Below are 115,343 nucleotides of genomic sequence, written 5' to 3' on the forward strand. Positions count from 1 at the left end.
GAGGCCGTGGTCCTTGGAATTGATTCCGAGGACCACGGCTCTTTGTTTTCTGGTCACCTGGAGTTCATGTGGCGCCCGCAGCATCCTCGGCATGGGGACCAGGGATGTGGCCGAGGCCGGTATCGCTGTGGGGGACGAGGTGATCGTGCCGTCCTTCGGGGGGCTGGAGATCGCCGAGGCCGTTCGGGAGCTGGGCGCTCGGCCCGTGTTTGCGGATGTCGATCCCGATGACTTCTGTCTTGATCCGGGCGCTGCGGAGGCGCGGGTGTCGCCGCGGACGGCGGCGATCGTCCCGGTGCATCTCTTCGGACAGCCGGCGAACATGGCGGGGTTGCGGGCGTTGGGCGCGCGTGTGGGAGCCCGGGTGTGCGCCTGGGAGCCGTTGCCGCGTGCCGACGCGGTGGACGCGGTGCGGCGTCGGCAGCACGCCGGTTATCTGAGTCGGCGGCTGCGGGGCGTGGTGGTGCCGCCTGGCTCCGCCGAGCACGCCTACACGTCGTTCGTGGTGCGTGTGCCGGGGAACGGGCGGCCGGATCGGGATGCGTTCCGGCGGGCGTTGCGGCTGCGCGGGGTGCACAGCGAGGTCCCGGTGCGGGTGCCGGCACATCTCGTGCCCGGGTTCCGTAGCGGGGTGCGGCTTCCGGTGTCCGAGCAGGCCGCGGACGAGTGTCTGGCGCTTCCGTTGGCCGCCTCGATGACCAAGCGCGAGCTCCAGCACATGGTTTCGGCGTGCAACGGGCTGGGCGGGCTGTTGCGGGAACGGGCGAGCTGAACAGGGGCCGGTGCGCCGCCGGTTGGAGCCGGTGAGGCGAAGGGCCGACGGGAGTCCGGGCGCGGATTCGTTCGCGGGGCGGGGGATCGGGTAAGATCTTTCCCGCTGGCCGCGCCCCAATAGCTCAGTCGGCAGAGCGTCTCCATGGTAAGGAGAAGGTCAACGGTTCGATTCCGTTTTGGGGCTCTTGCACAGCAGAAGGGGCCCCGCCGACCGGCGGGGCCCCCTTCTGCGTTTCTCCGTCCTCGGTTCTGCGTTTTCGGCGGCCGGTGTGATCACTCCGGGATACGCATGGCGAGGATGGCCATGTCGTCGGAGGGCGCGGCTGTGGCGAAGCGTTCCACGGCGCGCATGATGCGGGCGGCCACCGCGCCGGCGGTCAATCCCGTACAGGTGGTGAGCACTTCGGCCAGGCCGTCGTCGCCGAGCATGCGGGTGCCCTCGCGGCGTTCCGTGACGCCGTCGGTGACGCAGAGCAGGACATCGCCCGGGTCGAGGGTGACCGTCTGCTCGTACAGTTCGAGGTCGTCCATGACGCCGAGCAACGGCTGGGGGTCGGCGGCCGGTTCGACCGAGCCGTCCTGGCGCAGGCGCAGCGGCAGCGGGTGTCCGGCGCAGACGACCTTGAGTTCGGCGCTGCCGTCCTCCTGGGGGCGCATCTCGCCGTAGAGGAGCGTGAGGAAGCGGCTGCGGGCGCCCTCGTCGAGGATGGCGGCGTTGAGGCGTTCCAGGACGGCCGGGCCGCCGAGCCCCTCCCGGGCGAGCAACCGCAGGGCGTGGCGGGCGAGTCCGGTGACGGCCGCGGCCTCGGGGCCCGTGCCGCACACGTCGCCGATGGCGAAGCCGTAGGTGCCGTCGGCGATTTCGAACAGGTCGTAGAAGTCGCCGCCGACCTCGTTGCCCTCGCCCGCGGCGCGGTAGATGACCTCGCGTTCGACACCGCCGGTGATCTCGGGCAGGTCCGGCGGCAGCAGGCTGCGCTGGAGCGACTGGCTGATGGCCGTGCGCTCCGAGTACAGGCGGGCATTGTCGAGCGCGAGGGCGGCGCGTCGGGAGAGGTCCTCGGCGAGCTCCAGGATCTCCTGGCGGAAGCGCTCGTCCGTGGGCTTGCCGAGGGTCAGCATGCCGATGACGCGGTTGCGGGCGACGAGCGGCAGGACGACGGTCTCGCCGCCGACGGTGGCCGCCGTTGCGAGCGTGGTGCCCGGGGCGATGTGAGCGTCGTCCTGGTTGAGCGCGACGCTGCGCAGGGAGGTGCGCAGCGCGGCCGAGTGCGCGGCGTCGCTGGGCGCGGTCCAGACGCTGGCGCCCGGCGTGGGCACCGGCTCCGGCGGCTGGACCCTGGCCAGCAGCGCCTTGAGGTTGTCGATGCGGTCCTCGTCCTCGTGCAGGACGTAGGAGAGCTTGGGCTCCGAGCCCGGTTCGGCGACGGTGTAGACGGCGCACCAGGTGGCCAGCGTCGGCACCGTCATCTGGGCCACGAGCGCCAGCGTCTGGTCCCGGTCGAGGGTGCCCGCGAGCAGGTCGGACGCCTCGACGAGGAAGGACAGCGAGCCGCGGCGCAGGCGTTCCAGCTCGGTCAGCCGGGCGCGTTCGACGGCCAGCGCGATCCGGTCGGCCGCGAACTGGAGCCGTAGCGCCTCCTCGTTGGTGTAGCGGCCGGGCGCCTCGGTGGCGACGCCCAGGGAGCCGGTGAGCCGGCCCTCGACCTTGAGCGGGACGGTGACGACCGAGCGCATGCCGGTGCCGGTCAGCAGCGGGACGGCGCCCGGCACGATGGACAGGTCCTCGTGGACGGACGGCATCCGGGCCGAGCCGTAGCGTCCGCTGCCGGCCTCGACGGGGACGCGGGCGAAGCGCTGCCGGGCGGAGGGGAGCCCGGTGGAGGCCCGTACCTCCAGCTCGGTCTCGTCGTCGGTGGCGAGCAGGAGGTAGGCGGCGTCGCCGTCGAGCATGTCGCGGGCGCGTTCCACGGTGCGCTGGAGCAGGCCGTCGAGGTCGTCGGGGGCCGGGGAGCCGATGAAGACCTCGAACGGGTCGGCGGCCGAGGTGTCCTGGGCGTCGGAGGCGCCGCCGGCGGTGTCGTGGGCGTGGACGCGGGGCGGGGACTGCAGGACGGCGCGCTCGTGGTCGCGTACGAGCAGACAGACCGTGGAGGGTTCGCCGTCGCTGTCCCGTACGCGCAGGTGCGAGGCGTAGACGGGGACGGTGCGGCCGTCGGCGCCGCGCATCCCGTAGGAGCCCTCCCAGCGGGAGAGCCGCAGTGCCTCGGCGATACCGGTGCTGGTGCCCGGGGTGTGCGGCCAGGCGGCCAGGTCGGTGAGGGGTTTGCCGATGACCTGCTCGGCGGGGTAGTCGAAGAGGTCGGTGGCGTCCTCGTTCCAGGCGCTGATGCAGCCGTTGCGGTCGACCTGGACGACGGCGACCCGTACGCGGGTGTCGGTGACGGGGAGGGCGGTGTCCGGGAGCGGCGGCCCGGCGGTGCGGGTGCCGACGGGGCGTTCGGGCAGATCCAGCCGGAACCAGACGCGCTTGTCGGAGGAGGTGTAGTCGACGCCCCAGCGGGTGGCCAGCGCGGCGCACAGCAGCAGTCCGCGGCCGCCCTCGCGGTCGGTGCTCACCGGGAACTGGCCGGGTTCCTGGAGCGGTAGTTCGCGTTCCGGGTAGCGGTCGATGATCTCGACGCGGGCGCCGTCGTCGTCGCGCAGGCAGACGACCTCGGCGGCCGTACCGGCGTGCACCACGGCGTTGGTGACCAGCTCGCTGGTGAGGACGACGGCGTCGTCGACGATGTCGGCCAGGCCCCAGCCCTGGAGGGTGTCGCGCACGAAGCCGCGCGCTGTGGCGACCGAGCGGCCGACCGGTTCGAACGTGGCGGCGGCTCGGGCGGTGATCACTTGTCTCCCCATGGACGTCCTGTCGGCAAGGTGCGTCGGTGTGCGCTGCGCGCCCACGACCGGGAGGCGCTCCGCCTCGGCCGCCGGGCCGTCCGGCCCAGGGGGCCCGGCCGGGGTGCCCCCACACCGGGCGCTCTGCTCTTGCGTCACCGCAGCGCCCCTCCGTTGCCCTTCGTACTCGCACCGCTGCCCACTGTGTCGCCCCCCGCCGGTCGGTCCGGTGGTTGGTGGCCCACCCGCGTGGGGGGCTCCGGGACAGCCGGGTGCCAAGGTTACTTACGTTCTCTGGGCCGGTGGCTGCCGGATGCGGGTGATTTCCGCCCAGGCCGGGGGTGGAGTGCGATATGCCATGCTGCCGAACTGTTATCGCCGGGTTCGGGCAGGGTGAAACACTGGGAAGGCTCGGAGTAAAGGGCCCGGGCAGCGAGAGGTCGACCCGCAGGAGGGGCAGTGGAGTCTGGCGCAGCGGCGCGCAGCAGCAACACGCGCGCGAAGGGCGGTCGCTCCCGCAAGAACGGGACGATCGAGGTGGATGCCGCCTCCGTGAACAAGCTCCTGACCGCGCTGACCGCGATGCGTGACGGCAATTTCCGTAAGCGCATCACCGTCACGGGCGAGGGCCCCATGGCCGAGATCGCCGCCGTATTCAACGAGGTGGCGGACCAGAATCTGCATCTCACCGGTGAGTTGTCCCGGGTACGGCGTGTGGTCGGCCGTGAAGGAAAGCTCACGGAGCGTTTGCAGACGGGCACCTGTGAGGGTTCCTGGGCCTCGGCGATCGACGCGGCGAACGCACTGGTCGACGATCTTGTCCGGCCCGTCTCGGAGGTCGGCAGGGTGTTGTCGGCCGTCGCGGACGGTGACTTGGAGCAGCGCATGGATCTGCGCTCGCGGGGCTCCGAGGGGGGCGGGCACCCGCTGCGGGGGGAGTTCCTGAAGGTCGGCCGTACGGTCAACGGGCTGGTCGACCAGCTGTCGGCGTTCACCGACGAGGTGACGCGGGTGGCCAGTGAGGTCGGTACCGAGGGCAAGCTCGGCGGGCAGGCCCGGGTGCGCGGAATGTCGGGCTCCTGGAAGGACCTCACGGACTCCGTCAACACGATGGCGTCCCGGCTGACGGCTCAGGTGCGGGACATTGCCCTGGTGACGACCGCGGTGGCGAAGGGCGATCTGTCACGCAAGGTGACCGTGCATGTCGCGGGGGAGATGCTGGAGCTGAAGAACACCGTCAACACGATGGTGGACCAGCTCTCCTCGTTCCAGTCGGAGGTCAACCGCGTCGCGCGGGAGGTCGGTACCGAGGGTCAGCTGGGCGGTCAGGCGCGGGTGGAGGGCGTCGCGGGTGTCTGGAAGGACCTCACGGACTCCGTCAATCTCATGGCGGGCAATCTGACCTCCCAGGTGCGGGAGATCTCTCAGGTGACCACCGCTGTCGCCAACGGCGACCTGTCGCAGAAGATCACCGTGAACGCGCGGGGCGAGGTCGCGCAGCTCGCGGACACCATCAACGCCATGACGGACACGCTGCGCACGCTGGCGGACGAGGTGACGCGTGCGGCGAGCGAGGTCGGCACGGACGGGGTGCTGGGCGGGCAGGCCGTCGTGCCGGGGGCCGCGGGGATCTGGAAGGACCTGACGGACTCGGTCAACAGCGCGTTCCGGAATCTGACGGCTCAGGTGCGGGACATCGCGCAGGTGACGACGGCCGTGGCGAACGGTGATCTGTCGCAGAAGGTGACGGTCGATGTCTCGGGTGAGATGGCGGAGTTGAAGAGCACCGTCAACACCATGGTTGACCAGCTGTCGTCGTTCGGTGCCGAGGTGACGCGCGTCGCGCGGGAGATCGGGGTCGACGGCGAACTCGGGGGCCAGGCCGCCGTGCCGGGGGCCGCCGGCACCTGGAAGGACCTCACGGATTCGGTGAACACCGCGTTCCGGAACCTGACCGGGCAGGTGCGCAACATCGCGCAGGTGACGACCGCGGTGGCCAATGGCGATCTGTCGCAGAAGGTGACGGTCGATGTCTCCGGCGAGATGGCGGAGTTGAAGAACACCGTCAACACCATGGTCGATCAGCTGTCGTCCTTCGCCGAGCAGGTCACCAGGATGGCCAGGGACGTCGGCACGGAGGGCCGGCTCGGTGGTCAGGCACGCGTCGACGGGGTCTCGGGCACCTGGCGGGATCTGACGAACTCCGTCAACTTCATGGCGAACAATCTGACGTCGCAGGTGCGGCAGATCGCTCAGGTGACCACGGCTGTGGCACGCGGCGACCTCTCGCAGAAGATCGAGGTGGACGCGCGCGGCGAGATCCTCGAACTGAAGAACACCATCAACACGATGGTCGACCAGCTGTCCGCGTTCGCCGACCAGGTGACCCGTATGGCGCGGGAGGTCGGCACGGAGGGGCGGCTGGGCGGCCAGGCCCAGGTGCCGGGTGTCGCGGGCGTGTGGCGGGAGCTGACGGACTCGGTCAACGGGATGGCCGGGAATCTCACCAGCCAGGTGCGCAACATCTCGCAGGTCGCCACAGCTGTGGCGCGGGGTGATCTCTCGCAGAAGATCGACGTCGATGCGCGGGGCGAGATCCTGGAGCTGAAGACGACGCTGAACACGATGGTGGATCAGCTGTCGTCGTTCGCCGAGCAGGTGACGCGGGTGGCCCGTGAGGTGGGCACCGAGGGCATCCTGGGCGGCCAGGCCGAGGTGAAGGGCCTCTCGGGGACGTGGAAGGACCTGACGCAGTCGGTCAACTTCATGGCGAACAACCTCACTTCACAGGTGCGCAACATCGCCGAGGTCACCACGGCCGTCGCCCAGGGCGATCTGTCGAAGAAGATCACCGTGGACGCCAAGGGCGAGGTGCTCGCGCTCGTCACCACCGTGAACACGATGGTGGACACGCTCTCCTCGTTCGCCGAGCAGGTGACGCGCGTGGCCCGCGAGGTGGGCACCGAGGGCCAGCTGGGCGGCCAGGCGCGGGTGCGGGACGTGTCGGGCATCTGGAAGGACCTCACCGACAACGTCAACATCATGGCCAACAATCTGACGAGCCAGGTGCGGAACATCTCGCAGGTGGCCACGGCCGTCGCCAACGGTGATCTGACGAAGAAGGTCACCGTGGAGGCGAGCGGCGAGGTCGCGCAGCTGGCGGACACCGTCAACACGATGGTCACGACGCTCTCCTCGTTCGCCGACCAGGTCACCCGCGTCGCGCGGGAGGTCGGTACGGACGGTGTGCTGGGCGGCCAGGCGCGGGTGCCGGGCGTCGCCGGCACGTGGAAGGACCTCACCGAGTCGGTGAACTCGATGGCGTCGAATCTGACCGGCCAGGTCCGGCAGATCGCGATGGTGACCACGGCGATCGCCAAGGGTGACCTCACGAAGAAGATCGACATCGAGGCCAACGGCGAGATCCTGCAACTGAAGACGACGATCAACACGATGGTGGATCAGCTGTCGTCGTTCGCCGAGCAGGTGACGCGGGTGGCCCGCGAGGTGGGCACCGAGGGCGAGTTGGGCGGTCAGGCGCGGGTGCCGGGCGTCGCCGGTACGTGGAAGGACCTGACCGACTCGGTGAACGAGATGGCCGGCAACCTCACCCGGCAGGTGCGGGCCATCGCCGAGGTGGCGACGGCGGTGACGCGCGGCGATCACAACGTGCGCATCGACGTCGAGGCGGCCGGCGAGATCCTGGAACTCCAGGGCTACATCAACACGATGATCGCCAACCTGCGCGAGACGACGCTGGCCAACCAGGAACAGGACTGGCTCAAGACCAACCTCGCCCGGATCTCCGGGCTGATGCAGGGCCGCCGCGATCTGCGGGACGTGGCCGGGCTGATCATGAGCGAGCTGACCCCCGTGGTCTCCGCACAGCACGGCGCGTTCTTCATCTCGCTGCCGCCCGGGACGCCGGAGGGCGCGGTCGGCGTGGGCGCCGGGCCGAGCGAGGACGGCTCCTACGAGCTGCGGATGCTGGGCAGCTACGGGTACAGCACGGAGACCATGCCCACCCGGTTCCGGCCGGGTGAATCCCTCGTGGGAACGGCCGCGAAGGAGAAGCGCACGGTCATGGTGGAGAGCGTGCCTCCGGGGTATCTGAAGATCTCTTCGGGGCTCGGGGAGGCGCCGCCCGCACATGTGGTCGTGCTGCCGGTCATCTTCGAGGGCACCGTCCTGGGGGTCATCGAACTGGCGTCGTTCCAGCCGTTCGCGCAGATCCAGAAGGACTTCCTCAGCCAGATCGCCGAGATGATCGCGACGAGCGTCAACACCATCAGCGTCAACATGCGTACCGAGCGGCTGCTGGAGCAGTCGCAGGAGCTGACCAAGCAGCTCAAGGAGCGCTCCGGTGAGCTGGAGAACCGGCAGAAGGCGTTGCAGGAATCCAACGCACAGCTGGAGGAGAAAGCGGAGCAGCTGGCGCAGACGAACAGCGACATCGAGATCAAGAACCGGGAGATCGAGGAGGCGCGGCAGGTTCTGGAGGAGCGTGCCGAGCAGCTGTCCGTCTCGATGCGGTACAAGTCCGAGTTCCTGGCGAACATGTCGCACGAGCTGCGTACTCCGCTCAACTCGCTGCTGATCCTGGCCAAGTTGCTCGCGGACAACGCGGAGAACAACCTCTCGCCCAAGCAGGTCGAGTTCGCCGAGACCATTCACGGCGCGGGCTCGGATCTGCTCCAGCTGATCAACGACATCCTGGACCTGTCCAAGGTCGAGGCGGGCAAGATGGACGTCAGCCCGACCCGGATCGCGCTGGTGCAGCTGGTCGACTACGTCGAAGCAACGTTCCGTCCGCTGACCGCGGAGAAGGGCCTGGACTTCTCGGTGCGGGTCTCCCCGGAGCTGCCGCCGACCCTGCACACCGACGAGCAGCGGCTGCTCCAGGTGCTGCGCAACCTGCTGTCGAACGCGGTGAAGTTCACCGACAGCGGGGCCGTCGAGCTGGTGATCAGCGCCGCACAGCAGGACGTGCCGGACGCGATCCGGGAGCAGATGCTGGAGGCCGGCTCGCTGAGCGACCCGGACGCCGAACTGATCGCGTTCTCCGTGACGGACACCGGCATCGGCATCGCCCAGAGCAAGATGCGGGTGATCTTCGAGGCGTTCAAGCAGGCCGACGGCACCACGAGCCGCAAGTACGGCGGCACCGGCCTGGGGCTGTCCATCAGCCGTGAGATCGCCCGGCTGCTGGGCGGCGAGATCTACGCCGTGAGCGAGCCGGGCCGCGGCTCGACGTTCACGCTCTACCTGCCGCTGCACCCCACGGAGCTGCCGCCGCAGGGCTACGCCCAGCTGGGCTCGGGCGCCACCTTGGCGATCGCGGCGGCGGACACGGGCGCCGCCGCGGCCGAGCCCGTCGAGACCGGCGGCCCGGCCGTGGAGGGCGCCGAGGCCCCCTCCGGCTCCGTCACGCAGGCCGCCGGGCCGGAGGAGCCGAGCCCCGAGCAGGCGGCGCAGGAGGCCGCGCACGTCCTGGCGGACCGGCACCGTATGCGCTCCGGTACGGGGCAGGCGCCGGAGCTGCCGCCCGAGGCGCAGCCGGCCCCCGCGTCCCAGAACGGGAGCAGTGCCGAGGCGGCCGTCGTGCCGCAGCCCGCTGAGGCGGCGGCAGAGGGCGCCGAGACGCAGGGTACGGCCGTCGCGGAGCCGGAAACCGCGGGTGGCGGCGGTCTGGTGGGCCGTAAGGTGCTCATCGTCGACGACGACATCCGGAACGTTTTCGCGCTCACCAGCGTCCTGGAACAGCACGGGCTCCAGGTGCTGTACGCGGAGAACGGCCGCGAGGGCATCGAGGTGCTCGAACAGCACGACGACGCAGCGGTCGTGCTGATGGACATCATGATGCCGGAGATGGACGGCTACGCGACGACGGCGGCGATCCGCAAGATGCCGCAGTTCGCCGGGTTGCCGATCATCGCGCTGACGGCCAAGGCGATGAAGGGCGACCGGGAGAAGAGCCTGGAGGCCGGCGCCTCGGACTACGTCACGAAGCCGGTGGACACCGATCATCTGCTGTCCGTCATGCGCCGCTGGATCGGGGGCTGAGGACTGTGACACGGTGGTCCGGGGCGGGCCACATGCTGACTCAGTGTGGTCGGTAACGTGTGGAAACGCGGTGCAGCGGGAACCTTTTGGTCCCCTGGTGCGTTTCTGCTACGTGCACAGTGACATCTCGGTGACAGGGTGTGGCGGGTCGCAGGGTGCGGCTACCATGACCGGCACAAGGACGGGCGGCGGCAACAGAGAGCCGCTCCCAGGGGCGGCGTCCGAAGGGCTGCCGGGGCGAGGAGGACGGGCCATGGTGCAGAAGGCCAAGATCCTCCTGGTCGATGACCGGCCGGAGAATCTGCTGGCGCTGGAGGCCATTCTCTCCGCGCTCGATCAGACGCTGGTGCGGGCATCGTCAGGGGAGGAAGCGCTCAAAGCGCTGCTGACGGACGATTTCGCGGTCATTCTGCTGGATGTCCAGATGCCGGGCATGGACGGCTTCGAGACAGCGGCGCACATCAAACGCAGGGAGCGCACCCGGGACATCCCGATCATCTTCCTCACCGCGATCAACCACGGGCCGCATCACACCTTCCGTGGTTACGCGGCCGGCGCGGTGGACTACATCTCGAAGCCGTTCGACCCGTGGGTGCTGCGCGCCAAGGTCTCGGTCTTCGTGGATCTCTACATGAAGAACGTCCAGCTGCGTGAGCAGGCGGCGCTGCTGCGCCTCCAGTTGGAGGGCGGGCAGGCGGCCGAGCAGCAGCCCGGCGGGCCGGACGAGGAGGGCGAGCCGGAGACGCCGGGGCTCCTGGTCGAGCTGTCCGCGCGGCTGGCCGCGGTGGAGGAACAGGCGGAAGTGCTCACCAAGCAGTTGGACGGCACCGCCGACACCGCGACGGCGGCGACCGCCGCACATCTGGAACGCAAACTCGGCGGGCTGCGCAGGGCACTTGACGCGCTGGACCCGGGCACCGGCGGTGACCCCTCGCAGCAGGTGCCCTCGCAGAACTGACCGTCTCCCGGCTCCGGGCGGAACGACGGGCTCCCGCCCGGGCGGCGGCCGCCCTCCGTGCCCCGGTCATCCGTGCCTCGCGTGACCGGCACAGGTAACCTCACCCCCATGGCCTCACGTACGTCGGGAACAGGAAAGGCAGCCAAGAAAGCGCCAGCGAAGAAGGCTGCCGCGAAAAAGAGCCCGGCGAAGAAGGCACCCGCCAAGAAGGCACCTGCCAAGAAGGCGCCGGCGAAGAAGAAGGCGGCGGCCAAGCCGAAGGGCAAGCCGGCACCGTCCCCCACGAACGGCATCTTCCGTGTGGTGAAGGCGTGCTGGCTGGGCGTCGCCCACGCGCTGGGCGCGCTGCTGCGCGGGATAGGACGCAGCGGCAAGGCTCTCGACCCGGCGCACCGCAAGGACGGGCTGGCGCTGCTGCTGCTGGGCATCGCGCTGGTCGTGGCGGCGGGCACCTGGTCCAACCTCCAGGGCCCGGTGGGCGATCTGGTGGAGATGCTCGTCACCGGTGCCTTCGGACGGCTGGACCTGCTGGTGCCGATACTGCTGACGGTGATCTCCGTGCGGCTGATCCGGCACCCGGAGCGGCCGGAGGCCAACGGCCGTATCGTCATCGGCCTTTCGGCTCTGGTCGTCGGCGTGCTGGGGCTGGTGCACATCGGCTGCGGTGCGCCAGGCCGGGGCGAGGGCGAGGACGCCGTACGCGATGCGGGCGGCCTGATCGGCTGGGGCGTCTCGCGGCCGCTCATCACCACCCTCGGCGACATGCTCGCCGTGGCACTGCTGGTGCTCGTCACCGTCTTCGGCCTCCTCGTGGTGACGGCGACGCCGGTCAACGCCATTCCGCAGCGGCTGCGTGCCGCCGGTGTGCGCCTCGGCGTCGTCCAGCCGGCGGACGAGGAGGTGTACGAGGAGGACGCGGAGCCCGAGCAGACGTCCGGTCGCCGGCACAACATGCGCAAGGACAACATCGAGCCCGCGCTGGCCGAGAAGGAGGCGCTCGACCGGCGGCGCGCCGGGCGCAAGGGCAAGCGCGCGGGCGCACAGCAGCTGCCGGAGGACGCGGACGGCACCGAGAAGACCGTGGACGCGGTCGACGTCGCGGCGGCTGCCGCCGCCTCGCTGGACGGCGCGGTGCTGAACGGGGTGCAGCCCTCGCCGCTGGTGGCCGATCTGACCAGTTCCGTCTCCAAGGCGCGCAGCCGCAAGGGCAGCGACGCGTCCGCCGTGCCGGGCGCCCGTGAGGACAGCGGGGCCGGAGCGGGGCAGACGGCCGACGGGTCCCCCGTGCCGGATCTGACGAAGGCGCCGGCGCCGCCCGAGCCGGACTCCCTGCCGCCGCGGGCCGAACAGCTCCAGCTGTCGGGGGACATCACCTACTCGCTGCCGTCGCTGGATCTGCTGGAGCGCGGCGGCCCGGGGCGGGCACGCAGTGAGGTCAACGACCAGGTGGTGCAGTCGCTCAGCCAGGTCTTCACCGAGTTCAAGGTGGACGCGGCCGTCACCGGGTTCACCCGCGGCCCGACGGTGACCCGCTACGAGATCGAGCTGGGCCCGGGCGTGAAGGTCGAGAAGATCACCGCGCTGGCCAAGAACATCGCCTACGCCGTGGCCAGCCCGGACGTGCGCATCATCAACCCCATCCCGGGCAAGTCGGCCGTCGGCATCGAGATCCCCAACAGCGACCGCGAGATGGTCAATCTCGGGGACGTGCTGCGCTCCGCGGAGGCGGCGGGCGAGGAGCATCCGCTGCTGGTGGGCCTCGGCAAGGACGTCGAGGGCGGCTACGTCTCGGCCAATCTCGCGAAGATGCCGCACATCCTCGTCGCGGGTGCGACGGGTTCCGGCAAGTCCTCCTGCATCAACTGCCTGATCACCTCGGTGATGGCGCGGGCGACGCCGGAGGATGTGCGGATGGTGCTGGTGGACCCCAAGCGGGTGGAGCTGACGGCCTACGAGGGCATCCCGCACCTCATCACGCCGATCATCACCAACCCCAAGAAGGCGGCGGAGGCGTTGCAGTGGGTCGTGCGCGAGATGGATCTGCGCTACGACGATCTGGCAGCGTTCGGCTTCCGGCACATCGACGACTTCAACGAGGCCGTGCGCGCCGGCCGGGTCTCCGCGCCGGAGGGCAGCGAGCGCGAGCTGGCGCCCTACCCGTATCTGCTGGTGATCGTCGACGAGCTGGCCGACCTGATGATGGTGGCCCCGCGGGACGTCGAGGACGCGATCGTGCGGATCACACAGCTCGCCCGGGCGGCCGGTATCCACCTGGTGCTGGCCACGCAGCGGCCCTCGGTGGACGTCGTCACCGGTCTGATCAAGGCCAACGTCCCCTCCCGGCTGGGCTTTTCGACCTCGTCGCTGGCCGACAGCCGCGTCATCCTGGACCAGCCGGGCGCCGAGAAGCTCATCGGCAAGGGCGACGGGCTGTTCCTGCCGATGGGCGCGAGCAAGCCGGTGCGGATGCAGGGGGCGTTCGTCACCGAGCAGGAGGTCTCCTCCGTCGTCGAGCACTGCAAGGCGCAGATGGCGCCGGTCTTCCGGGACGACGTCACCGGGGGGCAGGGCCCGAAGAAGGAGATCGACGAGGAGATCGGCGACGACATGGATCTGCTCTGCCAGGCGGCGGAGCTGGTCGTCTCGACCCAGTTCGGGTCCACCTCGATGCTCCAGCGCAAGCTGCGCGTGGGCTTCGCCAAGGCCGGGCGGCTGATGGACCTCATGGAGTCGCGCGGTGTGGTCGGCCCGAGCGAGGGGTCCAAGGCACGCGATGTGCTGGTGAAGCCGGACGAGCTGGAGGGCGTGCTGGAGACGATCCGGGGCGGGGGCAAGCCGTAGCGGCCGGCGCCGGTTCCGAGGGGCGCGGGAGAGCGCGGAGAGGGTGCGGGGAGGGCGCAGGGAGCCGGTAGGGCTCACTCGAAAGGGCGAGCGAGGCAACCCCGGGCGCGGCAGGTACGTCAACCTGGGCAGTGGAGCGGTGAGATGGTCTCCGGCCGCGTGCTGCGGCCGTCCCGGATGGCGGACAAACTCGCTCCGCCCGCTTGCCCCACCCTTTTGCTCCGCCCCTAGACTGAACCTCCAGCAGGTGGCTACACGCTCGAAAGGCGCCCCCGTGTCCATCGGCAACTCCCCCGAAGAGGACCGGCCTTCGGTCGGTCGAGCCCTCCAGCAGGCCCGTATCGACGCGCGGATGTCCGTGGACGAGATCAGTGCGTCCACGCGGGTGCGGGTCCCGATCGTGAACGCCATCGAGCAGGACGACTACTCGCGGTGCGGAGGCGACGTCTACGCACGCGGCCACATCCGGACCCTCGCCCGGGCCGTCGGCCTCGACGGCGACGCCCTCGTCGAGCAGTTCGACGAGGAACACGGGGGGCGCCCCGCACCGACGGCTCCCGGCACGCTGTTCGAGGCGGAGCGGATCCGTCCGGAGCCGCGCCGGCCGAACTGGACGGCGGCCATGGTCGCCGCGATCGTGATCGTGATCGGCTTCGTCGGTTTCACCCTCTTCAGCGGCGGCGACAGCGAGTCCGGCAAGCCCGTCGCCGAGGACACCCCCTCCCAGAGCCCGACCGCGAAGCCCAGCGACAAGCCGAGCCCCTCCCGGCCGGCCGACCCCGAACCGTCCGACAGCGCCATCGCGGGGGCCCCGGCGGACAAGGTCACGGTGCGGGTGACGGCCGAGCAGGGCAAGAGCTGGGTCTCGGCCAAGGACCACAACGGGCGGCTGATCCACGACGGGGTGCTCAAGGAGGGCGAGTCGAAGACCCTCACCGACGACAAGCGGCTGGATCTCGTGCTGGGCAACGCGGGTGGCGTGAAGCTGTTCGTCAACGGCAAGGAGGTCGAGCACGTCGGCGAGGTCGGACAGGTGCAGCGGCTCAGTTACACCCGGGGTGATCCGGAGGCCGGTTGAGGCGCCCGTGCGCGGGCGGCCGGGGTGCGGGAGAGCGGGGAGAACCTCGCGGCAAGTGGTGTGGGAGGGACGAAGTAGGCTGAGCCCATGCCCGAACGCCGTACCGTCGCCCTCGTCACTCTCGGCTGCGCACGAAACGAGGTGGATTCCGAGGAGCTCGCCGGCCGCCTGGCAGCGGACGGCTGGGACCTCGTCGAGGACGCCGCCGACGCCGATGTCGCCGTCGTCAACACCTGCGGTTTCGTCGAGGCGGCCAAGAAGGACTCCGTCGACGCGCTGCTGGAGGCCGGTGATCTCAAGACGGCCGCCGGTGAGGGCCAGGGCAGAACCCAGGCCGTGGTGGCCGTCGGCTGCATGGCCGAGCGGTACGGCAAGGAGCTGGCCGAGGCGCTGCCCGAAGCGGACGGCGTGCTCGGCTTCGACGACTACGCGGACATCTCCGACCGGCTCCAGACGATCCTGAGCGGCGGGACGCACACCCCGCACGTGCCGCGGGACCGGCGCAAGCTGCTGCCCGTCAGCCCCGTCGAGCGGCAGGCGGCCGAGGTGGCGCTGCCGGGACACGGCGCCGCCGGGCAGGAGGCGGCGGCCTCGGCGCCCGCGGATCTGCCCGCCGGGCTCGCGCCCGCTTCCGGACCGCGCGCCCCGCTGCGCCGGAGGCTGGGTAGCAGCCCGGTCGCCTCGGTGAAGCTGGCCTCCGGCTGCGACCGGCGCTGCTCGTTCTGTGCCATTCCCTCGTTCCGTGGCGCCTTCGTCTCGCGCCGCCCCTCGGATGTGCTGACCGAGACCCGCTGGCTGGCGGAGCAGGGCGTGCGCGAGATCATGCTCGTCTCGGAGAACAACACCTCCTACGGCAAGGACCTGGGCGACATCCGGCTGCTGGAGACGCTGCTGCCGGAGCTGGCCGCTGTGGACGGCATCGAGCGGGTGCGCGTGAGCTACCTCCAGCCGGCCGAGATGCGGCCCGGGCTGATCGAGGTCCTCACCGGCACCGAGAAGGTCGCCCCCTACTTCGATCTGTCGTTCCAGCACTCGGCGCCGGGTGTGCTGCGGGCCATGCGGCGCTTCGGCGACACCGAGCGGTTCCTGGGCCTGCTGGAGCAGATCAGACAGCACGCCCCGCACGCCGGCGTGCGCTCCAATTTCATCGTGGGCTTCCCCGGCGAGAGCGAGCAGGACGTCGCCGAGCTGGAGCGTTTCCTCACCGAGGCACGGCTGGACGCCATCGGGGTGTTCGGGTACTCGGACGAGGAGGGCACCGAGGCCGCGGGCTACGCCGAGAAGCTGCCCGAGGAGGAGGTCGCCCGGCGGCTGGCACGGGTCTCGCAGCTCGCGGAGGAGCTGACGGCCCAGCGCGCCGAGGAGCGCGTCGGGGAGACGGTGCACGTCCTGGTGGAGGCCGTGGACGCGGAGGACGGTCCGGTGGGCCGCGGTGTGCACCAGGCACCCGAGACCGACGGACAGGTGCGGCTCGTGCCGTCCCTGGGTACCGGTGGGGACGGACCGGAGGAACCGTTCCGTGTCGGGCAGATGGTCGAGGCACGTGTGGTGGGGGCCGAGGGGGTAGACCTCGTCGCCGAGCCGCTCGCGTTCGCGGCCGTATCCGCGCCAGGCGGGAGCGGCAGTGAGGAGGCGGGCAGATGACGGGAATCCCGGCCTCGGCGGCGGGGCGCGGACCCGTCGCGAAGCCGAAGACGGCGGCGAACGCGCGCCGGGTGAGCCTGTGGAACATCGCCAACATCCTCACGATGGTGCGCCTGCTGCTGGTGCCCGCGTTCGTGCTGCTGATGGTCGCCGAGGGCGGGCACGACCCGGCCTGGCGCTCGTTCGCGTGGGCCGCCTTCACCGTCGCCATGATCACCGACCTGTTCGACGGCGAGCTGGCGCGGCGGCACGACCTGGTGACCGACTTCGGGAAGATCGCGGACCCGATCGCGGACAAGGCGATCATGGGCGCGGCCCTGGTGTGCCTGTCGGCCCTGGGCGATCTCACCTGGTGGGTGACGGCCGTGATCCTCGTCCGGGAGCTGGGCATCACCCTGATGCGGTTCTGGGTGATCAAGCACGGGGTGATCCCCGCCAGCAGGGGCGGGAAGATGAAGACCCTCACCCAGGGCGTGGCCGTCGGTATGTACGTGCTGGCGCTGACCGGTCCGCTGGCCACGCTGCGCTGGTGGGTGATGGCCGTCGCCGTGGTGCTGACCGTCGCCACGGGTCTCGACTACGTCCGGCAGGCCGTCGTGCTGCGCCGGGCCGGGCTGGCCGCCGAGGCGGAGCGCGCCCGGGAGGTTTCGGAGGGAGCGGATCGGTGACGGAAGCTGTCGCCTCGCGGGCGGCCACGGCAGTGGCGATGCTGGGGGAGCGCGGGGAGACGCTCGCCGCGGCCGAGTCCCTGACCGGCGGTCTGGTGGCGGCCGAGCTGACCGCTGCCGCGGGCGCCTCGCGTGCTTTCGTCGGCTCCGTGACGGCCTATGCGACCCGGCTCAAGCGGGATCTGCTCGGGGTGGACGGGGAGCTGCTCGACCGGCGCGGGGCCGTGGATCCCGAGGTGGCCTGTGCGATGGCCGCGGGCGTGCGCGTCGCGCTGGACGCCGACTGGGGTGTGGCCACGACCGGTGTCGCGGGTCCGGAGCCGCAGGACGGGCAGCCGGTCGGCACGGTGTATGTCGCGGTCGCCGGTCCGTGTGGGGAGCCGGTTGCCGAGCGGTTGTTCCTGGGGGACGGAGACGCACGGGACGAGCGGGACGAGAGGGGCGGATCGGCCGCCCGGCGTGACCGAATCCGTGCGGAGAGTGTGCAGGGTGTCCTGCGGCTCCTGTACAAGGAGCTGCAGCGGGAATGCAGGGGAAAGGATAGGGAACAGACCGGGGGGAATGGATGTTTGCAGCCCTGAGTGAACACGACATCGCTCCCCGCACGGCCACCGTTCAAGGCGGTACGGTGGAGCCTGAAGGATTCGGAGCCAACTGGCAGTCCGGATACAGGCTGTGGAAGACGCCGCGCGTTGAGAGGGAGGAGCACCAATGATTCTGCTCCGTCGCCTGCTGGGTGACGTGCTGCGTCGGCAGCGCCAACGCCAGGGCCGGACGTTGCGTGAAGTCTCTTCGTCCGCCCGGGTCTCGCTCGGTTACCTCTCCGAGGTCGAGCGGGGCCAGAAGGAAGCCTCGTCCGAGCTGCTCTCGTCGATCTGCGACGCTCTCGATGTGCGGATGTCCGAGCTGATGCGGGAGGTCAGCGACGAGCTGGCGCTCGCCGAACTGGCCGAGTCCGCAGCAGCGAGCGACGCGGTGCCGGCGCCGATGCGGCCCGTGCTCAACCCGCTCTCGGTCACGTCGATGACCGGAGTGCCCGAAGAGCGCGTCACGATCAAGGCGCCGACGGAAGCCGTGGACGTGGTCGCCGCCTGACGGCCGACGTCGCAAGGCGGTCGTGACGCCCGTACGGAACGGGACGTACCGCTTCAGCAGAGGCAGGTGAAGGCCCCGCCGGGAAAGTCCCCGGCGGGGCCTTCGGTGTGTGCGGGCGCCGGCGCTCCGGTCGCGGTCCCGTCCGGTACGCGAGAGGATGGCGGCCCGGCTCATCGGTGTTCGAGCGGGCGGGAGGTGTCGCCATGACCGCCGCACATCCGCTGCCGGCCGTCCGCTGCGCCCTGGCCGCCGTCTCCGCCGGCGCGTGGATCTGGGCGGTGTGGCGCACCGCGGTGGGCGAAGTCGGGCCGCTGGAGAGCTCGGTCGCCGCCGGCGGCTGGGGGCTCGCTCTGCTGCCGGTGCATGTGAGCCGGCGCGGAGGGGCGGGCCGGGAGCGTGCGTACCGCTGGGAGCCGCGGCTTCGGGGGCGGGCCGGGCACGGTTCCGGTCCGCGACGACGGCGCGGGGGATAGGCCCGTCGGCCGTGTGCGGTACGGCTGTTCAGGCCCGCGGGTCCGTCTGCGGGGCGGGCTGGCAGTGCGGGCAGTACCAGGTGAGGCGCGGGCGTGCGGCGGGGCCGTGGCGGCCGGTGCGGATCGGGGTGCCGCAGCGGTAGCAGGGGCGGTTCTCCCTGCCGTGCACGGCCAGGGTGCGGTCGGGGCGCGGGCTGGTGGTGGTGCGGCGTACCGGGCTGTCCTTGTTCGCCTCCAGCAGCCGCTTGGCGACGGTGAGGAGGCGGGCCGGCAGGTGCGGGGGCAGCGAACCGACCGGTGTCCAGGGCGAGGTGTGGGCGAGGAAGCACAGTTCGGCCGCGTAGATGTTGCCGATTCCGGCGAGGTTGCGCTGGTCGAGCAGCGCTTCGGCCAGCGGGCGCCGGGGATCTTGCAGCAGTCGGCGTTCGGCTTCCGCCGCGTCCCAGTCGGGGCCGAGAAGGTCCGGGCCCAAATGACCCACCACGGTGAACTCCTCGGCCGTGCGTACCAGTTCGAGCACGGGCAGCCGGAAGCCCGTCGCGGTGCGGCCGTTGACGGCGAGGACGGCCCGGATCTGATGTGCGGGCCCGGAACCGCCCAGCCGGGGCGGGGGAGTTGACGCCTCCGGGCGTCCCCGGCCCGCGGCGGAGTGCTGCGTGGCGTCGAGCCGCCAGGCGCCGTCCATGCCCAGATGGGAGTGGAGCGTCAGCCCGCCCTCCATGCGCATCAGGAGATGCTTGCCGCGGGGTGTGACGTCCAGCACGGTGCGGCCGGTGAGGTCGACGGTGGCGAGGCGGGGCACCCGGAAGTCGGTCCGGGTGAGCGGATGGCCGGCCAGGGCGGCGTGCAGCGCGTGCGCCGTGCGCCAGACCGTGTCTCCCTCGGGCATACGACCATGGTCGCAGGCGTGCGCGGGGCCCGGGAGAGGACGGGCGTGCGCCGGCGCCCGCGCGCTCACGGAACGTGCCCAGCCGGTCGCGCCCCGGCCGGGCGGCTACGAGGGGCGCAGGCGCAGGCCGCGCGGGGTCGGGTGGAAGCCTGCCGCCTCCAGGGCCGTGGCCAGGGACGAGGAGAGGGCCGGTACGCCGTTGACGCGTTCGACGGTGACCGTGCCGAGCGCGCCCCGCCGGGCGGCCCCGGCGAGGGCGTCGACCGCGGCCGCGAGCCGGAGACCGCCTTCCTCCTCCGCCGTCCCGGCGGCCTCGTCCCCCTCCTGGGAGCCCGTCCAGGCCAGCAGCGTCTTGCCGCCGCGTTCGACGTAGAGCGTCAGCGCCCCGTCCACCAAGACCACGAGGGAGCCCGCCTTGCGGCCCGGCTTGTGGGTGGCGCCCTCCGGCGGGGCCGGCCAGGGGAGGGCCGCGCCGTACGCATTGGCGGGATCGGCCGCCGCCAGAACCAGGGCGCGTGGGCCGGAGCGCCCGGCGCCCGCCTCACGCTCACGCGCCGTGCTCGCGGCACGCAGCCGGTCGACCGCGCCGTCCATGGCGAACTGGGCCGCGCCCAGCCCCTCCACCACATAGCCCCGCCGGGCCTGGCCGCTCTCCTCGAACGCCGACAGGACGCGGTAGGCGGCGGAGAACCCGCCCTCGACGCCCTCGGCGGCCACCGCGCCACGGGTGACGACGCCGTGCCGGTCCAGCAGCGTGCGGGCCAGCGCATGTGCGCGGTGTGTCGGCTCGCTCTCCGCCGGAGGCAGCAGCGACCAGCGCCCCGCCACCGTCGGCGGCGCGGAGGCCGGGGCGCGCGCCGGGCCGCGTCTCCCCGCGCCGGTGCCCGCGGCCACCGCGGCCGCGGTGAACGAGCCGTACCGGCCGCGCGGTGTCGGCCGCCGGGCGCGATGGGCCGTCGATCCCGCGGTACGGCCGGAGCCGAGCAGGGCCCGCAGCGGAGCCAGGGTGTCGCCCGTGACACGGCCCGACCAGACGAGGTCCCACAGGGCCTGAGCCAGCTGTCCGTCCGTCGCGTCCGGCTCCGTGGCGCGCACCCGCTGGGCGATCTGCCGGAAGAACAGCCCGTAGCCGCCCTCCAGCGCGGCCAGGACCGCCTGGTGCACCGGCGTCAGCTCCAGCGGGTGCGGGGGCGGCAGCAGCAGCGGGGCGGTGTCCGCGAGGTGCAGCGAGAGCCAGCCGTCCTTGCCCGGCAGGGCGCCGGCGCCCGCCCAGACGACCTCGCCGGAGGCGGTCAGCTCGTCCAGCAGGGGCGGCGCGTAGTCCGTGACCCGACCCGGCAGGACGAGCTTCTCCAGCGCGGAGGCGGGCACCGGCGCCCCCTGGAGCTGTTCGACCGTGCGCAGCAGGCCCTCGACGCCGCGCAGGCTGCCCGTGCCCATGTGCTGCCACTGCGGCAGGAACGCCGCCAGCGCCGTCGGCGGTACCGGCTCCAGCTCCTGCCGGAGCGCGGCGAGGGAGCGGCGGCGCAGCCGGCGCAGCACACCCGCGTCGCACCACTCCTGGCCCACGCCTGCCGGGTGGAACTCGCCCTGCACGAGGCGGCCGGCCGCGGCGAGGCGGTGCAGCGCGCCGTCGGCCACGGCCGTGCCCAGGCCGAAGCGGGCCGCCGCGTCCCCCGAGGTGAACGGGCCGTGGGTGCGGGCGTGGCGGGCCAGCAGATCGCCCAGCGGATCGGCGACGGGCTCGGTGAACGCCTCGGGCACGCCCACCGGCAGGGCAGCGCCGAGCGCGTCCCGCAGCCGGCCCGCGTCCTCGATCGCCGCCCAGTGCTCCCGCCCGGCGATGCGGACCCGGATGGCCCGGCGGGCGGCCTCCAGCTCGGCGGGCCAGGACGGTTCGGCGCCGCGCTCGGTCAACTCCTCGCCCGTCAGCGGGCCGAGCACGCGCAGCGCGTCCGCGACGCCCTCGACGTCCTTGATCCGGCGCTCGTCGGTGCGCCACTGAAGCTCCCGCTCCAGCTCCCGCAGCACGTCCGCGTCGAGCAGCTCGCGCAGTTCGGCCTGGCCGAGCAGCTCGGACAGCAGCCGGGAGTCCAGGGAGAGCGCTGCGGCGCGGCGCTCGGCGAGCGGGGAGTCGCCCTCGTAGAGGTACTGCGCGACGTAGCCGAACAGCAGGGAGCGGGCGAACGGTGACGGTTCCGGGGTGGTCACCTCGACCATGCGCACCCGGCGGGATTCGACGTCCCCCATCAGCTCCGTCAGGCCCGGCACGTCGAACACGTCCTGGAGGCACTCGCGTACCGCCTCCAGGATGATCGGGAACGAACCGAACTCGCTCGCCACCTGGAGCAGTTGTGCGGCGCGCTGGCGCTGCTGCCACAGCGGGGTGCGCTTGCCGGGGCTGCGCCGGGGCAGCAGCAGCGCGCGGGAGGCGCACTCCCGGAAGCGCGCGGCGAACAGCGCCGAGCCGCCCACCTGGTCGGTGACGAGCTGCTCCACCTCGCCCTTGTCGAACAGGACGTCGTTCGTGCCGAGCGGCGGCTGATCGGGGTCGGTGGCCGGCGTCGACGGGGACGACGGCTCCTCGTCGAACATGTCCAGCCCCATCAGCTCGGCGTCCGGCAGCCGCAGCACCAGGCCGTCGTCGGCGTGCATGACCTGCGCGTCCATGCCGTACCGCTCGGTGAGCCGGGCGCCGATGGCCAGCGCCCACGGCGCGTGCACCTGGGCACCGAACGGGGAGTGGACGACGATGCGCCAATCGCCCAGCTCGTCCCGGAAGCGTTCGACGACGATCGTGCGGTCGTCGGGCAGATGGCCCGTCGCCTCGCGCTGCTCGTCCAGATAGGCCAGGAGATTGCGCCGCGCCAGCTCGTCCATCCCCGCGGCGGCCAGGCGCTCTTCCGCGCTCTCGCGGGTGAGGGCGCCCACCTCGCGCACGAACGCGCCCAGCGCGCGGCCGAGTTCGAGCGGCCTGCCGAGCTGGTCGCCGCGCCAGAACGGGAGCCGGCCCGGGACGCCCGGTGCGGGGGTGACCAGGACGCGGTCGCGGGTGATGTCCTCGATGCGCCAGGACGTGGTGCCCAGGGTGAACACATCGCCCACCCGGGACTCGTAGACCATCTCCTCGTCCAGTTCGCCGACCCGGCCGCCGCCCTTCTTCGGGTCGGCCCCCGCGAGGAACACCCCGAACAGGCCGCGGTCCGGGATCGTGCCGCCGGAGGTGACGGCCAGGCGCTGCGCACCCGGCCGCCCGGTGAGCGTGTTGGTGACCCGGTCCCACACCAGCCGGGGACGCAGCTCCGCGAAGGCGTCCGAGGGGTAGCGGCCCGCGAGCATGTCGAGCACCGAGACGTACGCCGACTCCGGCAGCCCGGAGAAGGGAGCGGCCCGGCGTACCAGGGCGAGCAGTTCGTCCACGTCCCAGCTGTCCACGGCGACCATCGCCACGATCTGCTGCGCGAGCACGTCCAGCGGGTTGGAGGGGATCCGCAGCGCCTCGATGGCGCCCTCGCGTATCCGTTCCGTGACCACCGCCGACTGCACCAGATCCCCGCGGTACTTGGGGAAGACGACGCCCGCCGAGACGGCGCCCACCTGATGCCCCGCACGCCCGACACGTTGCAGGCCGGAGGCGACCGACGGGGGCGACTCCACCTGGACGACGAGATCCACCGCGCCCATGTCGATCCCCAGCTCCAGGCTGGAGGTGGCGACGACCGAGGGCAGCCGGCCGGCCTTGAGGTCCTCCTCGACCTGGGCGCGCTGCTCCTTGGAGACCGAGCCGTGGTGGGCGCGGGCGATCAGTGCGGGGGCGCCGCCGGCCGCTCCGGCGTTGCCCATCAGCTCGGCCGGGGAGTGGTCCTCCGGCATCGGCTCGCCCGTCGCCCGCTCGTAGGCGATCTCGTTCAGCCGGTTGCACAAACGCTCGGCCAGGCGGCGCGAGTTGGCGAAGACGATGGTGGAGCGGTGCGCCTGGATGAGATCGGTGATCCGCTCCTCGACCGAGGGCCAGATGGACGGCTTCCCGCCGCCGCCCGGCCCTCCGCCGCCGGGCCCGGCCGCGTCCTGGGCGGGCGAGCTGCCCAGCTCGCCCATGTCCTCGACGGGGACGACGACGGAGAGGGCGAACTCCTTGCCGGAGGCCGGCTGGACGATCGCCGCGTTGCGGCGCGGGGAGAGGAACCTGGCCACCTCGTCGACCGGGCGGACCGTCGCGGACAGGCCGATACGACGGGCCGGACGCTCCAGCATCTGGTCGAGCCGCTCCAGCGAGAGCGCCAGATGGGCACCCCGCTTGGTGCCCGCCACCGCGTGGACCTCGTCCACGATGACCGTCTCCACACCGGAGAGCGCGTCCCTGGCCGCGGACGTCAGCATCAGGAACAGCGATTCGGGCGTGGTGATCAGGATGTCCGGCGGGCGGCGGGCCAGGGAGCGGCGGTCGGCTGCCGGGGTGTCGCCGGAGCGGATACCGACCCGGACGTCCGGCTCGGCCAGGCCCAGACGGACGGACTCGTGCCGGATGCCCGTCAGCGGGCTGCGCAGATTGCGTTCGACGTCGACCGCGAGCGCCTTGAGCGGGGAGACGTACAGCACCCGGCAGCGCTTGAGGGGATCGGCGGGCGGCGGCGTCGAGGCGAGGGCGTCCAGGGAGGCGAGGAACGCGGCCAGCGTCTTGCCCGAGCCCGTCGGCGCGACGACGAGCGCGTCGGAATCCTGGGCCAGGGCACGCCAGGCGCCCTCCTGCGCGGAGGTCGGCTCACGGAAGGCGCCCGTGAACCAGGCACGGGTCGCCGGTGAGAATGCGTCCAGCACGGATGTCCTGCCCATGTTCCCCATCGTGCAGCACGGCACCGACAGCGGCGGCCGCTCCGTGGCCGGGGCCCGGCGGCCCGCTCCGGGTGACGGTGTGTGCACGCAGCGGGGCCGAGGCGTCCGGCGGCACGCCCCGGCCGATCGGGCGGGGCGTGCCGCCGCGTGCCCGCGCGAGCGGCACAGAATGTATGGCATGAGCAGCACAGGGGAGAGCGCGCGGTACTGGGAGTCGCCGCAGCTGCCGGGGGTCGACCTGCTCCAGGCCCGCTACATCAGCAAGACGTTCACACGCCACACCCACGAGACCTATGTCATCGCCGCGATCACCGGGGGCGTCGAGGCCTTCCACCACGGCGGAAGCGTGTACAAGGCCGGGCCCGGGTCCCTCGCGCTGATCAACCCGGACACGCTCCACACCGGACACGCCGGTGCGCCCGGAGGCTGGCGCTACGAGGTGCTCTACCCGGACCCGCGGCTGGTCGCGCGCATCGCCGCGGAGACCACCTCGCTGCGCGGAACACCCGGCTTCACCGCGCCTGCCTTCCACGACCCGGTGGCCGCACGCTGGGTGCAGGAGGTGCACCGCGCCGTCGACGAGGGCAACGCGCTCGCCGCCGACAGCGTCCTGCACAGCCTGGTGGCCCGTCTGCTGTGGCGGAACGGCGGCCCCCTGCCCGCCCGGGCCGTGCACCCGGCGGGCGCGGCGGTCGCACGGCAGGCGCGGGAGCTGCTGGAGACGGAAATGGCCGACCCGCCGGCCCTGGAGGCGCTCGCCCGGCGGCTGGGCACCAGTCCCTTCGCGCTCTCCCGCGCGTTCCGTGCCGCGTACGGCCTCCCGCCGCACGCCTGGCTCACCACCGCGCGTGTGCACCGGGCACGGCGGCTCCTGGACGCCGGGCTGCCGCCCGCCGAAGCCGCCACAGCTGTCGGCTTCACCGACCAGCCGCATCTGACCCGTCACTTCGGCCGCGTCCTGGGCATCCCGCCCGGCGCCTACCAGCGGGGCCGCGCAAGAACGTACAAGACTCGCGAGGATGTGCGGTCCTAGCGTCGCGCGCATGCCACACCAGACAGATGACGGCTCCGCGGTGCCCCGCGGACGCTGCGGCGCCGCACCGGCGGGGGACGGCGCGCCGCGCGACGAGCACGACAAGGCGCCGGGCCCCGCCGGGAACGCCGGGAACACCGGGAACGCCGGGAACGCCGGGGACACGGTCCCTGCCGACGCACGGGGCGACGTCGCGTGCACGGAAACCGCGTCCAGGGAGGAGTTCCCGGCCGACGGCGCTTCTGCTGCGGACGCCCGCGCGGAGAGGGCCCGGCAGACCGGCCCGCGCGCGGCTGCCGACCGTGCGGTCGCGCGGGACGCGCTCGGGGTCGGTGTCGCCGTCGGCCTGTCCGGGTTCGCCTTCGGGGTGACAGCTGCGGGCGCGGGGATCACCGTCGCGCAAGCCTGTGCGCTGAGCCTGTTCGTCTTCACCGGAGCGTCCCAGTTCGCACTGGTCGGCGCGCTGGCCGCCGGCGGAAATCCCCTCACAGCTGCGGCAGGCGCCTTCTTCCTCGGCGTACGGAACGCCTTCTACGGGCTGCGGCTGTCCGCCCTGCTGCGGCTGCCCGGCACGGTGCGTCCCGTGGCGGCCCACTGGGTCATCGACGAGACGTCCCTCGTCACGCTGGCGCAGCCCGACACCCGCCGTGCCCGGCTCGGGTTCACCGTCACGGGCGCCTCGCTCTTCGCCCTGTGGAACCTCACCACGCTGCTGGGCGCCCTGGGCGCCGAGGCGCTCGGGGACACCGAGGCATGGGGGCTCGACGCGGCGGGCCCGGCCGTTTTCCTCGCTCTGCTGGCGCCGATGCTGCGCGAGCGCGTCGAACGGGCGGCGGCCCTGCTGGCCGTCGTGGCGGCGCTCGCGCTGCTGCCCGTACTGCCGGCGGGCGTGCCCGTACTCGTGGCGGCGCTGGCGGCCCCCGTCGCGCTCTTCGCGCTGGGACGCTCCGCGGCGCCGGGGAACGACGCGGGCCCGGCCGGGGGCCGGACGGACGACGAAGCGAGCGCCGGGCCCGCCGGCGGGGACGAGAGCGAGGAGGAACGGTGAGCGTCTGGATCGCCATCGGCGTCACAGCTGTGGGGTGTTACCTGGCGAAACTGCTGGGTCTCTCCGTCCCCGCCGGTGTTCTGGAACGCCCGGTGGCCAAGCGGCTCGCCGCGCTCGTCCCGGTGGCGCTGCTGGCCGCCCTGACGGCACAGCAGACCTTCGCCGACGAGGTACGGCTCGTCCTGGACGCGCGTGCCGCGGGGGTCGCCGCTGCCGCCGTGGCCCTGCTGCTGCGCGCGCCCTTCCTGGCCGTCGTGGCCGCGGCCGTCCTCGTCACCGCCGGGGTCCGGGCACTGGCATGACCCGGCAGTGCACGGCCCCGCGGCTCCGGCAGATGCGCGAGGAAGGGCGCGTCCGCCCGACGGGACGGGGAACGGACGGTCAGAGGCGGCCGAACGCCCGCAGCGTCAGCAGCGCGTCCAGGGTCACCCGGGGCCTGCTCTCGACCTCCGTACCGGGCGCCCATGTGCGCCGGTCGACGGGCCAACCGCCGTCGTCCTGCTGCCGGTTCTCCAGATGGTCGAGGCCCGCGTCCATCTCCGCGTCCGAGAACCAGCGCCGGGCGAGCGCGCCCGGGGTGCGGGCGAAGTCGGTGACGTAGTGGTGCTCGCCGGGCGCGTAGCCCTCCGGCACGGGGAAATCCGCGGTGCGGGCCGGGTCGGTCACCACCAGGCGCTGCTCCCGTACGACGGCTCCCAGCCGGTCGGCGGCCGCCCGCGCGCGGGAGCGGTCGGGAACGCCCTCCAGGAAGGCGAGCGCGGCGAGCACCTCGTAGGGGTGGGTCTTGTCGAGCCGCTCGATGGTCTCCCAGCAGTAGTCCGTCGCGCGGAACAGCCACGCGTGCCAGACCCCGTTGCGGTGCAGCGTGCCGACCACCGGACCGGTCGCCAGCAGATCGCTGGGCGGCGAGTCCACCACGGGCACGAAGGGCGCAGCGGGGTAGCCGCGCAGCGAAGGGTGCACGGCGGGCAGGGCGCCGTCCCGGGTGGAGACAGCTGTCAGATAACGGCCGATCCGCTCCACGCGCTGACCCGCGCACCGTCCGATGCTGTCCAGCACCTGGACCGCTGCCGCCGTGTGCAGCGGCTGGCTCACCGGTCCGCGCAGATCGGGCTCCAGGGCGTGGCCGTACCCGCCGTCGGTGTTCCGGTATGCGTCGAGGGCGGTCTCGACCGTGCTCGGGTCGCCGTCCAGGAAGTGGTACTCGAAGCGCCGCTGCTCCAGTACGCGTGCCGTCAGCCAGATGAAGTGTTCGGCACGGGAGAGAAGAGTCGATCCAGAGGGAGCCATTCTCCGACGGTATGCCCGTGCGGCGGCCCGGTCACGGCCATGGACCGGAGCCAACCCGCAGGGCGGGATACTGGAGGCATGCGGTTGACGGACTTCTGGCAGCGGATGGCGGATCACTTCGGAGAGGCGTACGCCGACTCGTTCGCGCGGGACCACGTGATGTCCGCTCTCGGCGGCCGGACCGTCCACGAGGCGCTCGCCGCGGGGTGGGACACGAAGGACGTGTGGCGCGTGGTGTGCGCCGTCATGGACGTGCCCGACCACAAGAGGTGAGTCGCTCACCGCCGGGCGCCGTCAGCTGACGTGAGACTTGCCCGGTGGGAGCACCGGAGGGCGACGGCAGCGGACACGGCGACAGCCGGCGCGGCACCGGCGGGCAGGCACCGGAAGGCGCCGCGGAACGCGTCCCCGCGCGCGGGGACGGCATCTCTTCCTCAGCTGCGGCGGCGAAAGCGGTATCCGGGGAAGGGGCGGCTCCGGAAGGAGCCGGACCTGAGGATGCCGCGAGGCGGGGCGGCGGGGACGACGGAGCACAGCCGAGCGGCACGGGCCGCGGCGGGATGCCGCGCTGGCTGCCGCGCGCCCTGGTGCTCGCCCTCGCGCTGCTCGCCGCCTTCCGCATTCTGACCTGGGCCTTCCACCAGACGCTCGGGCTGCTGCTCAACGTGCTGATCGCTTTCTTCCTCGCCCTGGCCATGGAGCCGCCCGTCGACCGGCTGGCCCGGCTCGGGATGCGGCGGGGCCCCGCCACGGCGCTGGTCGGCCTGGCGCTGCTGATCGCGGGGGCGGGCTTCTTCGCCGCGCTCGGCTCGGTCGTCGCCGACCAGGTCACCCGCATCGTCCAGAACCTGCCGGCCTACATCGGCGACGTCGTCGGCTGGGTCAACGCGACCTTCCACACGGACGTGGACGTGGGCAGGCTCTCCACCGATCTGCTGCGCTCGGACTGGGTGCGCGGTCATCTGAGCACCGGTGCGCAGAGCGTGTGGGGCATCTCCGCGACGGTGTTCGGCGGCCTCTTCCAGCTGTTGACCATCGCCCTGTTCACGTTCTACTTCGCCGCCGACGGGCCCCGGCTGCGGGCGGCGCTGTGCTCGGTGCTGCCGCCCGCACGTCAGGTCGAGGTGCTCAGGGCATGGGAGATCGCCGTGACCAAGACCGGGGGCTACATCTACTCGCGCGCCCTCATGGCGCTGGTCTCCGCGGTCGCGCACTACGTCTTCTTCCAGGTGCTGGGCGTGCCCTACGCGCCCGCGCTGGGAATCTGGGTCGGGGTCGTCTCGCAGTTCGTGCCGACGGTCGGGACCTATCTCGCGGGGGCTCTGCCGATGCTTATCGCGTTCACCGCGAACCCGTGGTCGGCGCTGTGGGTGCTCGGATTCGTCGTGCTCTACCAGCAATTCGAGAACTACCTGCTCCAGCCGCGGATCACGGCCCGGACGGTGGACATCCACCCCGCCGTGGCCTTCGGTTCGGTGATCGCGGGCACGGCCCTGATGGGTGTGATCGGCGCCCTGGTCGCGGTGCCGGCGACGGCGACGCTCCAGGGGTTCCTGGGCGCGTACGTGAAGCACTACGAGCTCGCCGAGACCACCGGGGCCACCGGCACAGCGGGCGGTGGCGCCGGGGCGGGCCGGGCCGCCGGAAGCGGAGGCCGGAGGCGGTTCCGCGGGCGCCGTGGCGGGTCCGGAACCTCCCGGAACGGGTAGGCCGGAGCCGGTCCCGGCGGAGGAGGACATCCTGTGCGCGGAGCCGGCCAGGCTCTCGTCGCGCGGCTCTGACCTGCGGAAACGAGAGTTATCCACAGAAAATCGGGGTGACTTGACGCCAAATTCGAACATCGATTCTCATTGGTGTACCGGCGGGAACGCCCACGCAGGACAGCTCGGTGGGGGCGCGGGGCCGGACCGATTGTCAGTGGCAGGCGCTAGCGTCGTGTGACGTGAAGCGATCGACTCAAGCAAACAACCGGGTGGCACCCATGGCAGGAACCGACCGCGAGAAGGCGCTCGACGCCGCGCTCGCGCAGATTGAACGCCAATTCGGCAAGGGCGCCGTGATGCGCATGGGCGAGCGGCCGAACGAGCCGATCGAGGTGATCCCCACCGGGTCGACCGCGCTCGATGTGGCCCTGGGCGTCGGCGGGCTGCCGCGGGGCCGGGTCGTGGAGGTCTACGGCCCCGAGTCCTCGGGTAAGACGACGCTGACCCTGCACGCGGTGGCCAACGCGCAGAAGGCCGGCGGCACGGTCGCCTTCGTGGACGCGGAGCACGCGCTCGATCCCGAGTACGCCAAGCGGCTCGGTGTGGACACCGACGCGCTGATCCTCTCCCAGCCGGACAACGGCGAACAGGCCCTGGAGATCACCGACATGCTGATCCGGTCGGGCGCGCTCGATCTGATCATCGTCGACTCGGTCGCCGCGCTGGTTCCCAAGGCGGAGATCGAGGGCGAGATGGGCGACTCCCACGTCGGTCTCCAGGCCCGGCTGATGAGCCAGGCGCTCCGGAAGATCGCCGGTGCGCTCAACCAGTCCCGTACGACCGCGATCTTCATCAACCAGCTGCGCGAGAAGGTCGGCGTGATGTTCGGCTCGCCGGAGACCACGACGGGTGGCCGCGCGCTGAAGTTCTACGCCTCGGTGCGGCTCGACATCCGCCGTATCGAAACCCTCAAGGACGGCACCGACGCGGTCGGCAACCGCACCCGCGTCAAGGTCGTCAAGAACAAGGTCGCTCCCCCCTTCAAGCAGGCGGAGTTCGACATCCTCTACGGCATGGGCATCAGCCGTGAGGGCGGCCTGATCGACATGGGCGTGGAGCACGGCTTCATCCGCAAGTCCGGGGCCTGGTACACCTACGAGGGCGATCAGCTCGGGCAGGGCAAGGAGAACGCCCGGAACTTCCTGCGGGACAACCCCGACCTCGCCAACGAGATCGAGAAGAAGATCAAGGAGAAGCTGGGCATCGGGGCCAAGCCGGAGGAGCCGGCGGCGGAGCCGGGTGCCGACGCGGCCGGCGGCGGCAAGGAGGCCACTCCCGAGGCCGCGGGGACGGACGCCGAGGCGGCGAAGACCGTGCCTGCCCCCGCGACCAAGGCAACGAAGACGACGAAGGCGTCCAAGACCGCCGCTGCCAAGAGCTAGTCCGTGACACGGCGCAGCGACTGGCCGGAGTACGAGTACGCGGCACACCAGCCCGTCCCCCCTCGCGACGCGGAGGAGGACGACTGGGCGGACCGCGCGGTGAACGGCGGCGACCCCGCTTCTACGAGGGCGGAAGCGGGGCCGTCGCGAAGAACTCGCGGCGCGCGGGGGAGGAGCAGGGCGCCGGGAGACCCGGGCTCCGGAGGAGGGGGACGGAGCCCGGGCGAGACCGATGCACAGCGCGACCCGGTCGAGCGGGCCAAGGCGATCTGCCTGCGCCTGCTGACCGGGACGCCCCGCACCCGGCAGCAGCTCGCGGACGCACTCCAGCGCCGGGAGGTGCCACCGGAGGCGGCCGAGGAGGTGCTGGCCCGCTTCGAGGACGTCGGCCTGATCGACGACGCGGCCTTCGCCGCGGCGTGGGTCGAATCCCGGCACTACGGCAGGGGCTTGGCGCGGGGTGCCCTGGCCCGTGAGCTGCGGACCAAGGGCGTCGACTCGGCGGTGATCGAGGAAGCCGTCGGCATGCTGGACGCCGATCAGGAGGAGGAGACCGCTCGCGCCCTGGTGGAGCGGAAACTACGGGCCACCAAGGGGCTGGAGAGGGACAAGCGGCTGCGTCGCCTGGTCGGCATGCTGGCCCGGCGGGGCTACCCGGAGGGGCTCGCCCGGCGCGTCGTCCGACGTGCCCTGGAGGAAGAGGGGGAGGACCCGGAGCTGCTGGAGGAGCACTTTCCGGACGCGTAGGGCGGTCGTTGCAGCGGCCGTCGCGCCCGGCGGTGTGCGAGAGCTGTGCCCGAACCCGCCGTGGGAGTACCGGAATCCGCGCATGTGACATCCACGAGCGCCGTGGGCGGGTCGTGGCGGGGAGACCGCGCGGTCTGTCCGGGGGCCGTCGGTGTGGTACTGCCCGGTCCGCTGAGGTGGTGAGGTTCCGGCGGACCGGAGCGGGGTGACGTGCAGGCCGTCGGTGGTGAGGCGGGGCCTGGTGAGGCGCTGGCGCGGTTGCCGGTGAGAGGCGCGGCACGGGAGGCGTGCGGGGAGCGAGGGGCGGGGGCGGACGGTTCTGTGCGGGGCGGGCGTCCGGTCAGGTCTCCGGTGCGTCGGCCGGGGCGGTGCGCAGGAGTTCGGCGAGGGCGTCGTAGCCGCGCTGTTCGGCGTGGCGCAGTGCCGTCACCCCGTCCTTGTCGGCGAGGTCGGGCCGGGCCCCGGCCTCCAGGAGGAGAGCGACGATCTTCTGGTGGTCGCGTCCGCCGTCGCCGAGGATGACGGCTTCCAACAGGGCCGTCCAGCCGAGTTTGTTGACGTGGTCGACGTCGATGTCCGTGGTGCGCAGCACCTCGCGGACGTAGCCGACGTGGCCACGCTCGGCGGCGGGGATGAGCGAGGTGCCGCCGAAGCGGTTGGTGACGGTGTGGTCGGGCTCGGCCGGGAGCAGGGCCCGGGCCATCTCGACGCTTCCCGTCACGCCGGTGACCAGCCATGCGCTGTCGTCGCGCTCGTCCTGCGCGTTCGGGTCGGCGCCCGCGCGCACCAGCTCCCGGGCCGCGGCCACATGGTCACCGAGGGAGGCCAGCAGCAGGGGCGTCCTGGCGTGCTCGTCCCGGGTCTCCAGGGCGGCGCCGTCGGCGAGAGCCGCGCGTACGGCATCGGCGTCGCCGGTCCTCGCCGCCTTCAGCAGGGCGGTGTTCGCCGCCCGCGTGCCGGTGCCCGGGGACGCCTCGCCGGTCCGGTTGCCGCGCGGCGGTGTGGTGTGCCGGGGGCTCCCGGAACTCTGGGCGTCGCCCGTTCCGCTTCCGGCCTCGGTGTCGCAGGCGGTGAGCAGGGCGAGGCCGAGGGCGCCGGCGAGAACCGGCCTGCGCAGGGCGGCCCTTCGGACGAGGGCGTAGGGGAAACGGCCGGTCGTGCGGGGCGTGTCCGGGTTCCGGTTCATGGTGGGGCCTCCTCTGTTCCTGTCCTGAAGGTATGTGTCCGTGCCCGGCGGGCCGTGGGGAGGGGCCGGCAGGCACGGGGGCGTCGAGGGTGTGCCGGGCCGCCCGTGCGTGCCGGCGTGGTTCACCTGCTGAGCGCCGCGACTCCGGCGCGTGCGCACTTCTCGTCCTGGTCGCCGCTGGGGGCACCGGCGACGCCTATACCCGCAACGGGCTCGCCGTGCGTCTGCACGGGGCGCCGCCCGCGAGGAAGAGGGTGCCCGGGATGTCCTTCAGCTGCGGGGCCTTCCGGAGCCGGACGGCGAGTTCGGAGGTGGGTGCGTTCCAGGAGACCGCCGTGCAGCCCTTCCGCTCGGCGGACTCGCAGGACTGCGGGCCTGCGCCGTCGCCGCGCAGGGTCGCCACGGTGTTGCCGTTCCGGTCGACGACGGCGACGGAGACCTTCCGGCCGGCCTTCTCCGCGGCGTCGAGGGCCGCGTGTGCCGCCTTGGCGGCGGCGTCGGCCCGCCGCGTTCCGGAACCGGTCGGCCACCCGGACCGGGAACCTTCCGCCGCACAGCAGTTGCAGCGGGGGCCTGCCCGCCGTTGTGCCCCCACTGCTGTCGCGGTTTTCCCGCCCGCGGTACTCGCACAGCTGTGGTCGTTCTCCGGGCGGACCCGCCACTGCTGTCGAAGTTTTCCGCGCGGCCCTCGCCCGGTCCGCTCGGGGAGTGCGGTTGCTCAGCTGTCGGAGTCGGTGGCGTCCGGGCGGCCGGGGCCCGGCAGTGCCCGCTGCGGGGCCGAACCCGCGCGGGCCGCCGGGGCGTCGCCCGTGCCACCCGGTGCGCGGGACGTGCCGTTGGCGGGCGCGTTCTCCGCGGAGCCGGCCGCGGTGCCGTTCCCTTCCACGGCGGGCCGTGCCGGCCCGGGAGGCAGTGCGGGCACCGTGCGGTCCGCCTGGGCGCGGCCGCGGAGCGCGTCGGCGCAGGCCCACAGATCGGCGGTGCGGCCGGCGGGCAGGGCTGCCGTCAGGTGGCCGTCGGCGCGGATGACGAGGACGGTGTGGGCGGCGGCGCCCGGGTACTCCTCGGTCACCAGCAGTGTGCCGCGCACCGGCAACGCGTCCAGCGTGGACACCAGTTCGGGCATCACGCCGGCCGACAGCCAGTGCCGGCTGTCCCAGACCCCGGTGCCGGGCGCCACCAGGAGCGCGAGCAGTTCACCGCCCTTGCCCGCCAGCCAGTCGCGCAGCATGCCGCGGCTGCCGTCCGCCGCCGTCACCGGCACATCGCGCACCGGCGCGCCGGGCGCGGTGCCGACCGGTACCGTCCCGGTGGCGCCGCGGGCCGGCGTCAGAGGCGTACGGGCGTACCCGGAAGGCGCGCCCAGCGGGCCGCGCCCGAGGTGGCCGTCCGTGAGCATGCCCAGCGGTGCACGGGCGCCCCGGCCGGGCAGCAGACCGCGCAGCCCGCCGGTGCGCCGTACCGCCGGCAGGGCCTGGTCGACGGCGCGCAGCCGGGTCACGAGGGCGCCCCGGCGCTCCGACTCGTAGCTGTCCAGCAGCACTTCGGCCGCGTCGTCGTGCCCGTGGTGCCAGGCGAGCGACAGCTTCCAGGCCAGGTTGGCGGCGTCGCGCAGCCCCTCGTCGACCCCGGGCACGCCCAGGGCGCCGGTGAGATGGGCGGCGTCGCCGGCCAGCAGGACCCGGCCGACCCGCCAGTGCCGGGCGAGCCGCTGGTGCGCGGTGTGCACTCCGGTGTCCACCAGCTCCCACGGGCCGATGCCGCGGGGTTCAGCGGATCCGCCGTCCCGGGCCGCCTCGTCGGACCAGACCTCCAGGGTGTTGCGGATGCGCTCCAGCATCTCCTCGGGCGTGACGAGGTCGCCGCGCGGGGGCAGCAGCCAGTCCAGCCGCCACAGGCCCCCGGCGAGCGGTCGGGCGGTCACCTCGCCGGGGCGGCTGTCCGGATCCCGGTGCAGCAGCGCGGCGCCGGTCGGCCCCGGCTGCCAGGCGCCGTCCCCCGCGCCGTACGCGCCCTCCTCCCAGGGGAGCCGCACCCGCAGCGCTGCCACTGCGTGCCGTTCGACGGCGGTGCGTCCGGGGAAGCGCACGCCCAGCGCCTTGCGCACGGTCGAGCGTGCGCCGTCGCAGCCCACGGCGTAACTGCCGCGCCACCACACGGCGTTGGGCTCGCGGGTGTGGACGGTCACGCCGGTCGTGTCCTGTTCCAGCAGATCGGCGTGGCTGCCGGTGACGATCCGGGCGAGCGGCTCCTGTGCCAGGGCGGTGCGCAGCGCCCGTTCCAGGGCGTGCTGTTCGATGTGCAGCGGCGCGTCCTCGGGGGCCAGCGGCACGTCCTCGACGAGGCGGGAGCGGTACCGGGCGCGCCAGGAGCGCCAGCGCACACCGGGCAGCGCCGGCAGCCACGCCGCGGTGTCCGGGCGCAGCACGCAGGAGCGGGCGGCGCGGGGCGGCGAGCTGCCGTCGGTGGCGTCCAGCACCACGGAGGGCACGGCGTGCCGGGCGAGGGCCAGCGCGAGCGCGAGCCCGGCGGGCCCGGCTCCGATCACGATCACCGGGTCCACAGCGGCGAGACCTCACAGCCCTGACGGTGCCGACGGGGGCCGGGGACAACTCCTCCTGGAGCCTGGTGCGCGATCACGCTGGTATGCAACCGACTGGCCGGGCGAGCGTCAAGTGAGGCCGGATGGCAAGGGCTCCGGCCCGGCCACGCGGCCCGTGCGGCACCCGTGCATCCGTGGCCGCACACGCCACTGCCGGGGCCACGGGCGGCCCCGGCAGCGCGGCGTGGTGCGCGGCTGTGCGCGCGACGCCGTTCTCAGACCTTCGTGACCTCCACCGGCGGCTCCGCCTTGGCGGGCTGGATACCGACCTTGGCCCGCCGGCCGCGCCGCTCGATCCAGTTGGCGAGGGCGGCCAGCGCCAGGCACAGCGCGATGTAGATCGCTCCGAAGACGATGACCGTCTGGACGAGCGGGTAGACGCCGTTGACGGGGGTGTTGTTGCCGATCAGCCGGGCCGAGTACAGCAGCTCCGGGTAGAGGATCATGAAGCCGAGCGAGGTGTCCTTCAGCGTCACCACCAGCTGGCTGATGATCGAGGGGAGCATCGCGCGGACGGCCTGCGGGAAGAGGATCGAGGCCGTCACCTGCGTCTTGCGCAGTCCCAGCGCGTAGGCCGCCTCCGCCTGGCCCTTGGGCACCGAGTTGACCCCGGCGCGCAGGATCTCCGCCTGCACACAGCCGTTGTAGATGGTCAGGCCCAGCACCAGCGCCCACATCGACGTCATGTGGCCGAGGATGCCGACCCAGAGGGCGAAGATCGTGATCAGCAGCGGGATCGACCGGAAGAGGTCGATGAAGACGACGGCCACCCAGCGCACCGGCTTGTGGTCGGAGAGCCGCGCCACGCACAGCAGCACGGCGAACACCAGCGAGAAGACGCCCGCGAGGGCGAAGACCTTCAGCGTGGACAGCAGTGCGTCGAGAATGTTCTCCCGGATGCCCGCGTAGTTGAAGATGTCCCACAGGGCCCCGTCGAACTGGCCCTTGTCGCTGAGCCGCAGGAAGACCCAGGCCACCAGGGCGAGCAGAGCCAGCGAGCCGACGACGGAGTAGATCACGTTGCGGACGCGGGCCTTGGGGCCCGGCGCGTCGAACAGGACGCTCGCGCTCATCGGGCGACCTCCAGACGGTTTTCCAGCAGACGGAACAGTCCGTTGATGGCGTACGTGATGATCAGGTAGCCGATGGTGATCCAGACGAAGATCATGGCGATGTCGTAACCGTCGTTGCTCAGCGTCTTCTGGATGTTGAACAGGTCGACGTTGTCGAACGCGCCGGCGATCGCCGTGTTCTTGGTGAGCGCGATGAGGAGGCTGCTCAGCGGCGGCACGACCGCGCGGGTGGCCTGCGGGAGCACCACGATGCGCATCGTCTGTGTGAAGCTCATGCCGATCGCCCGGGCGGCCTCCGCCTGGCCCATCGGCACGGTGTTGATGCCGGAGCGGATCGCCTCGGCGATGAAGGCCGAGGTGTAGAAGCCGCAGGCGCACACGGCCAGCACGAAGGAATTGATGCCGGGGAAGAGCACCTTGGGCACCACGAAGAACGCCACCAGGAACAGCAGCGTCAGCGGGGTGTTGCGCAGCACGGTCACCCACAGGGTGCCGAATATCCGCAGCGGCGGCACGGGCGAGACGCGGAAGCCCGCGATCACCAGCCCCAGCACGAGGGCCAGCACCGCGCTCACGGCGGTCAGCGACAGAGTGCCGAGGAATCCCTCGCGGAACAGCGCCAGGTTGTCGAGCAGTACGTTCATGAATTCTCCGCGAGGAATCGCGTCGGAACGGCAGGTGGCCGGGAAAGGCGGCGCCCTCGGCGCTGCCGCGCGGGTCGCGGCGCGGCGGGCCGGACGGTGCCGCCGCGCACGGGCGGCGGACCGGGGCACCCCCTCGGCGCCGGCACCGCGGGACGAACCGTCGGCGCCCCGCCCCGCGCGGCACCGCGGTGCCGGGGAGCGGGGCGCCGGTGATCACTTCTCGGTGATCTCGGGCGGCTGCTTGAACTTCGAGCCGGACAGGCCGAGCGTGGCGTCGTACGCCTTCTTGTAGTCGCCGTTGTCCTGGTGCGCCTTCAGGGCGTCGGCGACGGCCTTCTGGAGCTCCTTGTCGCCCTTCTTCAGGCCGACGCCGTAGGGCTCGTCCGAGAACGGCTTGCCGACGACCTTCAGCTTGCCCTTGTTCTGCGCGGCGTAGCCCATGAGGATCGCGTCGTCGGTGGTGACCGCGTCCACCTGGCCGTCGAGGACCTGCGAGACGCACTCCGAGTACTTGCTCAGCTCGGTCACCTTCGCGCCGTACTTGGGCTGCTTGATGACCTGGAGCGGGGTGGAGCCGACGATGGAGCAGACCTTCTTGCCCTTGACGGTCTCCGGGCCCTTCAGCTCCTTCTCGTCCTTGCGGACCAGCAGGGAGGCACCGGCGTGGAAGTACGGGCCGGCGAAGTCGATCTGCTTCTTGCGCTCGTCGTTGATCGTGTAGGTGCCGATCATCAGGTCGACGTCGCCCTTGCCGACGGCGGTCTCACGGGCGCCGGAGTCCACGGTCTTCCACTGGATCTGCTTGGGCGAGAAGCCCAGGTCGGCCGCGACCATCTTGGCGATCTCGATGTCGAACCCGGAGTACTTCTTGTTCGACTGGTCCTGGAAACCGAGGTACGGCTGGTCGGCCTTGGCACCGATGACGAGCTTGCCGCGCTTCTGTGCCCGCTTCAGCACGGGCGAGTCGACGTCGACCTTCTTGGCGACCTCGTACGTCGGCAGGGCCTTCTCATCGGTCTGGTCCTTGGGCTTGTCGCCCGCGGAGCCCGACTTGCCACCGCACGCGGCCGTCGCCGCCAGCGCCAGGATCACCGCCGCCGAGGCAGCGGTCTTGTGGAACTTCATAGTGAACATCCCTTGCTTGAACAGTCGTTGGCCCCGCCGGGGCGGTCCTCACCCGGCGGTCGTCGCGCCCCGCGCCCGCTCGCGAGCCGTGCGTGCCCGTGGTGTCGGAGGTGCCGGTGCCGCCCGTGGTGTCAGTGGTGCAGGATCTTCGAGAGGAAGTCCTTGGCGCGGTCGCTGCGCGGATTGCTGAAGAACTGCTCGGGAGCGGACTCCTCGACGATCCGGCCGTCCGCCATGAAGACGACACGGTTGGCCGCGGAACGCGCGAACCCCATCTCGTGCGTCACCACGACCATCGTCATACCGTCCCGGGCCAACTGCTGCATGACCTCCAGGACTTCGTTGATCATCTCGGGGTCCAGGGCCGAGGTGGGCTCGTCGAAGAGCATCACCTTCGGGTCCATGGCCAGGGCCCGGGCGATCGCCACCCGCTGCTGCTGTCCACCCGACAGCTGTGCGGGGTACTTGTCCGCCTGGTTGCCCACGCCCACCCGGTCGAGCAGTGTGCGCGCCTTGCCCTCGGCCTCCTGCTTGTCCGTTTTGCGGACCTTCACCTGGCCCAGGGTGACGTTCTCCAGCACGGTCTTGTGCGCGAACAGGTTGAAGGACTGGAAGACCATGCCGACGTCGGAGCGCAGCCTGGCCAGTTCCTTGCCCTCCTGGGGCAGCGGCCTGCCGTCGATGGAGATGTGGCCCGAATCCACCGTCTCCAGACGGTTGATGGTGCGGCACAGCGTCGACTTGCCGGATCCCGAGGGGCCGATGACGACGACGACCTCACCACGGGAGATGGTCAGGTCGATGTCCTGTAGGACATGCAGCGCACCGAAGTGCTTGTTGACGCCTTCCAGCACAACCAGTTCGTCGGTTGCCGGGGCGGACCCGCCGGCGTCCTTGGTCACCGATACTTCGCTCATCGGCGTACAGCTCCGTCCTCCTCGGTTGCGAGGACACTAGTGAGCCTCTGCCATCAGCGTCATTACATCTGAGCGGAAATTGAGCATAACGATCCGGCTGCAACCCGGCACACTGGGTAAACGGGACGGGGGCCCGCTGTCCGGGCTCTCCGCCGCCTCTCGGGGGTACCGGCTCCGTAACGGATACGGGACATCCTCTTGACTCGTCCGCCCGTATCGGCGTGGATGCACTGCTGGGCCTGCGCGGCACCGGCAGGCCCGGCGCGTACGCCGGTCCCTCTCAGGGAGCGGTTGCAGGAACAGGAGGTGCGGATGAGGCTGCTGCTCGTCGAGGACGACGATCATGTCGCCGGGGCCCTGTCCGCGGTGCTCGCCCGGCACGGCTTCGAGGTCAGGCACGTGCGCACCGGCGCCGAGGCGCTCCAGGAACTGCTGCCGGGCGAGGCGGGAGGCGCCGGCTACGCCGTCGTCCTGCTGGACCTCGGCCTTCCCGACCGGGACGGCTTCGAGATCTGCGGACGCATCCGGCGCACCAGCTCCACCCCCGTGATCATGGTGACCGCGCGTGCCGATGTGCGCTCCCGCATCCACGGCCTCAACCTGGGCGCCGACGACTACGTCGTGAAGCCCTACGACATGGGCGAACTGCTCGCCCGGATCCACGCCGTCAGCCGCCGCACCGGCCCCGAGGACGAGTCCGAGGGCACCGGCTCGGCCCCGCAGTCCGGGTCGGGGACGCTGCGGCTCGGCGGCGTGACGATAGAACCGGCCACCCGCGAGGTGAGCGTCGACGGCGTCCGCATACAGCTGACGCGCAAGGAGTTCGATCTGCTGGCACTGCTGGCGCAGCGGCCCGGCGTGGTCTTCCGGCGGGAGCAGATCATCAGCGAGGTGTGGCGCACCAGTTGGGAGGGCACGGGGCGCACCCTGGAGGTGCACATCGCCTCCCTGCGCTCGAAACTGCGCCGGCCGGCGCTGATCGAGACGGTCCGTGGCGTGGGGTACCGCATGGCCACGACGGCCGCCTGAGCGGCCCGGGACAGGAAGCGGACAGCCTGTGCGCACACGCCTTCTCCCGCTGCTGATCCTGCTGTTCGCCGGGGTGCTGCTCGCCCTCGGTTTCCCCCTCGCGGTGGGGCGTGCACAGGCGCAGCAGCAGAAGGTGGTCGTGGACCGCATCGACGACACCGCCCGCTTCGCCTCGCTCGCCCAGTTCGTCACCGCGCCGAGCCGGCCCGACGAGCGCCGGGACACCCTGCGCAAGGAGCTGAAGCGGTACTTCGAGACGTACCGCATCCGGGCCGGCGTCTTCGACCGGAACGGCCGTGCGATGGCCGCGGCACCGTCGGACTGGCACGTCCCCAAGGAGTCCGGCAAGGGCGGGCCCGCCGCTTCGCGCGACCCGCGGGCCCGCGCCTTCGAGGAGGCGCTGGCCGGCCGCCGCAGTCACGACCCGCCGCAGGTGTGGCCCTGGCAGGACGATACCAGCCGGATCACCGTGGCCTCGCCGGTGATCCGGGACGGGGACGTGGCGGCCGTCGTGGTCATCGACTCGCCCACGGACGCGCTGCGTTCGCGTATCCGGCGCGACTGGCTGGCCGTCGGGGCGGGCGAGGCCGCCGCGATGCTGCTCGCCCTCGGTGCCGCGCTCCGGCTGACCGGATGGGTGCTCAAACCCGTCGCCACCCTGGACCGGGCGACGCACGAGATCGCCACCGGGACCTTCACCTCGCGGGTCGTCGCCGCGTCCGGGCCGCCCGAACTGCGGCGGCTCGTCAACTCGTTCAACGAGATGGCCGGCAACGTGGAGGATCTGCTGGAGCAGCAGCGCGCCTTCATCGCCGACGCCTCCCATCAGCTGCGCAATCCACTGGCCGCGCTGATCCTGCGTATCGAGCTGCTGGCGCTCGAACTGCCCGACGGGCACGAGGAGATCGCCTCCGTGCAGGCCGAGGGCAAGCGGCTGGCCCGGGTGCTCGACGATCTGCTGGACCTCGCACTGGCCGAGCACGCCGACGCCTCGCACGTCGAACTGGCCGACATCGCCGAGATCGCCGGCGAACGCGTGGCGGCCTGGCGGGCGAAGGCCGAGGAGAAGGGCGTGACGCTGGAGTCGGCGGGGCAGTCGGCGGCCACCGGATGGGCGGACCCCGTGGCGCTCTCCAGCGCGCTGGACGCGGTCGTCGACAACGCCGTGAAGTTCACCCCCGACGGCGGGGTGGTCACGGTCACCGTGCGGGCCGAGGGCGACGCGGTCACGGTGGAGACCGCCGACGGCGGCCCCGGGCTGACGGAGGAGGAGATGGAGCGGATCGGGGACCGCTTCTGGCGCAGCAACCGTCACCAGAACATCGCCGGCTCCGGGCTGGGGCTCTCCATCACCCGGGCCCTGCTGTCCGCCGGCGGCGCCCGGCTGTCGTTCGCGCACAACGAGCCGCGGGGGCTACGGGTTCTGATCACCGTGCCGCGGACGGCACCGGCCGGCCACCGCCCGGAGGCCGCCGCCCCGCCGGCTGCCGGCGGGCACGGCGCTCAGGGCTTGGCCGAGCGGTAGTAGTGCTCCGCGCCGTCGTGCAGCGGCACGGGGTCGGTGTAGATCGCCGTGCGCAGATCGACCTTCTGCGCGGCGTGCACCTGGCCGCCGATCTGGTCCCGGCTGTCGATGACGGAGCGGGTGATGCCCTCGGTGAGCGCGTCGTCGGTGCTGTCCGTCGTGACGAGGAGATTCGCGATCGCGACGGTCTTGACCGACTCCCCGCGCTGCACCTTCGGGTACGCGTCCGCCGGCATCACAGCTGCGCGGTAGTAGCGCATCCGCGGCTGCTGCCGGTGCAGTTCCGTCACCAGGTCGCCCAGCTGCACCAGGCGGATGGGCGTTTTCTTCGCCAGCTGTGTGACGGCCGCGGTCGGCAGTCCGCCCGACCAGAAGAAGGCGTCCAGCTTTCCCTCGGCCAGCAGCCCCGGCATCCGGTCGATCCCCGCGCGCACCGCCTCGACGTCCTCGTCCATGTCCAGGCCCGCCGCTTCGAGCAGCCGCGCGGTCACCAGCGAGACGCCGGAGCGCCGCTGCCCGACACCGACACGGAGCCCCCGCAGATCCTTGGCGCTGCGCACCCGGGAGCCGCGGGGCACGACCAGCTGCATGTAGTCGTCGTACAGCCGGGCGCAGGCCCGGATACGGGAGGCGTTCTTGCCGTGCCGGTCCCGGTAGTCGGCGAGCGCGTCGGCGGCGGTGATCGTGAAGTCCGCCTTTCCCGAGACGATCTGCTCGATGTTGTCCACGGAGCCCTGGCTGTGCCGGAGAGCCAGGGAGACCTCCGGCAGGTCATCGGACACCCGTTCCTTGAGCAGCTGGCCGTAGCGTTCGTAGACGCCGGTGCGCACACCCGTCGCCAGCCGGACCGTGCCGCTCGGCTGCGGCCCCGTGCGCGGCACCAGCCACCAGGCGAGCAGCCCGCACACCACGACGAGCGTGCCGAGCAGCCACGCCCCGCGCCGTACACGGGCGCGCGGCGCTCCTGCGGGAAGCACACGGAAGCCGGTCACGCCGGGATCCTGCCAGCCCGACGGCGGGAACGGGAGGGGCGGCGGCGGTTCCGCTTCGGCGGAGGTTCCACGGCCGCGTCCGGGAGCCCCGCCACCGCCCGCCGCGGTGCGTTCCCGCCGCGCCGCCGCACGTCCCGGCACGGCACGTTCCCTGCCCACTGCTGAGCCCGGAAACCGGTGCGGGAGCACCGTGCGCGAACGCCTACCCTTGTCTCCATGAGCAGCAGCGACCGGAGCCGGGCAGCAACGGATGTCAAGGGAACGTACGAGCTGCGCACCTTCGGGTGCCAGATGAACGTCCACGACTCCGAGCGGATGGCGGGCCTGTTGGAGGACGCCGGCTGGGTCCGCGCTCCGAAGGACGCGCAGGATGTGGCGGATCTCGTCGTCTTCAACACCTGCGCCGTGCGGGAGAACGCCGACAACAGGCTCTACGGAAATCTCGGCCAGCTGGCGCCGAAGAAGGCCGCGCGGCCGGGCATGCAGATCGCCGTCGGCGGCTGCCTCGCGCAGAAGGACCGCGAGACCATCGTGCAGAAGGCGCCCTGGGTGGACGTGGTCTTCGGCACGCACAACGTCGGCAAGCTCCCCGTGCTGCTGGAGCGGGCCCGCGTCCAGGAGGAGGCGCAGGTCGAGATCGCCGAGTCCCTGGAGGCGTTCCCCTCCACGCTGCCCACCCGACGGGAGAGCGCCTACGCGGCCTGGGTCTCCGTCTCCGTGGGCTGCAACAACACCTGCACCTTCTGCATCGTTCCGCAGCTGCGGGGCAAGGAGAAGGACCGCAGGCCCGGCGACATCCTGGCCGAGGTCGAGGCGCTGGTCGCCGAGGGCGTCAGCGAGATCACGCTGCTCGGCCAGAACGTCAACGCCTACGGCTCCGACATCGGCGACCGCGAGGCGTTCAGCAAGCTGCTGCGTGCCTGTGGCCGGATCGAGGGCCTGGAGCGCGTCCGGTTCACCTCGCCGCATCCGCGCGACTTCACCGACGACGTCATCGCCGCCATGGCCGAGACGCCGAATGTGATGCCCCAGCTGCACATGCCGTTGCAGTCCGGCTCCTCGCGGGTGCTGAAGGCGATGCGCCGCTCCTACCGCCAGGAACGCTTCCTCGGCATCATCGAGAAGGTCCGGGCCGCGATGCCCGAGGCCGCGCTCTCCACGGACATCATCGTCGGCTTCCCCGGCGAGACCGAGGAGGACTTCGAGGAGACGCTGCACGTCGTGCGCGAGGCCCGGTTCGCGCAGGCGTTCACCTTCCAGTACAGCAAGCGCCCCGGAACGCCGGCGGCCGAGATGGACGGCCAGGTGCCCAAGAAGGTCGTCCAGGAGCGCTACGAGCGGCTGGTGGCACTCCAGGAGGAGATCTCCTGGGAGGAGAACAAGAAGCAGGTGGGCCGCACCGTCGAGCTGATGGTCGCCGAGGGAGAGGGCCGCAAGGACGACGTCACCCGCCGGCTCTCCGGCCGGGCGCCCGACAACCGCCTCGTCCACTTCGCCCGCCCCGCCTCCGGCCCCGCGCTCCGCCCCGGCGACATGGCCACCGTCGAGATCACCTACGCGGCCCCGCACCATCTGCTGGCCGAGGGCCCCGTGCTCGACGTCCGGCGCACCCGGGCCGGCGACGCCTGGGAGCGGCGGCAGGCCGAGCCCGAGGCCGCACCCGACGGACAGGGCGTGCTGCTGGGGCTGCCGACGGTCGGCGTCCCCGCTCCGCTGCCGGCGGCGACGGGCTGCGCCCTGGACTGACCCGCGAGCCGGAGCGAAGACGCCGGGCCCCGGAGCGCCCGGGCGAGGGCTCCGGCCGGAGGCACCGCCCGGGCGCTCCCTCATCTGTGCGCAGGAAACGGGGCTCGGCCACGCCGTGCGCAGCTGATGCGGGTCCACACCGATCCGCCGGCTCCCACGGCCGGGTGAGTGCGGGCCGGGGCAGGGTGGGAGGTGCAGCCCGGGGCGCTTAAGCTGCGCGCCATGCTTGTCGCCGCTGCCGTATGCCCCTGTCCGCCGCTGCTCGTCCCCGAGGTCGCCGGAGGCGCCGCCGCGGAGATGGACCCGGCCCGTGCCGCCTGTTACGACGTCCTGGGCGTCCTCGCCGCCGCCCGCCCCGACCGCCTCTACGTCCTCGGCCCGGCGGACCAGGCCGGCCGCGGAACCCACCCGCAGGGTGCCCGGGGCTCCTTCGCGGGCTTCGGGGTCGCCCTGGAGGTGAGCCTCGGCAAGGGCGACCCGGCGCCGCGCCGGCTGCCGCCCTCGCTCGCGGTGGGCGCCTGGCTGCTGGAGCGCACCGAGTGGGACGGCGCCCCGGTGGAAGGTCTCGGCGTGGGCGAGCCGCTCAGCCGGGACCGCTGTGCGGACCAGGGCCGGGAGCTGGCGGCCTCGGCGGACCGGGTGGCCCTGCTGGTGATGGGCGACGGCTCCAACTGCCGCACGCTGAAGGCGCCGGGCTACTTCGACGAGCGGGCCGCGGCCTTCGACGCCGAGGCGGCCCGTGCCCTGGGCGCGGCCGACGTGGAGGCGCTGCTCGCCCTGGACGAGGAGCTGGCCTACGAGCTGAACGTGAGCGGCCGCTCGTCCTGGCAGACGCTGGCCGGTGCCGCGCAGGGCACCGATCTGGCCGGGCGGCTGCTGTACGACGAGGCGCCGTACGGGGTGGGCTACATGGTCGCCGGCTGGTCCTGACCTGCCGCAGGCAGTACGGGCAGTGGGGGTGTGCGCCGCACACCCCCACTGCCCGTACTGCCCGTATCCACGAGGCGCTCCGCGGTCTTCAGGAACCGGAGCCGCTCCCGCCGGGACCCTCGGAGCCGCCGCCCTGCTTGCCGGGGCCCTCGGAGCCGCCCCGGCCCGAGCCGCCGCCGCGCTGGTCGTCGGCGTACTTCTCGGCGGCCTCCTTCGCCTTCTGTGTGCCGGACTTGATCTTGTCGCTGTACTTGCCCTTGGTCCGGTCGTCAGCGGTCTGTGCGGCCTTGTCCAGGCCCTTCTGCACCTTGTCACCGTGCTTGCTCAGCATGTTCTTGACCGAGTCCATGAAACCCATCGCGGCCACCTTCCTTCCCGGCCGTCCGGGCTGCCCGGACGGCTCATTTGCGGGCGTTGTCACCGGTCCCGCTGTCGGCCGCGGCGTCGGCCGACTGCTGCTTGGGGATGCCGACGCCGCCGTCGGCCTCGGCCTCCTCCCGGGGCTGCGCCGTTGCCGTGTCCGGGTCGGCCGGCGGCTCCTGGGCCGGCTCGTCGTGCTCGCCGGCCGCGGCGGGAGCCGGCTTCTGCCCGACCGCGGGGGCGTTCTCGTCCCCGGCCGCCGGGCGGGCGCCGGCGGACGCCGGTGCGTCGTCCCCGGCGTCCCGGGAGGGGGCCGCGGAGGCGCCGGGGGCGTCGCCGCCGGTGTCCTGCTCCGCGGCGTCCGGTGCCGGACGTGCGGCGGCGGATCCACCGGGTGTCTTGCCGGAAGAACGACGGAGAAGCTTCGCAAAAACGCCCATATCTACTCCAGACCTTACTCGTGTGGGCGAAATCCCGCGCCTTGCGGAGCGTCCCTTTGCGCCGCCCCGGGGCACCGGTGCGGAAACCGGCTGTGGGAACCTCGCAACTGGCAACGACAGCCTTGGCCGCAGCGTCACGTCGCTCGTTCGGGAAGCGGCACCGGGATTTGCGAGACTTACGGCGTGAACGCAGCTGTCCCCTCTCCGTGTCCGAACCGGTCGCCGGGCCCCTCCGCGCACGCCTCCCCGCTTCGCTCCCGGGACCTCCCCCCGGTGCTCGCGGTCGTCGGCCCCACCGCCGCCGGCAAGTCCGACCTGGGGGTCTTCCTCGCACAGCAGCTGGGCGGAGACGTGATCAACGCGGACTCCATGCAGCTGTACCGCGGCATGGACATCGGTACGGCCAAGCTGACCGTCGAGGAGCGCCAGGGGGTCCCGCACCATCTGCTGGACATCTGGGACGTCACCGTCTCGGCGAGCGTCGCCGAGTACCAGCGGCTGGCCCGCGCCGAGATCGACCGGCTGCGCACCGCCGGGCGGGTGCCGGTCCTGGTCGGCGGCTCGGGCCTGTACGTGCGCGGCGCGCTCGACGCCATGGACTTCCCCGGCACCGATCCCGAGGTCCGGGCCCGGCTGGAGGAGGAGCTGGCCGAGCACGGTCCCGGGCCGCTGCACGCCCGGCTGGCCGCGGCGGACCCGGAGGCGGCCGCCGCCATCCTGCCGGGCAACGGGCGGCGCATCGTCCGTGCGCTGGAGGTCATCGAGATCACCGGCCGGCCGTTCACCGCGAACCTGCCGCGGCACGAGTACGTGTACCCGGACACGGTGCAGATCGGCGTCGACGTCGCGCGGCCGGAGCTGGATGAGCGGATCGCGGGCCGCGTCGACCGGATGTGGCAGGCGGGCCTGGTCGACGAGGTGCGCGCCCTGGTGGACGCGGGGCTCCGGGAGGGACGCACCGCTTCCCGTGCGCTCGGCTACCAGCAGGTGCTGGCGGCGCTGGCGGGGGAGTGCACCGAGGAGGAGGCGCGCGCCGAGACGGTCCGTGCCACCAAGCGTTTCGCACGCCGGCAGGACACCTGGTTCCGGCGTGACCCGAGGGTGCACTGGCTCAGCGGGGCCGTCGCGGATCGTGCGGAACTCCCGGGTGCCGCGCTGGCGTTGGTTGCGCGAGCGGTCACAGCCTGATCACGTCATGGCATCGGGAAGCCCAGCGTGACAATTCCGTTCTCTCCGGCGTGCCATCATCGAGCATCGTTCGAAGCCGTGATGCCGGAGTGGGGAGGGCGTGTGGCGATGGAGGCCGGCCCTCGTGACGACGACGGGACGCCCGTCCGCGGCGTGCCGCACGCCCGTGCGGGCTCAGCGGCGCACGACGTCCCCTCGCCCTCCGTTTCCGAACCGGCCGAGGAGCCAGGGCCGGAGCCCGCGCTCGGTCCCGGCGGTCTGCCGGAGGGCGAAGGAGACGATGCGGCCGGTGTGAACAGCGTGGACGGTGTGGACGGGGACGAGGCCGTGCTCGCCGAGCCCGTCGAACCGCAGGAGCTGCGCCCCGCCCGGAAGCTGCGGCTGTGGCAGCTGGCACCGGTCGTCTTCCTCTGCGCTCTCGGCTCGCTGATGTTCGCCTTTCCGCTCGCCTTCGAGCCCGGCGGGGGCTCCAGCACGGGCGCCGTCGTCTCGATGCTGGGGCTGCTGCTGTGCGGCTGCGGGGCGGGGTGGGGCGTGATGGCCGCCCGCCGGGTCGGGCACACCTGGCCGGGGCTGCCGGCGAGGGGCTCGGGCAGACGGCCGGACTGGCGGGTCGTCCTGGTGTACGCGGTGATCGTGTGCACGCTCGTCGTGCTGGCCTTCTGGCGGGTCGACCGGCTTCGGTGACCAGGCGCCCGCTCCCTTACGATCGATGCTGTGACCAGCGCGCAAGGAGTGCCCTTCCTCAAGGGACACGGCACCGAGAACGACTTCGTGATCATCCCGGATCCGGACGGGGAGCTGGAACTGTCCCCCGAGGCCGTGGCCCGGCTGTGCGACAGGCGGGCCGGTGTCGGCGCGGACGGCGTGCTGCGGGTGGTCCGCTCGGCCGCCCACCCGGAGGCCCGGCACATGGCGGCCGAGGCCGAGTGGTTCATGGACTACCGCAACGCCGACGGCTCCGTCGCCGAGATGTGCGGCAACGGCGCCCGTGTCTTCGCCCGCCATCTGGAGCGTGCCGGGCTGGTCGAGCCCGGCGATGTCGCCCTCGCCACCCGCGCGGGCATCCGGCGGGCGCACATCGCCAAGGAGGGCGGCGACGTCACCATCGGCATGGGCCGGGCGGAGCTCCCCGGTGGCACGGAGAGCACGGGAGACGCCGGCGCCGGACGGGTCCGGGTGAGCGCCGCGGGCCGGGAGTGGCCGGCGCGCAAGGTCGGGATGGGCAATCCGCACGCCGTCGCGTTCGTGACCGATCTCGCGGACGCGGGAAGCCTTCTGGACGCTCCCGGTGTCACCCCGCCCGATGCCTTCCCCGACGGCGTCAACGTCGAGTTCGTCGTGGACCGCGGGCCGCGGCACGTCGCGCTGCGGGTGCACGAGCGCGGCTCGGGGGAGACCCGCTCGTGCGGTACGGGTGCCTGCGCCGTGATGGTCGCGGCGGCCCGCAGGGACGGCGCCGACCCCGTCCGGGACGGCGTCCCGGCGAGCTACACGGTGGACGTGCCGGGCGGCCGCCTGGTGATCACCGAACGGACGGACGGCGAGATCGAGATGACCGGCCCCGCGGTGATCGTCGCGGAGGGCGTCCTCGACCCCGCGCTGCTGTCCTGAACGCCTGCTGGACGCTCCGGCCCGCCGGGCCGGAGAAGTGAGACAAGAGAGCTGAAGAGAGCCGTCGACCCGGTAAACATCGCACGATGGGGTGATCCCACTCACGCTGGGCCCGACCCCGTCACCGATGAGTGATGGGGTCGGCAGCACGGCACTCCCCGGACGGGGCGTGCCACCGAGCGGGAGGTGCCCATGAGTGCGGTGCGCAGTCTGCGAAAACTCAGCAGAGCGGCGCTGTTGGGCGCCACCTCCCGCAACGCGCTGCCGGACGCGCTCGAACACGTGGCCAAGGTGCACAGGGCGCACCACCCCCGGGCCGATCTCCGCCCGCTGCGCCGCGCCTACGTCCTGGCGGAGTCCTCGCACCGCGGTCAGATGCGCAAGAGCGGCGAGCCGTACATCACCCACCCCCTCGCCGTGACCCTGCTGCTGGCCCAACTCGGCGCCGAGACCACCACACTGACGGCGTCGCTGCTGCACGACACCGTCGAGGACACCGAGGTGACGCTGGAGCAGGTACGCGCCGAGTTCGGTGACGAGGTGTGCTATCTCGTCGACGGCGTCACCAAGTTGGAGAAGGTCGACTACGGAGCGGCGGCCGAATCCGAGACGTTCCGCAAGATGCTGCTGGCGACCGGCAACGATGTGCGCGTCATGTCGATCAAACTCGCCGACCGGCTGCACAACATGCGCACTCTCGGCGTCATGCGTCCGGAGAAGCAGGCCCGGATCGCCAAGGTGACCGCCGATGTGCTGATCCCGCTCGCCGAGCGGCTCGGCGTCCAGGCGCTCAAACGGGAGCTGGAGGACCTGGCGTTCGCCGTCCTCCAGCCCGAGGAGCACACCCGTACACGGGAGTTGATCCGCGAGCACACGGCGGACCCGGACCCGCTCACCGGCATCGCCTCCCGGGTGCGCCGGATGCTGCGCGAGGCCGGGATCGGGGCACAGGTGCTCATCCGCCCCCGGCACGCCCTCTCGGTGCACCGGCTGCGGCTCAAACGCGGGGACCGTGAGGGCCTGGGCCCCTGCGACTTCGGCCGGCTGCTGATCCTCGTCCAGGAGGACGCCGACTGCTACGCGGTGCTGGGCGAGCTGCACACCTGTTTCGCGCCGCTCGTCTCGGAGTTCAAGGACTTCATCGCGGTACCGAAGTTCAACCTCTACCAGTCGCTGCACACCGCCGTGGCCGACGAGGACGGGCAGGTCGTCGAGGTGCTGGTGCGCACCCGCCGGATGCACCGGGTCGCCGAGGCCGGTGTGATCGCGCTCGGCGACCCGCACGCGGCCGCCACCCGGCCCGAGGAGAGCACCGAGCAGCCCGGCGAACGGCGCGACCCCACCCGGCCCGGATGGCTCTCCCGGCTCCTGGAGTGGCAGAGCCACGCACCCGACGCCGACACCTTCTGGACCGAGCTGCGCGACGAGCTGGCCCAGGACCGCGAGATCACCGTCTACTGCGCCGTGCCGGGGCCCGACAGCCCCGCGGGCGAGGCGCTGCCGCTGCCCGCCGGTGCCACCTGCGTGGACGCCGCGTACGCCCTGCTGGGGCAGGCGGGCCACCGCTGCATCGGGGCCCGGCTCAACGGCAGGCTGGCGGCGCTGACCACCCCGCTGCGCGACGGCGACGGACTCCAGCTCTTCCTGGAGGCCCAGGGCACCGAGCCCTCGGGGCCGTCCCCCGAGTGGCTCGGCCATGTGCGCACCCCGGCGGCGCGCCTGGCCATCCGGCAGTGGCTGGCCGCTTCGGGGACGTCCGGCGGCGACGACCGGGAGCGGAAGCCGGAGGCCGGCGCGCCGGAAGCGGACGACCGCGCCCGGCGGGAGCCCGTGGCGCCGGCAGCCGGGGAACAGGCCGCCGGCGCCACCGAGTCGACGCCCGTCGTCCCGGGCCGGCCGGACGCCCCCGTCCGGCTCGCGCGCTGCTGCACACCGGTGCCGCCGGACGCCGTGACGGGCTTCGCGGTCCGCGGCGGCGCCGTCACCGTGCACCGGGACACCTGCCACGCCGTGACGCGGATGACGAGCGCGGGGCGCACCGCCCTGCCGGTCCGGTGGGAGCGCGGCACCGCCGGCTGCCGGGTCACGTTGCGCGCCGAGGCGTTCGGCCGGCCCCGGCTGCTGGCCGACCTCACGGAGACGATCGCCGCCGAGGGCGCGGCCGTCGTCGCCGCCGACGTCGAACCCCCGCGCGAGCAGCGGGTGCGGCACACCTACACGCTGCACCTCCCGGACGCCTCCGGGCTGCCCGCGCTGATGCGGGCCATGCGGCAGGTCCCCGGCGTGTACGACGTCACGCGCGCCGTGCACCGGGCCGCCGCCAACTGACCGTCCGCGCGCGGCTCCAGCCGACCCGCGAACGCGCCCCGCGCGCCCGCGCCGCCGTGCGCCCCCGGTGCCCCGCCGCACCCCGTTCGGGTGGACGGGCCCGGGCCGGGCCCGCGGCCGGCGACGGCGCTGGTAGCGATGACGGCATGTCCCTCACACCTTCACGCACCGTGAACAGGCCCCGCTGGGGCACCGCGGGGCTGACCTCCGTCGCCGTGCTGGCCCTCGTCGCAGCGGCCCTGCCGAAGCCCGCACCGGCCGGCATCGGCGACCGTCTCTTCCCGCATCTGGGGAACCCCGGCTATGACGTCCGCTCCTACGACATCGCCTTCCGCTACAGCGGCGACAACAGCAAGCCGCTGTCCGCCCGCACCCGGATCGACGCCCGGGTCACCGCGGACCGCATGGAGCGCTTCAACCTCGACTTCGCCTCCGGCAAGGTCCGCTCCGTCGAGGTCAACGGCCGGCCCGCCCGGTTCGCCAGCGCCGGGGAGGACCTCGTCGTCACCCCGCGGCAGCCCGTCACGCGCGGTACGCCGCTGCGTGTCGACGTGCGGCACACCAGCGATCCGAAGGCCCCCGAGGGCGGCTGGCTGCGTACCAAGGACGGCCTGGCCATGGCCAACCAGGCCGACGCGGCGCACCGGGTCTTCCCCTCCAACGACCATCCCGCGGACAAGGCCCGCTTCACCTTCCGGGTCACCGCGCCGCGTGAGCTGACCGTCGTCGCCGGGGGGCTGCCCGTCGGCCGGACCCGGGCGGGCGCCGACACGGTGTGGACGTACCGCTCCGCGCATCCGATGGCCACGGAGCTGGCCCAGGTGTCCATCGGCCGCTCCGCTGTGCTGCGTTCCACCGGCCCGCACGGGCTGCCGCTGCGGCACGTCGTCCCCGAGAAGCAGCGCAAGGCGCTGAAGCCCTGGACGGACCGGACGCCGCGGCAGATCGCCTGGATGGAGCGGCACGCGGGGCGCTACCCGTTCGAGACCTACGGGGTGCTCGCCGCCGAGGCACAGACGGGCTTCGAGCTGGAGACACAGACGCTCTCGCTGTTCGAGCGCCATGTGTTCACCTCCGACGGGTACCCGGACTGGTACAAGGAGGCACTGATGGTGCACGAACTCGCGCATCAGTGGTACGGCGACAGCGTCACCCCGCGCAGGTGGACCGATCTGTGGCTCAGCGAGAGCCAGGCCACCTGGTACGAGTGGCTCTACGGCGCCGAGCGGGGCGGCCCCTCGCTGGAGCGCAAGGCACGCGAGGCGTACCGGCAGTCGAACGCCTGGCGGAAGAGCTACGGCCCGCCCGCCCGGCTGAAGGCGGCGAAGGGCGGCGGCAAGCTCCAGCTGTTCAGCAACATCGTCTACGACGGTTCGGCGCTCGTGCTGTACGCGCTGCGGCAGCACATCGGGGAGCGGGCCTTCGCCGAGGTCGAGCGGGCCTGGCCGCAGCGGTACCGGGACGGCAACGCCTCGACGGCGGACTTCATCGCGCTGGTCGACGAGGTCTCCGGGAAGGACAGCACCGCGTTCCTGAAGCGGTGGCTGTACGGCACCAGGACGCCGCCGATGCCGGGGCACCCGGACTGGAAGAGCGCATGACGGGGGCTCCCGGGCGCAGCGACCGCGTGCGCCCGGGAGCCCCCGACGGCCCGGGCGAGGGGCACCGCGGCGCAAACCGGGTGACTCCGCCTCCCGGCCGTGCGACCATCTGTGTCGTCCGCGCCCGGGCCCGACCGGCCCCGGCGCGGCGGGCCGGGCCCGCGGGGCGGCCGGGGGCGGGAATCTTCCCCTCGCCGGATGCGTTGTCCCGGTACGGCGCGCAGGCCGCTGCCGGCGGCCCGTGCCCCTCATCCCTCCTACATTAAGGATCCACTTGACCCTCTCTTCCTCCCTTCCACAGAACGGCCAGCGCACCGACCGGATGGACCGGAACACCCGCCGAGCCGACGCCCTGATGGAAGAGGACGTCGCTCTGAGTCACGTGATCGACGAGAACCGTGACGGTGACCAGTTCGACCGCTCCGAGAGGGCGGCGCTGCGGCGCGTGGCGGGCCTGTCCACCGAGCTGGAGGACGTCACAGAGGTCGAGTACCGGCAGCTGCGCCTGGAGCGTGTGGTGCTGGTCGGCGTCTGGACGTCCGGCACGGCGGCCGACGCGGAGAACTCCCTGGCGGAGCTGGCCGCGCTGGCCGAGACGGCGGGCGCCCATGTGCTCGACGGTGTGATCCAGCGGCGCGACAAGCCCGACGCGGCCACCTACATCGGCTCCGGCAAGGCCTCCGAGCTGCGGGACATCGTCCTGGAGACGGGCGCCGACACGGTGGTGTGCGACGGCGAGCTGACGCCGGGCCAGCTCATCCACCTCGAAGACGTCGTCAAGGTCAAGGTCGTCGACCGTACGGCGCTGATCCTCGACATCTTCGCGCAGCACGCCAAGTCCCGTGAGGGCAAGGCGCAGGTGGCGCTGGCGCAGATGAACTACATGCTGCCGCGGCTGCGTGGCTGGGGTCAGTCCCTGTCCCGGCAGATGGGCGGCGGCGGTTCCGGTTCCGCGGGCGGCGGTATGGCCACGCGCGGTCCCGGTGAGACGAAGATCGAGACCGACCGGCGACGGATCCGCGAGAAGATGGCCAAGATGCGCCGGGAGATCGCGGAGATGAAGACCGGCCGGGACGTCAAGCGGCAGGACAGGCGCCGCAACAAGGTCCCCTCGGTCGCGATCGCCGGGTACACCAACGCGGGCAAGTCCTCGCTGCTGAACCGGCTCACGGGCGCGGGTGTCCTGGTGGAGAACGCGCTGTTCGCCACGCTCGACCCCACCGTCCGCAAGGCCGAGACGCCCAGTGGCCGCGCCTACACCCTGGCGGACACGGTGGGCTTCGTGCGCCACCTGCCGCACCACCTGGTGGAGGCGTTCCGCTCCACGATGGAGGAGGTCGGCGAGTCCGATCTCATCCTGCACGTGGTCGACGGCGCGCACCCCTCGCCGGAGGAGCAGCTCGCCGCGGTCCGTGAGGTGATCCGGGACGTGGGCGCCGCCGAGGTGCCGGAGATCGTCGTCGTCAACAAGGCGGACGCGGCGGATCCGCTCGTCCTCCAGCGTCTGCTGCGTGCCGAGAAGCACGCGCTGGCGGTCTCGGCCCGCACGGGCCAGGGCGTCGACGAACTGCGGGAACTGATCGACACCGAACTGCCGCACCCGTCGGTGGAGCTGGAGGTCCTGCTGCCCTACACCGAGGGCAAGCTGGTCTCCCGGGTGCACAGCCAGGGCGAGGTGCTCTCCGAGGAGCACACCGGGCAGGGCACGCTGCTCAAGGCCCGGGTGCACGAGGAACTGGCGGGCGAGCTGCGCCGGTTCCAGCCGGTGGCCTGAGCCGCCGGTCGCCCGACGACGAACAGGCCCCGTCCCTCGGTACGAGGGGCGGGGCCTGTGTCATGCGCGCGCGTCCCGGGCGCAGCGTGGAGAGCGTGCCCGGGGGCCGCCCGCGAGTCGGCGGTGCGCCGGGCACGGACGCCCGGCGCACACCGGTTCAGCTCTGCCGGCTGACCGCGTCGAAGACGGCCTTCGCCTCCTTGCCCAGGCGGGCGCCGGCGAGCCAGTCGGCCGTCACCGGGCCGATGGAGGTGACCGACAGCAGGTGCTTGCCGGAGGCGTCCAGCCACGGGCCACCGGAGGAACCGGCCGTCATGGTGCAGCCGGCGCGGTACATCGTGGGCTGATCCGGGTCGAGGGTGAGCCGCGCGGGCCGGCCCTCGCAGTGGTACATCTTCGAGCCGTCGAAGGGGCGTGCCGCCGGGTAGCCGACGGCGTCGAGGGAACGCAGCGACTTCACCCGCGGAGTGGCGAAGCTGACCTCGACGGCGTTGCCGGTCTTCTCCTCCAGCGAGGTGCTGCTCCGGTCCTCCGGCTGGACCTGGATGACGGCGAAGTCCTGCGGGGCGCCCTTGCCGCCCTGCTCGGCACCGTTGTTGATCCAGTGGTCGGTCGTCCGCGCGTGCTTGGCCCACCAGATGCCGTGCGGCGCGACCTGGTCCTTCGGGGCCGTCTCCAGCTGAGCGTTGGGCAGGCCCTGCGGGTTGTAGTCCGGCACGAAGACGACGTTGCGGTACCAGCCCTTGCCCTTGCCGCCGTGCACGCAGTGCCCCGCGGTGGCCACCAGGTTGGACTTGCCCGGGTGGCGCGGGTCCTTCACCACGGCGCCCGAGCAGACCATCGCGCCCTTGGGGGTGTCCATGAACACCTTGCCGACCGGCAGTCGGTCCTGGTCGTAGGGCGTCGGGACGGGAGCCGCCCGGACGGCCTTCGGCGTGGGGTCGGTCACGCCCTCGTCCTCGCCGGTGCCGTCGCTGCCGCCGCTCTCACCGCTGTCGATGTCCGAGTCGTCGACCTTGCGGTCGTTGCCGTCCGCGTCCTTCATGCGGTCGGGGTCCCACAGGTCCTTGATGATCGGGTTGAAGAACTCCTTGGCCTCGCTGAGCCACTTGTCCCTGTCCCAGTTCTTCCACTCCCCGTTGCGCCACTTGTCCAGGTCGTCGAGGGAGGTCGGCAGGTCCTTGGGGAGGTCGTCGGGCAGGCCGGACTCTTCCTTCGCGGAGCTCGATGCCGAGGGCTTCTCGTCGGCCTTGTCGTCCTCCGGACCGCAGGCGGTGGCCGTCACCGCCAGTGCGACCACGGCCGCCGCCGCGGCCAGCGCCGCACGGGCCCGTGCGGGCCTGGCTATGGATGGCATGCGTGAAATCCCCCTGAACTGGATCGAGCCTGTGGACTTGTCATGCACCTCGCCGGGAGGGGCGGCTCCCCACTATGCCCGGTGGAAAGGGGGACGGGCACGGCAGGGTCCCCGGTTCCGCAGGCGGACGACCGGCGACGACGCACCCGTCACGGGGTGAGCGATCTTCAACACGCCCGTGATCCCTGCTCGTTCGTTTCGTTGGTACATGCGGGGGACAGTGGCCCGCTGCCCTGCGGCCCAGTCGACACCATCGGAGGAAAGCTCAGTGAACGTCCGCTCCGAAGCCGAAGGCGCCCCGAAGGGTCCGGTCCGCAAGCGGCTCGCCCGGCTCATCGAGCCGGCTGTCCCCCGGCAGGCCCGTCGCGCCGGCCGCCCGGAGGAGCTGGGCACGTCCTCCGGGTACGGGCTCCCCTCCGGTGCGCCCCTCGCCGACGCTCTCGGCGGCCCCTCCGCCTACACCTCGGTGCCCGTCCCGCGGCAGGCGGCCGACGCCCGGCCCGCACCGGGAACCGCGGTGCCGCCGCCCGGTCGCGAGGTCGCGGCGCCGCCGCAGGCGCACCCGGAGCCGGCCGCGGCCGGGCAGCCCGGTGTGGCGGCGGATCCGCTGGAACATCCGCAGGTCCCGGTGGCCGCCGACGCCGCCGGGGTGGAGAGCCTGCTGCGCTGCTGGGTGCGGGAGACCGGCGCCGGGCTCGCCCCGGACGGCACGCTGCGGCTCCCGCTCGACGCCATCGGGGCGACGCTCGTCGTCCCCGTCCGGTACTGGTCGCCCGTCGGCTACCACCGCTTCGGCCGTCCCCGGCTGGAGGGGGAGAGCGACTCCGCGCCGCCGATGAACGCCGTCGCGCTCGCGGCGCTCCTCGGCCGCGAGGCCGCGCACGCCGCCGCCGACGCTCCCGAGGCGGAGAGCGCGGCACTGGTGGGCCGCGTCGCCGACTCCGTGCAGCGCACCGCGCAGTTCCTCGCCGACCGGCGGACGTGCCCCCGGGTCCCGGACGGCACCGGCCCGTTCCTCGCCGGCGAGCAGGCACTGCTGTTCGGCCACCCCCTCCACCCGACGCCCAAGAGCCGCGAGGGGCTCTCGGAAGCCGAGTCGCGGGCCTTCTCGCCCGAGACCCGGGGCCGCTTCCCGCTGCACTGGATGGCCGCCGACCGCTCCGTGCTGGCCGGCGAGTCCGCCTGGACGGAGCGCGGCCGGCCGGTCGCAGCCGACGATCTGGCCACCCGCGTCGCCGGTCCCTGGCCCGCCCGCCGGCTGCCCGCCGGCACCGTTCCCGTGCCGCTCCACCCGTGGCAGGCGCGGGAACTGCGTCATCTGCCCGAGGTGACACAGCTGTTGGAGTCCGGACTGCTGCACGACCTGGGCCAGGGCGGCGAGTTGTGGTACCCCACCTCGTCCGTGCGGACCGTCACCCAGCCCGGCGGCACGGCGATGCTCAAGCTGTCCCTCGGGCTGCGCATCACCAACTCCCGCCGGGAGAACCTCCGCAAGGAGCTGCTGCGCGGCGTCGAGGTGCACCGGGTGCTGCGCAGCGGGCTCGGTCAGGAGTGGCGTGCCGCGCACCCCGGGTTCGACATCGTGCGCGACCCGGCCTGGCTGGGCATCGACGTGCCCGGCACCGGCCGGTTGCCCGGGTTCGACACGGTCATCCGGCACAACCCCTTCGGCCCGGAGGACGACGCCGTCTGCGTCGCGGGGCTGACCGCGCCCGTGCCCGCGGCCGACGGGCCGCCGGAGACGCTCCGCTCGCGGCTCCAGGACGTCGTCGAGACGCTCGCGCAGCGCACCGGGCGGCCCCGCACGGCCGTCGCCGCCGAGTGGTTCCTGCGCTACCTGGACGTCGTCGTCCGGCCGGTGCTGTGGCTCGACGGCCACGCCGGTATCGCGCTGGAGGCGCACCAGCAGAACACGCTCGTTCTGCTGGACGCCGACGGCTGGCCCACCGGCGGCCGTTACCGCGACAACCAGGGCTACTACTTCCGCACCTCGCGCCGCGCCGAGCTGGAACAGCGGCTGCCCGGCGCGCGGGTCGGGGAGGCCAGCGACACCTTCGTGGCGGACGACGTCATCGACGAGCGCTTCGCCTACTACCTGGGCATCAACAACGTGCTCGGCCTCATCGGCGCCTTCGGGTCGCAGCAACTCGCCGACGAGCAGCTGCTGCTGGCGGCCTTCCGGCGCTTTCTGGAGCGGGCGGCGGCCGGCACGGACGGCGAGCCCGTCTCGCCCCTGCCGCGGCTGCTGCTGGAGGCGGGCTCCCTGCGCTGCAAGGCCAATCTGCTGACCCGGCTGCACGGCATGGACGAACTCGTCGGGCCCGTGGACACCCAGTCCGTCTACGTCACGCTCAGCAACCCGCTCGCCCACTGACCGCCGCCCGTCGCCCGGGCTCCCGCACCGCAAGGAGACCCCGTCATGGTCTTGCCGCAACCGCACTCCGGCGCAGCGCGCGCGGCGGAGCACCCCGGCACCGGCACGATGGAGCCCGGCGCGTCCCTCCGCGACGACGAGGACACCCTCGATCTGGAGATCCCCGAAGAACTCAAGCAGCTGTCCGCGGGGCGCGTGCACCCCGGCAGACGCCCGGCCGCCACCGCGCCGGGCGGCCTGCTGGACGCGCCCGCCGACTGGCCGGCCGTCGCCACGCCCGCCGGGCTGTTCCGGTTCGCCGCGGTCGAGCCGGCACGTGATCTGCCGCTGATCACCGCGTGGATGAACGATCCCGCAGTGGCCGCCTTCTGGGAACTGGCGGGCCCGCCCGAGGTCACCGCGGCACATCTGCGGCCGCAGATCGAGGGCGACGGGCGCAGCGTCCCCCTGCTCGGTCTGCTCGACGGCGTTCCCATGAGCTACTGGGAGCTGTACCGCGCCGATCTCGACCCCCTCGCCCGGTACTGCCGCACCCTGCCCCACGACACCGGCGTCCATCTGCTGCTCGGCCGTGCCGCCCACCGGGGCCACGGCACCGGCACGGCCCTGCTGCGCGCCGTCGCCGACCTCGTCCTCGACCGGCGGCCGCGGTGCTCGCGGGTGCTGGCCGAACCCGATCTGAGCAACACCCCCTCGGTGGCCGCCTTCCTGAGCGCCGGCTTCCGGCTGAGCGCCGAGGTGGAACTGCCGGACAAACGCGCGGCCCTGATGGTCCGGGACCGCGTGCTGCGCGAGGCGCTCTGAGCGGTGGAACGCGTGCGTCACCGGCTGGTTCCACCCCTCGGCGCCCCTTCGCACTCCGTAGCGCTCTGACCCCCGTCCCCTCCCACAAGGAGCAATTCCGTGCACCCAGCGTCTCCCGGATCCTCCAACGACTGCGCACCGCTAGCCGTGCCCGCCGGCCTCGAACCGCAGCACTGGCGACTGGCCGCCCGACGACTGCTCGCCAAAATGCTCTCGGAGTTCTCCTACGAGGAGGTGCTCCAGCCGCAACCCGCCCCGGAGGAGGCTTCCTCCGGGGCGTACGTCCTTCCGGTGGACGACGAGCTGACCGTCCGCTTCCGCGCCCGCCGCGGCGCCTACGGGCACTGGAACATCGACGCCAAGTCGCTGGACGAGAGCCTGGATCCGCTCGCCTTCCTCGTCCGTGCCCGCTCCCTGCTCGGCCTCGGCAGCGACACCACCGGCCACTATGTGCGCGAGCTGACCGCCACCCTCACCGCCGACGCCCGTCTGCTCGCCGGCGACCTGCCCGCCGCCGACCTCGCCGACCTCGGCTACGCGGAGCTGGAGGGCCACATGGCCGGGCACCCGTGGCTGGTGGCGAACAAGGGCCGGCTGGGCTTCTCCGCCGACGACACCGCCGCATGGGCCCCCGAGGCCCGCAGCGCCCGCCCCCTGCCGTGGATCGCCGTACGCCAGGGGCCCGGGGGCCTCGCCGGCTACCGCGGCCTGGACGGCCTGGCCACCGCGCACCGGCTGTACGCCAGGGAGCTGGGGCCGCGCACCCTGCTGGACTTCCACGAACTGCTGCGCGCACGCGGCCTGTCGCCGCAGGACTACCTGTATCTGCCGGTGCACCCCTGGCAGTGGGACGAGACGATCGCGCCCCTGTTCGCCCCCTCCCTCGCCGACAACACCGTCGTCCCGCTGACCACCGACGGGGATCTGCGGCTGCCCCAGCAGTCCATCCGCACCTTCCTCAACGTCAGCAGGCCCGACCGGCTCACCGTCAAGCTCCCGCTGGCCATCCTCAACACCCTTGTCTGGCGCGGCCTTCCGACCGAACGCACGCTCGCGGCGCCCGCCGTCACCGCGTGGATGCAGGCGGTGCGCGACCAGGACCCGTTCCTGGCCGAGGAGTGCCGCGTCATCCTGCTGGGCGAGGTCGCCTCCGTGGCGGTCCGGCACCCGCTCTACGACGACATGGCCGAAGTGCCCTACCAGTACCGCGAACTGCTCGGCTGCATCTGGCGCGAGCCGCTGGCCCCCTATCTGGACCCCGGTGAGCGCGCCCGCACCCTCGCCGCGCTCATCCACACCGACGCGGGCGGACGCGCGGTCACGACCGAACTCGTGGCCCGCTCCGGCCTGGAGCCGCGGGTGTGGCTGCGCCATCTGTTCGCGGCTCTGCTTCCGCCGCTGCTGCACTTCCTCTACCGCTACGGCACGGTCTTCTCGCCGCACGGGGAGAACGCGATCGTCGTCTGCGACGAGCGGGACGTGCCGGTACGGCTGGCGATCAAGGACTTCGTGGACGACGTGAACGTCAGCGCCGAGTCCGTCCCCGAGCTGGACACCATGCCCACGGAGGTGAGCGAGGTCCTGCTGACCGAACCGCCCGCGTTCCTCACCCAGTTCATCCACTCCGCGCTCTTCGTGGGCGTCTTCCGTTATCTCGCTCCGCTGTGCGAGGAACAGCTCGGTGTCCCGGAGGACGAGTTCTGGTCCCTCGTCCGCGCCGAGATCGACCGCTACCACGGGCGCTTCCCCGCCCTGAAGCCCCGGTTCGAGACCTTCGATCTGCTGACCCCCCGCATCGAACGCCTCTGTCTCAACCGCAACAGGCTGCATCTGGACGGTTACCGCGACCTCGCGGAGCGTCCGCACGCGGCCGTGCACGGCACCGTGCGCAATCCCCTCCACGGGCCGTGACGCCCCGCCGCCCGGCCGGCGTCGCGGCCCGGGACCGGCCCCAGGCGCGAGAGCGGCGGGAGTGGCCGAAACCGTGGGCGGCGCGGGCATCGCCCGGCGGGCTGTCGGTGCCGCCGCGTAGGGTGTCTGGTCTATGAGCAAGCCCGCCCTCACCGAACTGCTCCACGCCGCTGTCGCCGCCGTCGGCGGTACGGAGCGCCCAGGCCAGGCAGCCATGGCCGAAGCCGTCGCCGAGGCCGTCCAGGACGGTCGTCATCTCCTCGTGCAGGCGGGCACGGGCACCGGGAAATCGCTCGGCTATCTCGTCCCGGCGCTGGCACACGGGGACCGCGTCGTGGTCGCCACGGCCACGCTCGCGCTCCAGCGCCAGCTCGTCGAGCGCGATCTGCCGCGCACGGTCGACGCCCTGCATCCGCTGCTGCGCCGGCGCCCCCAGTACGCCATGCTCAAGGGCCGGTCCAACTACGTCTGCCTGCACCGGCTGCACGAGGGCGTGCCGCAGGAGGAGGACGACGGCCTCTTCGACCCGTTCGAGAGCGCCGAGCCCACCTCCCGCCTGGGCAAGGACCTGCTGCGCCTGCGGGACTGGTCGGACGAGACGGAGACGGGCGACCGCGACGATCTCACGCCGGGCGTCTCCGACCGTGCCTGGGCGCAGGTCTCGGTCTCCTCGCGCGAGTGCCTGGGCGCCTCGAAGTGCGCCTACGGCGCCGAGTGCTTCGCCGAGGCCGCCCGCGAGCGGGCCAAGCTCGCCGACGTGATCGTCACCAACCACGCACTGCTGGCCATCGACGCCATCGAGGGCGCCCCGGTCCTGCCGGGCCACGACGTGCTGATCGTCGACGAGGCGCACGAACTGGTCTCCCGCGTCACCGGTGTGGCCACCGGGGAGCTGACCCCGGGCGCGGTCAACCGGGCGGTGCGCCGCGCCGCCAAGCTGGTCGACGAGAAGGCCGCCGATCAGTTGCAGACCGCGTCGGAGACCTTCGAACGCCTCATGGAGCTGGCGCTGCCCGGCCGTCTGGAGTCCCTTCCCGAGGATCTCCAGTACGCACTGATGGCGCTGCGCGACGCGGGCCGCACCTGTCTGAGCGCGCTGGAGAACACCCGGGACTCCTCCGTGCAGGACGAGGACGCCGTGCGCAAGCAGGCCCGCGCCTCGGTGGAGAACGTCCACGACGTCGCCGAACGCATCCTGCTCGACTCGGAGTTCGACGTCGTCTGGTACGAGCGGAACGAGCGGTTCGGCGCGTCGCTGAGGGTGGCGCCGCTCACCGTCGCCGGGCTGCTGCGCGAGAAGCTGTTCGCCGACAGATCGGTCGTCCTCACCTCGGCCACCCTCAAGCTCGGCGGGGACTTCAACGGCGTCGGCGCCTCACTGGGCCTCGCCCCCGAGGGCCTGGGGGAGGAGGCGGGCGAGACCCCGCCCTGGCGCGGGCTGGATGTCGGTTCCCCGTTCGACTACCGCAAGCAGGGCATCCTCTACGTCGCCTCGCACCTCTCGCCGCCCGGCCGGGACGCCTCGCGCTCGGACATGCTGGACGAGCTGGCGGAGCTGGTGGAGGCGGCCGGCGGACGCACCCTGGGCCTCTTCTCGTCCATGCGCGGCGCCCGTACGGCGGCCGAGGAGCTGCGCGGCCGTCTCGGGACGCCGATCCTGCTCCAGGGCGAGGAGACGCTGGGCGAGCTGATCCGCCGGTTCGCCGAGGACGCGGAGACGTGTCTGTTCGGCACGCTGTCGCTGTGGCAGGGCGTCGATGTGCCGGGCGTCAACTGCCAGTTGGTGGTGATGGACAGGGTGCCCTTCCCCCGCCCCGACGACCCGCTGATGAGCGCCCGGCAGAAGGCCGTCGAGGAGGCCGGCGGCAACGGCTTCATGGCCGTCGCGGCCACGCACGCCGCGCTGTTGATGGCGCAGGGCGCCGGCCGGCTGGTGCGGGCGACGGGGGACAGGGGCGTGGTCGCCGTGCTGGATCCCCGCCTGGAGCGCGCCCGTTACGGCGGCTTCCTGCGCGCCTCGATGCCGGACTTCTGGTACACGACGGACCGCAACCAGGTGCGCCGCTCCCTGGCCGCCATCGACGAGGCGGCCAAGCGCTCCTGAGCACGGCGCAGGCCCACGCCCGTGCGGCACCCGGGCGCGGGCACGAAGAAGGGCCGCCGGTTCCGGTGGGAGGGAATCAGCGGCCCAAGGCCCCGCGTGCGGCGGGGCGGACGGAGGCGGCCCGGCCGAGGCCGGGCCGAGCGCGCCTCCCGAACGTCCGTACCAGGGAGGTGGGTGTCAGACGCGGCGCAGTACGGCGACGACCTTGCCCAGAATGGTCGCGTCGTCGCCGGGGATCGGCTGGTAGGCCGAGTTGTGGGGCAGCAGCCAGACGTGCCCGTCCTCGCGCTTGAAACGCTTGACGGTGGCTTCGCCGTCGAGCATCGCCGCGACGATGTCCCCGTTCTCGGCGACCGGCTGCCGCCGGACGGTGACCCAGTCGCCGTCGCAGATGGCCGCTTCCACCATCGAGTCACCGATGACCTTGAGGACGAACAGCTCTCCGTCGCCCACGAGTTGGCGCGGCAGCGGGAAGACGTCCTCGACCGACTCCTCGGCGAGGATCGGGCCACCGGCAGCGATGCGGCCGACCAGGGGAACGTAGGAGGCGGACGGCTTGCCGGCGGTGTCGGCGGTGGTCTGGGCGCTGGTCGGGGTGTCCGAGCCGCGCACCTCGTAGGCGCGCGGGCGGTGCGGGTCCCGCCGCAGGAAGCCCTTGCGCTCCAGCGCCATCAGCTGGTGGGCGACGGAGGAGGTGCTGGACAGGCCCACCGCCTGGCCGATCTCCCGCATGGACGGCGGGTATCCGCGCCGCTGCACGGAATCGCGGATCACCTCGATCACGCGGCGCTGCCGGTCGGTGAGCCCGGAGCTGTCGGCCCGGATGCCGGGAGGTCGCCCCGGCAGCGAACGCTTGGCGTGTTGCTCGTCCTGGCTCTCCGGGCTCATGGCGTCGCCCGCCGGTTCCGCCGGGGCGCTGCCCGGCCCGATCCCGTCGGCCGACTGCGGTGAGCGGCTCTGGGAAGCGATGGTGGCGCTGTCTGCGGTGGTGGTCACGTCGGCCCCTCTCGAACGGTTCTCCCTGGCTGGACAACGGTAGTTGGTTTCGAAAGGTTGCGCCAAACACACGTTCGAGTGAAAATTCGGAGTTCGTCTGACTCCGCCGACTCGGTGGGTGTATGGGCCCGCGGTATGTGCCGGAATCGGCACGCCCGTCGCCCCCGCCCCGCCGTCACGACACGTCACGCTCCGTCGCCCCGTCCCGCCGGGAACACGCGCCGTCCGTCCGCGGTTGCCGGTCTGCGTCCGCGCCCGCTCCGGCCGTTCGCGTCCGCTCGCGCCTCTCCGTGCGTCCGCGTGTGCGACTCCCGTGCCCGGGTCGCCCCGGCCCGCGCCGTGCCGCCGCACAGTCTTGCAGGCGTGCCCCCTGCGCGGGCCCGCGCCCCGCCTCGCGTACGCTCGTGACCCGCGCGGGGCCGCGACACGCACCAGAGTCTGTTGGGCGGTCGGCTACCAGATCTAGTGGTTTGATGACCGCGCGCCACCACAAGTTGTGGTCCCGGGTGCTGACGTCCCGAGGGCTTCCCCTATGCTGGTGGCTGCTTCGAGGGGCTCCCGTCGCGGGGGCTGCTCAAGTGTTCTCTGATCATGCGCGGTGGGGCTCGGCGAGCCCTGGGAGGGTGGAAACCGATGCACTGCCCCTTCTGCCGGCACCCCGACAGCCGCGTGGTGGACAGCCGCACGGCCGACGACGGCGCGGCGATCAGGAGACGGCGTCAGTGCCCCCACTGCTCCCGGCGCTTCACGACCGTGGAGAACGCGTCACTGACCGTGATCAAGCGCAGCGGTGTCACCGAACCCTTCAGCAGGGACAAGGTCATCGCCGGGGTCCGCAAGGCGTGCCAGGGGCGCCCCGTCACCGAGGACGCGCTGGCACAGCTGGGGCAGCGCGTCGAGGAAGCGGTCCGGGCCACCGGGAGCGCCGAGCTGTCCACGCACGATGTGGGGCTCGCGATACTGGGCCCGCTGCGGGATCTCGACCTCGTCGCCTATCTGCGGTTCGCCTCCGTCTACAAGGCGTTCGAGTCCCTGGAGGACTTCGAGGCGGCCATAGCGGAACTGCGGGAGAGCCGCGCAGCGGGCGCCGGTGGCGGCGAGGCGCCCGTCGCCGCGGAGGAGGCGGCCGGTGCGGCCGTCGATTCCGGTGCGGAGGCCGGCTGCGGTGACGCGGCGGGCCCCCTGCGTGGCGGCCAGGCGGGCCACGGGCGTGGCGGAACCGCCGAAGGGCCTGCGGTGGGTGGTGCCAGGAAGGGTACCGGCGGGGTGACCGCACCTTTCGCCGTCGACTGAGCGGCCCGGGTGCCCGTCCGGCGGCGGAACGGGCACGGCGGCGGGGCCGGACGGTGCGAGAACAACTCAGAGGCTCGGCCTGTGCGCGCAGCGTGCACGGGCTCATCAAACAGGCACAGTTCCCCGGGAAGAACCGGGGTACATCGGGGCGTTATGCCCAAAACAGGGAGGCGGAATGACAGAGACGACGAGCGGCCCGGCACGCGGCTCCCGCGCAAAGGGCGGCAGCAAGGGGAACAAGGGGCTGCGTATCGAGCGCGTCCACACCACCCCCGGGGTGCACCCGTACGACGAGGTGACGTGGGAGCGCCGCGACGTCGTCATGACCAACTGGCGCGACGGCTCGATCAACTTCGAGCAGCGTGGCGTCGAGTTCCCCGACTTCTGGTCGGTGAACGCGGTCAACATCGTCACGAGCAAGTACTTCCGCGGTGCCGTGGGGACGCCGCAGCGGGAGAACAGCCTCAAGCAGCTGATCGACCGCGTGGTGAAGACCTACCGTTCGGCCGGTGAGGAGAACGGTTACTTCGCCTCCTCCGAGGACGCCGAGATCTTCGAGCACGAGCTGGCCTACGCCGTTCTGCACCAGATCTTCGCCTTCAACTCGCCGGTCTGGTTCAACGTCGGCACGAAGCAGCCCCAGCAGGTCAGCGCCTGCTTCATCCTGTCCGTCGACGACTCCATGGAGTCGATCCTCGACTGGTACAAGGAAGAGGGGATGATCTTCAAGGGCGGCTCCGGTGCCGGCCTCAACCTCTCCCGCATCCGCTCCTCCAAGGAGCTGCTCTCCTCCGGCGGCAACGCCTCGGGGCCCGTCTCCTTCATGCGCGGAGCCGACGCCTCCGCCGGCACGATCAAGTCGGGCGGCGCCACCCGCCGGGCGGCCAAGATGGTCGTCCTGGACGTCGACCACCCCGACGTCGAGGCCTTCATCGACACCAAGGTGAAGGAGGAGGAGAAGATCCGCGCCCTGCGGGACGCGGGCTTCGACATGGACCTGGGCGGGGACGACATCACCTCCGTCCAGTACCAGAACGCCAACAACTCGGTCCGTGTGAACGACGAGTTCATGAAGGCCGTCGAGTCCGGCTCGAAGTTCGGGCTGCGTTCCCGGATGACCGGTGAGGTGCTGGAGGAGGTCGACGCCAAGGCGCTCTTCCGCAAGATGGCCGAGGCCGCGCACGCCTGCGCCGACCCCGGCATCCAGTACGACGACATCATCAACCACTGGCACACCTCGCCGGAGTCGGGCCGTATCACCGCCTCCAACCCGTGCAGCGAGTACATGCACCTGGACAACTCCTCGTGCAACCTCGCCTCCCTGAACCTGATGAAGTTCCTGCGTGACGACGACGAGGGCAACCAGTCCTTCGACGCCGAGCGTTTCGCCAAGGTCACCGAGCTGGTGATCACGGCCATGGACATCTCCATCTGCTTCGCCGACTTCCCGACGCAGAAGATCGGCGACACCACGCGCGCCTTCCGCCAGCTCGGCATCGGGTACGCCAACCTCGGCGCCCTGCTGATGGCCACCGGGCACGCCTACGACAGCGACGGCGGCCGGGCGCTCGCGGGCGCGATCACCTCCCTGATGACCGGCACCTCCTACAAGCGCTCCGCCGAGATCGCCGGTGTCGTCGGCCCCTACGAGGGCTATGCGCGCAACGCGGACGCCCACAACCGCGTCATGAAGCAGCACTCGGACGCCAACGGCGCCGCCACGCGCATGGACGACCTCGACACCCCGGTGTGGGCCGCGGCCACCGAGGCATGGCAGGACGTGCTGCGGCTCGGCAAGAAGAACGGTTTCCGTAACGCTCAGGCGTCCGTGCTGGCCCCGACCGGCACCATCGGCCTGATGATGGACTGCGACACCACGGGCGTCGAACCGGACCTGGCGCTGGTCAAGTTCAAGAAGCTCGTCGGCGGCGGCTCGATGCAGATCGTGAACAACACGGTCCCCAAGGCCCTCAAGCGGCTCGGCTACCAGCCCGAGCAGGTCGAGGCCGTCGTCGAGCACATCGCGGAGCACGGCAACGTCGTGGACGCGCCCGGCCTCAAGCCGGAGCACTACGAGGTCTTCGACTGCGCCATGGGCGAGCGCTCCATCTCCCCGATGGGCCACGTCCGGATGATGGCCGCCGCACAGCCGTTCCTCTCCGGCGCCATCTCCAAGACGGTGAACATGCCCGCCAGCAGCACCGTCGAGGACGTGGAGGAGATCTACCTCCAGGGCTGGAGGCTCGGCACCAAGGCCCTCGCCGTCTACGTGGAGAACAGCAAGGTCGGCCAGCCGCTCTCCGCCAAGGCCAAGGAGGAGGAGAAGGCGGCCGAGCCGGAGAAGGTCGTCGAGTACCGTCCGGTGCGCCGCCGGCTGCCCAAGGGCCGGCCCGGCATCACCACGTCCTTCACGGTGGGCGGCGCCGAGGGCTACATGACGGCCAACTCCTACCCGGACGACGGCCTCGGCGAGGTCTTCTTGAAGATGTCCAAGCAGGGCTCGACCCTGGCGGGCATGATGGACGCCTTCTCCATCGCCGTCTCCGTCGGCCTCCAGTACGGCGTTCCGCTGGAGACCTACGTCTCGAAGTTCACCAACATGCGGTTCGAGCCCGCCGGTATGACCGACGACTCGGATGTGCGGATGGCCCAGTCGATCGTCGACTACATCTTCCGCCGTCTCGCGCTGGACTTCCTGCCGTTCGAGACCCGCTCCGCGCTGGGCATCCACTCGGCGGCCGAGCGCCAGCGCCACCTGGAGACCGGCTCGTACGAGGCGTCCGACGAGGAGTTCGACGCCGACGGGCTGGCACAGTCCGCGCCCAAGGCCGAGCGTTCCTCGGACTCGCCGAAGGCCGACACGGAGGACACCCGTCGCTCCGCCGTCGAGCCGGAGGCCGCGGCTCCGGCACCGAAGGAGGCCCACAACTCCACGGAGCTGCTGGAGATGCAGCTCGGGCTCAACGCCGACGCCCCGCTGTGCTTCTCCTGCGGCACCAAGATGCGCCGTGCCGGCAGCTGCTACGTCTGCGAGGGCTGCGGCTCGACCAGCGGTTGCAGCTGAGCCAGGGCGCTGCCCGGCCGAGCGTGAGCGCATGTGAGGCACGCTGATGAAGGGGACCGGTTCCGCCGGTCCCCTTCGTCGTGCCCGGTGCCTCGCCGGTCAGCCGGGCGCGGGCACGTCTGTACGGGAACGAACGGGTCACCGGGATGGCCGTACCATGTTGCGGTGCTGGTCAAGTGGATGCGTTGCACTGTCGTCGACCGACCCGGATTCCTCCGGGGACAGCGACGGTGGGCGGGCCTGCTCGGTGAGCCCGGCTTCCGCGCCCAGGGCGGCGGCTGGGGCAGATCCGGGACCGACGTCGTCCACCTGTTCGGCTTCTGGGACAGCCGGGCCTTCTACGACTCGTTCATGGCCCGCTCCCACGACCGGCTGCACGCGGCCCAGGCCGGCACGTACAAGAACCTCCAAGTCCGGCTCTTCGAGTACCGGTTCGACATCAAGACCGGTTTCACCCCCGACTTCACCGATGCGGATCTGCTGCGCGTGGCCCACTGCAAGGTGCGCCCGGAGCGGTCCGAGCACTACACACAGATGCAGGAGAAGGTGTGGAACCCCGCGATGGCGGGCTCGCCCGGCATGCTCCGCGGCATCTTCGCGCAGGCACAGCCACAGATGCAGTCGCAGGCGCACGCACCGGGGGAGGGGGAGGCGGAGGAACAGGCCGGGGAGGACGAGTTCCTGGTGCTGTCGATGTGGAACTCGACAGCCGAACACGGTAAGTACCGTTCCGATCGCGTGGAGCGGCTGGCCCTGCGGGCACAGGCCGGAGCGGATCTGGCCGATGTCGACGGCGACGTGATCGATCTGGAACCCGACTGGACCGTCTGACGCCCTCGGCTCGTCTCCGCCCCGGCCCCGCGCTCCTTCCGCGCTGCCGCACCGCCGCTGTGCCGCCTACCCGCGCCGCCCGTGGCAGTGACTCCGCGACCGGCTCCCGGAGCGCACCGGCCCCGGGCCGGGCCCCGCTACCGGAGCCGGTACCCCGAACCGGGCGGGACGGCGGCGGCACCTCTAGGGTGGGCCTCATGGCACGTCCCCGTCGTATCGTCCTGCTCCGGCACGGAGAGTCGGAGGGCAACGCCGACGATTCGATCTATGAGCGCGTGCCCGACCACGCACTGGCGCTGACCGACCGCGGTGTGCGACAGGCGGAGGCCGCCGGTGAACGCCTGCGCAAGGTCTTCGGCCAGGAACGCGTCTCCGCCTACGTCTCGCCCTACCGGCGCACCCGGCAGACGCTCACCGCGCTCGGCCTGGACCCCACGCTGCTGCGGGTGCGCGAGGAGCCCCGGCTGCGCGAGCAGGACTGGGGCAACTGGCAGGACAGGGAGGACGTACGCCAGCAGAAGAAGTACCGGGACGCCTACGGCCACTTCTTCTACCGCTTCGCCCAGGGCGAGTCCGGCGCCGACGTCTACGACCGGGTCGGCGCCTTCCTGGAGAGCCTGTGGCGCAGCTTCGAGGCCCGCGACAATCCGCCCAACGTCCTGCTGATCACCCACGGGCTCACGATGCGCCTCTTCTGCATGCGCTGGTTCCACTGGACCGTCGAGGAGTTCGAGTCCCTCTCCAACCCGGGCAACGGTGAAACCCGCGCACTGCTGCTCGGCCCCGAGGGCCGCTACCACCTCGACCGCCCCTTCGAACGCTGGCAGTCCCCCCGGCCGTATGGCACCTGGAGCTAGCATCGCTCTGCCATGACCACCGCATCCGACCCTTCCGACCGCCACGAGCGGCTCTCCCGGGCCCTCGGCGCGCTCCGCGGCCTCGCCGTGGGAGACGCCCTGGGCTCCCAGTTCTTCGTTCCCGACAACCTGCCGCTGCTGCGGAGCCGGCAACTGCCGCCGCCCACCTGGCAATGGACCGACGACACCGAGATGGCCGCCTCCGTACTGGCCGTTCTCGTCACACAGGGTGAAGCGGACCAGGACGCGCTCGCGGCCTCCTTCGCCCGGCACCACGACTTCGACCGCGGGTACGGGCCCGCGGTCAACCGTATGCTGCGGCAGATCCGCCAAGAGGGCGGTGACTGGCGGGAGTTGTCCGCCGCGCTCTTCGAGGGGCAGGGCTCCTGGGGCAACGGTGGCGCCATGCGTGTCGCCCCGCTGGGGGCCTGGTTCGCCGGTGATCCACAGCGTGTGGCGGACGAGGCGCAGCGCTCCGCCGAAGTCACGCACCGTCACCCCGAGGCGGTGGCCGGAACCCGCGCCGTCGCCGTGGCCGCTGCACTGCGTGGCGCCCCCGACGCACCGGCGCGAAACGCGGCTCAATTCCTGTCCCGCGTACTGGAGTTCGTCCCACGCAGCGCGGTGCACGCCGGACTGCGGCGGGCGGTCGACATGCTGGACTACGACGACATCCGCACCGTCGCCGCCGTCCTCGGCTGCGGACGCCGCACCAGCGCGCAGGACACCGTCCCCTTCGCCCTGTGGGTGGCCGCCCGGCACCAGGACGACTACCGCGCGGCCCTCTGGGCGGCCGCCGAAGCGGGCGGCGACGTGGACACGACCTGCGCCATCATCGGCGGCATCGTCGCCTCGGCCGGGCCGCACGCGGCGCCGCCCGCCGCATGGACCGCCCGCACGGAGCCGCTTCCCGGTTGGCTCACGGACCTCCTCGCCTGACCGGCCCGCAGACGGCGGAGCCGCCGCGGTGAGATGCCCGTCCGGGGAGGTCGGGGCGCCCTGTTCCGGGACCTGCCCGGGGGCCTGCCCCCTGGGGGCAAGGGGCCACGCCACGCCCACGGCGGGCGCACCGGGGAACGGCAGCGAACGGCAGCGACCACACCCGCCCCCACCGCGAAGCGGTGCGCCCGCCCCGGCCCTCGAAGCCGTGCCCCGTCTCGGTCGTACGAAGCCGGACTCGCGACCGGGCGCCACCAGCCCGCCACCGGGACGGGACCACCCGGGACGCCTCGCGACCGCAGCCACGCCGTCCGGTCGGCCTCGGGGCTCAGCGCGACGCGACGGGAACGGACCGTGTCCCAGCCGCCCCCTGCGCGGACGCTGCGTCACCAGCCGCCCTCCGTCAGCGACGATCAGCGATCCATCCGCTCCAATGCGGGACTCGGCTGAACCCGCCGCCGCGCCAACGGATACGCTTACCAGTGCCATGCCGTACGAGCCCCCAACCCACCGTGTCGAGCGCTCGATCCGTGCCACCACCGGCGCGAAGATCGTCGCCGGAGTGGACGAGGTCGGTCGCGGAGCCTGGGCGGGACCCGTGACCGTCTGCGCCGCCATCACCGGGCTGCGCCGCCCCCCGGCCGATCTCACCGATTCCAAGCTCATCCCCGAGCCGCGCCGCAGCGCGCTCGCGGAAGAACTCGGCGGCTGGGTCACGGCCTACTCCCTCGGCCACTCCTCCCCGGAGGAGATCGACGACCTCGGGATGACCGCCGCACTGCGCCTCGCCGCCGTCCGTGCCCTCGACGGACTCCCCACACGGCCCGACGCGGTGATCCTCGACGGCAAGCACAACTATCTCGGCCCTCCATGGAAGGTCCGCACGGTGATCAAGGGCGATCAGACGTGCGTCGCCGTGGCAGCCGCCTCGGTGATCGCCAAGGTGCGCAGGGACGCGCTGATGGCCGAACTCGCCCCGCAGTACGCCGAGTTCGCGTTCCAGGAGAACGCCGGTTACCCCTCACCGGTCCACCGCGCGGCGCTGGAGGCGCAGGGGCCGACCCCGCTCCACCGGCTGTCCTGGGCATATATGGACGCACTGACGCGTTGGAAGCACCTCAAGCGCACCCGGATCGAGCCCACGGAGCACGAGCAGATCGACCTCTTCTGACCCGGCGTGAATGGAGAACACCCTTGCGGTGCGGGGCCTTCCGGGCCCGCCCCGCCGCGGCTCTCCATGACGCCATTTGATAGATATCACCCCATGCCTCTCATCCCCGAGGAGCCACAGATTTACGAGAGCGTCCCGGGCGCCCGCAACGCAGCGGGAGCAGCCCGATCCCCGCAGGCCCGCACCTCATCCGTTCCAGGGCCCCGGCCTGCCCCCCGTCCCGCATCCGGACGGGACGACAGCAAGGGCCCCGGCACCCCGGCCCGTCCGGGAGGCCGCCGATCCGGCGGGAAACCCTCCCAGCGCAAGTCCGGCAACACGGCCGCGACGGACCGGATCCAGCTGGTGGCGGCTTCCGATGCCACCGCCGTGGAGGTCGCCGACGACACCGTCGACAAGCTTCTCGACGAAGGCCGCGCCCCCGGCGACATCCTGGTGCTTACCACTGGCGAACTGCACCCGTGGGCACAGCACGAACTCTCCTTCGGCGAGGACGCCTACTGGCGCCAACTCTCCGAGGGCGAGGACGTGTTCTGTGCCGCGGCGTCCGCCGTGGCCCGTACCGCACGCCGCCCGATCGTGCTGCTGGCAGTGAACGGCGGGACCGACCCGGAAGCCGCCGCAGCCCTTCCGGCCGCCCTGGAGAAGGCCGGTGAGCAGCTGATCGTCTGCGGCGATCCGGAACGTCTGCGCGCCCTTCTCTGACCACGGCCTCCTCACTCGGACGACACCGGTCGTCCGATGGCCGCTTCCTCCCGCGCGCCGGCAACGCACACCAACGTGCCCGTTGTCGGCCGCTGTTGGTTCAGCCCGCCACCGCGGAGGGCCCCTCGCCGGGGACCGCGGTGCGCCGCCCGGAGACGGGCACGCCGCTGCCGTTGAGACGGGACGGCGCGCGACGCGGGGTGCGCGCTGCGAGCACCGCCGCCGGTCGAGGTGTGTCGGCTCCCGCCGAGCGAGCCGCCCACGGCCCGGGGAGCGCCCGGCTCTCCTCGCCCTCCTCCAGGTCCCGCACGCCGCGGGCTTTCCCCTGCGCCCTCCCGGCGGTGGGGTGCCGTCCGCCGCGCTCTTCTCCAAGTACCTGCCATCCGGCAGGTGTCAGGGTGATGAACGCTCCGCACCGCAGGCCGTGCAGTGTGCAGGCGTCCCGGATCCCCCACATCCACGCCCCGTCCGCGGGCGTCCACCCCTGTCCGCCCGTCCGGCAGTGCAGCACGACCGCCGTATGGACCGGTATGCGGCGGCGCAGCTCGTGCGGCACGACCTGACGCAACTGGCCGAGCAGGAGATTGCGGCACTCCCACCCGTCGGGGCGGGTGCACTCGTGGCTGAACGACGCGCTGGCGGCGAGCCGTTCGTCCGGGGCCAGGACCGCCACCACCGTGGTGGCCGGCACCGGCAGATGACGTTCGCAGAGCCCGGTGACGGTCTCCCGAGGGCTGCGCAGCAGGGGGAACCCCGCCGCGCTCCACTCCGAGAGCAGAAGAACACGGCCGTGCCGGGGGACGGGCTCCGGCGCTGTGGACGGTGCGGACGAGTCGATGCCGAAGGACACGTTCCTCCCTTCGTCCTGGGCCGCGTTCCCAGGGCCGCAGGGCAGGCGGCATCGAGGGCATGACGCGGTACAGGGTGTGCGCGGGTGTCTCCCTCGTTATGCCCGATCCGCCGGGTGAATCCCCTCCTTTCCGTCGCGGAAGACCATCAGTTCCGGGTCGCGAGGACCAGCGGCAGCACCTCCTTCGCACCGGCCTGGCGGAGCAGCCGCGCCGCCACCGTCAGCGTCCAGCCCGTCTCGGTGCAGTCGTCCACCAGCAGCACCGGGCCCGCCAGACGCGCGAGCGTCTCGGCCAGCTCCGGCGGGAGCCCCATCGCTTCGTGCACCGCTCGCAGTCGCTGGGCCCCGTTGGAGCGGGGGCCTGCCAGGACCCCGTGCTCGTCCGACATGGTCACCGCCCCGAGGAGGGGCATCCGGCCGATCTCCGCGATGCGTTCGGCGAAGGAACGCACCAGCTGCGGACGGGCAAGGGACTCCACGGCGACCACGCCCACGGGCCGTTCACAGCCCTCCGGCGCTCCCGGAGCCCAGCCCTCCGGACTTCTGGCCCAGTCCGCCAGCACCTCGACCGCTCCCTGCACGACGTCCTCGGGCACGGGGCCGTCGTTCCCCGGGGCGGACAGGAGCGGGCGCAGCCGGTTGCCCCAGCCGATGTCCGAGAGCCGGCCGAGGGCGCGCCCCGGGCGTGCCTGGCTCTCCTGCGGGATACGGCCCTTGAGTGCCGTACCGACCTCGGGCATCCCGGTGGGCCACATCTTGCGGGGCTCGACGCGGACACCGGGGCGGCGCAGTTCACCCCGCGCCTGCGCCAGCAGGGAGTCGTCGACGTCCGGCGAGAAACGGGCTCCGGCGCAGTTGTCGCACCTTCCGCAGGGGGCGGCGGCTTCGTCGTCCAGCTGGTTGCGCAGGAACTCCATGCGACAGCCCGCCGTCCCGGCGTACTCCCGCATGGCCTGCTGCTCGGCCTGCCGCTGCCGCTCGACCCACGCGTACCGCTCCGCGTCGTAGGCCCACGGCCGCCCCGTGGCTCTCCAGCCGCCCTTGACCCGCTCGACCGCGCCATCGACGTCCAGGACCTTCAGCATCACCTCCAGCCGTGACCGGCGCAGCTCCACCCTCGGTTCCAGGGCCGCCAGCGACATCGGCTTCTCCGCTGCGGCCAGTACGCCCAGGGTGCGCCGGACCTGCTCCTCGGGCGGGAAGGCCAGTGAGGCGAAGTGGCGCCAGATCGCCTCGTCCTCCTGGCCGGGCAGCAGGAGCACCTCCGCGTGGTCGACGCCGCGGCCGGCGCGGCCCACCTGCTGGTAGTAGGCGATGGGCGAGGACGGCGAGCCCAGGTGCACGACGAAACCGATGTCGGGCTTGTCGAATCCCATGCCGAGCGCCGAGGTGGCGACAAGAGCCTTGACGCGGTTGGCGAGCAGCGCCGTCTCCGCGGCCTCGCGCTCGGCGTTCTCCGTCTTGCCGGTGTAGGACAGGACCTCGTGACCGCACTGCCGCAGGAAGGCGGCCACTTCCTCCGCCGCGGCGACCGTCAGGGTGTAGATGATCCCCGAACCCGGCAGCGAGCCCAGATGCCCCGCGAGCCAGGCCAGCCGGTGCGAGGCGTCGGGCAGCTGGAGCACATGCAGGCCCAGCGACTCCCGGTCCAGCGAGCCGCGCAGCACGAGCGCGGCGGATTCCGGCGGCCCGGATCCCGACGCGTCGAGCGCCGGTTCACCGGTGCCCAGCTGCTCCGCGACGTCCGCGGTCACCCGGGCGTTCGCCGTGGCCGTGGTGGCCAGGACCGGCACTCCCGGCGGCAGTTCGGCCAGCATCGTGCGCAGCCGGCGGTAGTCCGGCCTGAAGTCGTGGCCCCAGTCGGAGATGCAGTGGGCCTCGTCGACCACGAGCAGGCCCGTCGACGCGGTGAGCTTCGGCAGGACGTTGTCACGGAACTCCGGGTTGTTCAGGCGTTCCGGGCTGACGAGCAGTACATCGACCCTTCCTTCGGCCACCTCGCTCTCGATCGTCGTCCACTCCTCGGGGTTGGAGGAGTTGATGGTGCGTGCCTGGATACCGGCTGCCGCCGCTGCGTCGACCTGGTTCCGCATGAGCGCGAGCAGCGGCGAGACGATGACCGTGGGGCCGGCGCCGCGCCGGCGGAGCAGCGCCGTGGCCACGAAGTACACGGCCGACTTGCCCCAGCCGGTGCGCTGCACGACCAGCGCGCGTCGCCGGTGCGCGACCAGCGTCTCGATGGCCCGCCACTGGTCTTCGCGCAGGCGTGCGGCCGGATCGCCGACCAGGCCGCCCAGTACGGCGTCGGCCTCTTTCCGCAGCTCTGTGTCCGTCATGCCCCCATGGAACCCGAAGCGGTCCAGGACCGGCCAAGCGCCGCCTGTGGATAACGCTTGAAAAGTACGACAAGCCCACTGTCCGCCGGGGCTGTGGACAACTCCCGACGCGGTCGCCCGGCGCCGGGGCACCTTCGAGGCATGACACAGCCCGACCGTGAGACGCACGGCACACAACCCCCGTTTTCCCAGGTGAACAGCGAGCTCCCGAGCCTGCCGACCGGACCGGTCGGCCCGCCCGGCCCGCCCGCAGGACCGTCCCGCCCACCCGGCGCGGGCCCGGAACGTCCACCTGCCGTCCGCTGCCCCGGCAGCACCGCCGATGTCTCCGTCCGAGGCCCGGCCGAGCTGGCCGACGCGCTGCCCTACTTGATCGGCTTCTATCCCGACGACTCGATCGTCGCGGTCGCGCTCCACGGTGAGCGGGGCCGCTTCGGCGGCCGTCTCCGGGTCGGCATTCCCGAAACGGAGAAGGAGCGGCAACTGATCGCACCGCAGATCGCCGAGTGCCTCGAAGTCTCCTCCCTGGCGCACGGCTCCCGTCCCGACGGCGCCCTTGTCTTCTTCTGCAAGGAACCGGCCGCAGGGGCGGGCGGCAAGGACGTCATGGAGGAACTGCGGCCGATGGCCCAGGAGATCCGGCGGGCCTGCGGCGAGCTGAACATGCCCGTGTACGAACTGCTCTGCCTCTCGGACGGCCGCTACTACTCCTACTGCTGTCCGGACTCGCACTGCTGCGGCCCGGACGGGATGCCGCTGGCCGAGCCGGGCACCTCCGCCATGGCAGCGGCCGCCGCCTATGCGGGGATCCGCGTGCACGGCTCGCTGCGCGAGATGGAGAAGCGGCTGATCGCCCTGGGCCCGCCGTTCGCCGACGAGCAGGCCCGGGCGCTGGACGCGGCCGGCTCCGCACTCACACACCGGCTGCTCACGCCGGACGGCCGGTGCCGCGTCCGGGAGGAGACCCTGGCCTTGGCGGAACGCCTCATGGAGCGCTTCCACCGTCACACCCCGGCGACCACGGCCGAGACTGCCTGCGATGCGCACGACGACGGCCTGCTGAGCCACGACGAGGCCGCCGTCATGATCCTCGGACTCCAGGACCGCAACACACGCGACCGCGCTGCGGCATGGATGGAAGGGCTCGACGTACGCCCCGCGCTGCGCCTGTGGCGTGCGCTCTGCCGCCGCTGCGTCGGGCCGTACGCCGACCACGCCGCCGCCGTGCTCACGCTCGCCGGGTGGGTCGCCTGGTCGGGCGGGGACGCACCCACGGCCCGGGTCGCGCTGGGCCGCGCGCTGCGTACCGACCCGGACTACCGCTTCGCACAGCTGCTGCACCAGGCGTGCAACGAGGGGCTCGACCCGGAGCTGCTGCGCCAGTGCCTGCGACGGGGCCGCGGCGCACCGAGGGACGCCGAGCCGGGGGAGGGCCCTTCGTCCTCCGGCTCGGCCGGAGAGGGCCTCCCGTGACGCCCGCGCCCCCGCGCCGTTCACACCGGTGGTGGACAGGCGCGCCGGGACCGGCACCCGGCCCTCGCCTGGCGGTACCGGCCCCGGCCGTGGGCCGGCCCAGCAGAAGCGGAGGAGCGCTCATGCCCTTGCCCGAGACGGGACCCCCGGCCGCCCAGCCCGAGGAGCCGGGAACACCCGGTCCGGACGCCACACGCGTGCCCGCCCCGGCGCGTGCACCCGCACCACGTCCGAGCCCACGGGTCCCACCGGCGCGGGAGCGACCCTCCGCGCACCGCTCCCTGCTCTGTGTGGCCGCCCCGGCGTTCGTGATCTCCCCGGAGGACGGACAGTTGCGCGGTGCGGGAATGGAGGGCTTCTACCGTGACAACGTCCGGGTGCTGGCCCGCTGCAAGCTGCTGCTGGCGGGCAGGGAGCCGCTTCCGCTCCTCGGGCACCGGACCTCGGCAGAGCTGGCGCGCTTCGTCGCTGCGGCCGAGCTGCCCGGCGGAGGTCCGGATCCGGAAGTGATCGTCGAACGGCACCGCTCCGCCGCGTGCCAGGAGCGCATCACCGTCCGCAGCGCCTGCGAGCGGACACTCCGGCTGACGCTGGAGCTGCACCTCGGCACGGATCTCGCCGATCTCGGTGCCATCGCCGTCCAGGCGGCGGGGCCGCCGCTTGCCGCGACGGTCGCCGGGGCCGGGCTGCGATGGACCCGTGGTGCTCTGCGCGCCACCGTCGAGGCCCAGCCGCCGCCGGACACCGCCTTCGCCGCGACGGGCATCCTCCAGTGGGACTGGGAGCTGCGCCCAGGAGAAGCACGCGAGTTGACGCTCGGCCTCCGGTTCGACCGTGCGGGCAACCGCGGCGCCGAGACCCCCGCGGGGGAGGGCCCATGGGCAGCGGGCGGTGCCGGTGGGCTCCGCAGGCCCGTGGACGACTGGAGCGCGGTCCGTGCCGAAAGTGAGGACAGGCGCGCGGCCCCGCTCCTGACCGCCAGCTTGGAGGACTTGGCGGCACTTCAGCTCCGGGACGCGGACAACCCCGCTGACCGGTATCTGGCGGCGGGCGTGCCCTGGCGGTGCGCTCTTGCGCCGGCCGAGGCCCTGCGGGCGGCCCGCATGCTGCTCCCGCTCGGCACCCGGCTCGCCGCGGGCACCCTGCGCACCTTGGCACGCCGCCGCGCCGACGGGCGGCACCGGGGCGTGATCCCCGGGACGCTCCGCTCCACCGGGCCGCACCGGCCACCCAGCGACACGGGGATCGAAGCGACCCTGCTGTTCCCCGTCGTCCTGGCGGAGGCCCGCCGCTGGGGTCTGCCCGAGCGCGAGACGGAGGCCCTGCTGCCGACCGCCGAGCTGTGTCTGCGGTGGATCCTCGAAGCCGCGGGGGACGAGGGCTTCGTCCCCGACCCGGGCCCCGGCGCCCCCCACCGCTGCGAGGTGCAGGCCGCCGCCCACCGGGCGGCGGTGCTGGGGGCAGAACTGCTGGAACTGAACGGTAGCTCTGCGGCGGCGGAACTGAGCGAGTGGGCAGGGGAGTTGAGGTCCCGGTTCGCCGACCGTTTCTGGACGGACGACGAAGCCGGCGGCCGGCCCGTCCCCTTGGCGCTCGCGTCCGGCGCCCCGGACGGGCAGCAGCTCACCTCCTCGCTGGCCGAGCTGCTGGACACCGGTTTGGCAGCGGGCGGCAAGCAGGCGCCCGGGCTCCTCACGAAGGCGCGTGAGGAACGTCTGGTGTGCCTGCTGCGCTCCCCGCGCCTGGACTCGGGGTGGGGGCTGCGGACCCTCGCCGAAGGCGCCCCGGGCTACAACCCGTTCGGCCATCGGTACGGAGCGGTGCGGCTGGAGGACACGGCTACGGCGATCGTCGGCATGGCCGCGCACGGATACGAGGAGGAGGCCGGTGGCCTGCTGGCGGAGGTGCTGGACGCGTCCGGAGCTTTCGAGGGACGGCTCCCGGAGATGTACGCGGGGGAGCGGAGGGCGCCACGCTCGGTGCCGGTCCCGCACCCTGCGGCTTGCCGGCCGTCCGCCGTCGCGGCAGCGGCGGCTGTTCACCTGCTCCTCGCATCAGCCGGTGTGCGGCCCGATGTGCCGGGTGGAACGGTCGACCTGCGGCCGTGGCGCACCGCTCCCCTCGGAGAGCTGAGGCTGCGCGGTCTGGTGGTGGCGGAGCACCCGTTCTCGGTACGGATCAGCCGGCTCGGGATGGGGGTGGTCGAGGAGGCGGCGAACGGCCTGCGCCTGGGCTGACGGGCCGGCCCGCAGTGGTCCCGCTCCCGGCGGGAGACGGTGTCCGGGCCGGGGCGGAGCACAGCAGGAAGGCGTGGAAAGTACGCACGTCGAAGGAGGTGCGGGAGCTGTCGGGAACCGCCTGTTTATCGTCAGGGAGACGACTATGATCACGCCATGCCCTATGACCCGTCGGCCTTCCCACCCTTCGCCGTCACCGTCGATCTCGTGGTGCTCACCGTGCGCAAACACGCGCTCTGTGCCCTGGTCGTGCGACGTGGAGAGCCGCCCTATCAGGGGCGATGGGCGCTGCCCGGCGGTTTCGTGCGGGCGGAGGAGGATCTGGAGACGGCGGCCGCGCGCGAGCTCACCGAGGAGACGGGCCTGCGCTCGCAGCACCCCGAGGGTCAGCCCACGGAGGCCCACCTCGAACAACTGGCCACCTATGGGGCGCCGCAGCGGGATCCGCGGATGCGGGTGGTCAGCGTGGCTCATCTTGTTCTCGCTCCTGATCTGCCGGCGCCGACTCCGGGGGGTGACGCCCGAAGTGTGCGCTGGGCGCCGGTCGATTCCCTCTTCGACGGCTCTGACGGCGCCGACGGCAGGGAGGCGGAGCAGGCACCGCTCGCCTTCGATCACGACCGGATCCTGCGCGACGGCGTGGAGCGTGCCCGCTCGAAGATCGAATACTCCTCGCTCGCCACCGCCTTCTGCCCGCCGGAGTTCACGGTGGGGGAGCTCCGACGGGTGTACGAGGCGGTCTGGGGAGTCGCGCTGGATCCGCGGAACTTCCACAGGAAGGTGACCGGTACGCCCGGGTTCCTCGTGCCGACCGGTGGTACGACGACCCGTCAGGGCGGGCGCCCGGCCCAGCTGTTCCGGGCCGGAGGGGCGACGCTGCTGAACCCTCCGATGCTGCGCCCCGAGGTCTGAACGGTCCCTCGTGCGGCCGTGCCGTGTGAGGGAGACGGTCGAGTGAGTTGCCCGGAAAGTCGGAATTGCCACGTTATCTTGCAGTGATGCGTCCACCACGCATTCCGCGGGAGAAACGATGATCCAGGCCATCGGGCTCACCAGCATGTCCCGGCGCAGGCGTCCGCCGCGCGTCGACGACCTCACCTTCGAGGCGAGCCCCGGGGAGGTCACCGTGCTGCTGGGGCCGGCCGGTTCGGGGAAGAGCGAGGCGCTGCGGCTGATGCTGCAACTCGTTCCTGGCCGCGGCATCGCCCTCTTCCGAGGGCGTCCGCTGCACCGGATCCCGCACCCCGCCCATGAGGTCGGCGTCCTGCTGGGCGATGTCCCCGGGCACCCCGGGCGGACGGCGCGGGGGCATCTGCGGATGCTCGCCGCCGTCGTCGGCGCCCCGCAGGGCCGGGCCGACGATGTGCTCGACCTGGTGGGTCTCACCGGGCTCGCGGACCAGCGGCTCGGGGACTTCTCGCGCGGTATGGACCGGCGTCTGGGGATGGCGGCGGCGCTGCTCGGAGATCCGCACACCCTCGTCCTGGACGAGCCGACGAAGGATCTCTCGCCCCGGGAGGCCAGTTGGCTGCACGGGCTGCTGCGCGGCTTCGTCCACCAAGGTGGCCAGGTGCTCACCACCACGTGCGATCCGAAGGAGGCGGCCCGCACCGGTGACCGGATCGTCTCCCTGGAGCGTGGACGGCTGATGGCCGACCAGCTGGCCTCGGACTTCCGCCGCACCAGGCTCCGCCCCCGGGTGGCGATCCGCACTCCCCACGCCGAACGCTTCGCCGCCGTCCTCTCGCAGGAAGCACGGAGTGCGGCGCGGTCCCGGGGCGGTGGGGGCGCGATCGAGGTGGTGTGCGAAGGGGGCAGCCGGGTCGAGGTGTACGGAAGCAACTGTGCCGCGGTGGGAGAGACCGCCTATCGGCACGGCATCCTCGTCCACCAGCTCGCGGAGGAGATCGGAGACACCGGTGACCGAGCCCGCCGCGGCCCCTTGCTCCGGGCGGACGGCAGAATCCCGGTCGAACCGGCCCCCACCCACCTCCTGGCGGGCGGACCGGCATCGGAGCGGGAGGCGCACGCTCTCCCCGGCGCAGCTCCGGTACACGGCGAGGTACAGCACGCCGCTCCCCAACCTGAAGTGGGCTCACGTGAATTGGCGGGGACGGTGCTCGTCGAGTCCCAGAAGACCGTCGGGGCGGGGGACCGGGCCGGAGCGCGCGGGGAAGCCCGTGGTGCCGCCGCGGAAGCGGAGGACGCCGCCGTGGAGACGGCGAACTCGGGCAGCACAGCGCAGGGGCCCAGCGTGCCCGCCCCCTCCGCGCACGTCTCGGAGCCGACGGCCTCGCATGGCGCGGAGAGCACGGAGGAAGCCGAGGCACGGCCCGAGGCGTGCGTCGATGCGGAGGCCGCGGAGGGCGATCCGGCACGGGAGCCGGGGGAACCGCCGCACGAGCCCTCCCCGGGGACGACGAAATCCCTCGTGCAGGTCGCGGACGCGGTGGCGGTCAGGTCCCCGCGCCCGGCGGTGGTCTCCGCGCCGCCGGTCACATCCCACTCCGCGGAGCCGGCCGAGCTGGGCAGCGGCAGCGGGGCGGCGGGCCGATGGGCGCCCGAGGCGCCGGAGTTGCCCGTCGTGCGGCGGCCCGGTCCGGCGGCTCCCGTCCGGTACGAACTGCGACGCATGTTCGGTGTCCGTACCCCGTGGTTGATCGCGCTGGCGTCGGTGCTCGCCTCCCTGATGACGGCGGTCGTGCTGGCCCGCCAGGGAGCGACGGGTGCGGCGTCGCACTCGGAGGGGCTTCTGCTCGGGCTGCGGCTGTTGACCGGCTGGCCCGATCTGCCGTTCCTGCTGCCGCCGGCCGCCCCCGCGGCAGGGCTGCTGGGCGCGCTCGCTTTCGGTCAGGAGTTCCGCTATCCGGCACTTGCTCCGGCGCAGGCCCCGGTGCCCCGGCGGCTCGGTCTGCTGGCCGCGAAGCTGCTCGTCTCCGGGGCGGTGGCGATCGGGCTCTGCCTGGTCACCGCGATGCTCAACGTCGGTGTGCTGACGCTGTTGTACGGCCTGGACAGCGGTGCCTTCAGGCTCCCGGCACACGGGTTCGGATTGTCCTCGCTCACGCAGTTGTCCGTGCCGACCGGTGACACCGCCGTCCTCTCACCGGGGTTGCAGGCGCTGAGCGTGCTGGCGCTGTGCGTGGGCTGCGCCTGGGCGGGCCTGCTGGCGGCGGGGGTCTTCCGCTCGACGTTCGTCGGGGTCGTGGCCGCGCTGGGTGCGCCGCTGCTCGTCGCGCCGTTGGCCAAGATGCTGTCCACCGGTCCCGTGGCGCAGTCGCTGGACGGGTTCCCCGCGCGCTTGCGCACTGTGCTGCTCTTCCCCTGGCCGTCCGGTGCCGAGCAGTGGGTGGCGATCGCGATGCGGCTCACCTCCCAACCCCTGGGCCGGGCACTGGCGTTGTCGCTCACGGTGCTGTTCTGCGTCTACGCGTTCACGTCGCTGCGCAGCCGCCCGCGGTAATCGCCGCTACGGGGACATCGAGCGGCGCCGCACCGGTGAACACCCCGCGGTCGCGCCGGGGTTCCCGCGCGCCCGCGAGCGGTGCTCCCGGTGCCGGACTCCCAAGCTGACGGCTGCGGACATACTTGTCCGACCATGGTGCAGGGATCGGTGCCGGCACCCGGTCCGGCCGTGCCGGTGCGGCGCCCGGACTCCGAGGGCGGCGGACCGTTGCCGCGGGGCCCGGCGCGACACTCGTAAAGGGGACGTGACCTGCGGTGATGCTGCCTCGGGTGCGTCCTTCCGATAAGGCGTCAATTATGCGGAAGTCAGCGATCACCCTTTCGTGTGCTTTTCACCAAAGCCCTCAAGGCGGTCTCGGGCCCCGCCGACACAAGTGGTCGTGACTACCCTTGCGCACTCCATGATGACCGCGGCTCGTCCCGTCGACACCGGCCTCGTCGGCCCGGGCGAGCTGGACCGTTACGCGTACGCCGAGTCCTCGGGAACGGCGCGCACCACCACCAACGCCCCTGCATGGGAGGGTTCCGAGGCCGAAATGAATCGTGTGGGTCGTCGTGCGACCGGCAGCCGCGGACGCGGTCTGCACGGTCAACTTGTGCAGCAGCTCGGTCAGATGATCGTCTCCGGCGACCTGGGCGCCGACCGTCCGCTGGTCCCGGAGGAGATCGGCCAGCGCTTCGAGGTGTCGCGTACGGTCGTGCGCGAATCCCTCCGTGTCCTGGAAGCCAAGGGACTCGTCAGCGCGCGTCCCAACGTCGGGACCCGTGTGCGTCCGGTCAGCGACTGGAACCTGCTGGATCCCGACATCATCGAGTGGCGGGCGTTCGGTCCCCAGCGCGAGGGGCAGCGGCGCGAACTGTGCGAACTCCGCTGGACGATCGAGCCGTTGGCCGCCCGTCTCGCGGCCGCGCAGAGCCGCGACGATGTGCAGCAGCGTCTCGCCGACATGGTCGAGATCATGGGCCACGCGCTGGCCCAGGGCGACACCCTGACCTTCTCCCGGGCGGACGCCGAGTTCCACGGGCTGATCCTCCAGGCCGCGGGGAACCGCATGCTCGAACACCTCTCGGGCATCGTCTCGTCGGCACTCCAGGTGTCCGGGGGCCCGGCCAGCGGCTGTGAACACCCGACCGAGGCCGGTGTCGACCACCACCGGCGGGTCGTCGAGGCCGTGGCCGCCGGTGAGGCCGCCGTCGCCGAGGCGGCGATGCGGCAGCTGCTGGGCACGTCGTCCACCGAGGCGGTCACCGCGGCGCAGGGCGCCGCGGGGCAGCCCGCGCCGACCGCCCAGGCGGCCGGGGGAGCGGCGGCCGGTCCTGTCGCCGGGCCGCAGGCGGCGCAGCCGGCAGCTCCGGGAGCGGCCGGCGCCGCCGGGGGCGGCGACCACGTGGTGCCGCCGCCGCGCGAGCACTGACGCAGTCGCGCAGGAGACGCAGGAGAGCACCGGCACGGGTTGCGCAGCGCGGCCCGTGCCGCTCTCCCGAGGTCTTCACCGGCCCGGCCCCGACGAAGGGCGCCGGTCGCCCGGCCCTCGTGCAAGGGGCCGCCCCTCGCGCCGCACACGCTCCGTACGCGTTCTCCGTACGCCGCCGGAGCCGCCGATCCCGCTCCCCCCGGTGGGATTCCCCGGCCCGTCCGACGCCTCTCCCCCCCTCGCGTCCGGGTCTCCTCGCGCCGGGACGGATGTGCGCAGCCCGTTCGTTTCCCGCTTCCGGCGGCATCTTCGTGCCCTGTGACTGCCTCCGCGGGGGCGGTCACGCCCGCGGGGGAGGGCTTATGTCTGGGTGTGACGGCTTTCAGCCGGTACGGAGTGTGATCCGCGCCACGTGAATTGGGCGTAACGCTTCCCGGTGCAGCGCGATGACTCAAGAGGTGACAGCCGAGGAGGGAATACGGGCGCTCCGTTCGGGGCTTTTCCCCACACCGTCTTTTTCTCCACAGCTCCGCCCGCGCCGTCGGTTCATCCCCGCCGGCGGTCCGCCGTTTCCATCGTTCCGAGAGGTTGTTCGTGTCGGCCAGCACATCCCGTACTCTCCCTGCGGAGATCGCCGAGTCCGAGTCCGTGATGGCGCTCATCGAGCGGGGAAAGGCTGAAGGGCAGATCGCCGGCGACGACGTACGTCGGGCCTTCGAGGCTGACCAGATTCCGCCAACCCAGTGGAAGAACGTCCTGCGCAGCCTCAACCAGATCCTCGACGAGGAGGGTGTGACGCTGATGGTGAGTGCCGCAGAGGCGCCCAAGCGCACCCGAAAGAGCGTCGCGGCGAGGTCCTCGGCGTCTCCGGCAAAGCGCACGGCAGCCAAGTCGGTTGCCGCCAAGTCCACCACCAAGAAGGCCGCTCCGGCGAGCGCCGCCACGGCTGCGGCTCCGCGGACCGGCGTCGACGCACCTGTCGCCGGTGCCGCCCCGGCGAACGGGGCCGAGGAGCCGAAGCCCGCGAAGAAGGCGGCGGCCAAGAAGGTCGCCGCGAAGAAGGCGGCCCCGGCCAAGAAGACGACGGCGGCGGCCCCGAAGAAGACGGCGGCCAAGAAGTCGGTCGTCGACGAGCTGCTGGAGGCCGAGGACGAGCTGGTGGAGGAGCTTCCCGCCAAGCCCTCGCCCAAGCCCGGCCCCGAGGACGGCCCCACGGCCGAGCTGAAGAACGAGAACGAGGGCTTCGTCCTCTCGGACGACGACGAGGACGACGCCCCGGCGCAGCAGGTGGCGGCGGCGGGTGCGACCGCCGACCCGGTCAAGGACTACCTCAAGCAGATCGGCAAGGTTCCGCTGCTCAACGCCGAGCAGGAGGTGGAGCTGGCCAAGCGCATCGAGGCGGGCCTGTTCGCCGAGGACAAGCTGGCCGCGGCCGACAAGCTCGCGCCGAAGCTCCAGCGGGAGCTGGAGATCATCGCCGAGGACGGCCGGCGGGCGAAGAACCACCTGCTGGAGGCCAACCTCCGTCTGGTCGTCTCGCTGGCCAAGCGCTACACCGGGCGCGGCATGCTCTTCCTGGACCTGATCCAGGAGGGCAACCTCGGTCTGATCCGTGCGGTCGAGAAGTTCGACTACACCAAGGGCTACAAGTTCTCGACGTACGCGACGTGGTGGATCCGCCAGGCGATCACCCGGGCCATGGCCGACCAGGCGCGCACGATCCGTATCCCTGTGCACATGGTCGAGGTCATCAACAAGCTCGCGCGTGTGCAGCGTCAGATGCTCCAGGACCTGGGCCGTGAGCCCACCCCGGAGGAGCTGGCCAAGGAGCTGGACATGACGCCGGAGAAGGTCGTCGAGGTCCAGAAGTACGGCCGTGAGCCGATCTCCCTGCACACTCCGCTGGGTGAGGACGGCGACAGCGAGTTCGGTGACCTCATCGAGGACTCGGAGGCCGTCGTCCCGGCGGACGCGGTCAGTTTCACGCTGCTGCAGGAGCAGCTGCACTCCGTTCTCGACACCCTCAGCGAGCGCGAGGCAGGCGTCGTCTCGATGCGCTTCGGCCTCACCGACGGCCAGCCGAAGACGCTGGACGAGATCGGCAAGGTCTACGGCGTGACGCGCGAGCGCATCCGGCAGATCGAGTCGAAGACGATGTCGAAGCTGCGGCACCCGTCCCGTTCGCAGGTGCTGCGGGACTACCTGGACTGAGCTGCGGCGTCATCCTCCGGCCCGGGATATTCGGGCCGGCGAAAGGGCCGGTGACCTGATCGGGTCACCGGCCCTTTCGTGCGCCTGTACGAGCGCCCGCGCAAGCCCCGCGCGTGCGCCGGGGGTGCTTCGGTTGCCCGGGATGCGGTCGGCGCTCAAGAGGAACACCCTGGGTAGTCACACAGACCCGTACGGTCAGGAGGTCGGTCCCATGCGACTGATGCGCTGTGAGCGAACAAGCGCCGTCCGCGTTCCGGAGAGGTGGGCGGCCATGCTGGCCGCCCTTGTGACGGCCTTGGTGGGGGCACTGCTCGCGCCGCCTGTGCAGGGGGCCGCCGCGCAGGAACGGGACCCGGACCGGGCCGTCATCGGGGGGTATGCGGTGAACGCCGGCGACCACCCGTGGGCGGTGGCGCTCTCCAGCCGGGCCCGGTTCGGCTCGGAGCGCTCCGGTCAGTTCTGCGGAGGCGCGGTGGTGGGGCCGCGCACGGCCGTGACGGCGGCCCACTGCCTCACCAGGGAAGTGCTGGGAGTGGACGTCGGGCAGGTGCGTGACCTGCGCATCATCACCGGGCGTGGGGATCTGACCGGGAACGCGGGCAAGGAGGTCGCGGTCCGTTCGGTGAAGGTGAACCCGGACTTCGACGCGCGCACCAACAAGGGCGATGTCGCCGTGCTGCGGCTGGCCGAGTCGCTGCCGTCCTCCTCGGTCGTCCCGATGGCGGGCAAGGGGGACCCGGCGTACCGGTCGGGCACACCGGCCACGGTGTACGGCTGGGGCGACACGACGGGGCGCGGCAACTACTCGAACACGCTGCGGGCGGCGCGGGTCGGCATCATGGCCGACTCGTCGTGCGAGCGGGCCTACCCCGGTACGTCGAACGGCAAGTACGACGCCGCGACGATGGTGTGCGCGGGGCTGGAGGCCGGCGGGCGGGACGCCTGTCAGGGGGACAGCGGCGGGCCGCTGGTCGCCCGGGGGAAGCTCGTGGGGCTCGTCTCCTGGGGTGTCGGCTGCGGTGAGCGGGGCCGGCCCGGGGTCTACACACGGATCTCGGCCGTGCAGTCGGTGATCGGTACCCCGCGGGCCTGAGCGGTCCGGCCGGGGCGACAGGGCTCCGTTCGTGCGGCGCCGACCGCGCGGGCGGAGCCCCGGTGTGTGGAGCCCCGATACGACGAGGGCGGGCGTCCTCCGGGATTCCGGGGGACGCCCGCCGTGTTCCGGTCGGTGCCGGAGCGAGCTCGTCGGATGTGGACGCGGTCGGCGTCGGGTCAGGTCAGCGGCTCACCGTTCGTCTTCGCCCGCGCTGGCGGGGGTCGCGGTGAGCTTCTCCGTCTCGTCCTGTATCTCCGCGGCGATCTTCTTGAGCTCCGGCTCGAACTTACGGCCGTGGTGGGCGCAGAACAGCAGCTCTCCGCCGCTCGTGAGGACCACGCGGAGGTACGCCTGTGCGTTGCAGCGGTCGCAGCGGTCGGCGGCCGTCAGCGGGGTCGCGGGGGTCAGAACTGTACTCACGTCGCCTCTTCTCTAGCTCGACGAGCTGTCGTACCAGGGTCAACATCCAACCAGGCCGAAAACGTTCCCGCTCTGGCCTTCATTCCCGGATTTTTTCTGGCCGAGTGGGCCGGATGCTGCCGGGTGGCGGCGAATGGGCCGTATCGCAGGGATGGAACTTTCAGTCTGTTGTTGCTTGCGTGACGGTATCGATGGTGGCGGGCGCTTTGTGCGGCGCCCTTCGGTGCCGGTCTGTGGTTGTGTGCCTCCGGGCTGTTGTGCCTCTGTGATGGAGGACGTGCCCGGAGCCTAAATGGTTCATGCCTGGATGGGAACGTGACGTGTGTGTCACCCCGCCCATGGTATCGAACGCGCTATCGAAAATGGCTTAGGATGGCGGCCTCCCTGGGCTTTGTTCCGGGTCACAGGACACGTCCTGTCCTGGGCCTCGGTACCCTCTGACGCGGCAACCCAGCCGTCCCCAGCAGAATTCAGCGAGGAGCGAACCGCGTGACCGCCGAGATGTCCGTGCCGTCCACCGCCGTGCTGACCGGGGCAGACCGTGACGCCGGCTCCAATTACACCGCGCGGCACCTGCTCGTCCTGGAAGGTCTGGAGGCGGTCCGCAAGCGACCCGGCATGTACATCGGCTCCACGGACAGCCGGGGACTGATGCACTGCCTGTGGGAGATCATCGACAACTCCGTCGACGAGGCGCTCGGCGGGTACTGCGACCGGATCGAGGTCGTCCTGCACGAGGACGGATCGGTCGAGGTCAAGGACAACGGGCGGGGCATCCCCGTCGACGTCGAGCCGAAGACCGGGCTCACCGGCGTCGAGGTCGTGATGACCAAGCTGCACGCGGGCGGCAAGTTCGGTGGTGGCTCGTACGCGGCCTCGGGCGGTCTGCACGGGGTGGGCGCCTCCGTCGTCAACGCGCTCTCCTCCCGGCTGGACGTGGAGGTGGACAAGGGGAGCCGGACGCACAGCATCAGCTTCCGGCGCGGTGTCCCCGGGATCTTCACCGAGTCCGGGCCCGACGCCCCGTTCGATCCAGCCACCGGCCTGCTCAAGGGCAAGAAGATCCCCAAGACGCGCACCGGGACGCGGGTGCGGTACTGGGCGGACCGGCAGATCTTCCTGAAGGACGCGAAGCTCTCCCTGGAGACCCTGTACGCGCGTGCCCGGCAGACCGCCTTCCTGGTGCCCGGGCTCACGCTCGTGGTGCGGGACGAGCGCGGGACCGACGGGGCGGAGGTCTCCGAGGAGACGTTCCACTACGACGGCGGGGTCAGCGAGTTCTGCGAGTACCTGGCTCCCGACAAGGCCGTCTGCGACGTCGTCCGCCTCCAGGGGCAGGGCACCTTCAAGGAGACCGTCCCGGTGCTCGACGACCGCGGGCACATGATCCCCACGGAGGTCCAGCGGGATCTCGGGGTGGACATCGCGCTGCGCTGGGGGACCGGGTACGACACGACGATCCGGTCGTTCGTGAACATCATCGCCACGCCCAAGGGCGGTACCCATGTGGCGGGATTCGAGCGGTCGTTGACCCGGACCGTCAACGAGGCGCTGCGGACGACGAAGCTGCTGCGGGTCGCCGACGACGACGTCGTCAAGGACGACGCCATGGAGGGGCTCACCGCCGTGGTGACGGTGCGGCTGGCCGAGCCGCAGTTCGAGGGGCAGACCAAGGAGGTGCTCGGCACCTCGGCGGCGTCCCGGGTCGTGGCGCAGGTCGTCGCCAAGGAGCTGAAGGCGTTCTTGACCTCGACCAAGCGGGACGCCAAGGCGCAGGCGCGTGCCGTGCTGGAGAAGGTCGTCGCCGCCGCGCGTACGAGGATCGCGGCGCGGCAGCACAAGGAGGCGCAGCGCCGGAAGACCGCGCTGGAGTCCTCGTCGCTCCCGGCGAAGCTGGCGGACTGCCGGGCCGACGACATCGAGCGCAACGAACTGTTCATCGTCGAGGGCGACTCGGCGCTGGGTACGGCGAAGGTCGCGCGGAACTCCGAGTTCCAGGCGTTGCTGCCGATCCGCGGCAAGATCCTCAACGTGCAGAAGTCGTCCGTCTCCGACATGCTCAAGAACGCCGAGTGCGGGGCGATCATCCAGGTCATAGGAGCCGGGTCCGGGCGGACCTTCGACATCGACCAGGCGCGGTACGGCAAGGTCATCTTCCTCGCCGACGCGGATGTGGACGGCGCGCACATCCGGTGTCTGCTGCTCACGCTCTTCCAGCGCTACATGCGGCCCATGGTCGAGCAGGGGCGGGTGTTCTCGGCGGTGCCGCCGCTGCACCGGATCGAGCTGGTCAACCCCAAGAAGGGGCAGGACAAGTACCTGTACACCTACTCCGACAACGAACTGCGGCAGACGCTGCTGGAGTTGGAGCGCACAAAGGTGCGGTACAAGGATTCGATCCAGCGCTACAAGGGCCTGGGCGAGATGGACGCCGATCAGCTCGCGGAGACCACCATGGACCCGCGGCACCGGACCCTGCGCCGGATCAACATCAGCGATCTGGAGGCCGCCGAGCAGGCCTTCGACCTGCTGATGGGCAGCGAGGTCGCGCCGCGCAGGGAGTTCATCAGCTCCTCGGCTGCCACGCTGGACCGCTCGCGCATCGACGTGTGAGCCCGGGGCGCGGGCGTGCCGCGGCACGCCCGCGCCGGGGCCCCGCCGCTTTCCGGGCGTTTCACCTGAAGGTGTGAAGGGGGCGGCTCGACCCGAGGTGATCTTGCGCTTCTGCCCATGCTGGGGCATGCGCAACGACGATCCCTGGTCCGCCGCCCTTCCGGCGCGGGCCCTCCCCACGGAAGCCCTTCCGGCGCGGGCCCTCCCCACGGAAGCCCTCCCGGCGGAGGAGGGCGGACACCGCGCGGCGACCGCTGCTCCGGCCGTCGCTTCCGTCCCGCCCGTCCCGCCTGGGTCCGTCCCGGCTGTCTCTTCCGCATCCCCTGCCGGGTGTGCCGACATCTATCTGACCGTGCAGCGCAGCGCGGCCTTCCAACGGGTGCGGCGGCGCCACCGGGCGTTCGTGCTGCCGGCGGCCGCGGCGTTCCTCCTCTGGTACCTCGGCTATCTGGTGCTGGCCACCGGTGCGCCGGGGCTGATGGCGCGCGAGGTCGCGGGCGTGCTCAACGTCGGGATGGTCGCCGGGCTCGCCCAGTTCGCCACCGTCTTCCTGCTCACCTGGGCCTATGCCCGGCACGCACGGCTGCGCAGGGACGGCCCCGCGCTCGAACTGCGCTGGGAGACACAGGACATGACCCGCGTGGCGGCCCGGCACGCGGACGTCCCCGCGGACGGCACAGCCGGTGCGGCCCGGGGGGAGGGGCCGCGGTGAGCGACGGTCATCGGATGCTGACGGTGCTGCTGTTCTGCGCCGTCGTCGTGGCCACCCTGGCCATCACCAGCTGGGCGGGGCGCGGACGGCGGGGCTCGGCCGAGGAGTTCTTCGCGGGCGGCCGGCTGTTCTCCCCGCTGGAGAACGGTTTCGCCATCGCCGGTGACTACATGTCGGCCGCCTCGTTCCTCGGCATCAGCGGGCTGATCGCGCTGTACGGGTACGACGGGATGCTGTACTCGATCGGGTTCCTGGTGGCGTGGCTCGTGGTGCTGCTGCTCGTGGCCGAACTGGTGCGCAACTGCGGGCGGTTCACACTGGCCGATGTCGTGGCGGCCCGGATGCGGGAGCGGCCGGTGCGCCGGGCGCTGGGCACCTCCTCGGTCACCGTCTCGGTGCTGTACCTGGTCGCCCAGATGGTCGGCGCCGGCAGCCTCGTCGCGCTGCTGCTCGGGACCCGGGACGGGCTCGCACACACCGTGACGGTGCTCGTGGTGGGCGCCTTGATGATCGTCTATGTGTGCTGCGGCGGTATGCGGGCGACGACCTGGATCCAGATCGTCAAGGCCGTTCTGCTGCTCGGCGGGGCCGTCGCGCTCACCGCGCTGGTGCTGGTGCGGTTCGGCGGCGATCTGCCGGGGCTGCTGTCGGCGGCGGCCGAACGCAGCGGGCACGGTCGGGAGTTCCTCGCGCCGGGGCTGCTGTACGGCGGCGGCTGGACCGCGCGGCTCGACTTCGTCAGCCTCGGAGTCGCGCTCGTCCTGGGCACCGCGGGGCTGCCGCACATCCTGGCGCGGTTCTACACCGTGCCGACGGCGCGGGCCGCCCGCCGCTCGGTCGTCTGGGCGATCGGGCTGATCGGTGGCTTCTATCTGATGACGATCGTCCTCGGTACCGGAGCTGCGGCTCTGGTGGGGCCCGAGGAAGTGCTGCTGTCCGACTCCGCGGGGAACAACGCCGTTCCGCTGCTGGCGGCCGAACTCGGCGGGGGAGCGGGGGCGCGGGCGGGTGCCGTGCTGGCCGCGCTGACGGCGGCCGTGGCCGGTGCGACGATCCTCGCCGTCGTCGCGGGGGTCACCCTGGCCGCCTCGGCCGCCGTGGCGCACGATCTGTACGCCTCGCTGCGCAGCAGGCGCCCGCGGACCGACCGCGGTGAGATCGCGGTGGCGCGTGCGGCGGCAGCCGTGGTCGGCGCGGTCGCGGTCGGACTGAGCCTGCTCGCCGCCCAGTTGAACGTGGCGTTCCTGGTGGGGCTGGCCTTCGCGGTCGCCGCCTCGGCCAATCTGCCCGTGCTGCTCTACACCCTGTTCTGGCGGCGCTTCACCACACGGGGCGCCACCTGGGCCGTGTACGGCGGGCTGGTCCCGGCGCTGGCGCTGGTGGTGCTCTCGCCGGTCGTCTCGGGGAGCGCCCACGCCCTCTTCCCCGGCCTGGACTTCGCCGTCTTCCCGCTGGAGAACCCCGGGCTGGTGTCGGTCCCGCTCGGGTTCGTCGCCGGGTGGCTCGGCACCGTCACCTCCCGGGAACGCCCCGACGCCGCGCGGCACGCGGAGACGGAGGTGCGGGCGCTCACGGGCGCCGGGGCCGCCTGACCGTCAGCGCGGGGGCCGTCCGACGCCGTGGGCGCCGGGGGCGTCGTCCCGCGCGGGGCGCTGCCGCGGGACGTGCGGCGGGTGCAGCGCCTGGGGAAGGCGGACGGTGAACTCGGCGCCGCCGTCGGGGGATTCGCCCACCTGGACGCTTCCGCCGTGGCGTTCCGCGAGCCGGCGCACGAGGGCCAGCCCCAGGCCGCGCCGGCGGTGCGCCGGCGCCTCCTTGGTGGACCAGCCCTCCGTGAAGACCGTCTCCCGGCTCTCCGGGGCGATGCCGGGGCCGTTGTCGCTCACCCGGAGCAGGACACCGGCGGGCTCCTCGGACGCTCCGTCGGGCGCACCCCCGGGCGCCTGCGCGGACGCCGGTGCGCCCCCGTCCCCGCCCCCGTGTGCGTTCCCGGGACCGTTCCCGGCCCCGCGGCTGTGCCCGTTCCCGTGCTCGGGCCCGTTCCCGTCGCCGGCCACGTGCCCGTACGCGGTCAGGGCCACCGTCACCTGGGCGCCGGGGGAACCGGCCGTCGCGTCCAGCGCGTTGTCGACGAGGTTGCCCAGCACCGTGGCCAGTTCGGCGGGGTCCACGACGCGGTCCGGCAGGAGTGTGCCCTCGCTGATCCGCAGTGCCGCGCCGCGCTCGGCCGCGACGGTCGCCTTGCCCACCAGGAGCGCGGCCAGCCGGGGATCGTGCACCCGCTCGGAGATCTGTTCGGCGGTCGCGCGGCGGGTGCCGACCGCCTCGCTCAGATAGGAGACGGCGTCGTCGTACATCTCCAGCTGGAGCAGGCCGAGCAGCAGGTGCATACGGTTCGCGTGCTCGTGGTCCTGGGCGCGCAGGGCGTCGATCAGGCCCTGCGAACCGTCGAGTTCACGCCCGAGCTGCTCCAGCTCGGTCCGGTCGCGCAGGGTGACCACCGCTCCGCCGTCGTGCGTCGGCATCCGGTTGGCCACGAGCACGCGTCCGCCGCTGACCGTCAGCACATCGGTGCCGGAGACGCCGCCGGCCAGCAGCCGGGCCGTGCGGCCGGGGCCGAGCGCCTCCTCGGGGGAGCGGCCGATGTGTCCGGTACGCAGGCCGAGCAGCCGCTGTGCCTCGTCGTTGACGAGCCGGATCCGGCCGTGTGCGTCGAGCGCCACGACGCCCTCGCGGATCCCGTGGAGCACCGCCTCGCGCTCGGCCAGCAGCCCGGCGATGTCGGAGAACGCCAGATCACGCGTGCGCTTGCGCACCCGTCGGAAGACCAGCAGCGCGGCCAGCGCGCCCAGCCCGAGCGCGCCTCCCGCCGAGGCGAGCAGCCCCGGCACCTCGCGCAGGAACCGGGCGCGCACGCTGTCGTAGGCGATGCCCACCGAGACGGCGCCCACGACCTCGCCCCGGCCGTCACGCAGCGGTACCTTGCCGCGCGCCGAGCGGCCGAGCGTGCCCTCGTCGATATGGCGCACCTCGTGCCCGGCGAGCGCGCGGCCGGGGTCGGTGGAGACGTGCCGGCCGATACGGGACGGCTCGGCGTGCGACCAACGGACACCGCGCCGGTCCATGACGACGACGTAGGCGGCGCCGGTGGCGCGGCGCACCCGTTCGGCCACGCGCTGGACGGGGCCGTGCCGGGAGGGGCCGGGCTCCTCGACGATCAGATCGTCCAGCCCGGGCTCGGCGGCGGTCGTCTGGGCGATGGACAGCGCGCGGCGCATGGCCTCGTCGTCGAGCTGGTCGCTGAGCGGCTGGAGGAACAGCCCGGTCGTCACCGCGGTCACCCCGGCCACCACCGCGAGCTGCATCAACAGCACCTGTGAGGCGGCACGTCGGCGCCAGCCGGAGGGGAGCAGCCGGCGACGGCGGCGTGCGGCGGGCCTCCGGCCCGTCACGGGTGTGTCACGGACGGGGACGCCGGGGTGCCGGCCGCCGCCGGGACTTGGTGCGCGGCAGAGACGATCCGCTCGACGGTCAGGGATCCGGCCGGGCCCGGCTCCGCGCCGCAGCTGGCCGGGCGGGGTGCGCCGGCCGTCTGTTCGGACAGGGTGAGGTGCCAGCGGCGGCCGTCCCGGTGGGCGACGGTCACCGACCAGCGCCGCGGGCGCGGCGGGTCGGCCCGGACGGCTTCGGCAGCCCGCGTCGTGCCGCCGACCCGGGCCGCTCCCTCGGCCGGGGCCGTTCCGTCGGTCCGGGCGGTGCCCTCGGTTCGGTCCGCTTCGGCGGGGAGGACGGTTTCGACGGTGAGGGCGTCCGCCTCCGGCTCGCCCGTGTGTTCCCGTACGGCGAGTTCGGCGCGCTGGCCGGGGGCGTCCCAGGTGGAGCGGCCCCGGCAGCCCTCGGTCGGTACCCGGCCCGCGCGGACGGCGTCCAGGACATCGGCTGCCCGTACGGCGTCGAGGCGGCCGTAGGCGTAACCGCCGGGCAGCGTCAGCAGGGTGGGCGCGAAGCGGTGGCCGCCGATATGGGTGATCTCCCAGACGTCGGCGCCGCCCATTGCCGCGAGACGGGCGGCGAGGGGACGGCCGAGGACGGCGCAGCAGCGGTCGCGCCGTCCGTTGGTGCACACGAGGGCCAGGGGATCGCCGGTGTACGGCACCCAGCCGGCGGGCAGCGCGGCCGGGCCGCGGTCGCCGTCGAGGGCGGCGAAGTCCAGGTCGCGCAGGGTGCCGAGGGCGTCCTCGGCCAGCAACGCGGTGCGGATCCAGGCGTTTCCGGGGAGCGTGCGGGCGAGGAACACACGCCGGGGTGCGCCCGGGGTGGCGGCCGGCCCGTCCGCACCGTCCGCGCGGGCAGGGCGCCGGATGAGGGCGACCCGGGCGCCGTGTGCGCTCGCGGACCGCTCCAGCTCGGCGCCGAGGGCCGCGTCCAGGCGGCTCTGGGTCAGGGCCTGCTTCCCCCAGGGGCCGGGCTGTTCGACCAGCAGCCAGGTGCGGGCCGTGGCCGCCGTGCCCGCGAGAGGTTCGTCGAGGGTGCGGGAGACCGCTGCGCAGGTGCTCACAAAGGCGAGCCTAACCTCCGCCGGCGGACTCCGCCCGGCCGCGCGGGACGGGTGGGCGGGACGGGTGGGCGCCGGGCGTGGGACCGGCGGACCGTTCCGTTACGATCGGCAGCCGCCCGGCGCGGCGGGCGGCGGCGGGGGCATCGGGGCCCGCCGGAGGGCGGGAGCGAGGAGCGAGGAGAGCACGGCGTGGCAGTCGCAGCGCAGGGCGAGCGGGGAGCGGTCGGCGGCAGGATCCCGGTGGTGATCCTGGCGGGCTTCCTGGGATCCGGGAAGACGACGCTGCTGAACCATCTGCTCCGGCGCAGCAGGGGAACCCGTATCGGCGCGGTGGTGAACGACTTCGGCAGCATCGAGATCGACGCGATGACGGTCGCCGGCCAGGTCGACTCGATGGTCTCGCTCGGCGACGGCTGTCTGTGCTGCGCGGTGGACACCGACGACCTCGACGAGGTGCTCGATGTGCTGGCCCGGCCCTCCGCCGGTATGGACGTGCTCGTCATCGAGGCCAGCGGCATCGCGGAGCCCGAGACGCTGATCCGGATGGTGCTGGCCAGCGACTGCCCGCACATCGTCTACGGCGGCCTGGTGGAGGTCGTGGACGCGGCGGAGTTCGACGCCGTGCGGGCCCGCCACCCGGAGCTGGAGCGGCATGTGTCGGCCGCCGATCTGCTGGTGCTCAACAAGGCGGACCGGGTCGCCGGGCCCCGGCTCGACGCGCTGCGGGCCGAGTTGGGGCGGCTCGGCCCGGGCACGCCCGTGGTCACCGCCGAGCACGGCCGGGTCGATCCCGCGCTGCTGTTCGACCGGGTACGGCGCGAACGGCCGCCCGTCGAGCAGCTGTCGTTCGACGTTCTGCTGTACGGCGAGGAGGACGGTGAGGACGCCGGGACCGGCGAAGACGACGGTTCCGCCGGTGTCGCCGGGGACGAACAGGCCGCCGGGGGTGCGGAGTCCGGCCGGGAGGCCGGGGCCGCCGGGTGTGCGGCACACGGGGACGGCTGCCACGGGGAGCACGGGGCGCATCTGCACGCCGCCTACGAGTCCGTCGAGTTCGACGAGGCGGCACCGATGGATCCCCGCCGTTTTCTGGACTTCCTCGACAGCCGGCCGGACGGGCTCTACCGGATCAAGGGCTTCGTGGACTTCGGCGCCGCCGACCCGGCGCACCGCTACGAGGTGCACGCCGTGGGCGGCTTCCTTCGGTTCGCGCCGCTGGACCGGACGGCCGGTGAGGAGCGTCGGACGCGTCTGGTGCTGATCGGTGCGGGCGTCGACGGCGCCGCCCTCCGGGCCGGGCTGGCCGCCTGTGTCGCGGACGGCACCGCCCCGGGGCCCGGCTCCGCCGAGGCCGCGGCGGGCGGCGTGGACCCCGCGATGTGGGGAGTCCTGCGCTATGTGGACCGGCGGCCCGGTGGCCCGGGGGACGCCGGGGCCGAACCGGCCGACGGCACCGACGCGTTCGCCGAGCCGGACGATCTGCCGGACGATCTGCCGGACGGCCTACCGGGCGACCTGCGGGACGATCTGCCGGAAGCGGCCGGGTACGGCGGTGCGGAGCCGGGGTGGGCCGACGAGGAGGACTTCGACGACACCCGTGACCCGGTGGACCCGGAGGGCCTCGGGGACCGCGTCCGCTAGCCACCCGCCGGACACCATCTGCGCGCCGCGCGTCCCCGGGCCTGCCCGTCCGCACCCGCGCACGCCTGAACTTCCGCTGATCTCCCGCGCGCACGCCTGTGTTCCGCGCGGACGTCTGTGCCGTGCGTGTGCCCGTGGTACGCGACGGCTCGTCGCGCCGAGCGGGGAGGCACGGCGAGGGATCGACGCATAGCGGTGCGCCGGGGGAGCGGGCCGCGCCCCGCGCCGGGTGTGGAAACCGGCGCGGGGCGCGTCAGGGGCTGCCGAGCCGGGCCCGGAGCCGCCGTCGGGCTGGCGTCAGGCCGGCCCGGCCAGCGCGGCCACCTGCTTCTTCAGCGGTACGCCGGAGCCGTCCCTGCGGGGGTCGGCCTCGGGGAGATCGACCGGCGCACCGGACTTCGTCGCGGCGCGCGGCGGGGCCGCGCCCGCCCAGGCCAGGACCAGCCGGTTCTCGCCCCGGAGGAAGCGCTGGCAGCGCACACCGCCCGTCGCCCGCCCCTTGCGCGGGTACTGGTCGAACGGGGTGAGCTTGGCGGTGGTGGCGGAGTCGTCGAGGGTGCCCTCGGCGCCGGCCGCGGTGAAGACCATCGCGTCGGCGCCGGGATCGACGGCGCCGAAGAAGAGCACCTTCGCCTCGCCGGTCAGCTTGATGCCCGCGACACCGCCGGCCGGGCGCCCCTGCGGGCGCACCTGGCTCGCCGCGTACCGCAGCAACTGCGCCTCGTCGGTGATGAAGACCAGGTCCTCCTCGCCGGTGCGCAGTTCGACGGCGCCGACGATGCGGTCACCGTCCTTGAGGGTGATGACCTCCAACTCCTCGCGGTGCGCGGGGTAGTCGGGCACGACACGTTTGACGACGCCCTGCTCGGTGCCGAGCGCGAGCCCGGGGGAGGACTCGTCCAGCGTCATCAGACAGACCAGTTGCTCCCCGTCGTGCAGCGAGAGGAACTCCGAGACCTGGGCCCCGCCGGCGAGGCTCGACGGCGCCGACTCGGGAAGCTGCGGCAGATCGACCACGTTCAGCCGCAGCAGCCGGCCCTCGGAGGTGACGGCGCCGATCTCGCCCCGGGTCGTCGCCGGCACGGCCGAGACGATGACGTCGTGCTTGTGCCGCTTGGCCGGTTCGGCGCTCTCGGGCTCGGCCCCGGTGGTGCGGGCCAGCAGCCCCGTCGAGGAGAGCAGCACGCGGCAGGGGTCGTCGGAGACCTCCAGCGGGACGGCGACGACCGGCGCCTCGGCGGAGTCCAGCAGTTCGGTGCGCCGCGGGGTGCCGTACTTCTTGGCCACGGCGGACAGTTCGGAGGAGACGATCTTGCGCAGCTCCGCGTCGGACTCCAGGATCCGGGTCAGCTCCTCGATCTCCGCGCGCAGCCTGGTGCGTTCGTCCTCCAGCTCGATGCGGTCGAACTTCGTCAGCCGGCGCAGCGGGGTGTCCAGGATGTACTGGGTCTGGATGTCGCTGAGTTCGAAGCGGGACATCAGGGAGCTCTTCGCCTCGGCGGAGTTCTCACTCGACCGGATGATTCTGATGACCTCGTCGATGTCGACGAGTGCCACCAGGAGGCCCTCCACCAGATGCAGCCGGTCCCGCCGCTTGCCGCGCCGGAACTCGCTGCGGCGGCGCACCACGTTGAAGCGGTGGTCGACATAGACCTCCAGCAGCTCCCTGAGGCCCAGGGTGAGCGGCTGCCCGTCGACCAGCGCGACGTTGTTGATGCCGAAGGACTCCTCCATGGGCGTCAGCTTGTACAGCTGGCCCAGCACGGCCTCCGGGTTGAACCCGTTCTTGATCTCGATGACGAGACGCAGGCCGTGTTCGCGGTCGGTGAGGTCCTTGACGTCCGCGATGCCCTGGAGCTTCTTGGAGTTGACCAGATCCTTGATCTTGGAGATGACCTTCTCCGGGCCGACGGCGAACGGCAGTTGCGTGACCACCAGGCCCTTGCGGCGGGCCGTGACCTGCTCGACGGTGGCGGTGGCGCGCATCTTGAAGGTGCCGCGGCCCGTCCGGTAGGCGTCCTTGATGCCCTCCAGCCCGACGATCCGGCCGCCGGTCGGGAGATCGGGCCCGGGCACGAGGCCCATCAGCGTCTCCAGATCGGCGTTCGGGTGCTTGATCAGATGCCGGGCGGCGGCGATCACCTCGGTGAGGTTGTGCGGCGGCATGTTCGTCGCCATGCCGACGGCGATCCCGGAGGCGCCGTTGACCAGGAGGTTCGGATAGGCGGCCGGGAGCGTCGAGGGCTCCTCCTCGCTGCCGTCGTAGTTCGGCGCGAAGTCGACGGTCTCCTCGTCGATCGTGTCGACCATCAGTCCGGCGGCGGGCGCCGCGCGGCACTCGGTGTACCGCATGGCGGCCGGCGGGTCGTCGTTGCCCAGCGAGCCGAAGTTGCCGTGGCCGTCGACCAGCGGCAGGCGCATCGAGAACGACTGCGCCATCCGCACCAGGGCGTCGTAAATCGCGGTGTCGCCGTGCGGGTGGAGCTTACCCATCACCTCGCCGACGACCCGGGCGCACTTGACGTAGGAGCGCTCGGGCCGCAGCCCCATCTCGTGCATCTGGTAGAGGATGCGGCGCTGTACGGGCTTCATGCCGTCGCGGGCGTCGGGGAGCGCGCGCGAGTAGATGACCGAGTAGGCGTACTCCAGGTAGGAGCTCTGCATCTCGTCGACGACGTCGATGTCGAGGATGCGTTCCTCGAAGTCCTCTCCGGGCTCCGTCCCGGCGGTACGGGTCTTACTGCGGCGGGCCATCGCGGCTGCGGCTCCTTCGCTGTACTCGTGTTCGCTGTGCTCGTGCGGTGCGCGCGTTCCGTGCGCCGGTTCCTGCGCCGGCTCCGTGCTCGGGCTGCGCGCTCGTGCTGTGCTCGTGGTGCGTGCGTGGTGCGTGCGTGGTGCGTACGTCGTGCGTGTGTGGTGCGTGTGCGGTGCGTGCGGTCGCCGTGCGGTGTGCCGACCGGCCGCGGCCGGTCGACCGTGGCCTGAAGGCGCCCCGCACGGCTGTGACGCGGACCATTGTGGACCTCGCCCCCGACAGGCGGCCTCCCGACCCGGCATACGCCTCCGGTACGGCCCGGAGGTAGACCGTACGGGAACTTCGCATGCTGTCGGCGTGGTTGCATACAGTGACAGGGCCGTCCGCCGCACGGGCGGTTCACGCCGTTCCCGGCCCTCGCCGGGAACCCCCGCGAGCGAAGGGACTCCACGCCCATGGGTCACACGGCCACGCCCCAGCAGGCCACCGGTGGGCTGACAGCGACCGAGCACCGGCTGGCCAACGGCCTGCGCGTGGTGCTCTCCGAGGATCACCAGACCCCGGTCGCCGCTGTCTGCCTCTGGTACGACGTCGGTTCACGCCACGAGGTCCAGGGCCGCACGGGCCTGGCTCACCTCTTCGAGCACCTGATGTTCCAGGGCTCGGCACAGGTGTCGGGCAACGGCCACTTCGAGCTGGTGCAGGGCGCCGGCGGCTCGCTGAACGGCACCACCAGCTTCGAGCGCACCAACTACTTCGAGACGATGCCCGCGCACGAGCTGGAGCTCGCCCTGTGGCTGGAGGCGGACCGTATGGGTTCGCTGCTGTCCGCGCTGGACGAGGAGTCCATGGAGAACCAGCGCGACGTCGTCAAGAACGAGCGCCGCCAGCGCTACGACAACGTGCCCTACGGCACCGCGTTCGAGCGGCTGACGGCGATGGTCTACCCGGAGGGCCACCCCTACCACCACACGCCCATCGGCTCGATGGCGGACCTGGACGCGGCCTCCCTGGAGGACGCCCGGGCCTTCTTCCGTACGTACTACGCGCCGAACAACGCGGTACTCGCCGTCGTCGGGGACATCGACCCGGAGCAGACGCTGGCCTGGGTGGAGAAGTACTTCGGCTCCATCCCCGGGCACGAGGGCAAGCGCCCGCCGCGGGACGGCACGCTGCCGGACGTCATCGGCGAGGAGAAGCGCCAGGAGCTCCAGGAGGACGTGCCGGCCAGGGCGCTGATGGCGGCCTACCGGCTGCCCGCCGACGGCACCCGCGCCGCCGACGCCGCCGATCTGGCGCTGACCGCGCTCGGCGGCGGCGAGTCCTCCCGGCTGTACACCCGCCTGGTGCGCCGGGACCGCACGGCCGTGGCCGCCGGCTTCGGCATGCTGCGGCTGGCCGGCGCCCCCTCGCTGGGCTGGCTGGACGTGAAGGTCTCCGGCGGCGCCGAGGTGGCCGGCATCGAGGCGGCCGTGGACGAGGAGCTGCGCCGCTTCGCCGAGGAGGGCCCCAGCGAGGAGGAGATGGAGCGCGCCCAGGCCCAGTTGGAGCGCGAGTGGCTGGACAGGCTCGCCACGGTCGGCGGCCGGGCCGACGAACTGTGCCGGTACGCCGTGCTGTTCGGGGATCCGCAGCTGGCGCTGACCGCCGTCGGCCGGATTCTGGAGGTCACCCGCGAGGAGGTGCGGGCCGTCGCCGCCGAGCGGCTGCGGCCGGACAACCGCGCGGTGCTGGTCTACGAGCCGCTGGAGGCGGAGGAGAGCCCCGAGAGCGCGCAGAGCCCGGAGGAGCCGGAGAGCGCGGGCACCGTCGAGAACGCCGGTGCCGCCGCCGTCGCACAGAACGAGAAGACCGAGGAGACCGGGCAGTGACCGACAACGCAGCGAGCGCGGGCACCACGATGGAGTTCCACCCGCAGCCGACCGGCGGCCCCCCCAGGCCGTGGGCCTTCCCCACGCCTGAGCGCGGCACGCTGTCCAACGGGCTGACGGTGCTGCGCTGTCACCGTCCGGGCCAGCAGGTCGTCGCGGTGGAGGTGAACCTCCCGGCGCCGCTGGACGCCGAGCCGGAGGGGCTGGACGGCGTGGCCACCCTCATGGCGCGCGCCTTCAACGAGGGCACCGACAAGCACGACGCGGAGGAGTTCGCCGCCGAACTGGAGCGCTGCGGGGCCACGCTGGACTCCAGCGCCGACCACCCCGGCGTCCGGGTCTCGCTGGAGGTGCCCGCCTCCCGGCTGCCGAAGGCGCTGGGCCTGCTCGCCGACGCGCTGCGCGCCCCCGCCTTCCCGGACGGGGAGATCGAGCGGCTGGTGGCCAACCGGCTCGACGAGATCCAGCACGAGCTGGCCAACCCGGCCCGCCGCGCCGCCAAGGAGCTCTCGCGTGAGCTGTTCCCGGCCGAGTCCCGGATGTCGCGGCCGCGGCAGGGCACCGAGGAGACGGTCCCGCGGATCGACGCCGCGGCCGTCCGCGCGTTCTACGAGGCGCATGTGCGCCCGGCGACGGCCACCGCGGTGATCGTCGGCGATCTGGAGGGCGTGGATCTGGACACCGCGCTGGCCGACACGCTGGGCGCGTGGACGGGCTCGCAGGCGGAGCAGCGGCCGGTGCCGGCCATCACGGGGGACGACCGCGGCCGTGTCGTCATCGTGGACCGTCCCGGCGCCGTCCAGACGCAGTTGCTCATCGGCCGGCTCGGCCCGGACCGGCACGACAGCGTCTGGCCCGCCCAACTGCTGGGCGTCTACTGCCTGGGCGGCACCCTCACCTCCCGGCTGGACCGGGTGCTGCGCGAGGAGAAGGGCTACACGTACGGCGTGCGCGCCTTCGGCCAGGTGCTGCGCTCCTCGCCGGACGGCCGGGGTGCCGCGCTGCTGGCGATCAGCGGCTCGGTCGCCACGGACGTCACGGGCCCGGCGCTCGCCGACCTGTGGACGGTGCTGCGCACGCTGGCCGCCGAGGGGCTGACGGACGAGGAGCGGGACGTGGCCGTGCGGAACCTGGTGGGCGTGGCCCCGCTGCGGTTCGAGACGGCCGCGGCGGTCGCGTCGACGCTGGCGGACCAGGTGGAGCAGCACCTCCCCGACGACTTCCAGGGCCGGCTGTACGCCCGCCTGGCCGAGACCGGCACCGTGGAGGCGACGGCCGCGGCCGTGAACGCCTTCCCGGCGGACCGGCTGGTGACCGTCCTCGTCGGTGACGCCGCCCAGATCGCCGACCCCGTAAGGGAGTTGGGGATCGGCGAGGTCACGGTCGTCACCGGCTCCTGAATTCCCGCACGGCGCATCCGGGCGGCACGCACCGCCCCGGGTGACGGACGGGAGCAGATCGGGCCCGGAAGGAGAAATGCCTCCTTCCGGGCCCGTCATATGTCCGGTTCCGCAAGGCATGTGAGGAGACGTGATGTGGCGAAGACGACAAACTCCGGGTTTTGTTTGCCGCTTCGGCGCGGGCCCGATTAGCGTCGGCGCCGCTGTACGTCAGAAGTGACCGCGCCCGCGGCCGACGGACAGCAGTAGCAGCCATCGCCGAATCCCCGTACGGCACACGCCAGGGGAGCCGGGGACCCAGGTCCCTTGGGGTGAATCGGCGGCGCTCGACGAGGAGCGTCGCCGTAGGAGACCTTCCTGCTCCGAACCCGTCAGCTAACCCGGTAGGCGAGAGGGAAGGAAAGGAGTGCGCCACCAGATGGCGTTCAGCCGCACCACCACCGGTAAGCACCGACGCCCCGGCAAGGTCCGCCGTGGCCGGGCATCCGCCGCAGGCATAGCCGGGGTCGCCGCCGTCGGTGTCGTCGGATCCCTCGCGTCGACCGCCTCGGCCACCAGCGCCCCGCGTGCCGACGTCCACGACACCAGCCTGGACAGCGTCGCCGGCGCCAGCGACCATCTGTCGGCCTCGATCGACGAACAGGCCCGCGTCCAGGACGTGCAGGCCCTGAAGGCCAAGGCCGAGCAGGAGGCCAGGCAGGCCGCCGCCAAGGCCAAGAAGAAGGCCGACGAGGCCAAGCGCAAGGCGGCGGCGGAGAAGGCCGAGAAGAAGCGCGACGAGCGCAAGGAGGAGAAGGCGCGCGCTGCCCGGGCCGGCGGTGAGCGCACCTCGCTGAGCGGCTGGGTGCTCCCCGTCGAGGGCTCCTACATCTCCACCGGGTACCAGCAGGGCGGCGGCATGTGGTCGTCCGGCAGCCACACCGGTGTCGACTTCCACGCGGGGATGAACACCCCGGTCCACGCGGTCGCGGCGGGCGAGATCGTCGAGGCGGGCGACGGCGGGGCCTACGGCAACAACATCGTCATCAAGCACGAGGACGGCACGTACACGCAGTACGGCCACCTCAACTCGATCGGTGTCTCGGTCGGTCAGCAGGTGAAGGCCGGCCAGCAGATCGCGCTGTCGGGCTCGACGGGCAACTCCTCGGGTCCGCATCTGCACTTCGAGGCGCGCACCGGTCCCGAGTACGGCTCGGACATGGACCCGGTCGCCTATCTGCGGCAGCACGGCGTCAAGGTCTGACGGGGCGCACGCCCCGCACCCGGACACGGAGAAGGGCCGGAACCCGCGCGGGTTCCGGCCCTTTCCCGTGCGCGGAGGCGGGGTTCAGACCGTCTCCGGCAGCTCCTCCAGCCCCTCGGCCACGAGCTTCGCCAGCCGGTCGAGGGCCTCCTCGGCGCCGTCGGCCTCGGAGGCCAGCACGACCTCTTCGCCGCCCTCGGCGCCCAGGCCCAGCACGCCGAGCATGGACGCCGCGTTCACCGGGCTCCCGTCGCCCTTCTGGATGGTGACGGGGACGCCGGCGGCCGAGGCGGCACGGACGAAGATCGAGGCGGGGCGGGCGTGCAGGCCCTCGGCCCAGCCGACGGTGACGCGGCGCTCAACCATGGTGTTGCCCTTCGAGTCGGTGAGGTTGTCTAGACCAGTCTCGCACGGCACCCGGGGTGCGCGGCCCCCAGGTTCCGCCCGGAAATCCCCGCGCACACAGGGCGCGCGGACGGTCCGCGGGTACCGGACCGACCGGGGCCCCGCCCGGGGACCTTCGGCCCGCCGCGCCGCGGAGTCCACCGCCGTACGCTGGGCCCATGCCGACCCCCGAGGAGCCCCCAGCGACAGGCAGCTACCCCGCCCACTGGGAAGCGGACGTCGTCCTGCGGGACGGCGGGACCGCGCGGATCCGGCCGATCACGCCCGACGACGCGGGTCGCCTCGTCAGCTTCTACGAACAGGTCTCCGACGAGTCCAAGTACTACCGCTTCTTCGCACCGTACCCCCGGCTGTCCGACCGCGACGTGCGCCGCTTCACACACCACGACTACGTGGACCGCGTCGGCCTCGCCGCGACGATCGGCGACGAGTTCATCGCGACGGTGCGCTACGACCGGGTCGACGCGCACGGGCGCCCCGCCGCCGAGCCGGCCGACGAGGCCGAGGTCGCCTTCCTCGTCCGCGACGACCAGCAGGGGCGCGGCGTCGCCTCCGCGCTGCTGGAGCACATCGGCGCCGTCGCCCGGGAGCGCGGCATCCGCAGGTTCGCCGCCGAAGTGCTGCCCGCCAACAGCAAGATGATCAAGGTGTTCACGGACGCGGGCTACGCCCAGCAGCGCAGCTTCGAGGACGGCTCGGTCCATCTGACGCTCGACCTGGAGCCCACCGAGCGCTCCCTGGCCGTGCTGCGCGCCCGCGAACAGCGCGCCGAGGCCCGCTCCGTCGCCCGGCTCCTCGCCCCCGGCTGCGTCGCCGTCGTCGGGGCGAGCCGCACCCCCGGCGGGCCCGGCCGGGCCGTGCTGGAATCGCTGCGCACCGGCGGCTTCACCGGCGCGGTGTACGGCGTGAACCGGGCGCTGCCGCAGGGCCGCACCGATCTGGCCGGTGTGCCCGCCTACCGCTCGGTGGGGGAGATCCCCGAACAGGTGGACCTCGCCGTCATCGCGGTGCCCGCCGCCCAGGCCGGCCCGGTGGTCACCGACTGCGGCGAGGCCGGAGTGCGCGGCGTCGTCGTCTTCTCGAACGGCTTCGGCCGGGCCGAGCAGCGGGAACTGGTGCGCCTCGCCCGCTCCTACGGCATGCGGCTGGTCGGGCCCGACGCGCTCGGCCTGATCAACACCGGCCGGGACGTCCGGCTCAACGCCACCCCGTCCCTGCGGATGCCCGCCCGGGGCCGTACCGGGGTCTTCACCCAGTCCGGGGCCATCGGCATCGCCCTGCTCGACGGGCTCGACCGGCGCGGCATCGGCCCCTCCTCGTTCGTCTCCGCCGGGAACCGCGCCGACGTCTCCGGCAACGATCTGCTCCAGCACTGGGACGAGGACCCGGAGACCGACGTCGTCCTGATGTACCTGGAGTCCATCGGCAACCCGCGCAAGTTCACCCGGCTCGCCCGGCGCACCGCGGCACGCAAGCCGGTCGTCGTCGTCAAGGGCGCGCGGCAGCGCGGCAGCGCGCCCCCGACCGGGCACGCGGCGCCCGCCTCGCGCACCCCGGACGCCACCGTCTCCGCGCTGCTGCGGCAGGCCGGGGTGCTCATGGTCGACAGCTTCACCGAGCTCCTCGACACCGGGTTCCTGCTCGCCGGCCAGCCGGTGCCCGCCGGACCGCGCGTCGCCGTCGTCGGCAACACCGAGGCGCTCGGGCTGCTCACCTACGACGCCTGCCTCACCGACGGGCTGCGCCCGCACCCGGTCGTCGCCCTGCCCGCCTCCGCCGCGCCCGACGACCTCCGCGCCGCGGTGCGGACCGCGCTCGACGACCCGGACACCGACGCGGTCCTGGTCACCCTGATCCCATGGGTGCCGGAGGCGGTCCCCGAGGCGCTGCCCGAGGCGCTGTCCGGGCCCGGCACCCCGCCCGGCCCCGGCGGTGCGCACGGCGGCCGCACCGAGGCGCTCGCCGTGGCCCTCCAGGACGCCGCGCGGGACGGGGCCGAGGCCGGCAAGCCCGTCGCCGTCGTCCATCTCGCGCTGGAGGGGCTGGAGGAGGCGCTCGCCACCCGGGGTCTGCCCTCTTATCCGGCGCCCGAACGTGCCTCGCGCGCCCTGGCGGAGGCCGTGCGCTACTCCCGCTGGCGCGCCCGGGCCGCGGCGCCCGGCAAGGTGCCCGACCACCTCACGGACGAGGCGGACACGGCCCGCGCCGCCGGACTCCTCGCCGGCGCCGTGCCCGTGACGCCCGGCCGCAGCCGCGGGCTCGACGCCGAGGAGACCGCCCAACTGCTCGGCTGCTACGGCATCCACGTCCAGCCGGCCCTGCCGGCGCCCGACGCCGACGCCGCCGCCCGCGCCGCCCGCACCCTCGGCTACCCGGTCGCCCTGAAGACCTCAGCCCCGCATCTGCGTCACCGCGCCGACCTCGGCGGGGTCCGCCTGGACATCGCCGGCGAGGCGGGGCTGCGCCGGGCGTTCGGCGAGCTGACCGACGCGCTCGGCGCCCCCCAGGAGCTGCGTCCCGTCGTGCAGTCCATGGCCCCGCGCGGCGTCGGCACCGTCATCCGCGGCACCCTCGACCCGGCCATCGGCGCCGTGCTCTCCTTCGGGCTGGCCGGCACCCCCTCCGAGCTGCTCGGCGACACCGCGCACCGGCTCGTCCCGGTCACCGACACCGAGGCCGCCGAGCTGGTGCGCTCCATCCGCTCGGCCCCGCTGCTGTTCGGCTGGCGCGGCGCCGAACCCTCGGACACCGCGGCGCTGGAGGACGTGCTGCTGCGGGTCTCGCTGCTGCTCGACAGCCATCCGGAGATCGTCGCCGTCGAACTGGACCCGGTGGTCGTCGCCCCGCGCGGGGCGACGGTGCTGGGCGCGTCGGTGCGCGTGGCGGAGCCGGAACGCCTCCCCGACCCGGGCGCCCGCCGGCTGCCCGCGTACTGAACCCCGGCCGGGCCGGAGGCCCCCTCGGGGCCCGTAGGATGGCTGTCATGGCGAAGACCGGTACGACGACGCAGGGGCTGCGCGAGGCGATCGAGCGCAGTGGCTACTACCCGGCACTCGTAGCCGAGGCGGTCGAGGCCGCCGTCGGCGGGGAGCCGGTGGCCTCGTATCTCGTGCACCAGGAGACGACGTTCGACTCCAACGAGGTCCGCCGCCACGTCACGGTGCTCGTCCTGACCGGCACCCGCTTCCTCGTCAGCCACACCGACGAGCAGCCCGCCGACGGCACGTCCCCCTCGCCCTACGCCACCACGTCCACCGAGTCCGTGAAGCTGGAGCGCATCTCCTCCGTGGTCCTCTCCCGGGTGGTCGCCAACCCGGAGTCCTACACCCCGGGCACCCTGCCCCGGGAGGTCGTCCTCACCATCGGCTGGGGCGCCGTCTCGCGGATCGACATGGAGCCCGCCACCTGCGGCGACCCCAACTGCGAGGCGGACCACGGGTACACCGGCTCCACCACGGCCGACGACCTCTCGCTGCGGGTGAGCGAGGCGGGCGACGGCCCCGACACCGTCCGCCAGACCCTCGCGTTCGCCCAGGCGCTGTCCGAGGCGACCGCCGGCACCTCCTCCCGCGTCGGGCCGGGCCGGTGAGCGGCGCGGGCCGCACCCCCGGCAGGCCCCCGCAGGACACCCCGGCCCTCCCGGAGGAGGCCGCTCCGCTCGACCCCGCGACGGCGCCCGTGCCCCGCTACGGCACCGGCTCGCTCGCCGATCTGCTGCCCACGCTCGCCGCCGGCCTCGGCGTGCCCGGGATGACGGCCGCGCTGCCGCTGGAGCCCGCCGACCGCGTGTGCGTCTTCCTCGTCGACGGCATGGGCTGGGAGGCGCTCCGGGCCCACCCCGGCGAGGCCCCGTTCCTCACCTCCCTGCTGGCCACCTCGGCCGGCGGCGCGGGCGCGCCCATCACCTCGGGCTTCCCGTCCACCACGGCGACGTCCCTGGCCTCCGTCGGCACCGGCCGGGTGCCCGGCGAGCACGGCCTGCCCGGCTACACGGCGCTGGACCCGGCCACCGGCAAGCTGATGAACCAGCTGCGCTGGCACCCGTGGACGGACCCGCACGTGTGGCAGCCGTACCCGACGGTCTTCCAGAGCGCCGACGCCGCGGGCATCGCCACCTGCCAGGTGACGGCCCCGCACTTCGAGCACACACCGCTGACGAAGATCGCGCTGTCCGGCGGCACCTTCCTCGGCAGGCTCGCCGCCGAGGACCGGATGGACCTGGCCGCCGAGCGGCTCGCGGCCGGTGACCGCTCGCTCGTCTACACCTACTACGCCGAACTCGACGGCAACGGCCACCGCTACGGCATGGACTCCGACGCCTGGCGCGGCCAGCTGCGCCACGTCGACGGCCTCGCCCGGCGGCTCGCCGAACAGCTGCCGCCCCGCTCGGCCCTCTACATCACGGCCGACCACGGCATGGTCGACATCCCCGGACACCCCGGCGCCCGGATCGACTTCGACGAGGACTGGGAGCTGAGCGCCGGCGTCGCCGAGCTGGGTGGCGAGGGCCGGATGCGCCATGTGTACGCGGTGCCCGGCGCCGCCGGCGATGTGCACGCCGTGTGGCGGCAGGTGCTGGCGGACCAGGCGTGGGTGGCCACCCGCGAAGAAGCCGTCGCGCTGGGCTGGTTCGGCCCCGGGGTGGAGCCGCGGGTGCGCGGCCGGATCGGGGACGTCGTCGCCGCCATGCGGGACGATGTGGCCATCGTCGCCACCCGGCGGGAGCCGAACGAGTCGGCCCTGATCGGCATGCACGGCTCGGCCACGCCCGCGGAACAGCTCGTTCCGCTGCTGGAGGTCCGCACCTGACGCCCGACGACCCCCGGGCGCCCCGCACCGCCGCCCCAGGAGCCGCACACCGCCACCGGCCGCGCCCGCGCCCCTGCCCGTCCGAGAGCCGACCTGCGTCCCACAGCTGACCGCGTCCCACGGCCGACCCGCGTCACAGAGGTGAGAAAGGGCTGAACGCACCATGCCAGAGCTGGTGTTCTTCTCCGGAACGATGGACTGCGGAAAGAGCACGCTCGCGCTCCAGATCGAGCACAACCGTTCGGCGCGCGGGCTGAACGGCATGATCTTCACGCGGAACGACCGTGCGGGGCAGGGCCGGCTCTCCTCGCGGCTCGGCCTCGTCGCCGACGCCGTCGAGGTGGCCGAGGACCTCAACTTCCAGGCCCATCTGGTCCGTCACCTCACCGCCGGCGGACGCACCGACTACGTCATCGTCGACGAGGCGCAGTTCCTCTCCGCCGACCAGGTCGAGCAGCTCGCCCGGATCGTGGACGAACTCGGCATCGACGTCTACGCGTTCGGGATCGCCACCGACTTCCGCACCCGCCTCTTCCCCGGCTCGCAGCGGCTGATGGAGCTGGCCGACCGGCTGGAGACGCTCCAGGTCGAGGCGTTGTGCTGGTGCGGCGCCCGCGCCACCCACAACGCGCGTACCGTCGGCGGGCGGATGGTCGTCGAGGGCGCACAGGTCGTCGTCGGCGACGTGGGGGAGCAGCACCCGGCCGACGGTGCGGAGGTCGGCTACGAGGTGCTGTGCCGGCGCCACCACCGCCGCAGGCTCACCGCGGCGGCCGCCGGCGCGGGCCCGCTGTCACCCGAGGTGCTTCCGGTCGACGGCCCGGTGCCGTCGTCCCGGCAGGCGAGCGGGGCCACGCCGGCGGCCGGACTCAGTGACCCACGTCAACGGGCCGGATCACGCTGATCCGTGCCCCCTCGGGGTCCGCGATCGCGGCCACCCTGCCGTACGGCGAATCCTGCGCGGGGCGCGCCACCACGCCGCCCAGCTTCGCCGCGCGCGCGGCCACGGCGTCCGGGTCCTCCACGGCGAAGTACGTGCGCCAGTGCGGCCCGCGGCCGGCGGGGAAGGCGTCGCCCAGCCCGTGCATACCGGCCACCGGGACGCCGCCCTTGCACAGCGTGCGGTGGTCGAAGTCCGGCGTACCGGAGTTCTTCGACTCGTAGCCGAACACCGCGCAGTAGAACGCCTCGACGGCGGCGGTCTCCCGTGTGATCAACTCGAACCAGACGGGGGCCCCGTGGGTGCCCAGCGGCGCCGTGCCCAGGGGCGGCTCCTGCACGTCCTGCCACACCCCGAACACCGCGCCCTGCGGATCCGCGGCGACGGCCACCCGCCCCGCCTGCTCCGCGTCCATCGGTCCCACGGCGACCGTGCCGCCGCTCTCCCGGATCCAGGCGGCGGTGTCGTCCGCGTCGTCGGAGGCCATGTACGGCAGCCAGGCGATGGGCAGTTGTCTGCCGCTCGCCCTCCGCCCCAGGCCCGCCACCTCGTGTCCGCTGACCACGGCCCGCACATAGGGCCCCAGTTGCTGTGGGCCGGCGCGGTACTCCCAGCCGAACAGCTCCCGGTAGAACTCCTTGCTGGCGTCCAGGTCCTGAGCCATCAGGCTCGCCCAGGCCGGTGCACCAGTCGTCCGGCGTTGCCGAGTGGCTGCCTCGGTCATCTGCTTCTCTCCCTCGAAGACCATCATCGATGCGGTCGTGCGGTGGAAGTCCCCGGCGTCCTCGGCGGGGCCCGTGACGCGTTGCCAGTGCAGATGCTCGCACCACCTCTCACGCCTCGCTCCCCGGCCGCGCCGCCGGAGTCCGGTTCCGCCGGGGAATCCCGGTGTACCACCACGGGCGGGCCGTCGGGGCCCGTGCGGCGGTGGCACTGCGCGAAGATGGCGCCATGACTGCCATCATCTCCGTACCCGAACTCGCGAGCGATCTCGCCTCCGGAACACCGCCCGTCCTGCTCGATGTGCGCTACCGGCCCGGCGAACAGCTCGGGTTCCCGGCATACCGCAAGGGGCACATCCCGGGCGCCGTCTACATCGATCTGGAGACCGAACTCGCCGGCCCGGCCGGGCCCGGCACCGGCCGTCATCCCCTGCCGCCGGTGGAGGTCTTCGGCGCCGCCATGCGCCGGGCCGGCGTCCGGCAGGACGGCCCGGTGGTCGTCCTCGACCAGGGCGGGGTCACCGGCGGCTGGGCGGCGGCGCGTTGCTGGTGGATGCTCCGCTGGGCGGGCCACCCCGATGTGCGGGTGCTGGACGGGGGCCTCGCGGCCTGGATCGCCTACCGCGAGCCGGAGGCCGGCGGCGCGCTCCCGCTCGCCACCGAGGTGCCCGAGCCGGTGGAGGGCGACTTCGTCCCGCGCCCCGGCGGGCTGCGCACCCTCGACGCCGACGGCGCCGCCGTGCTGGCCCGGCGCGGTCTGCTGCTCGACGCCCGGGCGGCGGAGCGGTACCGGGGCGAGGTGGAGCCGCTCGACCCGGTCGCCGGGCACATCCCCGGCGCCGTCTCCGCCCCGACGACGGACAACCTCACCGACGCCGGAACCTTCCGCTCCGGGCAGGCGCTGGCCGAGCGGTTCGAGGCGCTGGGTGCCGGACCCGAGACGGAGGTCGGCGTCTACTGCGGCTCCGGGGTCTCGGCCGCCCAGGAGATCCTCGCCCTCGAACTGGCCGGTATCGACGCCGCGCTCTATGTCGGCTCCTGGAGCGAGTGGACCGCGGAGGGTTCCCGCCCGGTCGCGACGGGCCCCGAACCTGGGTGAGCCACCGGCCGCACACACGTGCGCCGGGCCGTTTCCCCCGGGGGAACGGTCCGGCGCGGCGCCCGGGTTGACGGGCTCACTCCTTCTTGCGACGGGTACCGAAGACGATCTCGTCCCAGCTCGGCACCGCCGCCCGGCGGCCCGGGCGCACACCGTCGGCCTCGGCCTGCCGGTCCGTCGTGCCCTTGAGCCGGTCCCGGTGGGCGCCGACGGAGCGCGGCATCAGCACATCCGCGTACGCGGAGCCCGCGCTCGCCGCGGGAGCGGGCGGCTCGGCGGCCTCCTGCTCCTCCTCGCTCTCCACCGACTCCCGCTCGTCCTGCTCGGGAAGGCTCTCCGGCTCGTGCAGCGGCTCGGCGCCGGAGGAGGTGTCCGGCTCCGGGACGACCAGATCGCCACGGAAGCTGGGGACCGCCTCCAGCAGGCTGGTCAGCGAGTCCGGCTCGCCCCGCTCGGAGCGCGGGGTGTCCTCCTCGTCGCCCGGTGCCGGGGAGAGGGAGGCGGGCTCCAGCTCGGCGCGGCCGGAGCGCTCGCCGCGCTCGGGCCGCTCCCGGGGCAGCCGGGCGATGCGGGGCACGAACGGGAAGCTGGGCTCCGGGGTGTCGTCCGTCTCCCCGATCAGCGCGCGGGCCTCGTCGTCCACGGCCTGGACCAGGCGGCGCGGCGGGTCGTACGTCCATGTCGCCGAGTGCGGCTGGCCGGCGACGCGGTAGGCCAGCAGCACCTCCCAGGTGCCGTCGTCCCGGCGCCAGGAGTCCCAGTGCACCGAGTCCTTGTCGGCGCCGCGCAGCAGGAGCCGCTCGCTGACGGCCTCGCCCAGCTGGGGGCCGGTGTTCTCGCCGGGGCGGCGTACCGGGGTCTTGCGGGCCCGCTCGGCCATGAAGGCGCGTTCCGCGAGGACGGGGCCCTCGAAGCGGCGCACCCTGTCGACGGGGATCCCGGCCAGCGAGGCGACCTCCTCGGCGGAGGCGCCTGCTCGTATGCGCGCCTGGATGTCCCGGGGGCGCAGGTGGCTCTCCACCTCGATCTCGATCTGGCCGAGCCGCGCGCGGTCGTTCCGGACGGCGGCGCGCAGCCGCTCATCGATCGGAAGCGTGTATTCCGTGCTGTCGGCAGCTTTGAGCACCAGTCGTGTGCCGTCGTTGCTGACGGCCACGACACGCAGTTCGGGCATGGGGACCTCCCGGGTGGTGCCTGCCGACGTCACGTGCGTCGCTGCTCCCGCTAGACGAGTGTGGCCTGCCCCGGTGCAGCCTGCCACAACCTTGCCGACTTCCTCGGGGTACCGGGACAGTATTCCGCTCCATCGTTCCGCGTCATCCATCACTGCCCGAACCGCCGCTATGGCACGGTTACCTCCTCACAACGCACAGTGACCGGTCCGATCACCGTGAGCAGCCTGCGCCGGGTCAGAACCGAGACCAGGGCTCGTCACACTACTCCATTAGGGCCACCCGGGTGGACCGCCGCGCCACCGAAGTTGCTCACGGGTAAGGGAGTTGACGCCCCCGGGGCCCATTCGCCCTGGCTGTGGGGGTGGTAATCCTCACAGAACCACCCGAACCGGAACCATCGCCTTCGCCAATAAGTCCCTTAATCGTGCACAGTGGTTGGGAATGTGTGATCGAGGGCGGTAGATGGACAAGAAAGACATACCCGACCGGCGAGAGGGGTCCGGCGGGGAGGGCGGATCCAGGACAAAACTGGATCTGAGCCTGGCCCAGGTGCTCGGCAGTGCCGTCGCCGCCGTGGTCGCCGCCTTCGCGGCAGGTCAGCTGGGGGTCTACGGCACGTTCCTCGGAGCCGGTGTCGTGAGCCTGGTCGCCACCAGCGGCGGCCCCATCTTCCAGCACCTCTTCCGCAGGACGGGTGAGCAGATCAAGGAGGTCACCGTCCCGCCGAGGGCGCGCCAGGGTCCCGTACGGGATCCGGCGGCGGGCTGGAAGGACGGTGCGCAGCTCGACACCGCGATCGCAGCGGACGCAGCGGACGCCGCAGGTTCCGGGGACTCCGGCGGGCCCACCCGGGCCGTGCCGGGACCCGGTGGCCGGCGGGGCGACGAGGACGGCACCCGGCTCCTGCCGACGGCCGGGCCGCGAGGGCACCGGGACGGCACGGACGACGCGA

At 72.7% G+C, this 115,343-nt stretch carries 81 protein-coding genes, 1 tRNA gene, 2 pseudogenes and 1 riboswitch (1 of these 85 running past the window's edge); of the genes and pseudogenes, 59 read left to right on the top strand and 25 right to left on the bottom strand.

Going from position 1 to position 115,343, the window contains the following annotated elements; all coding sequences use genetic code 11:
• Positions 1–91 precede the first annotated feature (91 nt).
• Together SCA03_RS12120 and SCA03_RS12125 are read left to right on the top strand one after the other, a co-directional pair.
• A complete protein-coding gene (locus SCA03_RS12120) occupies positions 92–772 on the top strand; it encodes a DegT/DnrJ/EryC1/StrS family aminotransferase (RefSeq protein ID WP_030877245.1) in 681 nt (226 codons plus the stop codon).
• A gap of 113 nt (positions 773–885) precedes the next feature.
• Positions 886–958, top strand: a tRNA-Thr gene (locus SCA03_RS12125).
• A gap of 89 nt (positions 959–1,047) precedes the next feature.
• Here the strand turns inward: SCA03_RS12125 and SCA03_RS12130 are convergent.
• Entirely contained in the window at positions 1,048–3,681 is a 2,634-nt protein-coding gene (locus SCA03_RS12130; protein ID WP_078872852.1) for a SpoIIE family protein phosphatase, read from the bottom strand.
• A gap of 438 nt (positions 3,682–4,119) precedes the next feature.
• On the opposite strand from SCA03_RS12130, the gene SCA03_RS12135 reads away from it, so the two are divergent.
• The 9 genes from SCA03_RS12135 (at position 4,120) to SCA03_RS12175 (ending at position 18,480) form a co-directional block, all read left to right on the top strand.
• Positions 4,120–9,723, top strand: coding sequence for a HAMP domain-containing protein (locus SCA03_RS12135; protein WP_086816768.1), 5,604 nt, complete (start codon positions 4,120–4,122; stop codon positions 9,721–9,723).
• A 253-nt stretch (positions 9,724–9,976) separates the two neighbouring features.
• On the top strand, positions 9,977–10,681 hold the full coding sequence (locus SCA03_RS12140) for a response regulator (RefSeq protein ID WP_030877238.1): 705 nt from the start codon (positions 9,977–9,979) through the stop codon (positions 10,679–10,681).
• Positions 10,682–10,789: 108 nt separating this feature from the next.
• Positions 10,790–13,522: an FtsK/SpoIIIE family DNA translocase gene (locus SCA03_RS12145; RefSeq protein ID WP_030877233.1), complete on the top strand. Its 2,733-nt coding sequence runs from the start codon at positions 10,790–10,792 to the stop codon at positions 13,520–13,522.
• Positions 13,523–13,796: 274 nt separating this feature from the next.
• Positions 13,797–14,600: a helix-turn-helix domain-containing protein gene (locus SCA03_RS12150; protein WP_030877231.1), complete on the top strand. Its 804-nt coding sequence runs from the start codon at positions 13,797–13,799 to the stop codon at positions 14,598–14,600.
• A gap of 87 nt (positions 14,601–14,687) precedes the next feature.
• Positions 14,688–16,244 (top strand): 30S ribosomal protein S12 methylthiotransferase RimO, encoded by a 1,557-nt coding sequence (rimO, locus tag SCA03_RS12155; RefSeq protein WP_030877227.1) that lies wholly within the window; start codon positions 14,688–14,690, stop codon positions 16,242–16,244.
• On the top strand, positions 16,241–16,912 hold the full coding sequence (gene pgsA / locus SCA03_RS12160) for a CDP-diacylglycerol--glycerol-3-phosphate 3-phosphatidyltransferase (protein ID WP_030877224.1): 672 nt from the start codon (positions 16,241–16,243) through the stop codon (positions 16,910–16,912). Before rimO ends, pgsA begins: the two co-directional genes overlap by 4 nt.
• A 38-nt stretch (positions 16,913–16,950) precedes the next feature.
• A complete protein-coding gene (locus SCA03_RS12165) occupies positions 16,951–17,493 on the top strand; it encodes a CinA family protein (RefSeq protein WP_030877220.1) in 543 nt (180 codons plus the stop codon).
• 130 nt (positions 17,494–17,623) lie between these two features.
• A complete protein-coding gene (locus tag SCA03_RS12170; RefSeq protein WP_030877217.1) occupies positions 17,624–18,007 on the top strand; it encodes a helix-turn-helix domain-containing protein in 384 nt (127 codons plus the stop codon).
• A gap of 203 nt (positions 18,008–18,210) precedes the next feature.
• Positions 18,211–18,480: a hypothetical protein gene (locus SCA03_RS12175; protein WP_037865705.1), complete on the top strand. Its 270-nt coding sequence runs from the start codon at positions 18,211–18,213 to the stop codon at positions 18,478–18,480.
• A 28-nt stretch (positions 18,481–18,508) separates the two neighbouring features.
• Here SCA03_RS12175 and SCA03_RS12180 read toward each other — a convergent pair whose 3' ends face one another.
• A complete protein-coding gene (locus SCA03_RS12180; RefSeq protein WP_086816773.1) occupies positions 18,509–19,369 on the bottom strand; it encodes an Fpg/Nei family DNA glycosylase in 861 nt (286 codons plus the stop codon).
• Positions 19,370–19,474: 105 nt separating this feature from the next.
• A complete protein-coding gene (locus SCA03_RS12185) occupies positions 19,475–24,202 on the bottom strand; it encodes an ATP-dependent helicase (RefSeq protein WP_230988610.1) in 4,728 nt (1,575 codons plus the stop codon).
• Between the two features lie 178 nt (positions 24,203–24,380).
• On the opposite strand from SCA03_RS12185, the gene SCA03_RS12190 reads away from it, so the two are divergent.
• From SCA03_RS12190 to SCA03_RS12200, 3 genes are read left to right on the top strand one after another with little or no spacing between them, the layout of a single operon-like run.
• Positions 24,381–25,235: an AraC family transcriptional regulator gene (locus SCA03_RS12190; RefSeq protein WP_030877205.1), complete on the top strand. Its 855-nt coding sequence runs from the start codon at positions 24,381–24,383 to the stop codon at positions 25,233–25,235.
• A 10-nt stretch (positions 25,236–25,245) separates the two neighbouring features.
• The gene (locus SCA03_RS12195) at positions 25,246–26,283 is read left to right on the top strand and encodes an AzlC family ABC transporter permease (protein WP_230988611.1); all 1,038 of its coding nucleotides are present in this window, start codon (positions 25,246–25,248) and stop codon (positions 26,281–26,283) included.
• A complete protein-coding gene (locus tag SCA03_RS12200; protein ID WP_030877199.1) occupies positions 26,280–26,585 on the top strand; it encodes an AzlD domain-containing protein in 306 nt (101 codons plus the stop codon). Before SCA03_RS12195 ends, SCA03_RS12200 begins: the two co-directional genes overlap by 4 nt.
• Positions 26,586–26,664: 79 nt before the next feature.
• On the opposite strand, the gene SCA03_RS12205 is transcribed toward SCA03_RS12200, so the two are convergent.
• Entirely contained in the window at positions 26,665–27,573 is a 909-nt protein-coding gene (locus tag SCA03_RS12205) for a hypothetical protein (protein WP_030877196.1), read from the bottom strand.
• A gap of 78 nt (positions 27,574–27,651) precedes the next feature.
• Here SCA03_RS12205 and SCA03_RS12210 point away from each other — a divergent pair, with 78 nt between their 5' ends.
• From SCA03_RS12210 to recX, 4 genes are all read left to right on the top strand, one after another.
• On the top strand, positions 27,652–27,846 hold the full coding sequence (locus SCA03_RS12210) for a DUF3046 domain-containing protein (protein ID WP_086816777.1): 195 nt from the start codon (positions 27,652–27,654) through the stop codon (positions 27,844–27,846).
• Positions 27,847–28,133: 287 nt separating this feature from the next.
• Complete coding sequence (locus SCA03_RS12215) at positions 28,134–29,282, top strand: AI-2E family transporter (RefSeq protein WP_086816779.1); 1,149 nt, start codon at positions 28,134–28,136, stop codon at positions 29,280–29,282.
• 272 nt (positions 29,283–29,554) lie between these two features.
• Positions 29,555–30,718 (top strand): recombinase RecA, encoded by a 1,164-nt coding sequence (gene recA / locus SCA03_RS12220; RefSeq protein ID WP_030877186.1) that lies wholly within the window; start codon positions 29,555–29,557, stop codon positions 30,716–30,718.
• Positions 30,719–30,721: 3 nt separating this feature from the next.
• Positions 30,722–31,465 (top strand): recombination regulator RecX, encoded by a 744-nt coding sequence (gene recX / locus SCA03_RS12225; protein ID WP_230988612.1) that lies wholly within the window; start codon positions 30,722–30,724, stop codon positions 31,463–31,465.
• A gap of 340 nt (positions 31,466–31,805) precedes the next feature.
• On the opposite strand, the gene SCA03_RS12230 is transcribed toward recX, so the two are convergent.
• From SCA03_RS12230 to SCA03_RS12260, 7 genes and pseudogenes are all read right to left on the bottom strand, one after another.
• Entirely contained in the window at positions 31,806–32,399 is a 594-nt protein-coding gene (locus tag SCA03_RS12230) for an ankyrin repeat domain-containing protein (RefSeq protein WP_230988624.1), read from the bottom strand.
• 374 nt (positions 32,400–32,773) lie between these two features.
• Positions 32,774–33,246, bottom strand: a pseudogene (locus SCA03_RS12235) (GlcG/HbpS family heme-binding protein).
• Between the two features lie 123 nt (positions 33,247–33,369).
• Positions 33,370–35,214, bottom strand: coding sequence for an FAD-dependent monooxygenase (locus SCA03_RS12240; RefSeq protein WP_086813867.1), 1,845 nt, complete (start codon positions 35,212–35,214; stop codon positions 33,370–33,372).
• A gap of 254 nt (positions 35,215–35,468) precedes the next feature.
• Positions 35,469–36,326, bottom strand: coding sequence for an amino acid ABC transporter permease (locus SCA03_RS12245; RefSeq protein WP_086813865.1), 858 nt, complete (start codon positions 36,324–36,326; stop codon positions 35,469–35,471).
• Positions 36,323–36,970, bottom strand: coding sequence for an amino acid ABC transporter permease (locus tag SCA03_RS12250; RefSeq protein WP_030877173.1), 648 nt, complete (start codon positions 36,968–36,970; stop codon positions 36,323–36,325). Before SCA03_RS12250 ends, SCA03_RS12245 begins: the two co-directional genes overlap by 4 nt.
• Positions 36,971–37,183: 213 nt before the next feature.
• Positions 37,184–38,095, bottom strand: a complete 912-nt coding sequence (locus SCA03_RS12255) for a glutamate ABC transporter substrate-binding protein (protein ID WP_030877171.1) — start codon at positions 38,093–38,095, stop codon at positions 37,184–37,186.
• Between the two features lie 131 nt (positions 38,096–38,226).
• Positions 38,227–39,012 (bottom strand): amino acid ABC transporter ATP-binding protein, encoded by a 786-nt coding sequence (locus SCA03_RS12260; protein ID WP_030877168.1) that lies wholly within the window; start codon positions 39,010–39,012, stop codon positions 38,227–38,229.
• 312 nt (positions 39,013–39,324) lie between these two features.
• Between SCA03_RS12260 and SCA03_RS12265 the strand changes: the two genes are divergently transcribed.
• Both SCA03_RS12265 and SCA03_RS12270 read left to right on the top strand, forming a co-directional pair.
• Positions 39,325–40,041: a response regulator transcription factor gene (locus SCA03_RS12265; protein ID WP_030877166.1), complete on the top strand. Its 717-nt coding sequence runs from the start codon at positions 39,325–39,327 to the stop codon at positions 40,039–40,041.
• 28 nt (positions 40,042–40,069) lie between these two features.
• Entirely contained in the window at positions 40,070–41,566 is a 1,497-nt protein-coding gene (locus SCA03_RS12270) for a sensor histidine kinase (RefSeq protein ID WP_086813863.1), read from the top strand.
• On the opposite strand, the gene SCA03_RS12275 is transcribed toward SCA03_RS12270, so the two are convergent.
• The gene (locus SCA03_RS12275; RefSeq protein WP_371863922.1) at positions 41,545–42,558 is read right to left on the bottom strand and encodes a TAXI family TRAP transporter solute-binding subunit; all 1,014 of its coding nucleotides are present in this window, start codon (positions 42,556–42,558) and stop codon (positions 41,545–41,547) included. The genes SCA03_RS12270 and SCA03_RS12275 overlap by 22 nt on opposite strands.
• A gap of 216 nt (positions 42,559–42,774) precedes the next feature.
• On the opposite strand from SCA03_RS12275, the gene miaB reads away from it, so the two are divergent.
• Both miaB and SCA03_RS12285 read left to right on the top strand, forming a co-directional pair.
• A complete protein-coding gene (miaB, locus tag SCA03_RS12280; RefSeq protein WP_030877163.1) occupies positions 42,775–44,304 on the top strand; it encodes a tRNA (N6-isopentenyl adenosine(37)-C2)-methylthiotransferase MiaB in 1,530 nt (509 codons plus the stop codon).
• 222 nt (positions 44,305–44,526) lie between these two features.
• On the top strand, positions 44,527–45,234 hold the full coding sequence (locus tag SCA03_RS12285; RefSeq protein ID WP_086813861.1) for a class III extradiol dioxygenase subunit B-like domain-containing protein: 708 nt from the start codon (positions 44,527–44,529) through the stop codon (positions 45,232–45,234).
• 88 nt (positions 45,235–45,322) lie between these two features.
• Here the strand turns inward: SCA03_RS12285 and SCA03_RS12290 are convergent, their stop codons facing one another.
• Both SCA03_RS12290 and SCA03_RS12295 read right to left on the bottom strand, forming a co-directional pair.
• Positions 45,323–45,592 (bottom strand): antitoxin, encoded by a 270-nt coding sequence (locus SCA03_RS12290; RefSeq protein ID WP_030877161.1) that lies wholly within the window; start codon positions 45,590–45,592, stop codon positions 45,323–45,325.
• Positions 45,593–45,635: 43 nt separating this feature from the next.
• Positions 45,636–46,034, bottom strand: coding sequence for a hypothetical protein (locus tag SCA03_RS12295; protein ID WP_051855928.1), 399 nt, complete (start codon positions 46,032–46,034; stop codon positions 45,636–45,638).
• A 273-nt stretch (positions 46,035–46,307) separates the two neighbouring features.
• Here SCA03_RS12295 and miaA point away from each other — a divergent pair, with 273 nt between their 5' ends.
• The 6 genes from miaA to hflX all read left to right on the top strand — a co-directional run bounded on the left by miaA (position 46,308) and on the right by hflX (position 54,539).
• Positions 46,308–47,222, top strand: a complete 915-nt coding sequence (gene miaA, locus SCA03_RS12300) for a tRNA (adenosine(37)-N6)-dimethylallyltransferase MiaA (protein ID WP_030891565.1) — start codon at positions 46,308–46,310, stop codon at positions 47,220–47,222.
• 108 nt (positions 47,223–47,330) lie between these two features.
• On the top strand, positions 47,331–47,909 hold the full coding sequence (locus SCA03_RS12305; protein ID WP_230988626.1) for a hypothetical protein: 579 nt from the start codon (positions 47,331–47,333) through the stop codon (positions 47,907–47,909).
• Positions 47,910–47,939: 30 nt separating this feature from the next.
• Complete coding sequence (gene dapF / locus SCA03_RS12310) at positions 47,940–48,836, top strand: diaminopimelate epimerase (RefSeq protein WP_030891572.1); 897 nt, start codon at positions 47,940–47,942, stop codon at positions 48,834–48,836.
• Between the two features lie 192 nt (positions 48,837–49,028).
• Positions 49,029–51,164 carry a RelA/SpoT family protein gene (locus tag SCA03_RS12315; protein WP_086813859.1) on the top strand — a complete coding sequence of 712 codons (2,136 nt, stop codon included), beginning with the start codon at positions 49,029–49,031 and terminating at the stop codon, positions 51,162–51,164.
• 146 nt (positions 51,165–51,310) lie between these two features.
• The gene (locus tag SCA03_RS12320) at positions 51,311–52,765 is read left to right on the top strand and encodes a M1 family metallopeptidase (RefSeq protein WP_086813857.1); all 1,455 of its coding nucleotides are present in this window, start codon (positions 51,311–51,313) and stop codon (positions 52,763–52,765) included.
• A gap of 274 nt (positions 52,766–53,039) precedes the next feature.
• Complete coding sequence (gene hflX, locus SCA03_RS12325) at positions 53,040–54,539, top strand: GTPase HflX (protein ID WP_030877148.1); 1,500 nt, start codon at positions 53,040–53,042, stop codon at positions 54,537–54,539.
• A gap of 157 nt (positions 54,540–54,696) precedes the next feature.
• On the opposite strand, the gene SCA03_RS12330 is transcribed toward hflX, so the two are convergent.
• Positions 54,697–55,896 carry a trypsin-like serine peptidase gene (locus SCA03_RS12330; RefSeq protein WP_086813855.1) on the bottom strand — a complete coding sequence of 400 codons (1,200 nt, stop codon included), beginning with the start codon at positions 55,894–55,896 and terminating at the stop codon, positions 54,697–54,699.
• Between the two features lie 268 nt (positions 55,897–56,164).
• Between SCA03_RS12330 and SCA03_RS12335 the strand changes: the two genes are divergently transcribed.
• The 4 genes from SCA03_RS12335 (at position 56,165) to SCA03_RS12350 (ending at position 63,089) form a co-directional block, all read left to right on the top strand.
• Positions 56,165–58,270: an IucA/IucC family protein gene (locus SCA03_RS12335; protein WP_230988613.1), complete on the top strand. Its 2,106-nt coding sequence runs from the start codon at positions 56,165–56,167 to the stop codon at positions 58,268–58,270.
• A 45-nt stretch (positions 58,271–58,315) separates the two neighbouring features.
• On the top strand, positions 58,316–59,074 hold the full coding sequence (locus SCA03_RS12340) for a GNAT family N-acetyltransferase (protein WP_078875038.1): 759 nt from the start codon (positions 58,316–58,318) through the stop codon (positions 59,072–59,074).
• Between the two features lie 99 nt (positions 59,075–59,173).
• A complete protein-coding gene (locus SCA03_RS12345; protein ID WP_086813851.1) occupies positions 59,174–60,985 on the top strand; it encodes an IucA/IucC family protein in 1,812 nt (603 codons plus the stop codon).
• Positions 60,986–61,118: 133 nt separating this feature from the next.
• Positions 61,119–63,089: an ATP-dependent DNA helicase gene (locus SCA03_RS12350; RefSeq protein WP_030877137.1), complete on the top strand. Its 1,971-nt coding sequence runs from the start codon at positions 61,119–61,121 to the stop codon at positions 63,087–63,089.
• A 177-nt stretch (positions 63,090–63,266) separates the two neighbouring features.
• Here the strand turns inward: SCA03_RS12350 and lexA are convergent.
• Positions 63,267–63,944: pseudogene (gene lexA, locus SCA03_RS12355) on the bottom strand (transcriptional repressor LexA); the annotation flags it as partial.
• 774 nt (positions 63,945–64,718) lie between these two features.
• Here lexA and nrdR point away from each other — a divergent pair.
• The 7 genes from nrdR to SCA03_RS36965 all read left to right on the top strand — a co-directional run bounded on the left by nrdR (position 64,719) and on the right by SCA03_RS36965 (position 72,945).
• Positions 64,719–65,378 carry a transcriptional regulator NrdR gene (gene nrdR, locus SCA03_RS12360; protein WP_230988614.1) on the top strand — a complete coding sequence of 220 codons (660 nt, stop codon included), beginning with the start codon at positions 64,719–64,721 and terminating at the stop codon, positions 65,376–65,378.
• A gap of 175 nt (positions 65,379–65,553) precedes the next feature.
• Positions 65,554–68,442 (top strand): vitamin B12-dependent ribonucleotide reductase, encoded by a 2,889-nt coding sequence (locus tag SCA03_RS12365; RefSeq protein WP_030877132.1) that lies wholly within the window; start codon positions 65,554–65,556, stop codon positions 68,440–68,442.
• 165 nt (positions 68,443–68,607) lie between these two features.
• Positions 68,608–69,273, top strand: a complete 666-nt coding sequence (locus SCA03_RS12370) for a YdbC family protein (RefSeq protein ID WP_030891595.1) — start codon at positions 68,608–68,610, stop codon at positions 69,271–69,273.
• A gap of 197 nt (positions 69,274–69,470) precedes the next feature.
• Complete coding sequence (locus tag SCA03_RS12375) at positions 69,471–70,130, top strand: histidine phosphatase family protein (RefSeq protein ID WP_030877128.1); 660 nt, start codon at positions 69,471–69,473, stop codon at positions 70,128–70,130.
• A gap of 12 nt (positions 70,131–70,142) precedes the next feature.
• On the top strand, positions 70,143–71,069 hold the full coding sequence (locus SCA03_RS12380) for an ADP-ribosylglycohydrolase family protein (RefSeq protein WP_086813849.1): 927 nt from the start codon (positions 70,143–70,145) through the stop codon (positions 71,067–71,069).
• Positions 71,070–71,556: 487 nt separating this feature from the next.
• Positions 71,557–72,240, top strand: coding sequence for a ribonuclease HII (rnhB, locus tag SCA03_RS12385; protein WP_030891603.1), 684 nt, complete (start codon positions 71,557–71,559; stop codon positions 72,238–72,240).
• Positions 72,241–72,585: 345 nt separating this feature from the next.
• Positions 72,586–72,945, top strand: coding sequence for a hypothetical protein (locus SCA03_RS36965; protein ID WP_308697760.1), 360 nt, complete (start codon positions 72,586–72,588; stop codon positions 72,943–72,945).
• 100 nt (positions 72,946–73,045) lie between these two features.
• Here SCA03_RS36965 and SCA03_RS12395 read toward each other — a convergent pair whose 3' ends face one another.
• Together SCA03_RS12395 and SCA03_RS12400 are read right to left on the bottom strand one after the other, a co-directional pair.
• Positions 73,046–73,795 (bottom strand): hypothetical protein, encoded by a 750-nt coding sequence (locus SCA03_RS12395; RefSeq protein WP_174864492.1) that lies wholly within the window; start codon positions 73,793–73,795, stop codon positions 73,046–73,048.
• A gap of 146 nt (positions 73,796–73,941) precedes the next feature.
• Positions 73,942–76,131, bottom strand: coding sequence for a RecQ family ATP-dependent DNA helicase (locus SCA03_RS12400; protein WP_030877112.1), 2,190 nt, complete (start codon positions 76,129–76,131; stop codon positions 73,942–73,944).
• 192 nt (positions 76,132–76,323) lie between these two features.
• On the opposite strand from SCA03_RS12400, the gene SCA03_RS12405 reads away from it, so the two are divergent.
• The 7 genes from SCA03_RS12405 (at position 76,324) to SCA03_RS12435 (ending at position 88,025) form a co-directional block, all read left to right on the top strand.
• Complete coding sequence (locus tag SCA03_RS12405) at positions 76,324–77,604, top strand: DUF4192 domain-containing protein (protein ID WP_230988615.1); 1,281 nt, start codon at positions 76,324–76,326, stop codon at positions 77,602–77,604.
• A 290-nt stretch (positions 77,605–77,894) separates the two neighbouring features.
• Positions 77,895–79,841, top strand: a complete 1,947-nt coding sequence (locus SCA03_RS12410; RefSeq protein WP_230988616.1) for a glycogen debranching N-terminal domain-containing protein — start codon at positions 77,895–77,897, stop codon at positions 79,839–79,841.
• 156 nt (positions 79,842–79,997) lie between these two features.
• The gene (locus tag SCA03_RS12415; RefSeq protein ID WP_086813844.1) at positions 79,998–80,753 is read left to right on the top strand and encodes an NUDIX hydrolase; all 756 of its coding nucleotides are present in this window, start codon (positions 79,998–80,000) and stop codon (positions 80,751–80,753) included.
• Between the two features lie 118 nt (positions 80,754–80,871).
• A complete protein-coding gene (locus SCA03_RS12420) occupies positions 80,872–83,304 on the top strand; it encodes an ABC transporter ATP-binding protein (RefSeq protein WP_086813842.1) in 2,433 nt (810 codons plus the stop codon).
• Positions 83,305–83,707: 403 nt separating this feature from the next.
• Positions 83,708–84,721 carry a FadR/GntR family transcriptional regulator gene (locus SCA03_RS12425; RefSeq protein WP_037851133.1) on the top strand — a complete coding sequence of 338 codons (1,014 nt, stop codon included), beginning with the start codon at positions 83,708–83,710 and terminating at the stop codon, positions 84,719–84,721.
• Between the two features lie 594 nt (positions 84,722–85,315).
• Positions 85,316–86,932 carry an RNA polymerase sigma factor gene (locus SCA03_RS12430; protein WP_267883214.1) on the top strand — a complete coding sequence of 539 codons (1,617 nt, stop codon included), beginning with the start codon at positions 85,316–85,318 and terminating at the stop codon, positions 86,930–86,932.
• A 271-nt stretch (positions 86,933–87,203) separates the two neighbouring features.
• The gene (locus SCA03_RS12435) at positions 87,204–88,025 is read left to right on the top strand and encodes a S1 family peptidase (RefSeq protein WP_086813840.1); all 822 of its coding nucleotides are present in this window, start codon (positions 87,204–87,206) and stop codon (positions 88,023–88,025) included.
• 192 nt (positions 88,026–88,217) lie between these two features.
• Here SCA03_RS12435 and SCA03_RS12440 read toward each other — a convergent pair whose 3' ends face one another.
• Positions 88,218–88,448: a DUF7455 domain-containing protein gene (locus SCA03_RS12440; RefSeq protein ID WP_030891618.1), complete on the bottom strand. Its 231-nt coding sequence runs from the start codon at positions 88,446–88,448 to the stop codon at positions 88,218–88,220.
• Between the two features lie 489 nt (positions 88,449–88,937).
• Here SCA03_RS12440 and SCA03_RS12445 point away from each other — a divergent pair, with 489 nt between their 5' ends.
• The 3 genes from SCA03_RS12445 to SCA03_RS12455 all read left to right on the top strand — a co-directional run bounded on the left by SCA03_RS12445 (position 88,938) and on the right by SCA03_RS12455 (position 93,365).
• Positions 88,938–91,061, top strand: a complete 2,124-nt coding sequence (locus SCA03_RS12445) for a DNA gyrase/topoisomerase IV subunit B (protein WP_030877086.1) — start codon at positions 88,938–88,940, stop codon at positions 91,059–91,061.
• A gap of 127 nt (positions 91,062–91,188) precedes the next feature.
• Positions 91,189–91,773 (top strand): DUF485 domain-containing protein, encoded by a 585-nt coding sequence (locus tag SCA03_RS37210; protein ID WP_086813838.1) that lies wholly within the window; start codon positions 91,189–91,191, stop codon positions 91,771–91,773.
• A gap of 14 nt (positions 91,774–91,787) precedes the next feature.
• Positions 91,788–93,365 (top strand): monocarboxylic acid transporter, encoded by a 1,578-nt coding sequence (locus SCA03_RS12455; protein WP_212766718.1) that lies wholly within the window; start codon positions 91,788–91,790, stop codon positions 93,363–93,365.
• A 3-nt stretch (positions 93,366–93,368) separates the two neighbouring features.
• Here the strand turns inward: SCA03_RS12455 and SCA03_RS12460 are convergent, their stop codons facing one another.
• Both SCA03_RS12460 and SCA03_RS12465 read right to left on the bottom strand, forming a co-directional pair.
• A complete protein-coding gene (locus SCA03_RS12460; protein ID WP_086813836.1) occupies positions 93,369–95,138 on the bottom strand; it encodes an ATP-binding protein in 1,770 nt (589 codons plus the stop codon).
• 83 nt (positions 95,139–95,221) lie between these two features.
• A complete protein-coding gene (locus SCA03_RS12465) occupies positions 95,222–96,331 on the bottom strand; it encodes a ferredoxin family protein (protein WP_141275372.1) in 1,110 nt (369 codons plus the stop codon).
• Between the two features lie 189 nt (positions 96,332–96,520).
• Between SCA03_RS12465 and SCA03_RS12470 the strand changes: the two genes are divergently transcribed.
• Positions 96,521–97,972: a CobW family GTP-binding protein gene (locus SCA03_RS12470; protein WP_086817054.1), complete on the top strand. Its 1,452-nt coding sequence runs from the start codon at positions 96,521–96,523 to the stop codon at positions 97,970–97,972.
• 297 nt (positions 97,973–98,269) lie between these two features.
• On the opposite strand, the gene SCA03_RS12475 is transcribed toward SCA03_RS12470, so the two are convergent.
• Positions 98,270–100,726, bottom strand: coding sequence for a DNA gyrase/topoisomerase IV subunit A (locus tag SCA03_RS12475; protein WP_030877067.1), 2,457 nt, complete (start codon positions 100,724–100,726; stop codon positions 98,270–98,272).
• Positions 100,727–101,182: 456 nt separating this feature from the next.
• Between SCA03_RS12475 and SCA03_RS12480 the strand changes: the two genes are divergently transcribed.
• From SCA03_RS12480 to SCA03_RS12490, 3 genes are all read left to right on the top strand, one after another.
• Positions 101,183–102,598 (top strand): M16 family metallopeptidase, encoded by a 1,416-nt coding sequence (locus SCA03_RS12480; RefSeq protein WP_030877065.1) that lies wholly within the window; start codon positions 101,183–101,185, stop codon positions 102,596–102,598.
• A gap of 29 nt (positions 102,599–102,627) precedes the next feature.
• Positions 102,628–103,998 carry a M16 family metallopeptidase gene (locus SCA03_RS12485; protein WP_086817062.1) on the top strand — a complete coding sequence of 457 codons (1,371 nt, stop codon included), beginning with the start codon at positions 102,628–102,630 and terminating at the stop codon, positions 103,996–103,998.
• Positions 103,999–104,244: 246 nt separating this feature from the next.
• Positions 104,245–104,403: riboswitch (cyclic di-AMP (ydaO/yuaA leader) on the top strand.
• A 13-nt stretch (positions 104,404–104,416) separates the two neighbouring features.
• A complete protein-coding gene (locus tag SCA03_RS12490; protein WP_086817053.1) occupies positions 104,417–105,241 on the top strand; it encodes a M23 family metallopeptidase in 825 nt (274 codons plus the stop codon).
• 84 nt (positions 105,242–105,325) lie between these two features.
• Here SCA03_RS12490 and SCA03_RS12495 read toward each other — a convergent pair whose 3' ends face one another.
• Complete coding sequence (locus SCA03_RS12495; RefSeq protein ID WP_030877059.1) at positions 105,326–105,607, bottom strand: HPr family phosphocarrier protein; 282 nt, start codon at positions 105,605–105,607, stop codon at positions 105,326–105,328.
• 197 nt (positions 105,608–105,804) lie between these two features.
• Between SCA03_RS12495 and SCA03_RS12500 the strand changes: the two genes are divergently transcribed.
• The 4 genes from SCA03_RS12500 (at position 105,805) to SCA03_RS12515 (ending at position 111,359) form a co-directional block, all read left to right on the top strand.
• Positions 105,805–108,582 carry a bifunctional acetate--CoA ligase family protein/GNAT family N-acetyltransferase gene (locus tag SCA03_RS12500; RefSeq protein WP_086817051.1) on the top strand — a complete coding sequence of 926 codons (2,778 nt, stop codon included), beginning with the start codon at positions 105,805–105,807 and terminating at the stop codon, positions 108,580–108,582.
• A 47-nt stretch (positions 108,583–108,629) separates the two neighbouring features.
• Positions 108,630–109,235: a DUF5998 family protein gene (locus SCA03_RS12505; RefSeq protein ID WP_030877055.1), complete on the top strand. Its 606-nt coding sequence runs from the start codon at positions 108,630–108,632 to the stop codon at positions 109,233–109,235.
• Positions 109,232–110,455, top strand: coding sequence for an alkaline phosphatase family protein (locus tag SCA03_RS12510; RefSeq protein WP_086817049.1), 1,224 nt, complete (start codon positions 109,232–109,234; stop codon positions 110,453–110,455). The genes SCA03_RS12505 and SCA03_RS12510 overlap by 4 nt, the downstream gene beginning before the upstream one ends.
• Before the next feature lie 163 nt (positions 110,456–110,618).
• Complete coding sequence (locus tag SCA03_RS12515; RefSeq protein ID WP_030877050.1) at positions 110,619–111,359, top strand: thymidine kinase; 741 nt, start codon at positions 110,619–110,621, stop codon at positions 111,357–111,359.
• Here the strand turns inward: SCA03_RS12515 and SCA03_RS12520 are convergent.
• A complete protein-coding gene (locus SCA03_RS12520; RefSeq protein WP_030877046.1) occupies positions 111,325–112,119 on the bottom strand; it encodes a VOC family protein in 795 nt (264 codons plus the stop codon). The genes SCA03_RS12515 and SCA03_RS12520 overlap by 35 nt on opposite strands.
• Positions 112,120–112,346: 227 nt before the next feature.
• Here SCA03_RS12520 and SCA03_RS12525 point away from each other — a divergent pair, with 227 nt between their 5' ends.
• Positions 112,347–113,216 (top strand): sulfurtransferase, encoded by an 870-nt coding sequence (locus tag SCA03_RS12525; RefSeq protein ID WP_086817060.1) that lies wholly within the window; start codon positions 112,347–112,349, stop codon positions 113,214–113,216.
• Positions 113,217–113,292: 76 nt separating this feature from the next.
• Here the strand turns inward: SCA03_RS12525 and sepH are convergent, their stop codons facing one another.
• Positions 113,293–114,390, bottom strand: a complete 1,098-nt coding sequence (gene sepH, locus SCA03_RS12530) for a septation protein SepH (RefSeq protein ID WP_030877038.1) — start codon at positions 114,388–114,390, stop codon at positions 113,293–113,295.
• 463 nt (positions 114,391–114,853) lie between these two features.
• On the opposite strand from sepH, the gene SCA03_RS12535 reads away from it, so the two are divergent.
• Positions 114,854–115,343 carry the beginning of a hypothetical protein gene (locus SCA03_RS12535; RefSeq protein WP_230988617.1) on the top strand. It continues 776 nt past the right edge of the window, so only the first 490 of its 1,266 coding nucleotides appear in the window; its start codon is at positions 114,854–114,856; its stop codon lies off the right edge, out of view.

Origin of the sequence: Streptomyces cacaoi (assembly GCF_006539165.1) — a bacterium.
GTDB classification, from domain to species: Bacteria; Actinomycetota; Actinomycetes; order Streptomycetales; family Streptomycetaceae; genus Streptomyces; species Streptomyces cacaoi.

Bases quoted from the DNA above. Each gene is read 5' to 3' on its own strand.
- SCA03_RS12120 (WP_030877245.1), top strand. From the start codon at position 92: ATGGGGACCAGGGATGTGGCCGAGGCCGGTATCGCTGTGGGGGACGAG.
- SCA03_RS12130 (WP_078872852.1), bottom strand. From the start codon at position 3,681: ATGGGGAGACAAGTGATCACCGCCCGAGCCGCCGCCACGTTCGAACCG.
- SCA03_RS12140 (WP_030877238.1), top strand. From the start codon at position 9,977: ATGGTGCAGAAGGCCAAGATCCTCCTGGTCGATGACCGGCCGGAGAAT.
- SCA03_RS12145 (WP_030877233.1), top strand. From the start codon at position 10,790: ATGGCCTCACGTACGTCGGGAACAGGAAAGGCAGCCAAGAAAGCGCCA.
- rimO (WP_030877227.1), top strand. From the start codon at position 14,688: ATGCCCGAACGCCGTACCGTCGCCCTCGTCACTCTCGGCTGCGCACGA.
- pgsA (WP_030877224.1), top strand. From the start codon at position 16,241: ATGACGGGAATCCCGGCCTCGGCGGCGGGGCGCGGACCCGTCGCGAAG.
- SCA03_RS12165 (WP_030877220.1), top strand. From the start codon at position 16,951: ATGCTGGGGGAGCGCGGGGAGACGCTCGCCGCGGCCGAGTCCCTGACC.
- SCA03_RS12170 (WP_030877217.1), top strand. From the start codon at position 17,624: ATGATTCTGCTCCGTCGCCTGCTGGGTGACGTGCTGCGTCGGCAGCGC.
- SCA03_RS12175 (WP_037865705.1), top strand. From the start codon at position 18,211: ATGACCGCCGCACATCCGCTGCCGGCCGTCCGCTGCGCCCTGGCCGCC.
- SCA03_RS12180 (WP_086816773.1), bottom strand. From the start codon at position 19,369: ATGCCCGAGGGAGACACGGTCTGGCGCACGGCGCACGCGCTGCACGCC.
- SCA03_RS12185 (WP_230988610.1), bottom strand. From the start codon at position 24,202: ATGGGCAGGACATCCGTGCTGGACGCATTCTCACCGGCGACCCGTGCC.
- SCA03_RS12190 (WP_030877205.1), top strand. From the start codon at position 24,381: ATGAGCAGCACAGGGGAGAGCGCGCGGTACTGGGAGTCGCCGCAGCTG.
- SCA03_RS12195 (WP_230988611.1), top strand. From the start codon at position 25,246: ATGCCACACCAGACAGATGACGGCTCCGCGGTGCCCCGCGGACGCTGC.
- SCA03_RS12205 (WP_030877196.1), bottom strand. From the start codon at position 27,573: ATGGCTCCCTCTGGATCGACTCTTCTCTCCCGTGCCGAACACTTCATC.
- SCA03_RS12210 (WP_086816777.1), top strand. From the start codon at position 27,652: ATGCGGTTGACGGACTTCTGGCAGCGGATGGCGGATCACTTCGGAGAG.
- SCA03_RS12215 (WP_086816779.1), top strand. From the start codon at position 28,134: ATGCCGCGCTGGCTGCCGCGCGCCCTGGTGCTCGCCCTCGCGCTGCTC.
- recA (WP_030877186.1), top strand. From the start codon at position 29,555: ATGGCAGGAACCGACCGCGAGAAGGCGCTCGACGCCGCGCTCGCGCAG.
- SCA03_RS12245 (WP_086813865.1), bottom strand. From the start codon at position 36,326: ATGAGCGCGAGCGTCCTGTTCGACGCGCCGGGCCCCAAGGCCCGCGTC.
- SCA03_RS12250 (WP_030877173.1), bottom strand. From the start codon at position 36,970: ATGAACGTACTGCTCGACAACCTGGCGCTGTTCCGCGAGGGATTCCTC.
- SCA03_RS12255 (WP_030877171.1), bottom strand. From the start codon at position 38,095: ATGAAGTTCCACAAGACCGCTGCCTCGGCGGCGGTGATCCTGGCGCTG.
- SCA03_RS12260 (WP_030877168.1), bottom strand. From the start codon at position 39,012: ATGAGCGAAGTATCGGTGACCAAGGACGCCGGCGGGTCCGCCCCGGCA.
- SCA03_RS12265 (WP_030877166.1), top strand. From the start codon at position 39,325: ATGAGGCTGCTGCTCGTCGAGGACGACGATCATGTCGCCGGGGCCCTG.
- miaB (WP_030877163.1), top strand. From the start codon at position 42,775: ATGAGCAGCAGCGACCGGAGCCGGGCAGCAACGGATGTCAAGGGAACG.
- SCA03_RS12285 (WP_086813861.1), top strand. From the start codon at position 44,527: ATGCTTGTCGCCGCTGCCGTATGCCCCTGTCCGCCGCTGCTCGTCCCC.
- SCA03_RS12290 (WP_030877161.1), bottom strand. From the start codon at position 45,592: ATGGGTTTCATGGACTCGGTCAAGAACATGCTGAGCAAGCACGGTGAC.
- SCA03_RS12295 (WP_051855928.1), bottom strand. From the start codon at position 46,034: ATGGGCGTTTTTGCGAAGCTTCTCCGTCGTTCTTCCGGCAAGACACCC.
- SCA03_RS12305 (WP_230988626.1), top strand. From the start codon at position 47,331: ATGGAGGCCGGCCCTCGTGACGACGACGGGACGCCCGTCCGCGGCGTG.
- SCA03_RS12315 (WP_086813859.1), top strand. From the start codon at position 49,029: ATGAGTGCGGTGCGCAGTCTGCGAAAACTCAGCAGAGCGGCGCTGTTG.
- SCA03_RS12320 (WP_086813857.1), top strand. From the start codon at position 51,311: ATGTCCCTCACACCTTCACGCACCGTGAACAGGCCCCGCTGGGGCACC.
- SCA03_RS12330 (WP_086813855.1), bottom strand. From the start codon at position 55,896: ATGCCATCCATAGCCAGGCCCGCACGGGCCCGTGCGGCGCTGGCCGCG.
- SCA03_RS12340 (WP_078875038.1), top strand. From the start codon at position 58,316: ATGGTCTTGCCGCAACCGCACTCCGGCGCAGCGCGCGCGGCGGAGCAC.
- SCA03_RS12350 (WP_030877137.1), top strand. From the start codon at position 61,119: ATGAGCAAGCCCGCCCTCACCGAACTGCTCCACGCCGCTGTCGCCGCC.
- nrdR (WP_230988614.1), top strand. From the start codon at position 64,719: ATGCACTGCCCCTTCTGCCGGCACCCCGACAGCCGCGTGGTGGACAGC.
- SCA03_RS12365 (WP_030877132.1), top strand. From the start codon at position 65,554: ATGACAGAGACGACGAGCGGCCCGGCACGCGGCTCCCGCGCAAAGGGC.
- SCA03_RS12375 (WP_030877128.1), top strand. From the start codon at position 69,471: ATGGCACGTCCCCGTCGTATCGTCCTGCTCCGGCACGGAGAGTCGGAG.
- SCA03_RS12380 (WP_086813849.1), top strand. From the start codon at position 70,143: ATGACCACCGCATCCGACCCTTCCGACCGCCACGAGCGGCTCTCCCGG.
- rnhB (WP_030891603.1), top strand. From the start codon at position 71,557: ATGCCGTACGAGCCCCCAACCCACCGTGTCGAGCGCTCGATCCGTGCC.
- SCA03_RS12400 (WP_030877112.1), bottom strand. From the start codon at position 76,131: ATGACGGACACAGAGCTGCGGAAAGAGGCCGACGCCGTACTGGGCGGC.
- SCA03_RS12415 (WP_086813844.1), top strand. From the start codon at position 79,998: ATGCCCTATGACCCGTCGGCCTTCCCACCCTTCGCCGTCACCGTCGAT.
- SCA03_RS12420 (WP_086813842.1), top strand. From the start codon at position 80,872: ATGATCCAGGCCATCGGGCTCACCAGCATGTCCCGGCGCAGGCGTCCG.
- SCA03_RS12425 (WP_037851133.1), top strand. From the start codon at position 83,708: ATGATGACCGCGGCTCGTCCCGTCGACACCGGCCTCGTCGGCCCGGGC.
- SCA03_RS12435 (WP_086813840.1), top strand. From the start codon at position 87,204: ATGCTGGCCGCCCTTGTGACGGCCTTGGTGGGGGCACTGCTCGCGCCG.
- SCA03_RS37210 (WP_086813838.1), top strand. From the start codon at position 91,189: ATGCGCAACGACGATCCCTGGTCCGCCGCCCTTCCGGCGCGGGCCCTC.
- SCA03_RS12455 (WP_212766718.1), top strand. From the start codon at position 91,788: ATGCTGACGGTGCTGCTGTTCTGCGCCGTCGTCGTGGCCACCCTGGCC.
- SCA03_RS12460 (WP_086813836.1), bottom strand. From the start codon at position 95,138: ATGCAGCTCGCGGTGGTGGCCGGGGTGACCGCGGTGACGACCGGGCTG.
- SCA03_RS12475 (WP_030877067.1), bottom strand. From the start codon at position 100,726: ATGGCCCGCCGCAGTAAGACCCGTACCGCCGGGACGGAGCCCGGAGAG.
- SCA03_RS12480 (WP_030877065.1), top strand. From the start codon at position 101,183: ATGGGTCACACGGCCACGCCCCAGCAGGCCACCGGTGGGCTGACAGCG.
- SCA03_RS12485 (WP_086817062.1), top strand. From the start codon at position 102,628: ATGGAGTTCCACCCGCAGCCGACCGGCGGCCCCCCCAGGCCGTGGGCC.
- SCA03_RS12490 (WP_086817053.1), top strand. From the start codon at position 104,417: ATGGCGTTCAGCCGCACCACCACCGGTAAGCACCGACGCCCCGGCAAG.
- SCA03_RS12495 (WP_030877059.1), bottom strand. From the start codon at position 105,607: ATGGTTGAGCGCCGCGTCACCGTCGGCTGGGCCGAGGGCCTGCACGCC.
- SCA03_RS12500 (WP_086817051.1), top strand. From the start codon at position 105,805: ATGCCGACCCCCGAGGAGCCCCCAGCGACAGGCAGCTACCCCGCCCAC.
- SCA03_RS12505 (WP_030877055.1), top strand. From the start codon at position 108,630: ATGGCGAAGACCGGTACGACGACGCAGGGGCTGCGCGAGGCGATCGAG.
- SCA03_RS12515 (WP_030877050.1), top strand. From the start codon at position 110,619: ATGCCAGAGCTGGTGTTCTTCTCCGGAACGATGGACTGCGGAAAGAGC.
- SCA03_RS12520 (WP_030877046.1), bottom strand. From the start codon at position 112,119: ATGACCGAGGCAGCCACTCGGCAACGCCGGACGACTGGTGCACCGGCC.
- SCA03_RS12525 (WP_086817060.1), top strand. From the start codon at position 112,347: ATGACTGCCATCATCTCCGTACCCGAACTCGCGAGCGATCTCGCCTCC.
- sepH (WP_030877038.1), bottom strand. From the start codon at position 114,390: ATGCCCGAACTGCGTGTCGTGGCCGTCAGCAACGACGGCACACGACTG.